Annotated in this window: 93 protein-coding genes and 1 pseudogene (1 of these 94 running past the window's edge); 62 read left to right on the forward strand and 32 right to left on the reverse strand. The window is 71.9% G+C overall.

Annotation, left to right across the window (positions count from 1 at the left end):
• Both ABZ374_RS19875 and ABZ374_RS19880 read left to right on the forward strand, forming a co-directional pair.
• A pseudogene (locus ABZ374_RS19875) lies at nucleotides 1-411 on the forward strand (hypothetical protein); the annotation flags it as partial.
• 230 nt (nucleotides 412-641) lie between these two features.
• Complete coding sequence (locus tag ABZ374_RS19880; protein ID WP_360312741.1) at nucleotides 642-839, forward strand: hypothetical protein; 198 nt, start codon at nucleotides 642-644, stop codon at nucleotides 837-839.
• Between the two features lie 87 nt (nucleotides 840-926).
• Here ABZ374_RS19880 and ABZ374_RS19885 read toward each other — a convergent pair whose 3' ends face one another.
• Complete coding sequence (locus ABZ374_RS19885; protein ID WP_360312743.1) at nucleotides 927-1,331, reverse strand: hypothetical protein; 405 nt, start codon at nucleotides 1,329-1,331, stop codon at nucleotides 927-929.
• An 83-nt stretch (nucleotides 1,332-1,414) separates the two neighbouring features.
• Between ABZ374_RS19885 and ABZ374_RS19890 the strand changes: the two genes are divergently transcribed.
• Nucleotides 1,415-2,197 carry a GntR family transcriptional regulator gene (locus ABZ374_RS19890; RefSeq protein ID WP_360312745.1) on the forward strand — a complete coding sequence of 261 codons (783 nt, stop codon included), beginning with the start codon at nucleotides 1,415-1,417 and terminating at the stop codon, nucleotides 2,195-2,197.
• 381 nt (nucleotides 2,198-2,578) lie between these two features.
• Here the strand turns inward: ABZ374_RS19890 and ABZ374_RS19895 are convergent, their stop codons facing one another.
• Complete coding sequence (locus tag ABZ374_RS19895) at nucleotides 2,579-3,187, reverse strand: NADPH-dependent FMN reductase (RefSeq protein ID WP_360312747.1); 609 nt, start codon at nucleotides 3,185-3,187, stop codon at nucleotides 2,579-2,581.
• Nucleotides 3,188-3,418: 231 nt separating this feature from the next.
• Between ABZ374_RS19895 and ABZ374_RS19900 the strand changes: the two genes are divergently transcribed.
• The 5 genes from ABZ374_RS19900 to ABZ374_RS19920 all read left to right on the forward strand — a co-directional run bounded on the left by ABZ374_RS19900 (nucleotide 3,419) and on the right by ABZ374_RS19920 (nucleotide 7,858).
• The gene (locus ABZ374_RS19900; RefSeq protein WP_360312749.1) at nucleotides 3,419-3,610 is read left to right on the forward strand and encodes a hypothetical protein; all 192 of its coding nucleotides are present in this window, start codon (nucleotides 3,419-3,421) and stop codon (nucleotides 3,608-3,610) included.
• A 215-nt stretch (nucleotides 3,611-3,825) separates the two neighbouring features.
• Nucleotides 3,826-4,860 (forward strand): recombinase RecA, encoded by a 1,035-nt coding sequence (recA, locus tag ABZ374_RS19905; RefSeq protein WP_360312751.1) that lies wholly within the window; start codon nucleotides 3,826-3,828, stop codon nucleotides 4,858-4,860.
• A gap of 4 nt (nucleotides 4,861-4,864) precedes the next feature.
• A complete protein-coding gene (gene recX, locus ABZ374_RS19910) occupies nucleotides 4,865-5,803 on the forward strand; it encodes a recombination regulator RecX (protein WP_360312753.1) in 939 nt (312 codons plus the stop codon).
• A 146-nt stretch (nucleotides 5,804-5,949) separates the two neighbouring features.
• Nucleotides 5,950-7,317 carry an L-serine ammonia-lyase gene (locus tag ABZ374_RS19915; RefSeq protein ID WP_360312755.1) on the forward strand — a complete coding sequence of 456 codons (1,368 nt, stop codon included), beginning with the start codon at nucleotides 5,950-5,952 and terminating at the stop codon, nucleotides 7,315-7,317.
• A gap of 163 nt (nucleotides 7,318-7,480) precedes the next feature.
• Nucleotides 7,481-7,858, forward strand: a complete 378-nt coding sequence (locus ABZ374_RS19920; protein WP_360312757.1) for an STAS domain-containing protein — start codon at nucleotides 7,481-7,483, stop codon at nucleotides 7,856-7,858.
• Between the two features lie 227 nt (nucleotides 7,859-8,085).
• On the opposite strand, the gene ABZ374_RS19925 is transcribed toward ABZ374_RS19920, so the two are convergent.
• The gene (locus tag ABZ374_RS19925; protein ID WP_360312759.1) at nucleotides 8,086-9,048 is read right to left on the reverse strand and encodes an alpha/beta hydrolase; all 963 of its coding nucleotides are present in this window, start codon (nucleotides 9,046-9,048) and stop codon (nucleotides 8,086-8,088) included.
• Between the two features lie 168 nt (nucleotides 9,049-9,216).
• On the opposite strand from ABZ374_RS19925, the gene ABZ374_RS19930 reads away from it, so the two are divergent.
• Nucleotides 9,217-10,434 carry a hypothetical protein gene (locus ABZ374_RS19930; protein ID WP_360312761.1) on the forward strand — a complete coding sequence of 406 codons (1,218 nt, stop codon included), beginning with the start codon at nucleotides 9,217-9,219 and terminating at the stop codon, nucleotides 10,432-10,434.
• A gap of 43 nt (nucleotides 10,435-10,477) precedes the next feature.
• On the opposite strand, the gene ABZ374_RS19935 is transcribed toward ABZ374_RS19930, so the two are convergent.
• The 5 genes from ABZ374_RS19935 to ABZ374_RS19955 all read right to left on the reverse strand — a co-directional run bounded on the left by ABZ374_RS19935 (nucleotide 10,478) and on the right by ABZ374_RS19955 (nucleotide 15,846).
• Nucleotides 10,478-12,187 carry an FAD-dependent monooxygenase gene (locus tag ABZ374_RS19935; protein ID WP_360312763.1) on the reverse strand — a complete coding sequence of 570 codons (1,710 nt, stop codon included), beginning with the start codon at nucleotides 12,185-12,187 and terminating at the stop codon, nucleotides 10,478-10,480.
• 143 nt (nucleotides 12,188-12,330) lie between these two features.
• On the reverse strand, nucleotides 12,331-13,212 hold the full coding sequence (locus ABZ374_RS19940; protein WP_360312765.1) for an amino acid ABC transporter permease: 882 nt from the start codon (nucleotides 13,210-13,212) through the stop codon (nucleotides 12,331-12,333).
• Nucleotides 13,209-13,856, reverse strand: coding sequence for an amino acid ABC transporter permease (locus tag ABZ374_RS19945; protein WP_360312767.1), 648 nt, complete (start codon nucleotides 13,854-13,856; stop codon nucleotides 13,209-13,211). The genes ABZ374_RS19940 and ABZ374_RS19945 overlap by 4 nt, the downstream gene beginning before the upstream one ends.
• A 174-nt stretch (nucleotides 13,857-14,030) precedes the next feature.
• Nucleotides 14,031-14,981: a glutamate ABC transporter substrate-binding protein gene (locus tag ABZ374_RS19950; protein WP_360312769.1), complete on the reverse strand. Its 951-nt coding sequence runs from the start codon at nucleotides 14,979-14,981 to the stop codon at nucleotides 14,031-14,033.
• Nucleotides 14,982-15,087: 106 nt separating this feature from the next.
• On the reverse strand, nucleotides 15,088-15,846 hold the full coding sequence (locus ABZ374_RS19955) for an amino acid ABC transporter ATP-binding protein (protein WP_360312952.1): 759 nt from the start codon (nucleotides 15,844-15,846) through the stop codon (nucleotides 15,088-15,090).
• Nucleotides 15,847-16,090: 244 nt separating this feature from the next.
• On the opposite strand from ABZ374_RS19955, the gene ABZ374_RS19960 reads away from it, so the two are divergent.
• Nucleotides 16,091-16,768: a response regulator transcription factor gene (locus tag ABZ374_RS19960; protein WP_360312771.1), complete on the forward strand. Its 678-nt coding sequence runs from the start codon at nucleotides 16,091-16,093 to the stop codon at nucleotides 16,766-16,768.
• A 36-nt stretch (nucleotides 16,769-16,804) separates the two neighbouring features.
• Nucleotides 16,805-18,220 carry a HAMP domain-containing sensor histidine kinase gene (locus tag ABZ374_RS19965; protein WP_360312773.1) on the forward strand — a complete coding sequence of 472 codons (1,416 nt, stop codon included), beginning with the start codon at nucleotides 16,805-16,807 and terminating at the stop codon, nucleotides 18,218-18,220.
• A 28-nt stretch (nucleotides 18,221-18,248) separates the two neighbouring features.
• Here the strand turns inward: ABZ374_RS19965 and ABZ374_RS19970 are convergent, their stop codons facing one another.
• Together ABZ374_RS19970 and ABZ374_RS19975 are read right to left on the reverse strand one after the other, a co-directional pair.
• Nucleotides 18,249-20,165 (reverse strand): bifunctional serine/threonine-protein kinase/glutamate ABC transporter substrate-binding protein, encoded by a 1,917-nt coding sequence (locus tag ABZ374_RS19970; protein WP_360312775.1) that lies wholly within the window; start codon nucleotides 20,163-20,165, stop codon nucleotides 18,249-18,251.
• Between the two features lie 211 nt (nucleotides 20,166-20,376).
• Nucleotides 20,377-21,378, reverse strand: coding sequence for a TAXI family TRAP transporter solute-binding subunit (locus ABZ374_RS19975; protein ID WP_360312777.1), 1,002 nt, complete (start codon nucleotides 21,376-21,378; stop codon nucleotides 20,377-20,379).
• A gap of 68 nt (nucleotides 21,379-21,446) precedes the next feature.
• Between ABZ374_RS19975 and miaB the strand changes: the two genes are divergently transcribed.
• The gene (gene miaB, locus ABZ374_RS19980) at nucleotides 21,447-22,925 is read left to right on the forward strand and encodes a tRNA (N6-isopentenyl adenosine(37)-C2)-methylthiotransferase MiaB (protein ID WP_360312779.1); all 1,479 of its coding nucleotides are present in this window, start codon (nucleotides 21,447-21,449) and stop codon (nucleotides 22,923-22,925) included.
• 7 nt (nucleotides 22,926-22,932) lie between these two features.
• Here the strand turns inward: miaB and ABZ374_RS19985 are convergent, their stop codons facing one another.
• Complete coding sequence (locus ABZ374_RS19985; RefSeq protein ID WP_360312954.1) at nucleotides 22,933-23,520, reverse strand: histidine phosphatase family protein; 588 nt, start codon at nucleotides 23,518-23,520, stop codon at nucleotides 22,933-22,935.
• A 61-nt stretch (nucleotides 23,521-23,581) separates the two neighbouring features.
• Here ABZ374_RS19985 and ABZ374_RS19990 point away from each other — a divergent pair, with 61 nt between their 5' ends.
• Nucleotides 23,582-24,301: a hypothetical protein gene (locus tag ABZ374_RS19990; RefSeq protein ID WP_360312781.1), complete on the forward strand. Its 720-nt coding sequence runs from the start codon at nucleotides 23,582-23,584 to the stop codon at nucleotides 24,299-24,301.
• Between the two features lie 74 nt (nucleotides 24,302-24,375).
• On the opposite strand, the gene ABZ374_RS19995 is transcribed toward ABZ374_RS19990, so the two are convergent.
• Entirely contained in the window at nucleotides 24,376-24,855 is a 480-nt protein-coding gene (locus ABZ374_RS19995; RefSeq protein WP_360312783.1) for an antitoxin, read from the reverse strand.
• A 232-nt stretch (nucleotides 24,856-25,087) separates the two neighbouring features.
• Between ABZ374_RS19995 and miaA the strand changes: the two genes are divergently transcribed.
• From miaA to hflX, 6 genes are all read left to right on the forward strand, one after another.
• The gene (miaA, locus tag ABZ374_RS20000) at nucleotides 25,088-25,996 is read left to right on the forward strand and encodes a tRNA (adenosine(37)-N6)-dimethylallyltransferase MiaA (protein ID WP_360312785.1); all 909 of its coding nucleotides are present in this window, start codon (nucleotides 25,088-25,090) and stop codon (nucleotides 25,994-25,996) included.
• A 102-nt stretch (nucleotides 25,997-26,098) separates the two neighbouring features.
• Nucleotides 26,099-27,886 (forward strand): gamma-glutamyltransferase, encoded by a 1,788-nt coding sequence (gene ggt / locus ABZ374_RS20005; RefSeq protein WP_360312956.1) that lies wholly within the window; start codon nucleotides 26,099-26,101, stop codon nucleotides 27,884-27,886.
• Between the two features lie 89 nt (nucleotides 27,887-27,975).
• Nucleotides 27,976-28,830, forward strand: a complete 855-nt coding sequence (dapF, locus tag ABZ374_RS20010; protein ID WP_360312787.1) for a diaminopimelate epimerase — start codon at nucleotides 27,976-27,978, stop codon at nucleotides 28,828-28,830.
• A 130-nt stretch (nucleotides 28,831-28,960) separates the two neighbouring features.
• Complete coding sequence (locus ABZ374_RS20015; protein ID WP_360312789.1) at nucleotides 28,961-29,695, forward strand: hypothetical protein; 735 nt, start codon at nucleotides 28,961-28,963, stop codon at nucleotides 29,693-29,695.
• 222 nt (nucleotides 29,696-29,917) lie between these two features.
• The gene (locus tag ABZ374_RS20020; protein WP_360312791.1) at nucleotides 29,918-30,631 is read left to right on the forward strand and encodes a DUF4097 family beta strand repeat-containing protein; all 714 of its coding nucleotides are present in this window, start codon (nucleotides 29,918-29,920) and stop codon (nucleotides 30,629-30,631) included.
• Between the two features lie 165 nt (nucleotides 30,632-30,796).
• A complete protein-coding gene (gene hflX, locus ABZ374_RS20025; protein WP_360312793.1) occupies nucleotides 30,797-32,299 on the forward strand; it encodes a GTPase HflX in 1,503 nt (500 codons plus the stop codon).
• Between the two features lie 88 nt (nucleotides 32,300-32,387).
• On the opposite strand, the gene ABZ374_RS20030 is transcribed toward hflX, so the two are convergent.
• Nucleotides 32,388-33,470: a hypothetical protein gene (locus ABZ374_RS20030; protein ID WP_360312795.1), complete on the reverse strand. Its 1,083-nt coding sequence runs from the start codon at nucleotides 33,468-33,470 to the stop codon at nucleotides 32,388-32,390.
• A gap of 215 nt (nucleotides 33,471-33,685) precedes the next feature.
• Here ABZ374_RS20030 and ABZ374_RS20035 point away from each other — a divergent pair, with 215 nt between their 5' ends.
• From ABZ374_RS20035 to ABZ374_RS20075, 9 genes are all read left to right on the forward strand, one after another.
• Nucleotides 33,686-35,284: a diaminobutyrate--2-oxoglutarate transaminase gene (locus ABZ374_RS20035; protein ID WP_360312797.1), complete on the forward strand. Its 1,599-nt coding sequence runs from the start codon at nucleotides 33,686-33,688 to the stop codon at nucleotides 35,282-35,284.
• A complete protein-coding gene (locus tag ABZ374_RS20040; protein WP_360312799.1) occupies nucleotides 35,281-36,831 on the forward strand; it encodes an aspartate aminotransferase family protein in 1,551 nt (516 codons plus the stop codon). Before ABZ374_RS20035 ends, ABZ374_RS20040 begins: the two co-directional genes overlap by 4 nt.
• A gap of 151 nt (nucleotides 36,832-36,982) precedes the next feature.
• On the forward strand, nucleotides 36,983-38,752 hold the full coding sequence (locus tag ABZ374_RS20045) for an IucA/IucC family protein (protein WP_360312800.1): 1,770 nt from the start codon (nucleotides 36,983-36,985) through the stop codon (nucleotides 38,750-38,752).
• A gap of 27 nt (nucleotides 38,753-38,779) precedes the next feature.
• Complete coding sequence (locus ABZ374_RS20050) at nucleotides 38,780-39,475, forward strand: GNAT family N-acetyltransferase (RefSeq protein ID WP_360312802.1); 696 nt, start codon at nucleotides 38,780-38,782, stop codon at nucleotides 39,473-39,475.
• Nucleotides 39,472-40,944, forward strand: a complete 1,473-nt coding sequence (locus ABZ374_RS20055; RefSeq protein ID WP_360312804.1) for a lysine N(6)-hydroxylase/L-ornithine N(5)-oxygenase family protein — start codon at nucleotides 39,472-39,474, stop codon at nucleotides 40,942-40,944. The genes ABZ374_RS20050 and ABZ374_RS20055 overlap by 4 nt, the downstream gene beginning before the upstream one ends.
• A gap of 79 nt (nucleotides 40,945-41,023) precedes the next feature.
• Nucleotides 41,024-42,733: an IucA/IucC family siderophore biosynthesis protein gene (locus ABZ374_RS20060; RefSeq protein WP_360312958.1), complete on the forward strand. Its 1,710-nt coding sequence runs from the start codon at nucleotides 41,024-41,026 to the stop codon at nucleotides 42,731-42,733.
• An 87-nt stretch (nucleotides 42,734-42,820) separates the two neighbouring features.
• Nucleotides 42,821-43,678 (forward strand): carbon-nitrogen hydrolase family protein, encoded by an 858-nt coding sequence (locus ABZ374_RS20065; protein ID WP_360312806.1) that lies wholly within the window; start codon nucleotides 42,821-42,823, stop codon nucleotides 43,676-43,678.
• Nucleotides 43,679-43,848: 170 nt separating this feature from the next.
• Nucleotides 43,849-44,823, forward strand: coding sequence for an SGNH/GDSL hydrolase family protein (locus ABZ374_RS20070; RefSeq protein WP_360312808.1), 975 nt, complete (start codon nucleotides 43,849-43,851; stop codon nucleotides 44,821-44,823).
• Nucleotides 44,824-44,939: 116 nt separating this feature from the next.
• Nucleotides 44,940-47,000, forward strand: coding sequence for an ATP-dependent DNA helicase (locus tag ABZ374_RS20075; RefSeq protein WP_360312810.1), 2,061 nt, complete (start codon nucleotides 44,940-44,942; stop codon nucleotides 46,998-47,000).
• A 113-nt stretch (nucleotides 47,001-47,113) separates the two neighbouring features.
• Here ABZ374_RS20075 and lexA read toward each other — a convergent pair whose 3' ends face one another.
• Entirely contained in the window at nucleotides 47,114-47,770 is a 657-nt protein-coding gene (gene lexA / locus ABZ374_RS20080; RefSeq protein ID WP_360312960.1) for a transcriptional repressor LexA, read from the reverse strand.
• Between the two features lie 681 nt (nucleotides 47,771-48,451).
• On the opposite strand from lexA, the gene nrdR reads away from it, so the two are divergent.
• Together nrdR and ABZ374_RS20090 are read left to right on the forward strand one after the other, a co-directional pair.
• Entirely contained in the window at nucleotides 48,452-48,946 is a 495-nt protein-coding gene (nrdR, locus tag ABZ374_RS20085) for a transcriptional regulator NrdR (protein ID WP_360312812.1), read from the forward strand.
• Between the two features lie 119 nt (nucleotides 48,947-49,065).
• On the forward strand, nucleotides 49,066-51,918 hold the full coding sequence (locus tag ABZ374_RS20090) for a vitamin B12-dependent ribonucleotide reductase (RefSeq protein ID WP_360312814.1): 2,853 nt from the start codon (nucleotides 49,066-49,068) through the stop codon (nucleotides 51,916-51,918).
• An 85-nt stretch (nucleotides 51,919-52,003) separates the two neighbouring features.
• On the opposite strand, the gene def is transcribed toward ABZ374_RS20090, so the two are convergent.
• From def to ABZ374_RS20105, 3 genes are all read right to left on the reverse strand, one after another.
• The gene (gene def, locus ABZ374_RS20095; RefSeq protein ID WP_360312816.1) at nucleotides 52,004-52,681 is read right to left on the reverse strand and encodes a peptide deformylase; all 678 of its coding nucleotides are present in this window, start codon (nucleotides 52,679-52,681) and stop codon (nucleotides 52,004-52,006) included.
• A 56-nt stretch (nucleotides 52,682-52,737) separates the two neighbouring features.
• Nucleotides 52,738-54,357, reverse strand: coding sequence for a hypothetical protein (locus ABZ374_RS20100; RefSeq protein ID WP_360312818.1), 1,620 nt, complete (start codon nucleotides 54,355-54,357; stop codon nucleotides 52,738-52,740).
• A gap of 155 nt (nucleotides 54,358-54,512) precedes the next feature.
• Nucleotides 54,513-55,058 (reverse strand): hypothetical protein, encoded by a 546-nt coding sequence (locus ABZ374_RS20105; RefSeq protein ID WP_360312820.1) that lies wholly within the window; start codon nucleotides 55,056-55,058, stop codon nucleotides 54,513-54,515.
• Nucleotides 55,059-55,346: 288 nt separating this feature from the next.
• Here ABZ374_RS20105 and ABZ374_RS20110 point away from each other — a divergent pair, with 288 nt between their 5' ends.
• The gene (locus ABZ374_RS20110) at nucleotides 55,347-55,940 is read left to right on the forward strand and encodes a TIGR00730 family Rossman fold protein (RefSeq protein WP_360312822.1); all 594 of its coding nucleotides are present in this window, start codon (nucleotides 55,347-55,349) and stop codon (nucleotides 55,938-55,940) included.
• 63 nt (nucleotides 55,941-56,003) lie between these two features.
• Here the strand turns inward: ABZ374_RS20110 and ABZ374_RS20115 are convergent, their stop codons facing one another.
• Together ABZ374_RS20115 and ABZ374_RS20120 are read right to left on the reverse strand one after the other, a co-directional pair.
• The gene (locus ABZ374_RS20115; protein WP_360312824.1) at nucleotides 56,004-57,605 is read right to left on the reverse strand and encodes a hypothetical protein; all 1,602 of its coding nucleotides are present in this window, start codon (nucleotides 57,603-57,605) and stop codon (nucleotides 56,004-56,006) included.
• 82 nt (nucleotides 57,606-57,687) lie between these two features.
• A complete protein-coding gene (locus ABZ374_RS20120) occupies nucleotides 57,688-59,070 on the reverse strand; it encodes an MFS transporter (protein WP_360312826.1) in 1,383 nt (460 codons plus the stop codon).
• A 120-nt stretch (nucleotides 59,071-59,190) separates the two neighbouring features.
• Here ABZ374_RS20120 and ABZ374_RS20125 point away from each other — a divergent pair, with 120 nt between their 5' ends.
• From ABZ374_RS20125 to ABZ374_RS20155, 7 genes are all read left to right on the forward strand, one after another.
• Nucleotides 59,191-59,715: a helix-turn-helix domain-containing protein gene (locus tag ABZ374_RS20125; RefSeq protein ID WP_360312828.1), complete on the forward strand. Its 525-nt coding sequence runs from the start codon at nucleotides 59,191-59,193 to the stop codon at nucleotides 59,713-59,715.
• A 127-nt stretch (nucleotides 59,716-59,842) separates the two neighbouring features.
• Nucleotides 59,843-61,348, forward strand: coding sequence for a hypothetical protein (locus ABZ374_RS20130; protein WP_360312830.1), 1,506 nt, complete (start codon nucleotides 59,843-59,845; stop codon nucleotides 61,346-61,348).
• A 270-nt stretch (nucleotides 61,349-61,618) separates the two neighbouring features.
• Nucleotides 61,619-62,299 carry a ribonuclease HII gene (locus ABZ374_RS20135; RefSeq protein ID WP_360312962.1) on the forward strand — a complete coding sequence of 227 codons (681 nt, stop codon included), beginning with the start codon at nucleotides 61,619-61,621 and terminating at the stop codon, nucleotides 62,297-62,299.
• 78 nt (nucleotides 62,300-62,377) lie between these two features.
• Complete coding sequence (locus ABZ374_RS20140; RefSeq protein WP_360312832.1) at nucleotides 62,378-63,280, forward strand: DUF2510 domain-containing protein; 903 nt, start codon at nucleotides 62,378-62,380, stop codon at nucleotides 63,278-63,280.
• A 163-nt stretch (nucleotides 63,281-63,443) separates the two neighbouring features.
• Nucleotides 63,444-66,080, forward strand: coding sequence for a TerD family protein (locus tag ABZ374_RS20145; RefSeq protein ID WP_360312834.1), 2,637 nt, complete (start codon nucleotides 63,444-63,446; stop codon nucleotides 66,078-66,080).
• A gap of 231 nt (nucleotides 66,081-66,311) precedes the next feature.
• On the forward strand, nucleotides 66,312-66,905 hold the full coding sequence (locus ABZ374_RS20150) for a hypothetical protein (RefSeq protein WP_360312836.1): 594 nt from the start codon (nucleotides 66,312-66,314) through the stop codon (nucleotides 66,903-66,905).
• Nucleotides 66,906-67,001: 96 nt separating this feature from the next.
• Nucleotides 67,002-67,370, forward strand: a complete 369-nt coding sequence (locus ABZ374_RS20155; protein WP_360312838.1) for a hypothetical protein — start codon at nucleotides 67,002-67,004, stop codon at nucleotides 67,368-67,370.
• Nucleotides 67,371-67,383: 13 nt separating this feature from the next.
• On the opposite strand, the gene ABZ374_RS20160 is transcribed toward ABZ374_RS20155, so the two are convergent.
• Together ABZ374_RS20160 and ABZ374_RS20165 are read right to left on the reverse strand one after the other, a co-directional pair.
• Nucleotides 67,384-68,046, reverse strand: a complete 663-nt coding sequence (locus ABZ374_RS20160) for a hypothetical protein (protein WP_360312840.1) — start codon at nucleotides 68,044-68,046, stop codon at nucleotides 67,384-67,386.
• 200 nt (nucleotides 68,047-68,246) lie between these two features.
• Nucleotides 68,247-70,394: a RecQ family ATP-dependent DNA helicase gene (locus tag ABZ374_RS20165; protein WP_360312842.1), complete on the reverse strand. Its 2,148-nt coding sequence runs from the start codon at nucleotides 70,392-70,394 to the stop codon at nucleotides 68,247-68,249.
• A gap of 250 nt (nucleotides 70,395-70,644) precedes the next feature.
• Between ABZ374_RS20165 and ABZ374_RS20170 the strand changes: the two genes are divergently transcribed.
• The 3 genes from ABZ374_RS20170 to ABZ374_RS20180 all read left to right on the forward strand — a co-directional run bounded on the left by ABZ374_RS20170 (nucleotide 70,645) and on the right by ABZ374_RS20180 (nucleotide 74,658).
• Nucleotides 70,645-71,739 carry a DUF4192 domain-containing protein gene (locus ABZ374_RS20170; RefSeq protein ID WP_360312844.1) on the forward strand — a complete coding sequence of 365 codons (1,095 nt, stop codon included), beginning with the start codon at nucleotides 70,645-70,647 and terminating at the stop codon, nucleotides 71,737-71,739.
• A gap of 154 nt (nucleotides 71,740-71,893) precedes the next feature.
• A complete protein-coding gene (locus tag ABZ374_RS20175) occupies nucleotides 71,894-73,834 on the forward strand; it encodes a glycogen debranching N-terminal domain-containing protein (RefSeq protein ID WP_360312845.1) in 1,941 nt (646 codons plus the stop codon).
• A 116-nt stretch (nucleotides 73,835-73,950) separates the two neighbouring features.
• Complete coding sequence (locus ABZ374_RS20180; protein WP_360312847.1) at nucleotides 73,951-74,658, forward strand: NUDIX domain-containing protein; 708 nt, start codon at nucleotides 73,951-73,953, stop codon at nucleotides 74,656-74,658.
• 57 nt (nucleotides 74,659-74,715) lie between these two features.
• On the opposite strand, the gene ABZ374_RS20185 is transcribed toward ABZ374_RS20180, so the two are convergent.
• The gene (locus ABZ374_RS20185) at nucleotides 74,716-75,168 is read right to left on the reverse strand and encodes a hypothetical protein (protein WP_360312849.1); all 453 of its coding nucleotides are present in this window, start codon (nucleotides 75,166-75,168) and stop codon (nucleotides 74,716-74,718) included.
• A 189-nt stretch (nucleotides 75,169-75,357) separates the two neighbouring features.
• Here ABZ374_RS20185 and ABZ374_RS20190 point away from each other — a divergent pair, with 189 nt between their 5' ends.
• The 6 genes from ABZ374_RS20190 to ABZ374_RS20215 all read left to right on the forward strand — a co-directional run bounded on the left by ABZ374_RS20190 (nucleotide 75,358) and on the right by ABZ374_RS20215 (nucleotide 83,365).
• Nucleotides 75,358-76,845 (forward strand): ATP-binding cassette domain-containing protein, encoded by a 1,488-nt coding sequence (locus tag ABZ374_RS20190; protein WP_360312851.1) that lies wholly within the window; start codon nucleotides 75,358-75,360, stop codon nucleotides 76,843-76,845.
• Nucleotides 76,842-77,600, forward strand: coding sequence for an ABC transporter permease (locus ABZ374_RS20195; RefSeq protein WP_360312853.1), 759 nt, complete (start codon nucleotides 76,842-76,844; stop codon nucleotides 77,598-77,600). Before ABZ374_RS20190 ends, ABZ374_RS20195 begins: the two co-directional genes overlap by 4 nt.
• A gap of 151 nt (nucleotides 77,601-77,751) precedes the next feature.
• Complete coding sequence (locus ABZ374_RS20200; RefSeq protein ID WP_360312855.1) at nucleotides 77,752-78,606, forward strand: FadR/GntR family transcriptional regulator; 855 nt, start codon at nucleotides 77,752-77,754, stop codon at nucleotides 78,604-78,606.
• A 226-nt stretch (nucleotides 78,607-78,832) separates the two neighbouring features.
• Nucleotides 78,833-80,470 (forward strand): SpoIIE family protein phosphatase, encoded by a 1,638-nt coding sequence (locus ABZ374_RS20205; protein ID WP_360312857.1) that lies wholly within the window; start codon nucleotides 78,833-78,835, stop codon nucleotides 80,468-80,470.
• A gap of 255 nt (nucleotides 80,471-80,725) precedes the next feature.
• A complete protein-coding gene (locus ABZ374_RS20210) occupies nucleotides 80,726-82,333 on the forward strand; it encodes an RNA polymerase sigma factor (RefSeq protein WP_360312859.1) in 1,608 nt (535 codons plus the stop codon).
• A 237-nt stretch (nucleotides 82,334-82,570) separates the two neighbouring features.
• Nucleotides 82,571-83,365 carry a serine protease gene (locus ABZ374_RS20215; protein WP_360312861.1) on the forward strand — a complete coding sequence of 265 codons (795 nt, stop codon included), beginning with the start codon at nucleotides 82,571-82,573 and terminating at the stop codon, nucleotides 83,363-83,365.
• A gap of 133 nt (nucleotides 83,366-83,498) precedes the next feature.
• Here ABZ374_RS20215 and ABZ374_RS20220 read toward each other — a convergent pair whose 3' ends face one another.
• Nucleotides 83,499-83,729 carry a hypothetical protein gene (locus tag ABZ374_RS20220; protein WP_020555816.1) on the reverse strand — a complete coding sequence of 77 codons (231 nt, stop codon included), beginning with the start codon at nucleotides 83,727-83,729 and terminating at the stop codon, nucleotides 83,499-83,501.
• A gap of 385 nt (nucleotides 83,730-84,114) precedes the next feature.
• On the opposite strand from ABZ374_RS20220, the gene ABZ374_RS20225 reads away from it, so the two are divergent.
• The 3 genes from ABZ374_RS20225 (at nucleotide 84,115) to ABZ374_RS20235 (ending at nucleotide 88,604) form a co-directional block, all read left to right on the forward strand.
• Nucleotides 84,115-86,235 carry a DNA topoisomerase IV subunit B gene (locus ABZ374_RS20225; protein WP_360312863.1) on the forward strand — a complete coding sequence of 707 codons (2,121 nt, stop codon included), beginning with the start codon at nucleotides 84,115-84,117 and terminating at the stop codon, nucleotides 86,233-86,235.
• 378 nt (nucleotides 86,236-86,613) lie between these two features.
• A complete protein-coding gene (locus ABZ374_RS20230; protein WP_360312865.1) occupies nucleotides 86,614-86,994 on the forward strand; it encodes a DUF485 domain-containing protein in 381 nt (126 codons plus the stop codon).
• On the forward strand, nucleotides 86,991-88,604 hold the full coding sequence (locus ABZ374_RS20235; RefSeq protein ID WP_360312867.1) for a cation acetate symporter: 1,614 nt from the start codon (nucleotides 86,991-86,993) through the stop codon (nucleotides 88,602-88,604). The genes ABZ374_RS20230 and ABZ374_RS20235 overlap by 4 nt, the downstream gene beginning before the upstream one ends.
• Here ABZ374_RS20235 and ABZ374_RS20240 read toward each other — a convergent pair.
• Nucleotides 88,598-89,587 carry a sucrase ferredoxin gene (locus ABZ374_RS20240; RefSeq protein ID WP_360312869.1) on the reverse strand — a complete coding sequence of 330 codons (990 nt, stop codon included), beginning with the start codon at nucleotides 89,585-89,587 and terminating at the stop codon, nucleotides 88,598-88,600. The two genes, ABZ374_RS20235 and ABZ374_RS20240, sit on opposite strands and share 7 nt — an antisense overlap.
• A gap of 114 nt (nucleotides 89,588-89,701) precedes the next feature.
• On the opposite strand from ABZ374_RS20240, the gene ABZ374_RS20245 reads away from it, so the two are divergent.
• The gene (locus ABZ374_RS20245) at nucleotides 89,702-90,175 is read left to right on the forward strand and encodes an HD domain-containing protein (RefSeq protein WP_360312871.1); all 474 of its coding nucleotides are present in this window, start codon (nucleotides 89,702-89,704) and stop codon (nucleotides 90,173-90,175) included.
• A gap of 87 nt (nucleotides 90,176-90,262) precedes the next feature.
• On the opposite strand, the gene ABZ374_RS20250 is transcribed toward ABZ374_RS20245, so the two are convergent.
• Complete coding sequence (locus ABZ374_RS20250; RefSeq protein WP_360312873.1) at nucleotides 90,263-92,731, reverse strand: DNA topoisomerase (ATP-hydrolyzing); 2,469 nt, start codon at nucleotides 92,729-92,731, stop codon at nucleotides 90,263-90,265.
• A 251-nt stretch (nucleotides 92,732-92,982) separates the two neighbouring features.
• On the opposite strand from ABZ374_RS20250, the gene ABZ374_RS20255 reads away from it, so the two are divergent.
• From ABZ374_RS20255 to ABZ374_RS20270, 4 genes are all read left to right on the forward strand, one after another.
• Entirely contained in the window at nucleotides 92,983-93,228 is a 246-nt protein-coding gene (locus tag ABZ374_RS20255; protein ID WP_360312875.1) for a DUF2630 family protein, read from the forward strand.
• Nucleotides 93,229-93,359: 131 nt separating this feature from the next.
• Nucleotides 93,360-94,679: a pitrilysin family protein gene (locus tag ABZ374_RS20260; RefSeq protein ID WP_360312877.1), complete on the forward strand. Its 1,320-nt coding sequence runs from the start codon at nucleotides 93,360-93,362 to the stop codon at nucleotides 94,677-94,679.
• Nucleotides 94,676-96,040 (forward strand): pitrilysin family protein, encoded by a 1,365-nt coding sequence (locus ABZ374_RS20265; protein ID WP_360312879.1) that lies wholly within the window; start codon nucleotides 94,676-94,678, stop codon nucleotides 96,038-96,040. The genes ABZ374_RS20260 and ABZ374_RS20265 overlap by 4 nt, the downstream gene beginning before the upstream one ends.
• Before the next feature lie 78 nt (nucleotides 96,041-96,118).
• The gene (locus ABZ374_RS20270) at nucleotides 96,119-98,581 is read left to right on the forward strand and encodes an HAD-IC family P-type ATPase (protein WP_360312881.1); all 2,463 of its coding nucleotides are present in this window, start codon (nucleotides 96,119-96,121) and stop codon (nucleotides 98,579-98,581) included.
• Nucleotides 98,582-98,702: 121 nt separating this feature from the next.
• Here ABZ374_RS20270 and ABZ374_RS20275 read toward each other — a convergent pair whose 3' ends face one another.
• Nucleotides 98,703-99,113: a hypothetical protein gene (locus ABZ374_RS20275; protein WP_360312883.1), complete on the reverse strand. Its 411-nt coding sequence runs from the start codon at nucleotides 99,111-99,113 to the stop codon at nucleotides 98,703-98,705.
• Between the two features lie 173 nt (nucleotides 99,114-99,286).
• Between ABZ374_RS20275 and ABZ374_RS20280 the strand changes: the two genes are divergently transcribed.
• Nucleotides 99,287-99,982 carry a hypothetical protein gene (locus ABZ374_RS20280; RefSeq protein WP_360312885.1) on the forward strand — a complete coding sequence of 232 codons (696 nt, stop codon included), beginning with the start codon at nucleotides 99,287-99,289 and terminating at the stop codon, nucleotides 99,980-99,982.
• 46 nt (nucleotides 99,983-100,028) lie between these two features.
• Here ABZ374_RS20280 and ABZ374_RS20285 read toward each other — a convergent pair whose 3' ends face one another.
• The 3 genes from ABZ374_RS20285 to ABZ374_RS20295 form a co-directional block, all read right to left on the reverse strand.
• Nucleotides 100,029-101,768 carry an AMP-binding protein gene (locus tag ABZ374_RS20285; protein ID WP_360312887.1) on the reverse strand — a complete coding sequence of 580 codons (1,740 nt, stop codon included), beginning with the start codon at nucleotides 101,766-101,768 and terminating at the stop codon, nucleotides 100,029-100,031.
• A gap of 198 nt (nucleotides 101,769-101,966) precedes the next feature.
• Nucleotides 101,967-102,977 carry a pseudouridine-5'-phosphate glycosidase gene (locus ABZ374_RS20290; RefSeq protein ID WP_360312889.1) on the reverse strand — a complete coding sequence of 337 codons (1,011 nt, stop codon included), beginning with the start codon at nucleotides 102,975-102,977 and terminating at the stop codon, nucleotides 101,967-101,969.
• A 30-nt stretch (nucleotides 102,978-103,007) separates the two neighbouring features.
• Complete coding sequence (locus ABZ374_RS20295) at nucleotides 103,008-103,346, reverse strand: VOC family protein (RefSeq protein WP_360312891.1); 339 nt, start codon at nucleotides 103,344-103,346, stop codon at nucleotides 103,008-103,010.
• A 123-nt stretch (nucleotides 103,347-103,469) separates the two neighbouring features.
• Here ABZ374_RS20295 and ABZ374_RS20300 point away from each other — a divergent pair, with 123 nt between their 5' ends.
• From ABZ374_RS20300 to ABZ374_RS20310, 3 genes are all read left to right on the forward strand, one after another.
• Complete coding sequence (locus ABZ374_RS20300) at nucleotides 103,470-106,202, forward strand: GNAT family N-acetyltransferase (protein ID WP_360312893.1); 2,733 nt, start codon at nucleotides 103,470-103,472, stop codon at nucleotides 106,200-106,202.
• A 584-nt stretch (nucleotides 106,203-106,786) separates the two neighbouring features.
• Entirely contained in the window at nucleotides 106,787-107,374 is a 588-nt protein-coding gene (locus tag ABZ374_RS20305) for a DUF5998 family protein (RefSeq protein ID WP_161365428.1), read from the forward strand.
• Entirely contained in the window at nucleotides 107,371-108,537 is a 1,167-nt protein-coding gene (locus ABZ374_RS20310) for a nucleotide pyrophosphatase/phosphodiesterase family protein (RefSeq protein WP_360312895.1), read from the forward strand. The genes ABZ374_RS20305 and ABZ374_RS20310 overlap by 4 nt, the downstream gene beginning before the upstream one ends.
• A gap of 406 nt (nucleotides 108,538-108,943) precedes the next feature.
• On the opposite strand, the gene ABZ374_RS20315 is transcribed toward ABZ374_RS20310, so the two are convergent.
• Nucleotides 108,944-109,723, reverse strand: a complete 780-nt coding sequence (locus tag ABZ374_RS20315; protein ID WP_360312897.1) for a VOC family protein — start codon at nucleotides 109,721-109,723, stop codon at nucleotides 108,944-108,946.
• A gap of 109 nt (nucleotides 109,724-109,832) precedes the next feature.
• On the opposite strand from ABZ374_RS20315, the gene ABZ374_RS20320 reads away from it, so the two are divergent.
• Nucleotides 109,833-110,675 (forward strand): sulfurtransferase, encoded by an 843-nt coding sequence (locus tag ABZ374_RS20320; protein WP_360312899.1) that lies wholly within the window; start codon nucleotides 109,833-109,835, stop codon nucleotides 110,673-110,675.
• A gap of 90 nt (nucleotides 110,676-110,765) precedes the next feature.
• Here ABZ374_RS20320 and sepH read toward each other — a convergent pair whose 3' ends face one another.
• The gene (sepH, locus tag ABZ374_RS20325) at nucleotides 110,766-111,890 is read right to left on the reverse strand and encodes a septation protein SepH (RefSeq protein WP_360312901.1); all 1,125 of its coding nucleotides are present in this window, start codon (nucleotides 111,888-111,890) and stop codon (nucleotides 110,766-110,768) included.
• Between the two features lie 421 nt (nucleotides 111,891-112,311).
• Here sepH and ABZ374_RS20330 point away from each other — a divergent pair, with 421 nt between their 5' ends.
• Complete coding sequence (locus ABZ374_RS20330; RefSeq protein ID WP_360312903.1) at nucleotides 112,312-113,286, forward strand: hypothetical protein; 975 nt, start codon at nucleotides 112,312-112,314, stop codon at nucleotides 113,284-113,286.
• A 29-nt stretch (nucleotides 113,287-113,315) separates the two neighbouring features.
• Here ABZ374_RS20330 and ABZ374_RS20335 read toward each other — a convergent pair whose 3' ends face one another.
• Nucleotides 113,316-114,644 (reverse strand): D-arabinono-1,4-lactone oxidase, encoded by a 1,329-nt coding sequence (locus tag ABZ374_RS20335; protein WP_360312905.1) that lies wholly within the window; start codon nucleotides 114,642-114,644, stop codon nucleotides 113,316-113,318.
• 150 nt (nucleotides 114,645-114,794) lie between these two features.
• Between ABZ374_RS20335 and ABZ374_RS20340 the strand changes: the two genes are divergently transcribed.
• On the forward strand, nucleotides 114,795-115,343 hold the 5' end (the start) of the coding sequence (locus tag ABZ374_RS20340; RefSeq protein WP_360312907.1) for a ferrochelatase. The gene runs 585 nt beyond the window's last position; the window shows 549 of its 1,134 coding nt (coding positions 1-549); it begins with the start codon at nucleotides 114,795-114,797; its stop codon lies beyond the right edge, outside the window.

The following is a 115,343-nucleotide window of genomic DNA, read 5'->3' on the forward strand; positions in this document are numbered from 1 at the left end:
GAGTACTCGCAACTCGTTCCGGTCGGGCCCCACTTCGATGTCGTTCGCATCGCCGGCCTACGTGGCCTGGACGTGGCGAACGCCCTGCGCGCCGCTGCGGGTGGGACACCGGGCGCGATCGTGCACGAGCTGTACGGCCGGGAGTGGGTGCACATCCTGGTGTCGCCGGGAACCGTCGCCGGCTATCGGTGGCCGCCCGGAATTCGGGCCCTGGGCCAGGACGCCGTGCGCGAGCGGTGCATCGAGATACCGGCGTTCGGCGACGACTCGTGCCTGCTGGCCTGGCACTCGCGTCCTGTCGAGTCGGCGCCGCTGGTCGACACCTTGCTGTGTCACACGGTCCTCATCCACGAACTGGCGGATGTGCTCACCCCGTCCGACTGGACCGACCGCCCGGATCCTCGCGGCTGACGAGCCGCCCCCCGGCCGCTGCGGCTCGGTACCGCACGCGGCCTCCGGCCCGGCCCGCGCGTCCCACCGCGCCGCCGGGTCGGCCACCCCGTCGCCCGACCCGTTCGCGGGCGACTCGGCCCGGCGGCGCTTCCATCGCCGCCGGGCCCCACCCACCCTCGCCCGGCCGCAGGTACCCCCGACGACGGCCGGGCGAGGACCAACCACCCACTCATCTCAGGGAGACCACGATGGCCGACACCAGGCCACCCGGAGACGGCGACACCGTCGAACACACCGACTTCGGACGCGGAGAGGTCGTCGGCAACGTGCAACTCGGCTGCGTGTGGGTCAGGCCCGACAACGGCGGCCCGAAGTGGAACGCGCCGGTCGGCAACGTCCGCATCGTCAGCAGGTTCCAGGCGCCCAACCCGCCCGCCGGCTGGTAGGCCACCCATAGACCACCGCCGGACCAGGCGGTGCCACACGGGCGGGGCCAAGTCTGCGGAGGCACGGCCCCGCCCGATGACCACTTCCTACTCCACCCAGGTGATTCGCGCACGCATGACGACCACTCCATCCGCGCCGACGTGCTGTTCGAGAGACTCGGCCAGCGCATCGACGATGACGAGCCGCGGATGCTCGACCAGGTCGACGCCGGCACTCGGCGCCTCGGCGCCCGTTTCGAGCGACGTGACGACGACCAGACACTCGGCCGGGGCTCGATGGAGCGAAACGTCCACGTCACCCTCGGCGCCATGGTCAAGGGCCTCGCCGATCAGTTCGCCGATCACCTGCTCGACAGGCGCCCGTCCGGGTGAACCGTCGAGGATCAGCCGTGCCCACGCGCGACCGAGCGACGCACTCGCCGAGGTCGCAGGGAGGGTGATGCGTGCAGGATGCATGCGGGCACTCCAGCCGACCAATCCAGTGATGGTCACGGACTGTACACGTTATGGGTATAACTCGCGGCCGTCCGAGAGGATGACATCCTTAGCCACGCTGAGTGGCAGGAGGAGTCGTCGTGGCAGGTGTTGCGCACGGAGAGACGCCCGCCTACGTGCGCGTCGCGAACGCCCTGCGCGAGCGCATCCGAGCGGGCGAGTTCCCTCCCGGCTCTCGCATTCCGTCACGAGCCGAGATCACCGCCACCTACGAGGTGGGCCACACGTCCGCCCTGGAGGCGCTGCGCCTGCTGACCGCCGAAGGGCTGGTGGAGGGGCGCCAGGGCAGCGGTACCTACGTCCGCGCCCGCCGGGCGGAGGTGCACCTCGTGCGCCACTGGACTGAGGACATCGGGCATCGCCTTCCCTGGGCGGTGGCGATGGCGGCGCAGCCCGACCTCGCGCCGTCGTGGACGGTCGACACCGAGACCGACGTGCCGGCGACGGAGGCCATCGCCCACCGTCTGGATATCGAACCCGGCGCCCGCTGTGTCCGGTCGGCCTATCTGTTCCGCTTCGGCAGCGATGTGGTGATGCGCCACGTGAGCTGGGAGCCGTACTCGATCACCGGCGGCACCCCCGTCCTGCTCCCCGAACGGGGCCCCCTCGCCGGTGCCGGCGTGCCTGCGCGCATGGCCGCGATCGGACACGTGATCACCCACGTGATCGAGGACCTGACCGCCCGGCCGGCGCTGATAGAGGAGTCGCGGACCCTGGAGGTCCCGGTGGGTGCCTCGCTGCTGGTCCTGGAGCGGACCTGGCGGACGGTCGAGGGCCCCGTCGAGACCGCGGACATCCTGATCCCCGGGGGCAGCAACCGCGTCCGGTACGAACTCCCGGTGTCCCCACCTGCCGGTTCCTAGCGGTTCCCTCGGGGGGATCTCGGGGGGATCGGGGGAATCTCGGGGGTCTGAGCATGACACCGGGGGGAACCGCTAGGAACCTCCAGTCCCCCTCTTTATGCAGTTCAGACCCACTTCACGAGCATCCGCCGCAGGTCGAGCCTCCCTACCGCACAGAACCCGGCGTAGAGGCCGACTCGTCCGTCGGCAATCCGACCAGGGCCCCTGATCCGCGAACGCGGGTCAGGGGCCTTTTCGCGCAATGGGACGGTACGGCGGCGCGCGCGGGGGGACCGGTGGTTCGTGCGCTGGTGGCACGGCCGGTGACGGCACGAGGCCCGGCGCCATCCGATCGGATGTGCCGGGCCCGGTGCCGTCCTGCGTCGTGGGGGACCGCTGGGGTCAGGCCAGCGAGGCGGCCCAGGTGCCCAGCGGGCGGGCGACCAGTTCGCCGGCGTTGTTGTCGATCGCGTCCTGCAGGCCGGCCAGGACGTGGGTGACCATGCCGGCGGTGGCCGGGTCGGTGAGCACGTGCTGTACGTCGGCCTCGACGCCGAGCCGGGTGTGCACCTCGGGGACGGAGATCTCCGGGCCGGAGACGACGAAGTTGTTCAGGTCCCGGAGCAGGGTCTTGAGCTGGATCAGCGCGCGGATGCCGCCCTGCACGCCCGGCGAGGCGGAGATCGCGACGATCGACTTGCCGGCCAGCACGCCCTGGGCGTACGGACGCGAGGCCCAGTCCAGCGCGTTCTTGAGCACGCCCGGCAGGCTGCGGTTGTACTCGGGGGTGGCGATGATCAGGCCGTCCGCCTCGGCGATCGCCTCGCGCAGGCGCACCACGGACGCCGGCGGGTCGGCCTCCAGGTCCTGGTTGAAGTGCGGGAGCTCGTCCAGACCCTTGTACACCTCGATCTGCATGCCCTCGGGGGCGAACGGCTGGAAGGCGTTCAGGAGCGCGGTGTTGAACGACTGGGCGCGCAGCGAGCCGGAGATGGCCAGGATGCGGGACATGGGGTCCTCCGTGGACGGCGAGACGGGGCGAAGCAGGTTGTTGAACGTTTAACAATGTAGCGCGGCTTTGTTGTGGATTCAACTTCTCCTCGGATTTCCGGGCCCGACTCGCGCCTGCCGTGCCGTCGGCGGCCGGTGCCGCGGCCGGTTCGGCGGGGGCGACAATGGAGCCGTGCCGCGCCCGTATCGCCGCGGTCGTTCCTCGTTCGCACCCGTCTGGAGCCCCCCGCCATGCCCCGCATCGTCGTCCTCGCCGTGATCGTGTGCGTCCTGGCGCTCGCCGCCGCCGTGGTGGCCTTCGTCAACGGAAGCTGGCTCGGCGTGCCCTTCGTGCTGCTCGCCGCGCTGGACGGGAACCTCGCCTTCTACTACCTGCGCCGGCACCGGGTGCGCCGTTCGCGTGAGGTCGCCGCGGGGGCCTGAGTCGGGGCGGGGTCGCTGTCGCCGCACACCGGGCGTCCCCCGTATGGGTGGATGCCGCCGGGCGATGGCGTGTCGCCGGCTGATTCGAACAAGAGTTCGGGCTACGCTTCCCCCGACGTTGTCCACAGGCGTGGGCCGGTCGTGCCTCCGTGTCGGTGCGACGGGTTAGCGTTCAAGGTGTGAAGCGAACACCACAGACCGGCAAGGCGGCATCCATGGCTGGACAGGATCGCGAGAAGGCGTTGGAGAACGCCCTCGCCCAAATTGAACGACAGTTCGGGAAGGGTTCGGTGATGCGTCTCGGCGACGAGGCGCGTGCACCGATCGAGGTCATTCCCACCGGTTCGATCTCGCTCGACGTGGCACTGGGCATCGGTGGCCTCCCGCGTGGTCGCGTCGTAGAGGTCTACGGCCCGGAAGGCTCCGGCAAGACGAGCCTGGCACTGCACGCGATCGCGAGCGTGCAGCGGGCCGGCGGCATCGCGGCGATCGTCGACGCCGAGCACGCGCTCGACCCGGATTACGCGCGGAAGCTGGGCGTCGACACCGACGCCCTGCTGGTGTCGCAGCCGGACACCGGCGAGCAGGCGCTGGAGATCGTCGACATGCTGACGCGCTCCGGCGCGGTCGACATCATCGTCATCGACTCGGTGGCGGCGCTCGTGCCGCGCGCCGAGATCGAGGGCGAGATGGGCGACTCGCACGTCGGCCTCCAGGCCCGACTGATGAGCCAGGCGCTCCGCAAGATCACCGGTGCGCTCAACCAGACGAACACCACCGCGCTGTTCATCAACCAGCTTCGCGAGAAGATCGGCGTGATGTTCGGCTCGCCGGAGACCACCACCGGTGGTCGGGCGCTGAAGTTCTACGCGTCCGTGCGTCTGGACATCCGACGGATCGAGACGCTCAAGGACGGCACCGAGGCGGTCGGTAACCGCACCCGGGTCAAGGTGGTCAAGAACAAGCTGGCCTCGCCGTTCAAGCAGGCCGAGTTCGACATCCTCTACGGCGTCGGGATCAGCCGCGAGGGCGGCCTGATCGACATGGGCGTCGAGCACGGCTTCGTGCGCAAGTCCGGCGCCTGGTACACGTACGAGGGCGACCAGCTCGGTCAGGGCAAGGAGAACGCGCGGAAGTTCCTCAAGGACAACCCCGACCTCTCCGACGAGATCGAGAAGAAGATCAAGGAGAAGCTCGGCGTCGGCCCGCGGGTCGACGTGCCGGCGGAAGCGGAACCCGAGGAGGGCTGAGCTCGTGGGTCGCCCTGCCGGCGAGTGGTCGAACACGTGGGGGGACGGATCCGAGGCCGGACCCGTCTCCCCGCCGGTCGACCCGGCCGAACTGCGGGCCGCGTTGGCGGCCGTCGCGGCGCGTGCCACGACGGGCGATCGGGTCGGCCGCGGTGCCGCCGAGCGCCGCAACACCCGCCGAGCCGGCTCGACGCGACGCGACTCGGGGGAGCGCGCGGCCGGCGAGAACGAAATCGGCGATCGGAACGCGGGGGACGACGGCTCGGGGGCCGACGTCCACGACGCGGACGAGCGGACCGCGAGTCGGCGGTCCGACGGTGATCGGGACGGGCGGAGCAAGCGGGACAGGCGTGAGCGGGCCGGGACTCGGGGCCGGACCCGCCGGGACACGCGCGCCACAAACGAGGACGACAGCGGGAACGACATCGAGGCCGGTGCCGAGGCGCTCGCCGATCCGGAGGCCACCGCGCGGGCGATCTGCCTGCGCCTGCTGACCGGGCGTGCCCGCACCCGGGCCCAACTGGCGGACGCGCTGCGCCGTCGGGAGGTGCCCGACGAGGTGGCGGAATACGTACTGGGCCGATTCACCGACGTGGGACTGATCGACGACACCGCCTTCGCGGGCGCGTGGGTCGACACCAGGCACACCGGGAAGGGGCTGGCCCGTCGGGCCCTGGCCCGCGAGCTGCGCCAACGCGGCGTGGACGCCGTCGTGGTGGACGAGGCGATCGCCCGACTCGATCCCGAGCAGGAGCTGGAGACGGCCCGGGCCCTGGTGGCCAGACGGTTGCCGGGCACGCGTGGCCTGGACCGGGACAAGCGCATCCGCAGGGTGGCGGGCATGCTCGCGCGCAAGGGATACGGCGAGGGCCTGGCCCTGCGCGTGGTCCGGGAGGCGCTGGATCAGGAGGCGGCCGACGAGGCCGACCGGGACCCGTGGTGATCAGGCTCCGCGGTGATCAGGGCCGGGCGGTCCCGGGACCGGAGCCGGTGACCTAGCCTGGGAGGGTTGTCCGAGCCGTCGGACCGCCACAAGCGCGTTCTTCGGAGCGCACACGTCCCTGCCGTCCGCTTGAAGGGCCATCCGCCTTGGCGATCAGTGTGTTCGACATGTTCTCGATCGGGATCGGCCCGTCGAGCTCCCACACGGTGGGCCCCATGCGCGCCGCGCGGATGTTCGCGCAGCGGCTCAAGAGCGAGGGCGTCCTGGACCGGGTCGCCTCCGTCCGGGTCGAGCTGTACGGCTCCCTGGGCGCGACCGGGCACGGGCACGGCACGCCACGCGCGGTGCTGCTCGGCCTGGAGGGTTATTCGCCGCGCACCATCGACCCGGAGGAGGTCGAGCCGGAGCTGGCGCGCATCCGCGAGTCGGGGATGTTGCGGCTGCTGGGCGTGCAGGACATCGCCTTCGACGGCGACCGGGACCTGGTGCTGCACCGACGCAAGTCGCTGCCGTACCACGCCAACGGGATGACCGCGTGGGCACGCGACGCGGACGGCACCGAGTTGCTCACCAAGACCTACTACTCGGTCGGCGGCGGCTTCGTGGTGGACGAGGACGCGGTCGGGGCGGATCGGGTCAAGCCCGACGACACCGTGCTGCGACACCCGTTCCGCACCGGCGACGAGTTGTTGCGGTTGACCCGGGAGACCGGCCTCTCGGTGTCCGCGCTGATGCTGGAGAACGAGAAGGCGTGGCGCACCGAGCCGGAGATCCGCGCCGAGCTGCTGGAGATCTGGCACGTGATGCGCGCGTGCATGGAGCGCGGCCTGTCCACCGAGGGCATCCTGCCCGGTGGGCTCAAGGTGCGCCGCCGTGCCGCGCGGACCGCCCGCACGCTGCGCGCCGAGGGAGACCGCCCCACGCACGCGATGGAGTGGGTCACCCTGTGGGCGATGGCCGTCAACGAGGAGAACGCCGCCGGCGGCCGGGTGGTCACCGCGCCCACCAACGGCGCCGCCGGAATCATCCCGGCCGTCCTGCACCACTACGTGGCCACCGTCCCGGGCGCGGACGAGGACGGCATCGTGCGCTTCCTGCTCGCCGCGGGTGCGATCGGCATGTTGTTCAAGGAGAACGCGTCCATCTCGGGCGCCGAGGTCGGCTGCCAGGGTGAGGTGGGTTCGGCCTGCGCGATGGCCGCCGGCGGCCTGGCGGAGGTCCTGGGCGGCACCCCCGAGCAGGTGGAGAACGCCGCCGAGATCGGCATGGAGCACAACCTCGGGCTCACCTGCGACCCGGTCGGCGGCCTGGTGCAGATCCCGTGCATCGAGCGCAACGGCATGGCCGGCGTCAAGGCGGTCACCGCCGCCCGGATGGCCCTGCGCGGCGACGGCCGGCACCACGTCTCGCTGGACAAGGTCATCAAGACCATGAAGGAGACCGGCGCGGACATGAAGACCAAGTACAAGGAGACCGCCCGGGGCGGCCTCGCGGTCAACATCATCGAGTGCTGAGCCCCGGTGCCCACCCCCGGTGCCGAGCCGAAGCGCCGGGACGAACACCGACACGGGCGCCCGGCCCGTCCCGACACCGGTGACGCACGGTGCCGGTGTCGCGTCGACGACCCGGCGGGACACGTGAGGTGTGCTCCCGGAATCGAAGGGTAGGCATGCGCCCGTGAACGACGAGAGCGGTCCCCTCCTGGTGCAGGTATCGGCAGTCGGAGCCGGTCACACGTTGGTGACCGTGCACGGCGAGATCGATATGGACAGTGGTCCGATCCTGGACGACGCGCTGAGCCGACAGGTCTCGGCGGGCCTGAACCGCTTGTTGCTCGACCTGTCCTCGGTCGCCTTCATCGACTCGTTCGGCCTGCGGATCCTGGTCCGAGCCGAGCGGCGGGCCCGCGAGGCCGGCGGCTCCCTGCAACTGATCGCGCCGACCCGGGCGGTCGCCCGGGTGCTGCGCCTGACCGGCTTCACCCTGATGGTGGCCGTGCACGACACCGTGCAGCAGGCGCTCGTCGCCCAGGACAGTCCGGCCGGGCACGAGTAACGCACCTGATCGGCCGATCAAAAACAGCAAGAATGATGATCAAAATCCGGCGCAGGGGTGGCCGGATTCGATCATGCGCGCCACACTTGGAATGTCCGCGCGCCGGATGTTTCTGCTGTCGCCCGAAGGCCGTGGACCTGTGGCCGTCCCGCCGAGCGCAAGCTCGACGGGACGGCCGCCGCATGTCCGGGTGACGCGGGGCAGGGTGAGGCGGCCCCGCGTCCCGCTCAGCCCAGCGTGCGCTTGAGGAACTGCGCCATGGTCGAGCGATACTCGCGTGCCTGCGGAACCAGCGCGGTGAGTTCGCCCGCGCCGTGCACGAAGCCGTCGAAGCGCTTGGCCTCGACCGGCACGCCGGCCGCCTCCAACTGCTTCGCGTACGCCTCGCCCTCGTCGCGCAGCGGGTCGTACTCGCCGGTGAGCACCAGCGCGGCGGGCAGCCCGGCCAGGTCCTCGGCGTGCAGCGGCGACGCGAGCGGATCGGTGCGCTCGCTGCGCGGGCTGGTCAGGTACAGCCCCACGGCCTCCTCCAGCGCCGCGCGGGTGAGCAGGTAGCCCTCGCCGTTCTCCGACACGGACGGCAGCGACAGGGTCAGGTCCAGGATCGCCGCGTCCAGCACCTGGGCGACCGGGGTCGGCTGGCGGCGGTCGCGCAGCATGATCGAGCAGGCGGCGGCCAGATTGCCGCCCGCGCCCGTGCCGCCGATCGCCACCTTGTCCGCGTTGACACCGAGCTGGAAGGCGCGCTCCTGCACCCAGATCCACGCGGCGTACGCGTCCTCCAGGGGCCAGGGGAACTTGAACTCGGGTGCCAGGCGATACTCGACGGAGATCACCACGGCGCCGCTCTCGGCGGCGATGTGCGCGCAGTGACCGTCGAACCGGTCCACCGCGCCGAGCCACCACGTGCCGTCGTGCAGGTACACGTAGCCTGGGCGACCGCCCTTGGGGGCGGGGCCGGCCGGTGTGTACACGCGAGCGGTGATCTTGCCCGGCTCGGGCTCCTTCACCGTGATGCTCACATCCCGCGTCGTCACACCTTCCGGCGCGGCCTCGGCGAACGCGAGGATGGACGACTCGAGGGCTTTGTTCGACGCGGCGCGGCGCTCCGCCAAGGGCAGGTCGGCCAACAGGGGCGGCGCGGCGGCGACAGCGTCGAGGATCGGCTGGATCTGCGGTGCGACGGGCATGCGACTCCTCCGAACGGATTACGAAGAAGCACAGTAGAACTTCGCGCCCGGAGTTGACAGAGCGTCAGACTCCGGACGCGTGACATAGGCCACACAGAAAGCGCGCGAAGGGCGTCAACCGTGTCAGTTGCCCCTGGCGTTGAATAGACCGAACCCACTGAGGAGTACGTGTTGACCGTCATCGACGAGCCCCGGATACCCGGCGCCCGGGCGTCCGGCGCGGACCGCGGTGCCCCCGACGAGAACTCGTCGGGGGCCCTGTCGTTCGCGGAGCGCGGCTTCCGGCTGCTGTGGCCGCCCTTGGCGGTATACGCGGGCACCGCCGTGCTCCAGTTGCTGGTGCTCTCGTGGATGATCCCGCCGGGCGGCCCGAGCCTGCGGGATCGGCTGTTGCAGTGGGACGCGCACTGGTACGTGGACGTCGCCGCGCACGGCTACCCGGACAGCTTCACGTACACCCCCGAGGGCGACCTCACCGGCAACACGCTCGCGTTCTTCCCGCTGTATCCGGGCCTGGTCCGGATCGTGCACTACCTCACCGGCACCGACTACGAGACGGCCGGCCTGATCGCCGGACACCTGGCCACCGCCGCCGCGTTGTGCGTGTTGTACGTGTTCATGAAGCGGCTGTACGACCGGCGCGCGGCCCTCGTGATGACCGTGCTCGTGGGCGGCGCGCAGCCGATGGGCGTGGTCTTCTCGATGGCCTACAGCGAGACGCTGTTCCTGGCGCTCGCCGTGGGCACGCTGCTCGCGGCGCACCGCAAGGCCTGGCTGACCGCGGGTCTGCTCGCGTGCCTGACCAGCATCACCCGACCGGCCGGCATCGCGGCGATCGCCGCCCTGGGGGTGGCCGCGCTGTTGGAGATGTGGCAACACCGGCAAATCGTGTACCGCCCGATCGCGGCGTGCGTGATCGCGTGTCTGGGCATGCCGCTGTACCTGCTGTGGGTGGGCACCCGGCTCGGCGAGATCGACGCCTGGTTCACCATCCAGGACGCCGGCTGGGGCACCAAGTGGGACAACGGCGAGGCGGTTCGGCACTTCCTGACCGACACGCTGCGCAACGGCGACCAGTGGATAGCGGTCAGCACCGCGGTGTTGATCATCGCGGCCGTGATCGGCTCGCTGGTCGCGCTGAATCGACGGATCTGGCCGCCGCTGGCGGTCTACGGCCTGTCGATCCTGGTGATGACGCTGTGTCAGAGCAACTACTACCACTCGAAGTTGCGGCTGATGATCCCCACGCTGCTGTTCTTCGTCCCACTGGCCACCGTGCTGGCGCGCGCTCGCACGCGTACCGCCGTGCTGGTGCTCGCCGGGATGTGTCTGTTCGGCATGTGGTACGGCGCGTACATGCTCACCACCTGGCACTACGGGATCTGATCCGGGCTCGGGCCGTGGGCCGGCCCGCGCCCGGACGCCCGGGTCAGTGCCCGGCGCCGCGGGCGCGGTCGATGGCCTCCTCCAGGATGTCCAGGTGCTCGGGGGGCAGGTGCGCCGCTATGTAGCCGTCCGGGCGGATCAGCAGGATCGTGTGCGCGCCGGCGCCCGGGTACTCGGGGGTGACCACCAACTCGGCCGGCGCGGCGAGCTTGTCCAGGCGTGCGCGCAGTCGTGGCATCAGGCCCGCCTCGCGCCAGCGGTCGCCGTGCCACACCTCTATGCCCGGGGCGATCAACAGCACGACCAGCCCTCGGTCCAGGCACTCGGTCAGCCACCCGTCGGCGCCGTCCGCCCGCACCACCGCGACGTCGCGGATCCACTCGCCGACTCCGGGGCCGGGGGTGAGCAGCGGCGAGCCGCTGTAGTCGGGGCCCGACGTGCTCGCGGCCGGACCGCGCGGGTCGAGCCGGCGCAACGTGGTGCCCTTGCCGCGCGCACCCATCAGGGTCAGTCGGCGGCCCACCTTCTGCGCCGGGCTCGCCGGAGCCAGGAAGTGCAGCGCGTCCTCGCCCAGCGCCAACCGGCGTCGGGCGGCCCCCCGGCGTTCGCCGTGGTAGGTCTCCAGGAGCCGGATCGGGGCGTAGCCGCGCAGCGTGAAGGCCAGCTTCCAGGCCAGGTTGCGCACGTCCTGGAGACCGAGTTCGACCGCGTCCGCGGCGGACGGGTGGACCAGGTGCGCCGCGTCCCCGGCGAGCAGCACCCGGCCGACCCGGAAGCGGCGGGCGAGCCGCTGGTGCACCTCGTACTCGCCGCTCCACAACAGGTCGTGCGCGGGATCCTCGGCCGAGTCCGAATCGGGGGAGAGCGCGTCCAGGGTGCGCAACACCGAACGCACCCGGGCGGAGACCCGCTTGGGGTCGGCCAGGTCCCCGGTCACCGGGATCACCCGGGTCTCCTCGGCGGCCTTGGCCACTCCGTGCGCCATCGGGAGTTGCCAGGTCAGCCGCCACACGTCGTCGGGCAGCGGCTGGGCGAGCACCGTGCCGCCGCGGTGGAACGGCGGGTCCACGAACAACCACGGGGTGGCCGGCCCGCCGGTGTCGGGGGTCGGGGGCTCGTCGGCGAGCGAGGGATCCGGGGGCACCAGCGAGGTCGCGGTGATCCGGCGCGGCAGCCGTACCTTCACGTCCGCGCACAACAGCCGGTCCACCCGCGGCCGGCCGGGAAAGCGCACGTCGACCGCGCGCCGGACCACCGAGCGGGCCCCGTCGCAGCCGAGCAGCCACTGCGCGCGCCACTTGACCGGACCGCCCGGGCCGCGGGCGAGCAAAGTGACCGAGGTCTCGTCCTGTTCGACCCCCTCGATCCGGTGCCGCCACGCGGTGGTCACCAGCGGACTGGCGTGCGCGGCATCCAACAGGGCGCGCTCCAGGCGCTGTTGGGAGAGGCCGTAGCGGACGGGCGCCTCCGGCTCGTCGACCGGCTGCGGTACGTCGCGGGTGCGCCGGCGGATCCGTTGCACGCCCCACGGTTCGGCGGCGCCGTCCAGGCGGGTGCCGGTCAGGTCGTAGACGAAGGCCAGCGTCGCGCCGTCCAGCGCACACGCGCGCGAGCCGGCCCGCGGCGTGCCGTTGCCCGAGTCCACCACGACCGAGCGCACCCCGCGCCCGGCCAGGGCCAGGGCGGCGGCCAAACCGGCGGGCCCGGCGCCCGCGATGATCACCGAGTCCGCGCGCGGAGCATTGCCCGCCATCGTGGCCCCCCCAAGTGTTGCAAGACGTGTCGTACTCGTCGCCCATCATCCGGCACCGGGACCCCAGCACGACAAAGCGACGCCCCGCGGGTGGTGTGCACCGCGGGGCGTCGGTCGTCGGTGGTGCGGGTGTCGCGGCGCGCTCAGACGCCGGCACCGTCCAGGGCCGGCGCGACCGCTCGTGGCTCGACGGCGATCGGCTTGCCCTTGCGCGAGGTGCGCAGTCGGCGCTCCAGCCAGGTGGCGAAGGCGGACAGGATCATGCACATCGCGACGTAGATCGCGCCGACGATGATCGTCACCGGGATGAACGGCATGTGGTAGTCCTGGTAACCGCCGATCAGCTTGGCCGCCGCGAGCAGCTCCGGGTAGGTGATCAGGAAGCCGAGCGAGGTGTCCTTGAGGGTCACCACGATCTGGCTGATGATCGTCGGGAGCATGGTGCGGATGCCCTGCGGGACCAGGATCATCGTCATCACCTGGGTCTTGCGCATGCCCAGCGCGTAGGCCGCCTCGCTTTGGCCCTTGGGCACCGCGAGGATGCCCGCGCGGATGTTCTCCGCCTGCACGGTGCCGTTGTAGATGGTCAGACCGACCACCAGCGGCCACATCGGCTCCCACTTCCACCAGCCCTGGCTGGCCGGGACGAGGTAGAGCATGAAGATCAGTACCAGCAGCGGCATCGCGCGGAAGAAGGTCACGAACGTGGTCGCGGCCCAGCGCACGATCTTGTGATCGGAGAGCCGGCCGGCGGCCAGGAAGGCGCCGAGCACGATCGAGAACACCGCGGCCAGCGCGAACGCCTTCAAGGTGGCCTTGAGGCCGTCGAAGATGAACTGCTGGACACCCGTGTACTGGAACGGGTCCCACTTGGCCGACTCGAACTGGCCGGTGTCCTCGAACCGCATGATCACGAAGACCAGGAAGCCGGCCAGGGCCAGGGTGCCGACCACGCCGATGATCAGGTTGCGTCGGCGTGCCTTGGGGCCCGGTACGTCGAACAGCACGCTCGCTTCGCGGCTCATCGGACCACCGCCAGCTTCTTCTCCAGCGCGGCCAACAGCGCGCTCATGGTCAAGGTGATGATCAGGTAGCCGATCGCGATCCACACCAGGACCCACAACGACTTGTAGCCGTTCTCGATCATCGTCGAGCTGGTGCCCATGAGTTCGGTGGTGTTGAAGGCGCTGGCGATGGCCGAGTTGCGGACCATCGCGATCAGCAGGCTGCCGATCGGCGGGACCGCCGCCCGACCGGCCTGCGGCAGCACGATCTGGCTCAGCGTCTGGGTGAAGGACATGCCCAGGCTGCGGGCGGCCTCGGCCTGGCCGATCGGGACGGTGTTGATGCCCGAGCGGATCGCCTCACAGATGAAGGCGGCGGTGTACGTGCTCAGCGCGATGACCGCGAACTGGAAGAAGGAGAAGTTGAACCGCAGCTTGGGGAAACCGAGCGCGACGGCGAAGAAGATCAGCGTCAAAGGGGTGTTGCGGAAAAGATTGACGTACGCGGCGCCGAACCAGCGCAGGGGCGGCACCGGCGAGACCCGACACGCGGCTATCAGCGTGCCGAGCAGAAGCGACGCGATCCCACAGACGACGGTCAGCTTGAGCGTCCCGACGAAGCCGTGCCGCAAGAGATCCCAGTTGTCCTGGATCACTTCGAGCATCGTGATCGAGCCCTCCTCTCCGTGATCGTGGGGTCAGGGGTTGGGTTGACGGCCCGTTCCCCTGCTCACCTGCGGCGGGGACGGGAGGGGTCGTGCACCGGCCGGTCCCGGGGGAGCCGGAACCGGACGGCGCACGACGTGCGAGCGGCGACGAGGCGCGAGGCGCGAGGCGCGTCAGTAGCGAACGAGCGCCGGGATGGCCGGGGCGGCCGAGCCGGACAGGCCAAGCGTGGCGTCGTACGCCTTCTTCCAGTCGCCGTTCTTCTCGTGCGCCTCCAGGGCGTCGCTGACCGCGTTGCGGAACACCGCGTCGTCCTTGTTCAGGCCGACGCCGTAGTTCTCCACGGTGAACGGCTCGCCGACCACCTTGAGCGCGGCCGGGTCCTTGGCCGCGTAGCCCTTGAGGATCGCGTCGTCGGTGGAGACCGCGTCGACCTGGTTGGAGAGCAGGTTCTCGACACACAGCGAGTAGGTGTCGAACACCCGGGTGGTGGTGTCGGGGAACTTGGACTGCAGGTTCTGCAGCGGGGTGGAGCCCTTGGCGGAGCACACCGTCTTGCCCTTGATGGTGTCCTTGCCGGTGATCGAGGTCTCGTTCTTGCGCACCAGCAGCGACTGGCCCGCGATGTAGTACGGACCCGCGAAGGACACCTGCTCCTTGCGCTTGTCGGTGATGCTGTAGGTGCCGACGTAGTAGTCGATGTCACCGTTGACCAGCGCGTTCTCACGGTTGGTCGACGCGATCGCCTTGAACTCGATCTTGTCCGGGCCGAAGCCGAGGTCGGCCGCGATCATCTTGGCGATCTCGATGTCGAAGCCGGAGTACTTGCCGGTGGCCGGGTCCTTGGAGCCGAGGAAGGGCTGGTCCTCCTTGGCGCCGACGATCAGCTTGCCGCGCTTCTTGGCGTTTTCGAAGGTCTTCGAGCCGGTGAGCGCCGCGTCCGCCTTGGGCGTGTAGGACGGCAGCTCGGGCTTGGCGGCACCGGGCGCGCCGGGCGCACCCTGCGAACCGCCGGTGCTGCCGCCCGGAGTCTTGGCCTCCGGCGAACCGTCCTTGCCACACGCGGTACCGAACAGGGCGAGCACGGCGATGCCGGCGACGGCCACGGATGAGCGCATCTTCATGATCAACGTCCTTGGGTGAAAGAGGAGAGCGGCCTGACGACAGACGAACCGCGGGGTGCGAAGCGTGAGTTGCGCGATCGGGCGCACTGGGGGCGCCCGATGCGGCTCAGTGGTGCAGGATCTTGGAGAGGAAGTCCCGAGCACGATCGCTGCGCGGGTTGCTGAAGAACTCGTCGGGCGTGTTCTCCTCGACGATGCGGCCGTCGGCCATGAAGATCACCCGGTTCGCGGCGGAGCGCGCGAAGCCCATCTCGTGGGTCACCACGACCATCGTCATGCCCTCGGCGGCCAGGTCGCGCATGACCTCCAGGACCTCGTTGATCATTTCCGGGTCGAGTGCGGAGGTGGGCTCGTCGAAGAGCATCACCTTGGGCTCCATGGCCAGCGCCCGGGCGATCGCGACGCGCTGCTGCTGACCACCGGAGAGCTGCGAGGGGTACTTGTCCGCCTGGCTGCCCACACCGACCCGGTCCAGCAGTTCGTGCGCCCGGCGGGTGACCACGTCGGCCTTCTCGCGACGCACCTTGAGCGGGCCCAGCGTCACGTTCTGGAGCACGGTCTTGTGCGCGAACAGGTTGAACGACTGGAACACCATGCCCACGTCCGAGCGCAACCGGGCGAGGTCGCGGCCCTCCTGCGGGAGGAGGTTGCCGTCGATGGTGATCCGGCCGCCGTCGATCGCCTCCAGCCGGTTGATCGTGCGGCACAGCGTCGACTTTCCCGATCCGGACGGACCGATGACGACGACGACCTCGCCCTTGTGGATCGTCAGGTCGATGTCCTGCAACACGTGCAGGGCGCCGAAGTGCTTGTTGACGTTCTCCAACACGACGAGGGGCTCGCCGGGGTGCGCGTCCTTGCCGATGTCGCGCTTGGTGAGCACCGGCGGCTTCGGTGCGATGTCAGAGGCATCCGTCGTCACGATGGCGGGCTCCGTCCAGAGTCGTCCCGTATCTTTTTGCGCGACCGGGTGGCAGGTGGGTTCGAGAGTCTCCCGGCGAGGCCGGGTGGTGCGTGACACTAAGGCAGGCAACACCCCCCCAGTCAGTGCACTTGAGCTTGTCTTGAGGTCAAGAGTCGGTAACGGACCGTCAGATGTGAGGAACCACGTGCGCCTCCTGCTCGTCGAGGATGATCTGCGAGTCGCCGCGCCGCTACGCGCGGTTCTGGGCCGGCACGGCTTCACCGTGCGGCATGCCACCACCGGCGAGGAGGCCCTCGCCGCGCTCGACGACGTGCCGGACGTGGTGCTGCTCGACCTGTCGCTGCCCGACCACGACGGCTTCGAGGTGTGCAGTCGGATCCGCCGGCTGTGCGACGTCCCGGTGATCATGGTCACCGCGCGCGCGGACATCCGATCGCGCATACACGGGCTGAACCTGGGCGCCGACGACTACGTCACCAAGCCCTACGACATCGGCGAACTCCTGGCCCGCATACACGCGGTGAGCAGACGCACGCGCAGTGACGCACCCGCTGCGGAGAGTGCGCCGGCCGCCAAGGGGCCCGGCGGCATCGAGTTGGACCCGGCCACCCGGCGGGTCACCGTGGGCGGAGTCGATGTGGTGCTCACCCGCAAGGAGTTCGACCTGCTCGCCCTGCTGGCACAACGCCCGGGCGTGGTGTTTCGCCGCGAACAGATCATCAGCGAGGTCTGGCACACGAGCTGGGCGGGCAACAACCGCACCCTGGAGGTGCACGTCGCGTCGCTGCGTTCCAAGCTCGGCAATCCGGCGATCGTCGAGACGGTGCGCGGCGTGGGCTACCGTGTCGTTCCCGAGGCCTGATCCCACCGGCTTCCCGACGGATCGTCACCGGCCCCTGTGCGTACCCGCCTGCTCGCCCTGCTCCTCGCCCTGATGACCGCGGTGCTGATCGCGCTCGGCATCCCGTTGGCGATCTCCCGCGCGTCCGCGCATCAGCAGGAACTGATCCGCGATCGGGTGGACGACCTCACCCGCTTCGTTTCGGACACCCAGCTCACCGTCGTCTCGGACACCCTGCGCGCGCAGACCGACGTCGGCCGACCGCCCGGCCCGGACGCGACCGACCTGGACATGTTGCGCTCCGAACTGGAACGATACCAGGACGTCTACGGCATCCGGGTCGGTGCTTTCGATCGACGCGGCCAGCCGATCGCCGTGTCCCGCCCGGGATTTCGGGTCGATCCGCGCTCGCCGGCGTTCACCGAGGCGCTCGCCGGGCGGCGCAGCGACGACCCCGGGCAGGTGTGGCCCTGGCAGCGGGATCGCATCGTGGTGGCGGTCCCGGTGATCCACCGCGGCGACGTGGTGGCGGTCGTGTTGACCGACTCGCCGACCGGCCGGATGCGTTCGCAGATCCAACGGGTATGGCTGATTCTGGTCGCCGGCGAGGTGGTCGCGGTGCTGGCCGCGCTGCTGCTCGCGACCCGGCTCACCGGCTGGGTGCTGCGCCCGGTCCGGGTGCTCGACTCGGTGACCCACGAGATCGCCACGGGTCGGCTCGGAGCGCGCGTGGCCGGCGCCCAGGGGCCGCCGGAACTACGGCGGCTGGCAAGGTCGTTCAACGAGATGGCGGATCACGTGGAGACCGTCGTGGACCAGCAGCGGGCGTTCGCCGCGGACGCCTCGCACCAACTGCGCAACCCCCTGTCCGCGCTGTTGTTGCGGATCGAGGAGCTGGGGCTGTCGTTGCCGCCCGGCCACGGCGAGACGCTGGACGGCGTGCGCGACGAGGGTCGGCGGCTCACCCATGTCCTGGACGAACTCCTGGAGTTGGCCCTGGCCGAGAACGCCCGCCCGTCCGCCCGGGCGGTGGACGTGGCGGCCCTGGTGCACGAACGGGTGGACGCCTGGCAGACGTTGGCCCGCAGCCGCGGTCGCCGGTTCGAGCAGGAGGGCCCGCTCGCGCTGACCGGCAACGTGGACCCGGTCACCCTGGGCAGCGCGCTGGACGCGATCCTGGACAACGCGCTCAAGTTCGCCCCCGAGGACACCACGATCACCGTGGCGTGTTCGGCGGTGGGCAGCGAGGTGGAGATCCGGGTCAGCGACCGCGGCCCGGGACTCACCTTCGAGGAGATGCGCCGGGTGGGCGACCGGTTCTGGCGCAGCCCGCGACACCAGAACGTGGACGGCTCCGGCCTGGGCCTGTCGATCGCCCGCACGCTGCTCGCGGCGAGCGGCGGGCGGATCGACTTCGCCGCGCGCGAGGGTGGCGGGCTGACCGTCACGCTGACCGTGCCCCGGGCCGACTGAGCCGCCCGGGACCGGTCGACGGCCGCCGCTATTCGGCCACCCGGCACTGCGGCGCGCGCGGCTGGGGCAGGCCCAGCGGGCGCAGCCGCACGTCGTAGGCCCGCTGCCAGTCGCCGTTGGCGATGTGCCGGTTCAGCGCCCCGCACACCGCGTCCGCCAGGGCGACGTCGCCCTTGCTCAGGCCCACCCCGTACGGCTCGTCCGAGAACGGCCGGCCCAGGATCCGCAGCGTGCCCGGATGCTGGGCGACGAAGCCGGACAGGATCGCGTCGTCGGTGCTGACCCCGCGCACGTTCTTGGCCAACAACTCGTCCACGCACTCCGAATACTTGCCGCGTTCCTGCACCTTCATGGTCGGGAACTCGGAGCGGATCCGGTTCGCCGACGTCGACTCGCGCACCACGCACACCGCGCTGTCGGCGAGGTCCTCGGGACCGTTGACGTCCGGCTCGTCCGTGCGGACCAAAAAGTCCTGGCCGGCGATGAAGTACGGCCCGGCGAACGAGACCTTCTGCGACCGGGCGGCGTTGATCGTGTAGCTGGCCACGACCAGGTCGACCTGACCGCTGGTGATCCGGTACTCGCGGTTCTGCGTCTCCACGTCCATGAACGTGACGCGGTCCTTGAAGCCGAGATCGTCCGCGATCATCCGCGCGACGTCGTCGTCGAAGCCCTGATACGCCTGCTCGCCGGTGCGCACGCTCCACCCGGGCTGGTCCGGCTTGACGCCGATGATGATCCGACCCCGGGCCACCATCTCCCGGTACGTCGGCGAGTTCTTGCGCAGATTGGCGAGCGGGTCGGGGGCGTGCGTGCCGCCCTCGGCCCGGTTGTTCTCCACCGCGAGCCAGGACGCGCCGACCGCGACCAACAGGAACGCCAACGCGGCGGGCAGCGCGATCCGGGTGCGCCGCCACCACCCGGCCCGGCCCGCGGGCCGCGACGCCGGTTCCTCGGGTGGGCCCTCGCCCGCGTAGGTGGCCTCGACGCCCTCGTCCGGCTCGTCCGGCTCGCGCCGGGGCAGCGGGTCGCCGCCCCAGGTCACCGGCACCGAGTCCTGCACCACTCGGGTGAGCAGCGCGTCGGTCTCCTTGGCGTCCAACCGCCGGAGCGGGTCCTTGCGCAACAGGCCCATGATCACCGGCTCCAGCGGACCGGCGTGCCGAGGCGGTGCGGGCGGCGCGTTCACCACCGCGTCCACCACCTCCACGGGGGAGGCCCGACGAAACGGCGCGAGACCCTCGACCATCTCGTACAGGGTCGCGCCGAGCGACCACAGGTCGGAGGCCGGATCCAGCGCGTCCGGCGGGTCGGCGAGCGTGTGCTCGGTCGAGCCGTTGTCGGTCAGCACGCCGCCGCGGCCCCGGGCGAACTGTTCGGCGCGCTCGGGCGCGAGATAGCCCGGGGTGCCGAGCAGTTCGCCGAACTGGGTCACCTGGGGCGCGTCGGCGAAGGTGGCGATGCCGAAGTCGGTGAGCACCACCCGGCCGTCCATGCCCAAGAGCACGTTCGCCGGCTTCACGTCCCGGTGCAGGACGCCCTTGGCGTGCGCGGCGCGCAGCGCGCGTAGCACGTCGAGGCCGATCCGGGCCGCCTCGGCGTGGTCGAGCCGACCCTCCGCGCGGATCACGTCGGCCAGCGAGCGCGAGATCACCAATTCCATGACGATCCACGGCAAACCGTCCTCTTCGAAGACGTCGTGCACCGTCACCACGTTCTCGTGGCGGATCCGGGCCGCGGCGATCGCCTCGCGCTTGCTGCGCTCCAGCCAGGACCGCTGCGAGCCCGCGTCCAAGGACTTCGGCAGCAGCAACTCCTTGACCGCGACCTCGCGGCCGAGGGCGGTGTCCACAGCCAGCCAGACCTCGCCCATACCGCCTCGGCCGAGACTGCGGCTGAGGCGGTAACGATTGTTCAGTATTCGGCCGATCTCCCCCTCGGACACCGCGGTCGCACCCTCCTCCCGAGCAAGCGGGCCTCCCTGACCATGTGTGCGGCCTTCCCCCCGGTCGGCTCACAGCGTCGGTTCGGGGACCGCGGACGGTCTGGCCTACAAGCTCAGAGCGTAGATGTCGGTCCCGAACACGATGACACGAACCCAGCATGTGCCATCGGAGCCGCTTCGCGCGACGCCCTGGGCATCACGATCTGTCCGATCAGGGTTTCACCGATCGGTACCACCGCTGGGCACCCGTGTGCAGCGGGAGCGGATCGGTGAAGATCGCCGTCCTGGGGTCGACCAACTGGGCGGCGTGCACCTCGCGTCCGATCGCCTCCCGGTTCTCCATCACCGTCTCGGTCACCCGCCTGATCAGCTCCGGATCCTGCGCGGCCCGGGTGACCAGCAGGTTCGGCACCGCGATGGTGGGCGTCTCGGTGCCGCCGGGATAGGCGTCCGCGGGCACCACCGCCTCGCGGTAGACCGGCCCGTAGCGATCGCGCAGCTTGCCCGCGAGGTCGCCCAGCGGCACCAGCCGCAACGACCAGTGCTCGGCCAGGTCGGAGACCGCCCCGGTGGGCAGCCCACCGGACCAGAAGAACGCGTCCACCGTGCCGTCGCGCAGCCGCTGGGTGGCCTCGCCGATGCCGATCGGGACCGGGGTGACGGCCCGCTCCAGGTCGCCCATGCCCACCTCGCTCAGCAACCGGCGAGTGATCAACTCCACGCCCGACCCCGGCAGTCCCACCACCACCCGACGCCCGCGCAGGTCGGTGATCTTTTGCACCGGCGAACCGACCGGCACCACCAGTTGCACGTAGTCGTCGTACAACCGGGCGACCGCGCGCAGTCGTTCCCGGTCGCCCGGCCCCAGATCGGCCACCGCGTCGGCGGTGGCGATGCCGAAGGTGTCCACGCCCTCGATCACCCGGCGCAGGTTCTCCACCGACCCGCCGCTGGAGTCCACCGTGACCTTGACGTCCAGGTCCGCGGACAGCCGAGGTCGCAACAGTTCGCCGTAGCGGTGGTAGACACCGGTCGGCACTCCCGTGGCCAGCGAGACCGGTCCACCCGGAGTCGGCCGGTCCTCCCGCGAGAAGATCAGATACCCGCCGACCAGGCACAACAGCACCAGCGCGATCAGCCCGACCCGAACCGGGCCGGGTCGGCGCGCGCAGGCGTCGCGCAGGGAAACGGGGAGGAACGACAAGGAGGGCACGGCCGCGATATTGCCATGGAGGTCGGCCACACACGCTCGGAAGCAAACCCCGTACCCTGTCGGGTGTTATGACTGCGCGAAGCTATGAGGTCCGCACCTACGGGTGCCAGATGAACGTCCACGACTCCGAGCGGCTGTCCGGTCTGCTGGAGGACGCGGGATACGTGCGCGCGCCCAAGGGGGAGTCGGCCGACGTGGTCGTCTTCAACACGTGCGCCGTCCGCGAGAACGCGGACAACAAGCTGTACGGGAACCTGGGCCACCTCGCGCCCGCGAAGGCCGAGAACCCGGACATGCAGATCGCGGTCGGCGGCTGCCTCGCGCAAAAGGACCGGGACACCATCGTGCGCAAGGCGCCGTGGGTGGACGTGGTCTTCGGCACGCACAACGTGGGCTCGCTGCCGGTGCTCCTGGAGCGGGCCCGGGTCGAGCAGGAGGCCCAGGTCGAGATCCTGGAGTCGCTCGACGTCTTCCCCTCCACGCTGCCCACCCGGCGCGAGTCGGCGTACGCGGCGTGGGTGGCGATCTCGGTGGGCTGCAACAACACCTGCACGTTCTGTATCGTGCCCGCGCTGCGCGGCAAGGAGAAGGACCGCCGCCCCGGCGACGTGCTCGCCGAGATCGAGACGCTGGTCGGCGAGGGTGTGATCGAGGTCACCCTGCTCGGCCAGAACGTCAACGCGTACGGCTCGGACATGGGCGATCGCGAGGCGTTCTCCAAGCTGCTCCGCTCGTGCGGGCGCGTCGAGGGCCTGGAGCGGGTGCGCTTCACCTCGCCGCACCCGCGCGACTTCACCGACGACGTGATCGCGGCGATGGCCGAGACGCCGAACGTGATGCACCAGTTGCACATGCCGCTGCAATCCGGCTCGGACACGATGTTGCGCGCGATGCGCCGTTCCTACCGCCAGGATCGGTACCTGGGGATCATCGAGCGGGTCCGGGCGGCGATGCCGGACGCGGCGATCTCCACCGACATCATCGTGGGCTTCCCCGGCGAGACCGACGAGGACTTCGAACAGACCCTGCACACCGTGCGCGAGGCCCGGTTCGCCGCCGCGTTCACGTTCCAGTACTCCAAGCGCCCGGGCACCCCGGCGGCCACCATGGACGGCCAGGTGCCCAAGGAGGTCGTCACCGAGCGCTACCAGCGGCTGCTCGCGCTCCAGGAGGAGATCTCCTGGACGGAGAACCGCACCCAGGTCGGCCGCACCCTGGAGGTGCTGGTCGCCGAGGGCGAGGGGCGCAAGGACCACGACACCGCGCGGCTGTCCGGGCGGGCCCCGGACAACCGCCTCGTGCACTTCGAACGCCCCGCCGACGGGGTGCGCCCCGGCGACATGGTCTCGGTCGAAATCACCTACGCCGCGCCGCACCACCTGCTCGCCGAGCGGCCGCCCCTGGCGATCCGGCGCACCCGCGCGGGCGACGCGTGGGAACGCCGCAACGCGGCCCCCGCGGCCAAGCCCGGCGTGCTGCTGGGCATGCCGCAAATCGGCGCCCCGGCGCCGGTGCCGGCGCCGACCGGGGTCGTCTGCTGCGATTGAGCACCGCTCAGCTCACGTTCCACCCGAGCAGCACCGGCTGTTCGCGCTCGAAGCCGAGCGTGGACAGCCGGGCGGTCTCCAGCCGGAACAGCCGGCCGTCCCGGGGCGGCAGGCCCAGCCAGCGGGCGGTCAGCACCCGGAGCAGGTGGCCGTGGGCGACCAGCACCGCGTCCTCGCCGCCTTCCAGGACCGGCCGCACCAGATCCAGCACCCGGTCCACCCGACGACCCACGTCGGCGATCGACTCGCCCGGATGCGCGGCGTCGCCGGGAACGACCCCGTCCCGCCACAGGGACCAGCCCGGGGTGCTCTCGCGGATCTCGTTCGTGGTGATGCCCTCGTAGCCGCCGTAGTCCCACTCGACCAGATCCGGTTCGAGCCGCCCGCCGGTGATCCCGGCCAGCTCCGCGGTGTGCCGGGCCCGGCTCAGCGGGCTGATCAGGGTGAGCCCGAACTCGCGCCCGGCCAGCAGATCGGCCACCGCCTTGGCCTGGGCCTCGCCGTCGGGGGTCAACGGGATGTCGGTGAGGCCCGTGTGCCGTCCGGACCTGCTCCACTCGGTCTCACCGTGTCGTACCAACATCAGTTCTCGCATGTGATCCATCCCATCACGCGACCCGAGAGGCGTCGCGGCGGCCACTTAGTACTCTCCCTGAATGCTCGTAGCCGCCGCGGTAGTCCCGTGCCCCCCGATGATCGTGCCCGAGCTGGCCCGCGGGGCCGTAGCGGAGCTGGACCCGCTGCGCGCGGCGTGTGATCAGGCGCTGGCCGCGCTGGTCGACAGCGCCCCGGACCGGCTGGTCGTGCTGGGCGCGGGCGGTGCGGACGCGAGCCTGGAGGCCGGCGGGATCGGCACGTTCGCGCCGTACGGGCTGGACCTGGAGGTCACCCTCGGCGCCGGCGCGCCCCAACCGCTCTCGCCCGCGCTGACCGTCGGCGCCTGGCTGCTGGGCCGCTCGCCGTGGGCCGCCGACCGGATCGCCGCGGGGACCGCGCCGAGCCCGGTGAGCGCGGCGCAGATCGCCGCGGACGCCGATCCGGCGCGCTGTGCGACCCGGGGCGCCGAACTGGTCGCGGGCCCGGATCGGGTCGCGCTCCTGGTGGTCGGGGACGGGTCCGCGTGCCGGACCGAGAAGGCACCGGGCTACCTCGACCCGCGCGCCGAAGCGTACGACCGCGCACTGGGCGCGGCGCTCGCCGACGCCGACCCGGACGTGCTCGCCGCGCTGGACCCGGCGCTCGCCCGGGAGTTGTGGGTGGCCGGCCGCCCCGCCCTGCAGGTACTGGCCGGCGCCGCGGGCCCGGGTCGAGGGGGCCGGCTGCTCTACGCCGAGGCGCCCTACGGCGTCGGCTACTTCGTGGCGCTCTGGTCCTGACGGGGAAACGCTCCGCTCCCCGACGAAAAGCGGGCGGCGGTCACCGGAATCGGTGACCGCCGCCCGCTTTCGGCTCACGCGGTGGGATCGGCCGGGGGCGCGGGCGGTGTCGCCTCGGGCGCGTCGCCGCCGGCCTTGCGGTCCAGCGCCTCCTTGGCCTTGTCCGAGGCACCCCGGATCTTGTCGGAGTGCTTGCCGCCGGTCTTGCGGTCGGCCATCTCGGCGGCCTTGTCGATGCCCTTGTCGGCCTTGTCGCCGTGCTGACCGAGCAGCCCCTCGGCCTTGGCCTTGATGTTGTCGAAGACACCCATGTCCTGCTCCTTCTCGGATGCGCCCGCCGCGACCTGCGCTGCGGCTGCGTCCCCAGGAGTCCGGGGAGCGGGCGTGGTGGCCGCCGCCTCGACCGGTTCGGCCTCGGCGTCGGCCGATGGCTGCGTCGCGGGCCGGTCCTCGACCAGCGTGGCGGTGTCCGGGCCCGCCGGGTTCTGCGAGCAGCACGAGCCGCTCTCCTGTGCCGTACTCGGACGTCGCTTGAACCAGTCGAAAACACTCACAATTTCTCCTTGACCGTATGTCTGTGGTCGTTGTCGTGCATTTCGGCGGCGGGCCGGGATCGGTCCGCTGCGCCATCCGGGGCACTGCCGCGCCGCCCGGAGTACCGCCGCCCGGAGTACATGGGTCGCCGGAGATCAACGAGAGCGCGCGGAGCCGGTCACGACCTCGCGCCCGGCCGTACCGCAACGAGGGACGGCACGAGCGGGTGCGGAGATCCGGCAGACTTGGGGGGTGAGTCCCCGTGTCATAGCCGTCGTCGGCCCCACTGCGGCCGGAAAGTCCGATCTGGGGGTCGCCTTGGCCCGCGCGCTGGACGGGGAGGTGATCAACACCGACTCCATGCAGCTCTACAAGGGCATGGACATCGGCACCGCCAAACTGACCGTCGCCGAGCGCGCCGGCGTCCCGCACCACCTGCTCGACGTGTGGGAGGTGACCAGCTCCGCCAGCGTGGCCGAGTATCAGCGCGACGCCCGGGCGGTGGTGGACGACCTGTTGGCCCGCGGCCGCACGCCCGTGCTGGTCGGGGGTTCGGGGCTGTACGTGCGCGCGGTGCTGGACGACCTGGAGTTCCCCGGCACCGACCCCGAGATCCGGGCCCGCCTGGAGGCCGAGGCCGAACGGGTGGGGCCCGGGCCGCTGCACGCGCGGCTGGCCGCGGCCGATCCGCCCGCCGCCGCGGCGATCCTGCCGGGCAACGCCCGCCGGATCGTGCGCGCGCTGGAGGTCATCGAGCTCACCGGGCGCCCGTTCACCGCCACGCTGCCCACCCACCGCTCGCTCTACGACAGCGTGCAGATCGGGGTCGACGTGCCACGCCCGGTACTGGACGAGCGGATCACCGCGCGGGTGGACCGGATGTGGGCGGCGGGGCTGGTCGAGGAGGTGCGCGAACTGGTCGGGGTCGGGCTGCGCGAGGGCCGGACCGCCTCGCGCGCGCTGGGCTACGCGCAGGTGCTGCGGATGCTCGCGGGCGAGTGCTCCGACGAACAGGCCCGCGAGGACACCGTGCGCACCACCCGTCGGTTCGCCCGCAGGCAGGACACCTGGTTCCGCCGGGACCCGCGGATCCAGTGGTTGGAGCACTCCCGGGACGATCTCCTGGACGCCGCGCTCGAACGGGTGATCAGACCCGGATAGGGGTGTTGCGGGTGGGGTGTGCGTGGCACGGTGGGAGGTCCGTGACATACCCGAACACACCTCTCGGGGGAGGCGGTCGTGATCCGCTCTGTTCGTCGCGCCATGGCGCTGGGTACGGCGCTGGGGCTCGCATTGACCATTCCGGGAGTGGCGTCCGCGCATCCCGGCGAGTCGGCCGGCCCGCCGACCAAGCAGCCGGTGGCCACCGGCCGGGGCGGCGCGGTCTCCAGCGTCGACCCCGACGCCACCCGGATCGGACTGGACGTGCTGCGTCGAGGCGGCAACGCGGTGGACGCCGCGGTGGCCACGGCCGCCGCCCTGGGGGTCACCGAGCCGTACTCGTCCGGGATCGGCGGCGGCGGCTACTTCGTCTACTACGACGCGCGCAGTCGCACGGTGCGCACCCTGGACGGCCGGGAGACGGCGCCCGCCCGGATGGACAAGGACGCCTTCCTGGATCCGGCCACCGGGTTGCCGATCCCGTTCGACCAGGGGGTCAACTCGGGGCTCTCGGTGGGCGTTCCCGGCACCCCGCAGACCTGGGACACCGCCCTGCGCAGGTGGGGCACCACCAACCTGCGCGCGGCGCTGGAGCCCGCGCGGGCGTTGGCCGAGCGCGGGTTCGTGGTCGACTCGACCTTCCACGACCAGACCGCGGCGAACGCGACCCGGTTCGACGACATCACCCCGACCGCGCGCCTGTTCCTGCCGGGCGGCGCGCCGCCGGTGGTGGGCAGCGTGTTCCGCAATCCGGATCTGGCCCGCACCTACGAGCAGTTGGGCCGCAACGGCGTGGACTGGTTCTACCGGGGCGGGCTCGGCCGCGAGGTGGTGCGGACCGCGCAACAACCGCCGGTGGCGCCGGGCGCCGACCGGGTCTTTCGGCCGGGTCTGATCGACACCGGCGACCTGGCCCGCTATCGGGTCCTGGAACAGCGCCCCACGCATGTCGACTTCCGCGGCCTGGACGTCTACGGCATGGCGCCGTCCTCGTCCGGCGGGTCCACGGTGGGCGAGGCGCTCAACATCCTGGAGACCACCGATCCGCGTCGGCAGGACGAGGTGGCCGCGACGCACCACTACCTGGAGGCGTCCCGCCTCGCGTTCGCCGACCGCAACCGCTACGTCGGCGACCCCGCCGCGGTGGACGTGCCGCTTCGGGGCCTGCTCGCGGACGGCTACGCGAGGGAGCGCGCGTGCCTGATCGACCCCGAACACGCCGCGGTGAGTCCGGTTCCGCCGGGTGATCCCAGGCCGCCGTACGACCGGGGTTGCCGACCCACCGGCACGCCGGAGGCGAGCGAGCCGGTCGAGGGGTTGTCCACGACGCACCTGGTCACCGCCGACCGCTGGGGCAACGTGGTGTCGTACACGCTGACCATCGAGCAGACCGGCGGCAGCGCGATCACCGTGCCCGGGCGCGGTTTCCTGCTCAACAACGAGCTGACCGACTTCAACTTCGCGCCGCTCACCCCCGGTGTGTTCGACCCGAACCTGCCCGCGCCGGGCAAGCGCCCGCGCAGCAGCATGTCGCCGACCATCGTGCTCCGCGACGGCCGTCCGTTCATCGCGGTCGGCTCGCCCGGCGGCGCGACCATCATCACCACCGTGCTCCAGGTGCTGACCGGGCGGCTGGACCGGGGCCTGTCGTTGCCGCAGGCGGTCGCCGCACCGAGGTTGTCCCAACGCAACGGCGCGGCTACCGAGGTCGAGCCCGGCGTGCCCGCGCCGCTGCGCGCGGCCCTGGAACAACGCGGGCACGTGCTCAAGGCGAATCCGGAGATCGGCGCCGCCGCCGCGCTGGAGTTCCTCCCGGGAGGCCGGGTCCAGGCTGTCGCGGAGCCCACCCGCCGAGGCGGCGGCGCGGCGGGAGTGGTTCGTCCCGGCTGATAACGGGCCGGACGGCCCACGACCACCGAGCGCGGCCCCGGTACGAAAGCCATCGGGGCCGTGCTCGGCCACGCCCTAGGATTGTGCGGGTGAGCACTCTGCACTTCTTCAAGGGCCACGGCACCGAGAACGACTTCGTGATCGTGCCGGACGCGGACGGCGAGTTCGTCCCGACCACCGAGCAGGTCGCCGCGCTGTGCGATCGGCGCGCGGGCATCGGCGGCGACGGGCTGTTGCGGGTGGTGCGCTCGGCCAAGGATCCGGCCGCCGAGCGCATGGCCGGCGAGGCCGAGTGGTTCATGGACTACCGCAACTCCGACGGGTCGATCGCCGAGATGTGCGGCAACGGCGTGCGGGTGTTCGCCCGGCATCTGGTCGAGCAGGGTCTGGCCGAGGCGGGCGAACTGCGGGTGGCCACGCGCGGTGGGATCAAGACGGTCACCGTGCCGATCGAGGGCCCGGTCACGGTGGACATGGGCGTGCCCCGACTGCCCGATTCCACCGGGATCGGGGTCGACGTCGAGGGGCGGGTGCGGCCCGCGACCAACGTCGACATGGGCAACCCGCACGCCGTGGTCTTCGTCGAGGACCTGGCCCAGGCGGGGCACTTGTACACGGCGCCGACGGTCTCTCCCCAGGGGGCGTATCCGGACGGGGTCAACGTCGAGTTCGTGGTGCGCCGGGCGCCGGGGCACGTGGCGATGCGGGTGCACGAGCGCGGCTCCGGGGAGACCCGGTCGTGCGGCACCGGGGCGTGTGCGGTGATGGTCGCCGCGGCGCGGGCCGACGGCGCGGAGCCGGCCGTGTCCGGCGAACCGGTCACCTACACGGTGGATCTCCCCGGTGGTCGGCTGCTGATCACCGAGCGGGTGGACGGCCACATCGAGATGACCGGCCCGGCCGTGATCGTCGCCGAGGGACGGGTGGATCTCGACCGCCTGTGAGGCACGATCCGCGACGTCGCCGCGCGGGACGAGGGTGCCGCGGAGCCCTGTGCACGTCCGATGCTCCGTGATAGGTCTTGCATGATCCGGTCAAGCAAGGCTGTCTTGGGGAGACACCAGCATGAGCAGCATGGACACGGCACGTGAGACCACCCGCGCGGTGAAGAAGACGGTGCAGGCGGCGGGGGCCTTCTTCTTCGCGCCGCACACGCTGGAGCGGGGTGCGGAACTGGGCCTGGACGGCGTGACCCTGTACGTCGCCGGTCGCGGCGGGGTGCTGGGTGACGTGGACGACGACGCGGTGGTCCGCGCGTTCCACCACTTCACCGCCGAGGCCCTGCTGGCGCTGTGGGAGGCGGGCCGCAAGCTCGCGCCGCCCGCGCGGGTGGGCGAGTTGTACGCGGACTGCGCCCGGGAGTGGGGCCGCACCCACCTCGCGGACCTGCCCGAGGTGGAGCGACTCGCCGAGATCACCACCTCGATCGTGCGCGCGAACGACCTGGCCGGCCTGGCTCCGCTGTACTCGGCCTGGCGCGATGTACCTCTTGCGGATGACGCCCCCGCCCGGCTCGCGCAGAACCTGCAGACGCTGCGTGAGCACCGGGGTGGCCTGCACATCGTGGCGCTGGCCGCACACCGCCTCACCGCGCTGGAGGCGCAGGTGGCCGAGGGCAGTCCGTACCTGGAGTTCTACGGGCACCGGAAGCCGTTTCCCGAGGTCACAGCCGAATCGGCGGAGCGGTATCGGGCCGCGGAGGAGCTCACCGACGAGCTCGTGGCGGCCGGTTACGCGGTCCTGAGCGAGGCCGAGGCGGCCGATTTCGCCGCGTTGGAGCCGGCTCTGGGTGCCCGATTGGCGCACTGACGCGGCCGGTCGGTCCCGGTACCGGGGTCCGGGAGAACCCCGAGACGTGTCCTGCCTGGAGGTGGACCGCCTCGGGGGTCTCTCCTGCCAGGGAAGGACTCGGCTTACCCGACGCCGGACCGACGCGGGGCGGGGGCGGTCCTTCCTAGCCTGGGTATCAGGAAAGCGGGGAAGTGGTCGCGCGTTCGGGCGGCGGGCCCCGCCCCGACCCAAGGAGAAACCATGTCTGCCCGCAACCGTCGATTGGCTCTGCTGGTCCCGCTGGTCGCGCTCCCGTTGGCGCTCACCGCGTGTGAATTCAACGTGGACACCGACGGACACGAGGCGGAGAAGAAGACCACGTCCTACGACGTGTCGCAGAGCGTGCGCTCGATCAAGGTGGACAGCAACGCGGGCAACGTCAAGGTGACGGAGGCGGACGTCAAGACGGTCAAGGTGACCGAGAAACAGCACTACGACAAGACCGCGCCGACGACCACGCACAACGTGGACGGCAACGGGCAACTGGTGCTCGACTACGACTGCGCGAGCAAGAAGGCCTGCTTCGTGGCGTACGAGGTGACCATTCCGCGCAGTGGCGCCGCGCTCGACATCCGCACCGACGCGGGCAACGTGACCCTGCGCGATGTGACCGGCACGCTCAACCTGCACACCAGCGCGGGCAAGATCGACGGCGAGGGGGTCACCTCGGACAAGGTGACCGCGCAGACCGGCGCCGGGTCGATCGACCTGACCTTCACCAAGGCGCCGAACGACGTGGACGCCAAGACCAACGCGGGCCGGGCGACGGTGCGGGTGCCGGGCGGGCAGCAGTACGCGGCGGACGTGTCCACCACGATCGGCGACACCGACGTCAAGGTCTCCCGCAACGACCAGTCGCAGCACAAGATCAAGGTGCACACCGACGCGGGGCAGGCGCGGCTGCTGACCTCGTGAGGTAGAGGTTCGGCGCGGTCGTGGTCGAGCCGCCGACGCGTTCGGGGTGAGCCGGTGGACGAACCGGCCGAAAACCCGGATGCCCCCGTGCGGGCCGTCGTGGGACCATCATGACGGCCGCCCCGGGGAATGGAGCGGCCCGCCGACTACGTTGAACAGGACGATATGACTTCTCGCTCACACCGCGCCGGACACGACGACACGGACTCGACTCATCTCGACGACGCCGACGGCTTCGACGACGGAGCGGCCTTCGACGGATTCGGATCGGGCGATGACGTCGGGGTTCGTCCGTTCGACTACGACGGCGATCAGTTCGACCGCGAGGACCGCGGGGCGTTGCGCCGGATCGCCGGTCTCTCCACGGAGCTGACCGACGTCACCGAGGTCGAATACCGACAGCTTCGCCTGGAACGGGTCGTGTTGGTCGGGGTCTGGACCGACGGCACCGCCGCGGACGCGGAATATTCACTCAAGGAACTCGCCGCGCTCGCGGAGACCGCGGGCTCGGAGGTGCTGGACGGGCTGATCCAGCGCCGGGACAAGCCGGACCCGGCGACCTACATCGGGTCCGGAAAGGCCAAGGAACTGCGCGACGTGGTGATCGCCACGGGCGCGGACACCGTGGTCTGCGACGGTGAGTTGACCCCGGGTCAGCTCATTCAGCTCGAAGACGTGGTCAAGGTCAAGGTCGTGGACCGCACGGCGTTGATCCTGGACATCTTCGCCCAGCACGCCAAGTCCCGAGAGGGCAAGGCGCAGGTCTCGTTGGCGCAGATGCAGTACATGCTGCCGCGCCTGCGTGGCTGGGGCGCCTCGCTGTCGCGCCAGATGGGTGGCGGCGGCGGTGGCGGGATGGCCACGCGTGGTCCCGGTGAGACGAAGATCGAGACCGATCGTCGGCGCATCCGGGAGAAGATGGCCAAGATGCGCCGCGAGATCGCGGACATGAAGAAGGCCCGGGACACCAAGCGGCAGGAGCGGCGTCGCAACGCCATCCCGTCGGTGGCCATCGCGGGCTACACCAACGCGGGCAAGTCCTCGCTGCTGAACCGGTTGACCGGTGCTGGTGTGCTGGTGGAGAACGCGTTGTTCGCGACGCTGGATCCGACGGTGCGCCGGGCCGAGACGCCCAGCGGTCGTGGGTACACGCTCGCCGACACGGTCGGTTTCGTGCGACACCTGCCGCACCAACTGGTCGAGGCGTTCCGCTCCACCCTGGAAGAGGTCGCCGACGCGGACCTGATCCTGCATGTGGTGGACGGCTCCGATCCCACGCCGGAGGCGCAACTGGCGGCCGTGCGCGAGGTGTTCACCGAGGTCGAGGCGCACAAGGTGCGCGAGATCGTGGTGGTGAACAAGGCGGACGCGGCCGATCCGGAGGTGCTCGCGCGGCTGTTGCGTCGGGAGAAGCACGCGATCGTGGTGTCGGCCCGTACCGGGCAGGGCATGGACGAGCTGCTCGCTTTGATCGACGAGGAACTGCCGCGCCCGGATGTCGAGATCGAGGTGGTCGTGCCGTACGAGCGCGGCGACCTGGTGGCGAAGGTGCATGCGACCGGCGAGCTGATGGCCACCGAGCATCGCGAGGCGGGCACCTGGCTGCACGCTCGGGTGGGTCGGCAACTCGCCGCCGAGTTGGAGCGGTTCGTGGTCGCCAACCGCTGACCGTCGGCCGGTCGGGCCCGGGTCGCGCACGATGTTTGTGTGCGACCCGGGCCTTTGTCGTGTCCGAAGGCGGCTGTGCCGGGCGTGCTCAGCGTTTGCGTTTGAGGTTGTCCAGCATGCGGCGGGCGTCCTGGTCCAGGTAGGGGCCGGCGATCCAGGTGTGGCCGGCGCCGCTGAGCGCGCTGTTGCCGATCAGCCGCAGGGTGCCGTCGGGGGCGGTGGCGTACCAGCCGCCGCCGCTGGCGCCGGCGGTCATGGTGCAGCCGATCCGGAGCAGGGGCGGGCTGTTCGGGTCGACGGTCATCCGGCGCGGGTCCTGGGTGCAGGCGAACATGGTCAGTCCGTCGAAGGGGGCGTCCTGCGGGTAGCCGTACGCGCCGGCGTCGGTCAGGTCGCGTGGGGCGTCGAACCACACCGGCAGGGCACGGCCGACGACCTCCTCCAGGCTGCGCGCGCTGCGGTCGGGATTCTTGACCTCGACGACCGCGTAGTCGTAGGCGGTGGCGGGTGACGTGGAGCCGGTGCCGCCGGCGCGCCATTGATCGGAGGTGGACACCGAGGTCGCCCACCACTGGCCGAACGGTGCGACCGGGCCCGGGTTGCCGAGGTTGGCCAGGGTGGCCTGGCCGCTGCTGTTGAACGCGGGTACGAATTGCAGGCTGTTGAACCAGGTGCCGCCGCGGCCGGCGTGTACGCAGTGGCCGGCGGTCCAGACCAGGTTGCTGCGGCCGGGGCGTTTGGGGTCGGCGACCACGGTGCCGGAGCAGACGGATGGGCCGTCGGGGGCTTCGAAGAAGAGTTTGCCGGCGGCGACGGTGCCGGCCGTGCCGGTGTAGGGGCGGGCCACCTGACGGGCTTGGACGGGTGGCGGTTTGGCCTCGGCGAGCACGTCCGGCAGGGGTCCTCGGGGCGGCTGCGGGCCGGGTTGCTCGGGTGCCGCGGTCGGGGCGGGTGGGCCGTCCTCACCCCTGGGGTCGCGGGGCTTGGCCCGGCTCATGCGTTCCGGGGTCCAGTGCGCGGGATCGCCGGGATCCGCGAGTGCCTCCGGCCCTCTGCCGTTGCCGTCGTCGTTGCTGACTCCGTTGAGTGTCAACGCCATGACGGTGCCCGTCACCAGCAGCGACACCGCCACCGTCAGCGTGACGAACAGCGTGCGAACGCCGCGCGTCAAGCGCCTACCTCCCCGTGTGCGCCCCCCGTATATGACCGCCCGACAGTATCGGAGGGCGTCGCGCCCGTGATCGGGCGGCGGTTCGGTCGTTGTCTGGGACAGGGGGCAGTCGACCCGGAGGCTGTCACTCGTTGTGGTGAGCATGTTGCTCCCGGTCATTCCTTCAAGGTAAGCCTTACCTAAATTCCGATCGCCCTCGTGGAGGTGCCGCAGTCATGACCGCCGCCCTGACCAGGCCGGACGACCGCTCCGGCATCGAGGACCCGGCGCCGGGCGCGCCGCCCGCCGATACCGCCGCGGCGGGCACGTCCGCGCCGGCCGGCACGCCGCCGGATCCCGCCTCGGCGGACGCGGCGTTCGTGCGTCCGGCGACCGGGGACACCGCTTCGCCGGCCACCACTTCCGGGCAGGCCGGGCGAATCGGTCATCAGCGCATCGGGCCGCCGCCCGCCGACGGGCCGGGCATCCTGCGTCGACAGGCCGCCCGCGAGTCGTCGGCGCGCACCTACGCGCGCTCGTTGCCGATCGTGCCGGTGCGGGCCCGGGGGATGACCGTCGAGGGGGCCGACGGCCGGCGCTACCTCGACTGCCTCTCCGGCGCCGGCACGCTCGCGCTCGGCCACAACCACCCCGTGGTGCTCGCGGCGATCCGCGCCGTGTTGGACACCGGCGCGCCGCTGCACGTGCTCGATCTGGCCACCCCGGTCAAGGACCGCTTCGTCGAGGAACTGTTCGCCACGCTGCCGCCGGAGTTGGCGCGCAACGGCCGGATCCAGTTCTGCGGGCCGGCCGGCACCGACGCGGTGGAGGCGGCGCTGAAGCTGGTCCGGACCGCGACCGGACGGCGTGGGGTGGTCGCGTTCACCGGCGCCTACCACGGGATGACCGCGGGCGCGTTGGCGGTCAGCGGCGACACCGCGATTCGCGACGCGATGGGCGCGGGCACCGGGGACACCGTGCGGCTGCCGTTCCCGCAGCACTATCGCTGCCCGTTCGGCACCGGCGGCGCCGAGGGCGAGCGGGTGGCCGCGCATTACGCGCGCACGCTCCTGGAGGACCCGAACGGCGGGGTGCCGGCGCCGGCCGGGATGATCGTGGAGCCCGTGCAGGGCGAGGGCGGGGTGTTGCCGGCGCCGGACGGCTGGCTGCGCGAGATGCGCCGGCTGACCGCGGAGCGCGGCATCGCGTTGATCGCCGACGAGGTACAGACCGGCCTGGGTCGGACCGGTGCGATGTGGGGCGTGGACCACGCCGGGGTGGTGCCGGACGTGATGGTCGTCTCCAAGGCGATCGGCGGCAGCCTGCCGCTCGCGGTGGTGGTCTATCGCGCCGAACTGGACCACTGGTGGCCCGGCGCGCACGCGGGCACCTTCCGCGGCAACCAGCTCGCGATGGCGGCCGGCACCGCGACGATCGCCTTCGTGCGCGAGCACCGGCTGCACGAGCGGGCGGCCCGGTTGGGGGCTCGGCTCGTGGGCGCGCTGCGCGACCTGATGCCCGGTCAGCCGGCGATCGGCGACGTGCGCGGGCGGGGGTTGATGCTCGGCGTGGAGATCGTCGTGCCGGACGCCGCCGCCGACGGGTGCGGGGCCCGGCCCGCGGCGCCCGCGTTGGCCCGCGCGGTGCGCCGCGAGGCGCTGGCTCGGGGGCTGATCGTCGAGTTGGGCGGGCGGCACGACAGCGTGGTGCGGCTGCTGCCGCCGCTGACGATGACCGACGTGCAGGCGGACGCGGTGTTGGAGCGGCTGGCGGAGGCGATCGAGGCGGCCCGGACCGGGCAGCGGACCTCGCCCGCCGGATCGGAGTCGGCGTGAGCGGCGCGCGGCCCGTCGGGCATCCGGTCGGGGCCGCGCTGGCGGGCGGGGTCGCGGGCGCCGACGCGCTGCGCACGCTGGTCGAGGTCGCGCTGGCCGCGCTCGCGGACGGCGCGGGCGCGCGGGGCGGCGCGCTGCCGGCGGGCGGTCCGGTCGCGGTCGCGGCCGAGGTGGCCCGGGTGCTGGGCGCGGGCGCGGTGGGTGCGGTACCGGCTCCGCGTGGGTCGGGCGCGGTGGGCCCGGGTGCGCTGCCGGCGGTCGGCGTGGGTGAGTTCGCCGCGCTGGGCGAGTTGTCCGCGCTGCTGGCGTGGGGGGCCGCGGATCCGGCCGATCCGTTCTGTGCGGGGCATCTGCACTGCCCGCCGCTGGCCGTCGCGGTGGCCGCGGATCTGATCGCCGGTGCGCTCAATCCCTCGCTCGACTCGTGGGACCAGGCCCCGGCGGCGAGTGCGCTGGAGCTGGAGGTGGTCGCCGCGCTCGCGGGTCTGGTCGGCTTCGCGCCGAAGGCGGCGGGCGGCACCATCACCAGCGGCGGCACCGAATCCAACCTGATGGGCCTGCTGTTGGCGCGGGACGCGGTGGGTCCTGGGGTGGGTCGGCGGCGGGTCCTGTGTTCGCAGGCCGCGCACTTTTCCATCCGCCGCTGTGCGGGCCTGCTCGGTCTGGGGGAGGACGCCGTGGTCACCGTGCCGGCGGGTGCCGATCATCGGATGGACCCGTCGGCGCTGGCCGCGGCCGGCCGCCGGGTGCTGGCCGGCAACGACCGGATCGCGGCGATCGTGGCCACCGCGGGCACCACCGACCTGGGGGCGATCGATCCGCTGCCGGCGATCGCCTCGGTGGCCCGCGAGTTGGGCGCTTGGCTGCATGTGGACGCGGCCTACGGCGGCGGCGCGCTGTTCTCGGAGCGGCTCGCGCCGCTGTTGACCGGATTGTCCCGGGCCCATTCGGTGGGCCTGGATCTGCACAAGCTGGGCTGGCAGCCGGTCGCCGCCGGGGTCTTCCTGGTCCGCGACGCGGCACTGCTGGCCCCGCTCGCGCAGCGGGCCGCCTACCTGAATCCGGACGACGACGAACAGGCCGGCTACTTCAGCCTGTTGGGCAACTCGCCGCGCACCACCCGGCGGGCGGACGTGTTCAAGATCGCGGTCACCCTGCGGGCGCTGGGCCGGGCCGGGTTGGGCGAGTTGGTGGAGCGCTGCCACGACCTGGCCCGGTTCGCGGCGCGGTCGGTGCGCGCCCATCCGCGCCTGGAGTTGGCCGCGGAGCCGGTCCTCACCTCGGTGGTGTTCCGCTATCTCCCCGAGCGCCACGACGGGCCGGGCCCGGTGGCCGCGGCCGAGACGGACCGGGTCAACGCCGCGTTGCGCCGTCGCCTGCTGCACGAGGGGCGCGCGGTGGTGGGCCGGACCGAACTGGGCGAGGGTCCGGGCTCGGTCCGGCTCAAGCTCACCCTGCTCAACCCGAACACCACCGCGGCGGATGTGGCGGCCCTGCTGGAGGCAGTGGTCGAGGCGGGGCGCACGGAGAGCGCGCCGCCCTGCTGACGCTCCGTCAACAACGATCCGTTCCGCGCGCCTCGCACGTTTGCGAGCAACACCGACAAACAATCGATACGGGTCGAAACCTCCATATCCCGAGAGCAACCTCATCCACGGGCATCGACCACCGGGTCGATCGACACCACACGGAGCAGCGATGACCATCGCGGGTCCCGACCCGTCCGCCGTGCGGACGGATCCCGAAGCGGACCACCTCGACGCGCCGCAGGCCCGGCGCGCCGCCGACGGGGCCACGGTCGAGTGCCTGCTCCGCTGCTGGGTGCGCGAACGGGCGCTGCCCAGGCCGCAGTCGAGCATGCTGAGCATCGAGTTGCCCGCGATCGGGCGCACGATCACCGTGCCCGTGCGCTATTGGTCGCCGGCCGGCTGGCATCGCTTCGGCGCCCCGCATCTGGTCGACGAGGGGCCGTTGAACGCGGTCACGCTGGCGCTGCTGCTGGGCGACGAGGCGAGCGCGAGCGGCACCCCGGCGGCCGGTGAGGCGTGCGGGGACACCGCGATCCGGGTCGCCGACTCGGTCACCCACACCGAGCGCTACATCGCCCATCGCCGGGCGCACCCCGAGGACCCGCCCGGGACGACGCCGTTCCTGGCCACCGAGCAATCGCTGGTCCTGGGCCACCCGATGCATCCCACGCCCAAGAGCCGCGACCGGCTCGATCCGGACGAGGACGCCGCGTGGTCGCCCGAGTTGCGCGGCTCCTTCGCGCTGCACTGGTTCGCCGCGGACGCCGACCTGGTCGCGCAGGACAGTGCGCTGGAGCGCGAGGCCGCCGACGTGCTGGCCGAGTTCGCGGGCGAGTTGCGCGCGCCGGAGGGAACCGTGCTGGTGCCCGCCCATCCGTGGCAGGCCCGGGACCTGCCCGGGCGGGCGCACCTGCGGGCGCTGTTCGAGTCGGGCCGGCTGCGCGCGCTGGGCCCCGCCGGCGCCCCCTGGCATCCCACCTCCTCGGTGCGCACCGTCTATCGACCCGACGCCCAGGTGATGCTCAAGCTCTCGTTGGGCCTGCGGATCACCAACTCGCGCCGGGAGAACCTGCCCAAGGAACTGCTGCGCGGGATCGAGGTGCACCGCCTGCTGCGTTCCGGCCTGGAGCACGAACTGCGTCTCGCGCACCCCGAGTTCGACATCGTCCGGGACCCGGCCTGGCTCTCGGTCGCGCCGCCGGAGCCGTTCCCGCGCCAGGACCGTCCTGCCGCCGGCCTGGAACTGGTGCTGCGGGCGAACCCGTTCGGGCCCCGGCAGCGGGTGTCGTGCGTGGCCGCGCTGGTGGCCGAGCGACCCGGGATCGGCCCCTCGCGGCTGGCCCGATACGTGCACGCGCTGGCCGAGCGCGGCGAGCGCAGCCTGGCCTCGGTCGCCGAGGAGTGGTTCGAGCGCTACCTGGCGGTGGTGGCCGAGCCGGTGTTGTGGCTGGACCGGCACGCGGGCGTGGCCCTGGAGGCGCACCACCAGAACACCCTGGTCCTGCTGGACGCGGACGGCTGGCCCGTGGGCGGACGTTACCGGGACAACCAGGGCTACTACTTCCGCGCCTCGCGCGCCGCCGACCTGGCCCGGCGGCTGCCCGCGGCCGGGGTGGCCAGCGACACCCTCGTCGCGGACGAGATCGCCGACGAGCGGCTGGCCTACTACCTGGGCGTGAACAACCTGCTCGGCCTGATCGGCGCGTTCGGCGCGCAGGGCCTGATCGAGGAGTCGGTGCTGCTGGCCCGGCTGCGCACGCTGCTCGCGGCGCACGCGCCCACCTGCGGCGCGGCGCGTTCGCTGCTCACCGATCCCCGGCCGCGCTGCAAGGCCAACCTGATGACCCGACTGCACGGTCTGGACGAACTCGTCGGTCCCGTGGCGACCCAGTCGATCTACGTGCACATCCGCAACCCGCTCGCCGACGCCCCCGCGTAGCCCGGTCCCAGGAGGTCCCGTCCCCGTATGAGCCCGTCATTCCTGTCGTCGCCCGCCGAAGCCCGGCGGCACGACCTCGCCGAGGCCCCGACCGTGCGTCTGACCAACACGCGCCGAAACACCGGGACCCTGGGCGCGGGGCCGGCCGGCCCGCTCGCCGAGGCGGCGCGCTGGGGAGCGGTCCTGCTCCCGGCGGGCCGGTTCTCGCTGCACGAGATCCACACCAAGCGCGACCTGCCGCTGCTGCACGCGTGGATGAACGACCCCGACATCGCCCGCTGGTGGGAGCTGGCGGGGGACGAGGAGGTGGTGCGCCGACACCTGGCGACCCGGGCCGTGCGTACGCAGACCAACGCCTACCTGGGCTGCCTGGACGACGAACCGATCAGCTACTGGGAGTTGTATCGCGCCGACCTGGACGACCTGGCCCGGTACTACCCGGCCCGCCCGCACGACGTGGGGATCCACCTGCTGGTCGGGCCGGCCGCGTGGCGCGGGCGCGGGATCGGCTCGCTGCTGCTGCGCGCGGTCACCGAACTGGTGTTGCGCGCGGCCCCCGACACGATGCGGGTGGTGGCCGAGCCCGACGTGCGCAACGAGGCGTCGCTGGCGGCCTTCGCCCGGGCCGGGTTCGCCCGCCTGGGCGATGTCGAACTCCCGGACAAGCGGGCCGCGTTGATGATGCGCGGACGCGCCGCCCGGGATTCGGGTGCCCGGCGGTGATCGAACGTCTGCCCGCGCCGCGCCGGGCGGCCGACCCCGGGACGGTGGTGTACGACCTGGTGGGGGTGGGCATCGGGCCGTTCAACCTGGCGCTCGCCGCGCTGGCCGACCGGGTCGAGCCGCTGCGCACGCTGTTCCTGGACCGGGCCCCCTCCTTCAGTTGGCATCCGGGGCTGCTCCTGGACGGCACCACCCTCCAGGTGCCGTTCCTGGCCGACCTGGTCACCCTGGTCGACCCGACCAATCCATGGTCGTTCCTGGCCTATCTGCGCGCGCACGACCGGTTGTTCCCGTTCTACTTCGCCGAGCGGCTGCATGTGCCGCGACGCGAGTACGACCACTACTGCCGGTGGGTCGCCGAGGCGCTGCCGGCCTGTCGGTTCGGCAGCGACGTCGGGTCGGTGTCCTGGGAGGGCGACCTGTACCGGGTCGAGTTCGCCGACGTGCGGACCGGCGAGCGGCACCACGTGCACGCCCGGCACGTGGTGCTGGGCATCGGCACCGAACCGGTGGTGCCGGAGCCGTTCGCGGGCCTGCTCGGCAACAACGTCCTGCACGCGGCCCGCTACCTCGACCACCGCGCGGATCTGACCGACGCCCGCGACGTCACGGTGCTGGGCTCGGGGCAGTCCGGCGCGGAGGTCTTCCTGGACCTGCTGCGCCGGCGCACCGGCCCGAGCCGGCGGCTGACCTGGCTGACCCGCTCGCCCGCGTTCGCCCCGATGGAATACTCCAAACTCGGCCTGGAGCACTTCACGCCCGACTACACGCGCTACTTCCACGCGCTGCCCGAACCGGTCCGCGACCGCCTGTTGCCCGAGCAGTGGCAGCTCTACAAGGCGATCAGCGCGGACACCATCGCCGCCATCCACGACGAGCTCTACGAGCGGGGCATCGCGGGCGGGCGGGTGCGCGCGACGCTGATGCCCGACGTCACGGTGACCGCCGCGCGCATCACCCGCGAGGGTGTGGAACTGGGCTGCCGACACGGCGAACAGGACCGCGCCTTCACCGTGCGCACCGACCGGGTGGTGCTGGCCACAGGGTACGCGCAGCGACATCCCGCGCTGTTGGACCCGATGCGGGACCTGATCGCGCGCGACGACGCCGGCCGGCCACTGATCGACGTGGATCACCGGGTCGTGCTCGCCGAGCACGTCACCGGCGGGCTGTACACGCAAAACGCCGAGCTGCACACGCACGGCGTGGGCACCCCCGATCTGGGCCTGGGCGCGCACCGGGCCGCGACCATTCTCAACTCCGTGTGCGGCGACGCGGTCTACCGACTGCCGATCCGTACCGCGTTCACCACGTTCGGCCTGGCCGCGGGCGACACCGAGCCCGCGCGTCGACCGCAGCGAGTGGGCGCGACCGACCCCGCAGAGGTACGCAATGTCGCAGTCGAACCCGGCAGCGGAGCCCATCGAGGCCGAACTGCCGCACCAGGGCGCCCGACACGCCGAACCTGAGCCCGCCTCCCGGGTCCCCGGCGCGCGGCCCGGCGCGCCCGCCGACGACCCGAACGTGTGGCGACGGGTCAACCGGGAGATGATCGCCAAGTCGCTCGCCGAGTTCGCCTACGAGGAACTGCTGACCCCGCTCGCCGACGGCGACACCTACACCGTGGACGTCGCGGGCGATGTGCACTACCGCTTCCGGGCCCGGCGCGGCGCCTACGAGGCGTGGCACGTGGATCCCGCGTCGGTGGTGCGCGAGTGGGAGGGCGGCACCGACCCGGCCGAGGACATGCTCCAGTTCCTGCTGGACGCACACACCGTGATCGGCCTCAGCGGCGACACCGCGGGCCACCTGGTGCGCGAATTGACCGCGACGCTGGCCGCCGACGCGGCCATCGCGGGCGGCGCGGCGGACGCGGCGACGCTGGCCGACCTGGGCTACGCCGAGCTGGAGGGGCATCAAACCGGCCATCCGTGGATCGTGCCGAACAAGGGCCGGGTCGGTTTCTCGGCGAGCGACGCGGGCCGCTACGCGCCGGAGGCGCGGCGGGCGCTGCGGCTGCCGTGGATCGCGGTGCATCGGGACCTGGCGGCCTATCGGGCGGTGCCGGGCCTGAGCGAAGCACGGTTGTACGACGAGGAATTGGACCCGGCGACCATCGAGGGCTTCTGTCGGGTGCCGGCCGCCCGCGGGCTGGAGCCGGACGACTTCCTGTGGTTGCCGGTGCATCCGTGGCAGTGGGACGAGACGATCGCGACGCTGTTCGCGCCGGAGATCGCCGCCGGACGCATTCTGCCGCTGGGCGAGGCCGAGGACCGGCATCTCGCGCAGCAGTCGGTGCGTACCTTCGTGAACCTGGACCGGCCCGCGCGGCGCACCGTCAAACTCCCGCTGTCGGTGCTGAACACGCTGGTGTGGCGCGGCCTGCCCAGCGAGCGCACGCTGGCCGCGCCCGCGGTCACCGACTGGGTGATCGGTCTGCGCGACGCGGACCCGTTCCTGCGCGACGAGTGCCGGGTGATCATGCTGGGCGAGACCGCGTCGGTGACCGTGCGCCACCCGGTGCTGGAGGAACTGCCGGGCGTGCCCTACCAGTACCGCGAACTGCTCGGCGCGATCTGGCGCGAACCGCTGGCCCCGCGGCTGGATCCGGGCGAACGCGCCCGTACCCTCGCCTCGCTGCTGCACGTGGATCCGGCCGGCCGGCCGTTCGTCGTCGAACTGGTCGAACGCTCGGGACTGGCTCCCCGGGTGTGGTTGCGCCGACTCTTCCACGCCCTGCTCCCGCCGCTGTTGCACTGTCTGTACCGCTACGGCCTGGTGTTCTCCCCACACGGCGAGAACACGATCGTGGTCTTCGACGAGCACGACGTCCCGGTCCGGCTGGCGATCAAGGACTTCGTCGACGACGTCAACATCAGCGACCAACCGCTGCCCGAACTCGCCGACCTGCCCGCCGAGGTCGCGGCGGTGTTGCTGCGGGAGCGGCCCGACTACCTGTGCCAGTTCATCCACGCCGCGCTGCTGGTGGGCCACCACCGCTATCTGGCCGATCTGGCGGTGGTACACCTGGGCATCCCGCAGCAGGGCTTCTGGGCGCTGGTGCGCGAGGAGATCCTGGACCACCAGCGGGCGTTCCCCGAACTCCAGGACCGGTACGCGCTGTTCGACCTGCTCACGCCGCGGATCGACCGACTGTGCCTGAACCGCAATCGGCTGCTTCTGGACGGCTACCGGGACCGCCCCACCCGCCCGCACGTGAGCGCGCACGGGAGTGTGCCCAACGCGTTGTGCGGGTGATCCGGACGCCGAGCCCGGCCAGGGTCGCGAACAACCTGTCCGGTTTGCCGATGGTGTGATCCCCATCACGATGCCAGAATGCGGCGGGTGACCGACGTCGCCGAAAACGCGAGGCAACCGCTGAGGGTCGCCGCCGCACAGGCCCAGGCGCGGCCGGGCGACATCCCCGCGAATGTCGCCACGGCCGCGCAACTCGTGCGCTTCGCATCCTCGGCCGGCGCCGACGTGGTGGTGTTGCCGGAGCTGTTCCTGTCGGGGTATGACCTCGATCTGTTCCGGCCGGACGTGAAACCGTGCGACATCGTGCCCGGCGACACCCGGCTCGGCGAACTCCAGGCCGCCTGCTACGCGACGCGCACGGTCGCGGTGGTCGGCGCCGCGGTGCGCCGCGGCGGCGCGCGGACCATCTCGCTCGTGGTGGTCGGCCGGGACGGCGACGCGCACGTGGCGTACGACCGACAACACCTGTGGCACGAGGAACGCGAGCTGTTCCGCCCGGGCGACCACGGCTGCACCATCGAGATCGCCGGCTGGCGACTGGGCCTGGGCAGCGCCTACGACGTGAGTTTTCCCGAACACGTGCGCGCGGCCGTGCACGACGGCTGCGACGCCTACCTGTGCCCGGGGGTGTACACCCGCGGCGACAGCGAGCATCGCCGCGACCTGTACTTCGCCGCCCGAGCGCTGGAGAACACCTGCTACACGGTGGTCGCCAACCACATCGGCGACACCGGGCCGGGCCCGGCGTGCGGACGCAGCGGGGTCTACGGCCCGGACGGGCGGGTGGTGATCGAGGCCGACGGGGAACGGGTGGACGTGGTCGCCGCGACCTTCCAGGACATCGAGATCGACGCCGCCCGCGAGTGCCTGACCATGCTGGAGGACCTGCCGGGGTCGCGGCGCGCTCGGCCGGGGGAGCGCCGCGAGACGATCAAGCTCGACTGAGACCGCGGCGGCGGATCGCGGTGGCGCCACGTGCCCACCGGCGCCCGAGTGACCCGATTCGATCCGGGGCCGTCGGTGCTGGAATCCACGTGCGGGAGCGCCTAGTCTCGCCGGACACCATGACCTACCGGCGGGTAACGGCGGAAGGCGACGACGAGGGGGGAGCGCACATGCGCACAACTCGCAGGGCGATCGCGGGACTGGCCGCACTGACGGCGCTTGTCGCGCTGTCCGCGTGCTCGGACGACTCCGACGGCTCGGACACCTCCGCCGACCGCAAGAGCGGTGCGCCGAGCGCGCCCGCCGCCCCCGGCGGCGACAAGGGTGCCGCGGCGAACCCCAAGGCACTGCCGGCCGCGGCGAGCGGGGCCACCTTCGTCGCGCTCGGCGACTCGTACGCGGCGGGCGTGCAGATACCGGTGATCGTGCCCACCGCGCCGCCCGGCTGCAGCCGCTCGGAGAGCAACTACGCGCACCTGGTCGCCAAGCAGCACAACATCGCCGGCCTCGTCGACGCCACCTGCGGCGGTGCCCGCACGCCGGACATGAGCGCCGGCCAGCAGACCAAGGGCTCGCCGCCGCCGCAGTTCGACGCGCTGCGCCCGGACACCGCGCTGGTCACCCTGGGCATCGGCGGCAACGACATCGGCTTCTCCGAGATCATCACCACCTGCCTGCTGCAAAGCCGCAGCACCACCTCCACCCAACCGTGCACCGACAAGTACACGGCGGGCGGCGGCGACGAGTTGGCCCAGCGCATCGCCGCGACCGGGCCGAAGGTCGCCGCCACCATCGCCGGCATCAAGGAGCGCTCGCCCAAGGCCCGGATCCTGGTCGTCGGCTACCCCACGATCCTGCCGGAGAGCGGCCCCGGCTGCCCCGCCCAGGTGCCGGTCGCCGAGGGCGACCTGCCCTACCTGCGCAAGGTGGTGCCCGCGCTGAACGACATGCTCGGCAAGGAGGCGGCCAAGCAGGGCGCGGAATACGTGGACACCTACACCGGCTCGGCCGGCCACGACGTGTGCCGTCCGGTGGGCACCAAGTGGGTCGAGGGGATCAAGCCGGAGTCGCCCGCCGCCCCGGTGCACCCCAACGCGCTCGGCCAGGAGGCCCTGGCCAAGGCGGTGCTCGCCAAGCTCGGCTGATCGAGGACCGATCCACGGGCCGCGCGACCGGGTGGGAGAAAGCACTCGGGGAGAAGCCGGGCGAAGCGGGCCGCGCGGTCAAGGATGTCGGACGGAGCATCTAGGCTTGTCGCCCGATGAGCGACTCCGACCGTCCCGCGTTGACCGAACTCCTGCACGCCGCCGTTGCCGCCGTCGGCGGAGCGGAGCGGCCCGGACAAGTGTCCATGGCCGAGGCCGTCTCCGGCGCGGTCGCCCGCGCCGAACACCTCCTGGTCCAGGCGGGCACCGGCACCGGCAAATCCCTGGCCTATCTGGTGCCGGCGCTGGCCGCGCGCCGCAAGGTCGTGGTGGCCACCGCGACGCTGGCGCTGCAGCGGCAACTGGTGGAGCGCGACCTGCCGCGCACCGTCGAGGCGCTGCGCCCGCTGCTGCGCCGCTCGCCGACGTTCGCCACGCTCAAGGGCCGAGGCAACTACCTGTGCCTGCACCGGCTGCACGACGGGCCGCCGGACGAGGGCGAGGTGCTCTTCGACCCGGCGCCCACGAGCAAGCTGGGGCAGGACGTGGTCCGGCTGCGGGACTGGGCCGACGAGACCGAGACCGGCGACCGGGACGACCTGAGCCCGGGCGTCAACGACCGGGCCTGGGCCCAGGTGTCGGTGTCCTCGCGCGAGTGCCTGGGCGCCTCGCGCTGCCCGTACGGCGACGACTGCTTCGCCGAGGCCGCGCGCGAGCAGGCCAAGCAGGCCGACATCGTGATCACCAACCACGCGCTGCTCGCGATCGACGCGTTGGAGGACGCGCCGGTGTTGCCCGAGCACGAATTGCTGATCGTGGACGAGGCGCACGAGTTCGCGAGCCGGGCCACCGGGGTGGCCACCGCCGAGCTGAGCCTGAGCGCGGTGGACCGCGCCGCGCGCCGTGCGGGCAAGCTGGCCAACGAGAGCGCGGTGGACAATCTGGACGCCGCGTCGGAGGCGTTCAAGAAGACCATGGAGGGGCGCGAGTCCGGTCGGCTGCGCGAGCTGGATCCGGACCTGGGCTGGACGGTGTCCGCGCTGCGCGACGCGAGCCGCGGGGTGATCACCTCGCTCGGCGAGGTTCGGGACAAGTCGCTGAGCAACGAGGACGCGGCCCGCCGCCAGGCGCTGGCCGGCGTCGAGAACATCCACGACACGTGCGAGCGCATCCTCAAGGGCTCGCCGCACGACGTGATCTGGCTGGAGCGCAGCGAGCGCACCGGCGCGTCGCTGCGGGTGGCCCCGATCGCGATGGCCGGGCTGCTGCGCGAGGCGCTGTTCGGCGACCGCACGGTGGTGCTCACCTCGGCCACGCTCAAGCTCGGCGGCGACTTCCGCGGGGTCGCCGGCAGCCTGGGGCTGACCGCCGAGGGCCTGCTCACCGACGAGCCCGCACCGGTGCCCACCGAGGTGGCGGTGACCGTGGACGCGGGCGACGCGGGCGAGGAGCCCGACGACGAGGCGGATCCGGACACCGACGCGGCGCTCGCGCAGTGGCGCGCGTTGGACGTGGGCTCGCCGTTCGACTATCCGCGCCAGGGCATTCTCTACGTGGCCCGACACCTGCCGCCGCCCGGCCGGGACGGGATGAGCGCGGACACCCTGGCCGAGCTGGCCGAGCTGATCGAGGCGGCCGGCGGGCGGGCGCTGGGCCTGTTCTCCTCGCGGCGCGGCGCGGAGGCGGCCACCGAGGCGCTGCGCGAGCGGCTGGAGCTGCCGATCCTGTGCCAGGGCGACGACTCGCTGGCGGAGTTGTTGCGTCGCTTCGCGGCCGAGCCGCGTACCTGCCTGTTCGGCACCCTGTCGTTGTGGCAGGGCGTGGACGTGCCGGGGCCGGCCTGCCAGTTGGTGATCATGGACCGGATCCCGTTCCCGCGCCCCGACGACCCGCTGATGAGCGCGCGGGCGCAGTCGGTGCAGGAGAACGGCGGCAACGGCTTCATGGCGGTCTCCGCCACGCACGCCGCGCTGTTGATGGCGCAGGGCGCCGGGCGGCTGATCCGGGCGATGGACGACCGGGGGGTGGTGGCGGTGCTCGATCCGCGCCTGGCCACCGCCCGCTACGGCGGATTCTTCCGGGCCTCGATGCCGCCGCTGTGGTACACCGAGGACCGCAATCAGGTGCGCCGTTCGCTGGCCGCGATCGACCGGGACGGCCGGGGCGAGCCGAGCTGAACCACTACCGCCGCCCCGGGCGTCGGCGTGCCGCGCACGTGACACGGGCGGTGCCGCGGCGGGATCTCGCCGTAGCACCGCCCGTGGCCGGTATGTCGCCGTCCCCGCTCATCTCAGACCCGTCGCATGACGGCCACCACGCGACCCAGGATGGTCGCCTCGTCTCCCGGGATGGGCTCGTAGGCGGGGTTGTGCGGCATCAGCCAGCGGTGCCCGTCACGGTGGCGCAGGCGCTTGACGGTGGCCTCGCCCTCGATCATCGCCGCGACGATGTCGCCGTTCTCGGCGACCGGCTGGCGGCGCACCGCGACGTAGTCCCCGTCCATGATCGCGGCCTCGATCATCGAGTCGCCGCTCACCTTGAGCAGGAACACGTCACCGTCGCCGACGAGCTGGCGCGGCAGCGGGAACACGTCCTCGATGGACTGCTCGGCCAGGATCGGGCCACCGGCCGCGATCCGGCCGACCACCGGCACGTAGGACGCGGCCTGCGAGCCGCGTTCGGCGTGCGGACCGGCCGGCGCGAGCGGTCGGCCGCCGTCCGGCGAGCGCACCTCGTAGGCGCGCGGGCGGTGCGGATCACGGCGCAAATAGCCCTTGCGTTCGAGGGCCATCAGTTGATGCGCGACGGAAGATGTGCTGGAGAGGCCGACCGCCTCGCCGATCTCCCGCATGCTCGGCGGATATCCGCGGCTCTCCACGGAGGTGCGGATCACTTCGAGGACGCGTGTCTGGCGCGGCGTCAGCCCCCCCGCCGGACGTCGCGTCACACCCCCCTGGACCTGCGCGTTCTCGGTGCCCGGGGCGGGTGCCGGGGGCGGCACGGTGTTGCTGTGCGGGTGTTTCGCGGGGAGGGTTTCGGTGCGGATTCCGGGGTGGATGGCTCCGGTGGCTTCTCCGGTCACGGCTGGCCCTTTCGACGGATTGCTCGCACGTGGAGAACGGTAGTCGGGTTCGAAAGGTTGCGCCAAACACACGTTCGAGTGAATTTAGGCCAATCCAGTGGCGATCATTCGGTTCCCGCTGTAGTAATCGTACATACATTCGAATTCGGTGGGGAAAAGCCATCGTTTCCGGCGCCCGAAATGTCGCATCCGGGGTCGGTGAGCCGCGACACGCGGCCGGGCGAGTCAATTTTCCGCCACCGGCGGGCGGTGACCTGCGGGGATGACGAGAGGTCACCGAAGGCTCTCCGAGTGTCTGCGAGTCGGCTTGCAGCGCTCGGGGTCGCGGTCTACCGTAGCCACTACATCTTGTGGTCGAGGGCGTTGAAAGAACCCACAAGTTGTGGTTGCCGTATATACCATATTCCCGGAGCGCACCGGACGGGCCCCTTCGGGGCGGCCCGCGGGGCGAGGGCGCGGCAACGACCGGCACGCTTCGCCATACCGCGCGCGGCACGCACGGGCAACACGTACGACCTGCGTCTCATCGAGGGGGAGAGGAACCGCATGCACTGCCCCTTCTGTCGACGAGCGGACAGCCGCGTCGTGGACAGCCGGACCACCGACGACGGCGCCGCGATCAGGCGCCGGCGCTCGTGTCCGGACTGCGGACGGCGATTCACCACGATCGAGACCGCCTCGCTCACGGTGATCAAGCGCAGCGGCGTCACCGAACCCTTCAGCCGGGACAAGGTCATCGCCGGCGTGCGCAAGGCCTGCCAGGGTCGCCCGGTCACCGGCGACGCGCTGGCCCTGCTCGGTCAACGGGTCGAGGAGGCGGTGCGGGCCACCGGGTGTGCCGAGTTGACCACCCACGACGTGGGCCTGACGATATTGGGCCCGCTGCGGGAGCTCGACGAGGTCGCCTATCTGCGGTTCGCGTCCGTGTACCGGGCCTTCGAGTCCCTGGAGGACTTCGAGGCCGAGGTCGCCCTGTTGCGCGCCGGCCGCGCGGAGTCGGCGGAGCCCGTGGACGTGGCGGACAGTCCCGCCTCGGACTGACCGCGGATCACCAGAAATCAATTCGGTAGCACACGAACGACGGACCACCCGACCGGTCGGCGGGACATCCCCCGGGATGCTCCGGCCTGCCTACGGCGTTGTTCAAAAGAGGAGACGGCATGACAGAGACGACGAGCGGATCGGCACGCGGTTCCGGTCGGTCACGACCCGGCAAGGGCCTGCGGATCGAGCGCGTGTACACGACCCCCGGAGTCCACCCGTACGACGAGGTGGTCTGGGAGCGTCGTGACGTCGTCATGACCAACTGGCGTGACGGCTCGATCAACTTCGAGCAGCGCGGCGTCGAGTTCCCGGACTCCTGGTCGGTGAACGCGGTCAACATCGTCACGAGCAAGTACTTCCGCGGTGCGGTGGGCACGCCGCAGCGCGAGTCGAGCCTGAAGGAGCTGATCGACCGGGTCGTCAAGACCTACCGCAAGTCCGGTGAGGAGAACGGCTACTTCGCCGGCCCCGCCGACGCGGAGATCTTCGAGCACGAGCTGGCCTACGCCCTCCTGCACCAGATCTTCAGCTTCAACTCGCCGGTCTGGTTCAACGTGGGTACCGCGCAGAAGCAGCAGGTCAGCGCGTGCTTCATCCTGTCGGTCGACGACTCGATGGACTCGATCCTGGACTGGTACAAGGAAGAGGGGCTGATCTTCAAGGGCGGCTCCGGTGCCGGCCTGAACCTGTCCCGGATCCGCTCCAGCAAGGAACTGCTCCACTCCGGCGGCAACGCCTCGGGCCCGGTCTCCTTCATGCGCGGCGCGGACGCCTCGGCCGGGACCATCAAGTCGGGCGGCGCCACCCGCCGCGCGGCCAAGATGGTGGTTCTCGACGTCGATCACCCCGACATCGAGGACTTCATCGACACCAAGGTCAAGGAGGAGGAGAAGATCCGCGCGCTGCGCGACGCGGGCTTCGACATGGACCTCGGTGGCGCCGACATCGCGTCGGTGCAGTACCAGAACGCGAACAACTCGGTCCGGGTCTCGGACGAGTTCATGAACGCGGTCGAGCAGGGTCGCGACTTCGGGCTGCGCGCCCGACTCACCGGCGACGTGCTGGAAACGGTCGACGCCAAGGGCCTGTTCCGCAAGATGGCCGAGGCCGCGTGGGCGTGCGCCGACCCCGGCATCCAGTACGACGACGAGATCAACAAGTGGCACACGTGCCCGGAGTCGGGCCGGATCACCGCGTCCAACCCGTGCTCGGAGTACATGCACCTGGACAACTCGTCCTGCAACCTCGCGTCGCTGAACCTGATGAAGTTCCTGCGCGAGGACGACACCTTCGACGCGGTCAACTTCGCCAAGGTCGTCGAGCTGGTCATCACCGCGATGGACATCTCGATCTGCTTCGCCGACTTCCCGACCGAGAAGATCGGCGAGACCACCCGCGCGTTCCGTCAGCTCGGCATCGGCTACGCCAACCTGGGCGCGCTGCTGATGGCGACCGGCCACGCCTACGACAGCGACGGCGGCCGGGCCCTGGCCGGCGCGATCTCCTCGCTGATGACCGGCACCGCGTACAAGCGCTCCGCCGAACTGGCCGCCATCGTCGGCGCCTACGACGGCTACGCCCGCAACGCCGAGCCGCACAAGCGGGTGATGCGCCTGCACGCCGAGGCCAACGACGCCGGCAAGCGCATGGACGACCTGGACACCCCCGTGTGGGACCTGGCGACCAAGGCGTGGAAGGACGTCGTCAAGCTCGGCGACAAGAACGGCTTCCGCAACGCGCAGGCGTCGGTGCTGGCCCCGACCGGCACGATCGGCCTGATGATGGACTGCGACACCACCGGTGTCGAGCCCGACCTGGCGCTGGTGAAGTTCAAGAAGCTCGTCGGCGGCGGCTCGATGCAGATCGTCAACGGCACGGTCGGCCGGGCGCTGCGTCGGCTGGGCTACCAGCCCGAGCAGGTCGAGGCGATCATCGAGCACATCGCCGAGCACGGGCACGTGGTGAACGCGCCCGGTCTCAAGCTCGAGCACTACGAGGTGTTCGACTGCGCGATGGGTGAGCGCACCATCTCGCCGATGGGCCACGTGCGGATGATGGCGGCGATCCAGCCGTGGATCTCCGGCGCGATCTCCAAGACGGTCAACATGTCCGAGGACGCCACCGTCGAGGAGATCGAGGAGATCTACTTCCAGGGGTGGAAGCTCGGCATCAAGGCACTGGCGATCTACCGGGACAACTGCAAGGTCGGCCAGCCGCTCTCGGCCGGCAAGGGCGAGAACAAGGGCAAGGCGGACGACGGCAAGTCGGTCGTGGCGCCCGTGGTGGAGAAGGTCGTCGAGTACCGCCCGGTGCGCAAGCGCCTGCCCAAGGGTCGGCCCGGCATCACCACGTCGTTCTCGGTGGGTGGCGCCGAGGGCTACATGACCGCCAACTCCTACCCGGACGACGGCCTCGGCGAGGTCTTCCTGAAGATGTCCAAGCAGGGCTCGACCCTCGCGGGCATGATGGACGCCTTCTCGATCGCGGTCTCGGTCGGCCTGCAGTACGGCGTGCCGCTGGAGACCTACGTCTCCAAGTTCACCAACATGCGCTTCGAGCCGGCCGGTCTGACCGACGACCCGGACGTGCGGATGGCGCAGTCGATCGTCGACTACATCTTCCGTCGCCTGGCGCTGGACCACCTGCCGTTCGAGACCCGCTCGGCGTTGGGCATCCACTCCGCCGCGGAGCGCACCCGGCACCTGGAGACCGGCTCCTACGAGCCGGACGAGCCGGCCGCCGTCGAGGACATGCGCACGCTCGCGCAGTCCGCGCCGGTGGACGCCGCGCCCAAGGCCCCGGACCTCAAGCCGGTCCCGGCCGCCGTGCACTCCTCGACCGAGCTGCTGGAGGCCCGCCAGGGCCGCAGCGCGGACGCCCCGCTGTGCTTCTCCTGCGGGATCAAGATGCGCCCGGCCGGCAGTTGCTACGTGTGCGAGGGCTGCGGCTCGACCAGCGGTTGCAGCTGACCTTCGGGTCGGCGGCCGGAACGCCCGAAAGGGGCGGGGAACGGTATCCGTTCCCCGCCCCTTTCGGCGTCGGTGCCTTCGCGGGTCAGCCCGCGAGTTGCTTGGCCTTCGCGTCGCGCTTGGCGAAGACCTCGTCGCGCATCGACTCCATCTCCTTGAGCACGTTCTTGCGCTCGCGCTTGGAGAGGCGGTCGATGTAGAGGTAGCCGTTGAGGTGGTCGGTCTCGTGCTGGAGGCAGCGGGCGAAGTAGCCCTCGCCCTCGATCACCAGCGGGTTGCCGTCCTTGTCCACCCCGCGCGCGATCGCGCGGTCGGGGCGGGCCAGGTCCTCGTGTGGGCCGGGGACGGACAGGCAGCCCTCGCCCGCCTCCTCCAGGTGTCGCTCGGTCGCGGGCAGTTCGTCCAGGACCGGGTTGATCAGGTGGCCGACGTGACGGTGGCCGTCCTCGTCCACGCAGTCGTACACGAACAGCCGAATGCCGACGTCGACCTGGTTCGCGGCCAGGCCCACGCCGTCGGCGACGTACATGGTCAGGAACATGTCGTCGATCAGCGTGTTCAGCTCCTGGGTGCCGAACTCGGTGATCTCGGCGCACGGCCGGTGCAGGACGTCCTCGCCGACCACGGTGACGCGCAGGACCTTGCCGCGGGCGGCCTCGGGCGCCATGGCGGGGTACTCGTCCACCGGGCGGCCCATCACAAAGATCCGGCCTTCTTCGTGATCGTGGTGATCGTGGCTGGAGTGGTCGTGGTGCTCGGCCATCGGTTTGCTTTACCTTTCCACCAGGGCATGAACCCGAATCACCCTACCCGCACCGGTCAGGGCAGGACCGCCGATGCCTTGGCTGTGATGGTGACCTCGCCGGGCTCGGTGACGGTGATCTCGGTCCAACCGTCCTCGGTCTCGCCGATGCTCGTGTTGGGTTTGTCCGCGACGAACCAGCTCGTGCGGTGGATGCGCACGGTGAACGTGCCGGCCTGCTGGGCGAGCAGGGTGAAGCCGCTGGGGGTGATGTCCACGAGCTGGCCGGGGCCGTCCAGCAGCGGAACCGGGTCGGCCACCTCCCAGATCACCCAGTGCGGGTCGGACCACACCGGCACCAGCCAGTCGGCGCCGGCGCGCAGGATCTCCGCCTCGCGCTTGGCGGAGGGGTCCAGTGGCACGTCGGGCAGCGCGATGAAGCGCACCCCGGTCTCGCGCACCCAGGCGTGGTACTGCCCCTCGTCCAAGGTGGGGCCGTAGAGCACCGCGTTGTGCGCGCGGTCGAGCTGGCGCTCCCAGCCGCGGGCGAGCGGCATGTGCTCGGCGACGTAGACCGTCTCCCAGTGGCCGCGGGTGAACGGGATCTCGATCCGACCCACTGGCAGGTTGGCCCGCTCCAGGAAGTCGAGCATGCCGGTGTAGTAGGCCGAGTTCTTGCCGGTGCTGTCCTGGTTGTTGAACGCGACCGCCTTGCCGGCCGAGGAGAACTGCCAGGCCAGCAGCGGGATGGCGAGCAGCACCACCAGCCGCCGGCGGCCCAGCGAGAGCAGCACCACGGCCATCAGCGGGCCGGCACACAACTCGCCGAGCCGGGCCACGTTGCCGCCCACCGCGCTGGGGATCAGGAACAACACGGTGGAGGAGAGCGCGTACAACCACAGGAAGCGGCGCGCGCTGACCTCGGTGCGCGGGACCAGGGCCAGGCCCACGCCCGCGAAGCCCAGGATCGCGGCGAACCGCCACAGCGGGAAGGAGAAGTCGCCGCCGCCGGGGAAGGCCAGCGACATGACCAGGCCGATCACGGCCGGGGCGAGGCTGAACCGGGTCGCCCAGACCCGCTCGGCGGGCACCCAGGCGAGCGCGATCATCAGCAGGAACGCGGCGGCCAGCGGGCTGGCCAGGCCGCAGAACCCGGCCGCGACCGCGGCCCACGCGCGATGCCCGGAGCGGGCCGCCAGGATCGCCATCAGCCCGGCCGCCACGCCGAGCACGAAGGGGGTGCGGCCGATCAGGTATTCGATGCTGACTATCACCGCGAACCAGCAACTGCCGACCCGGCGGGCCAGGTTGCCGCGACCCAGGCGCAGGCGGGAGAACGCCCACGCGGCGGCGACACAGGAGATCGCGGTGAGCAGGCGGGTGCCGATCCCGCCGGCCAGGACCGGGGTGATCACGCTGTAGCCGGGCAGCAGGTGGCCGCCGTACCACTGGTTGTTCCACAACACCGCGCCGTGGTCGCGCACCAGCCAGGCACGGAAGATCTGCGCGGGCCAGTCGGCGCCGTTGATGCCCAGCACGGTCAGCAGGCCGACCAGGGCGAGGGTGATCAGGTACGGATGCTCCGCGACGGCGACCAGGACCCCGCGCAGGTGCCGTCGCCAGGTACGGCGGGCGGTGCCGCCCGCATCCGACTTTGGCTCCCCGAGGGGTATGCGGCCGTCCAGAACATGTGTCATGACGGCTTAGTTTTTCAGATCGGGGCCGACGTGGTGCAGGTGGGCACAGTGATGCGACACCGGATTGTCCGATGTATGGCGTGCCATGGCGCAATGTCCACCGTGGAATCACCGGTGCGGCGCGAAAAAATCCTTCGTTCGGATGAAACGGCGGTTCAGACCACGGGGCCGGATGGGGGCTCGGTCGGGTCATCCTCAGGGGGTGGCTCGGGCGGGTTGGGCAGCCCCGCACGGGCGCGCAGGTCGCGCGGGTCGCGCGGACCCTCGATCCGGCGGATCACCGAGAGCGCGGCGGTGTGGAACGCCTCCAGGAACGCCTGTGCGGTGGACGCCGGCCATTCGGCGCGCTGGACCGCGTGCATGTTGTGATCGGTGTCGCACCAGCACGCCACCTCGACGGTGGCGGTGACGCTGACGAACGGTCCGTCGAGCTGCCAGACGTCCAGCCCCAGTTCCAGCCAGTCGCCGTCGGCCTCGTAGAGCAGCAGCGCGGTGCCCAGGATGTGCGGGGACGGCTCGGGCTCGGGCTCGGGACTCAGCGGGTCGGGCTCGTTCCAGAACCAGCGCGCGGGATCGTCGAGAGAGCGGCGCAGATCGAGCGCTTGAGCGGCGGCGACCAGGCGTTCGCGGCCATGGTCGTCGAGATCGGGAAACAGCCGCTCGAACGGGATGTCCGAGGCAGGGCGCTCGGTGGCGGGCACGCGGGCATTCTGCCGTGGCGGGGGGTCTTCCCGTCAACGTCGGGTTGGGTGACCACCGTCGACGTTGGCCGAATTTGCCCTCGTATGCCGGGACTGTACCGCCGCCATATTGCGGGATAGGAGATTCATCGACTCGATGTGGCGGCGGTGCGATGCCCCGCCGTCGGCCGCACCGCGCCGGCCGCCGGCCCGGGGTCCGCGCCGGGTTCCGGGGGTGGGTTGGCAGACTTCGTACCGGACCGGTTCGACACGAACCACTTCGGTGGTCGGCAAGGCAGGGAGCCTGACATGCGGGTAGCGGTGTTCGCGGGATCGGCGTCGGGTGTCTCGCCCCGGTTCCGGGAGGCGGCGACCGAGTTGGGCCGCACCCTCGCGGAGGCCGGCGTCGGGATCGTCTACGGCGGCGGGCACGTGGGCCTGATGGGCGCCGTGGCCGACGCGTGTCTGGCCGGGGGCGGCGAGGTGATCGGGGTGATGCCGCGCTCGCTGGTGGACCGCGAGATCGCGCACCTGGGCCTGACCGAACTGCTGGTCACCGAGACGATGCACGAGCGCAAGGCGGCGATGGCCGACCAGGCGGACGCCTTCGTCGCGCTTCCGGGCGGCGCAGGCACCCTGGAGGAACTGTTCGAGGTGTGGACCTGGCAGCACCTGGCGATCCACACCAAGCCGGTCGCGGTCCTGGAGGTGGACGGCTTCTGGCAGCCGCTCCTGGACGCGCTGGACACGATGACCGCGAACGGCTTCCTCAAGCCGGGGCTGCGCTCGACCCTGCTGGTGGCCGGGGACGGCGCGGACCTGCTGGCCCAGGCGAAGGCATGGCGGCCGCCGGCGCCCAAGTGGGTGGGCGGGCTGGACCCGGCGGCGGCGCCGAAGCCGTGATCGGCGTGGGCCGGTCCGGGTGGACCGGCCCGCGGGAACGGGGCGCCGCCGCCGGGGGTCGCCCTACTTGTCGCCCTTGAACAGCTTCGCGTCGCGCGCGGACACCGTGACCAGTCCCGGCCGGTCGACGGTGATCTCGCTCCACTCGTCCTCGTTCGCCTTGATCACGATCTCGGGCCGGTCGGGGGTCACCCAGAAGGTCGGGTGGATCTTGACCACGAAGGTGCCCGCCGCCTGCGCGTAGAAGGAGAACTTGCTGGGCGTCAGCTCGACCAGCTCGCCCGGCCCGGCCACGATCGGGGTGGGATTCTCCACTTCCCAGATCTGCCAGTGCCCGTCCTTGTCCGCGTAGACCGGCTTGAGCCACGGAATGCCCTTGCGGATCAGGTCCGCCTCGGGCATCGCCGACTTGTCGATCGGGATGTCCGGCAGGGCGACGAAGCGCACCCCCGTGTCGTCGATCCAGTCCCGGTACTCGGCGACGGTCAGGTCCTTCTGGTAGAGCACCGCGTTGTAGTTGCGGTCGAGTTGCCGCTCCCAGCCGCGGGCCAGCGGCATCTTCTCGGCGACGAACACCGATTCCCAGTGGCCGCGCGTGAACGGGATCTCCACCCGGCCCAGCGGGTGGGTGTTGTTCTTCGCCAGGAAGTCGAGCATGCCCGCGTAGTACTGCGGCTTCTCGCCCGGCGAGTCCTTGATGTCGTGGGTGATGGCCAGCGCGGCGGACTGGAACTGCCAGACCAGCAACGGCAGGGCCAGCAGCACCACGAGTCGGCGTCGGCCGATCGAGAGCAGGACGACCGCCATCAGCGGACCGGCGGTGAGTTCGCCGAGCCGGGCCAGGTTGCCGCCGAGCGAGGTCGGCACGAAGAAGAAGATCACCGCGGTGGCCGCGTACAGCCACAGGAAGCGCCGGGCGCTCTGCTGTTCCTTGGGCAGTATCAGCAGGCCGACGGCGGCGAAGGCCAGGATCGGCAGGAACCGCCACCACGGGAACGGGAACATGCCCTCGTTGGGGAAGGCGAGCGCGGCGACCAGGCCGAGTGCGGCCGGGGCGAAGCACAGTCGGGTCGGCCAGACCCGCTCCCTGGGCACCCAGGCGAGCGCGACCAGCATCAGGAACGCACCGGAGAGCGGGCTGGAGAGCCCGCACAGCAGGGCGGCGAAGCCGGCCCACAGCGGGTGCCGGCGGCGGGCGGCCAGTATCGCCAGCATGCCCGCGGCGACACCGAGGGCGAACGGGGTGCGGCCGATCAGGTAGTCGACGCTGCACATCACCGCGAACCAACAGCTGCCCACCCGCCGGGCGAACTCGTTCCCGCCGACCCGGAGCTTGTCCCAGGCCCACGCGGAGGTCACGCACGAGATCGCGGTCAGCGTGGCGGTGCCGATCTTGGAGGCGATGACCGGCGCGAGGATGCTGTAGCCCGGCAGCAGGTGTCCGCCGTACCACTGGTTGTTCCACAGGTAGGTGCCGTGGTCGCGGATCAGCCAGGTGCGGAAGTACTGGGCCGGCCAGTCGGGGCCGTTCACGCCGGTGACGATGATCAGGCCGATCAGGCCGACGGTGATCAGGTACGGCCGCTCGACTATCGCGTTCGCGAGTGCCCGAAAACGACGGCGGCCCGCCGGCGCTGCGGGTCGGTCCGTCGCTGGGATTTGCACATCGCTCGTCACATGACCCGAGTTTTCCAGACGCGGGGCTCGGCGTCGCCGGCGGGTGTCCGACATGAATGGTTTTGTGGGTTTATTCGCTTTGACGAAGGCCGAGCGTGACGAGTGCGCCGAGTACGGCGAGGCCGGCGGCGACCAGGATCGCCAGGTCGATGCCACCCGCGTCGACCAGCGCGACCACCAGTGCCGCGCCGATCGAGGCGCCCATGTAACGCGCGGTGCTGTTGGCGCCGGAGCCCATGCTCGCCCGGTCGACCGGCACGCTCTCCACCGCGAGCCGGGCGAGCGCGGTGTTGACCAGGCCCACGCCGAAGCCGCCGACGAGCAGGCCGGGCACGGCGCGGGTCCACGAGTCGGCGGGGGTGAGCCCGTACAGACCCACGAAGCCTACGGCGGCGACGAGCAGGCCCGCGGCGAAGCGGTGCCGGGCGTCGGGCAGCACGTGCACCCGGCCGATCACGAAGGAGGTGATCGCCGCCGCGGCCGACCACAGTCCGAGCAGGAGGGCGGCGCCCAGCGCGCTCAGCCCCAGCGTGCCCTGGAAGACGGTGCCCAGATAGGCCGCGACGGCGATCACCGCGACGCCCACGATCAGCGCGCCGAAGGTGGCGGCGGCGAACGCGGGGCGGGCGAACATGCGCGGGTCGAGCATCGGCGCCCGGCCGCGCAGCGCGGTCGCGGCGTAGCCGGCGAGCAGGAGCACCGCGACGACCATCAGCGCGTCGACCACGGGCCGCTGCCACCCCTGCCGGCCCTCGATCAGTGCGGCGGTCAGTGCGATCAACCCGGGGCCCAGGGTCAGCGTGCCCCACACGTCCGGCCGGCGCGGGTGCTCGGCGCGCGACTCGGGCATCCGGCGGGCGACCGCGGCCACCGCGAGCGCGGCGCCGGCGGAGAACCAGTACGGCGCGGAGCGGTGCGCGAGCGCCAGTCCGGCGCCGAGCAGGGGGCCCACGACCATGCCCGCGCCGATCGAGGAGCCGTACGCGGCCATCGCCCGGCCGCGGGCGGGGCCCTGGTGGTTGTGCGCGAGCAGGCCCAGCCCGGCGGACATGATCGCGGCTCCGGCGACGCCCTGGAGCGCCCGGCCGACCACGTAGAGCGGCAGCGAGGGGGCCAGTGCGGTCAGCGCCGAGGACACCGCCAGGCCCAGCGCGCCCGCGGTGAAGACCCGGCGGCGGCCGAAGTCGTCGGCGAGGCTGCCGGTGATCAACAGGGCCGCGGACAGGCCCAGGCCGATGGCGCTGAGGATCCAGGCCGGGCCGCCGGGACCCGCGTGCAATTCGCGCACGGTGTCCGGGACGATCGCGATCGGCATCGTGTAGGTCGCCAGGAGCAACAGCGTGCCCAGGGCCACCACGGGGACGGTCGCGCCCGGGGGACCGGTGCCGGTTCCGGTGCCGGAATCGACCGGCCCGGGGGCGGTGCGTGGGGCGAGGGACGTGGTGACGGACATGGCTGTGCTCCCCGGTTCTCGAGTCCTGGCGAGTCGGTTCGGTGAATGAACCGATGCTGCCCGGAGAACCTAACACCTGAAGGTTCGGTGAATGAACCGACCCGGGGTTAAAGTGCTCGTATGGCTTTGGGCAAGGACTACGGGCAGCAGGACTGTGCGCTCGCCCGCACCCTCGAACTCGTCGGCGAGCGCTGGACGCTGCTGATCGTGCGGGACGCGTTCTACGGCGTCCGGCGCTACAGCGACTTCCTCGCCCACCTGGACATTCCGCGCGCCGTGTTGTCGGGCCGGCTACAGACCCTGGTCGAGGCGGACGTGCTCGAAAAGCGTCGCTACCAGGAGTCGCCGCCTCGGGAGGAGTACGTGCTCACCGAACGCGGCGTCGATCTGTGGCCGATCATCCGCAGCATGGCCCGGTGGGGCGAGAAGCACGTGCAGAACGGGGTGGCCTGCCGGCTCTACCGACACCACGGCTGCGGCGGGACGGTGGACCCGACCGGACTGTGCGCGGTCTGCGCGAGGGTCGTCGGCCCCGCCGAGACCGAGGTGGCCCCGGGGCCCGGCGCGAACATGCTGCAGCGCCAGGACGCGGTCACCCTGGCGATGCGCCGACCGCATCGACTGCTGGAGCCGCTGCTGCCCTGACCGGGCCCTGCTCGGCGGCCCCTCCGGCGACGGCCCGGCGGCCCGGACCGCGCGGGATCCCGCAGCGGCCGAGAGACAGGCCCTAGGGTCGACCTCGAACGGGTGAGTCACTGTGCGAGGGGGATCCATGGGCGCTGGGACGGGGCTGCGAGCACTTGCCGGAGTGCTGCTCCTGGGCGTGTTGTACGTCGTGCTCGCGCTGCCGCTCCTGTTCGTGGCGTTCGTGACCGGCGCGATCGTCGACCAGGGACGATTCTTCACCTCGGGCGCCGCCGTGTTGTGGGCAATGGGCGTGGTCGCGCTGGTCGCGTTGTTGCTCGAACTGACCGGACCGCGCCGGCTGCCCGCCGGGCTCGCCGTGGACGCCCGGGCGCAGCCGGTGTTGTGGGAACTGGTCCGGGATGTGGCCGCCGATCTGCGGGTGCCGGTGCCCGACGGGATCGTGCTCACCGGCGGGGTCGGCTGCGAGTTGCGGGTGGTCCGCCGCCCCGGGACCTGGCTGCACCACCATCTGGTGCTGGGCGCCGCGCTGCCGCACGTGCTGACCGGTCGGCGGTTGCGGGTGGCGATCGCGCACGCGCTCGGCCACGGCCGCCGCCGTCGACCGCCGCTCGCGGACCGGATCAGCTGTCATGGCGTGGACGCGGTGGTCGGGCTGGCCGAGGCGCTGGCCGACCACGGCGGCGCGGGTCGGGCGGCGGCGGGCTACGCGGCGTTCTACCGGCGGGTGACCGCCCCCGTGGTCGACTTCGAGGAGCGCGCCGCCGACCGGGCCGCGGCTCGTGCCTACGGCACCGACGCGGTGGCGGACGCGCTGGGCGAGCTGGCGCGGGTGCGGGCGGACTGGGCCCGGTTCCGGGACGACGTGCTGACCCCGGGCATCGAGGCGGGCTGCGTGCCGAGCGATCCGATCGCCGGCTTCCTGGCCTTCCGGGAGTCGCGGGCCGCGTGGGGCGACGACGAGGCCGGGCCGGAGCAGGCGATCGCGGTCCGGGTCGAGCGGCTCCTGGAGCGGCCCCTGGACGGGCGGGACAGCCCCGGTGGCGCCGACCTGGCCGGCGGTTCGCTGCTGGTCGAACCGCCCCGGCTGCTTGCCCACGTGCATCCGTACCTGCTGGCCACCGACGACGACGGACACCTGGACCGGCGCGGGTTCACGGGGCTGGACGGCCTGGTGAAGCTGCCCGAGGAGGCGTTCCTGGAGCACCTGGTCGGCTTCACCCGGGCCCGCCGGGCCGCGGCGCTGGGGATCTCCGCGCGGCGGGCGGGCGTGGAGTATCCGGTGACCCTGGGCGGGGTGCTGGCGCTGTTGGTCGAGGGTCGGGGCGCGGAACTGGTCGCCCGGCACGGCCCGGACACCACCGGGGCGTTGGCCGCCCTGCTGGGTGGGGCGTGGGTGGAGTCCGGGCGCGGCCGGTTGCGGCCGACCTGGGCCGGCGGTGGGACGGTCACCGACCATCTCGGCGTCGAACCGGACCTGATCGCCTGGGCCGACGCCGCGTTGGCCGGCGCGCCCGGCGCCCGGGCGCTGCGCGAGCGGTTGACCGAGGCGGGCGTGTCCACCCACTTCGAGCCCAGGCCGCCGGTGTCGATCGCCGACGGGGGACGGGAGACGGTGGTCGGACACCGCTGATCGGTGACCTACGGTGGTGGGGTGAAGCAGCCGAACACCGAGCAGGCGGGCGGTCCCGGGATCGAGCCCGAGCGAGCCGCCGCAGCGCCGACCACCGTCCGCAGGGCCGCGGCGGGCCGGACGGTCGCCGTGCCGGATTCCGGTGGCGCGAGCGCGGCGAAGAAGGCCGTCGCCGGGAGGGCCGTCGCGAAGAAGGCGGTCGCGAAGAAGGTCGCCGGCCGCAAGGTCGCCGCCGAGAAGGTCGTCGCGCCGCGCAGGCCCGCCGCTCGGATCGCCCCGCCCAGCTACGACGTCGAGCGCGAACTCATCGCCGGCGGCGCCCGGGTGGTCGCCGGAGTCGACGAGGTCGGACGCGGCGCCTGGGCCGGCCCCGTGCTGGTGGCGGCGGCGATCACCGACCTGTCGGTGCCGCCCACCGGGCTCACCGACTCCAAGCTGCTCACCGCGGCCCGCCGCGAGGAGGTCGCCGCCGCGGTCGCCCCGTGGGTGCGCGCATACGCGTTCGGGTCGGCCTCGCCCGAGGAGATCGACACCCTCGGGATGACCGCCGCACTGCGCCTGTCCGCCGAACGCGCGCTGGGCGCACTGCCGGTGCGCCCCGACGCGATCGTGCTGGACGGCAAGCACGACTTCCTCGGCACACCGTGGACCGTGCGCTGCGTGATCAAGGGCGACCAGTCCTGCATCGGCGTGGCGGCGGCCTCGGTGTTGGCCAAGGTGCACCGCGACGCGCTGATGGCCGAGATCGGCGTGGCGTTCCCGGCGTACGGCTTCGCCGGGAACGCCGGCTACCCGGCCCCGGTGCATCGCGCGGCGCTGGCCGAGTACGGGCCCACGCCGCACCATCGCATGTCCTGGGCGTACTGGGACGACCTGCCCGCGTGGCGCCACCTCAAGCGACCCCGCGTCGAGCCGGTCACCGACGGGCAACTCGGCTTCGACCTGGGCTGATCGACGTCGGTTTCCGAACGGTCACGTTTGCCCGGGGGCGCTCGTGCGCCGCCCGCGGCCGGTTGTAGCGTCACGCGGGTGACTGCCTCGATTCCTCCCGGCTGGTACGAAGACCCCTCCGCGCCCGGTTCCGAGCGCTGGTGGGACGGCGCCCAGTGGACCGCGTCGACCCGGGCCCGCGGGCAGGGCGAGATCCCGCCGCCGCCGATGGGCGCGCCGCCGGGTGCGGGGCAACTCGGCTACCCCCAGGGCGGGTATCCCGGCGGCTATCAGCCGGTCGGCCCGCCGGGCGGCGCCCCCCGACCCGGTCGCGGCAAGGCGATCGGCCTGGGCGTGCTCGCGCTGGCGGTGGTCGGCGGCATCGTCGCCACCCTGATCGTCGTCCTGGGCGGGGACGGCGGCGGCGGGAAGTCGGTGGCCACCGAGGGCACGCTCACCGACCCGACCACCGGTCTGACCGTGCCCAGGTTCAAGGGCTGGGTCGTCCCCGACCCCGACTCGCCCGCCGAACAGGCGGTGGAGCGCCCGTGCCCGAGCACGTCCTCGACCCGCTCCACCGGCGGCGGGGCCGAGACCGTGCTCCAGGCGGAGCGCAAGTGCTACCGCGCCGGCCTGTCGTTGGAGACCGAGAAGGCCGACTCCTTCGACGAGTTGGTCGCCGGGCTCAAGAAGGACATCGCCGGCACCAAGGGCAAGGTCAAGGTCGACAGCACCGAGTTGGACAAGGCGATCACGGTGGACGGCCGCCGGGGCCACGTGTTGCGGGTCAAGGTCAAGGGCAAGCCCGAGGATCTGCGCATGGACTCGGACACCGCCTGGGCGCAGGTGGTGGCGATCGACGAGAAGAACGCCGACGGCGAATACCCGTGCGTGCTGGTCAAGCTGGAGATCTCCGCGTCGGCGCCGGACAAGTCGACCCTGGACACCGTGCTCAAGGGCATCAAGGTGGGCACCCCGCACCCCTCGGAGAGCACGTCTTGACCCTGCGTCATATCCGACGGGACATTGCCGACGGTACGGTACGCCCGATCGGTCGCGCCGTACCCCGCACCGGTCGCGAGCGCGTACCGTGGACGCGCGCCGCAGGTCGGGCTTGCCGGGATGCGACTGAAGGAGGCCGCATCGGGCACATCATCATTGGGGGGTGACTGTGCGCATCGGTGATCGCCTCGAATGCCCCGGCTACTCGGTGGTGGCCGTGGAGACGACGGGATTGTCCCCACATCGACATCGCATCATCGAGATCGCGGTGGCCCAATGCGATCTCGACGGACGAGTGACCGAGTTCTTCACGACCCTGATCGACCCGCAGGGTCCCGCCGGCGACTTCCAGGCCCACGGGCTGTTCGACGACGACGTGGTGAACGCTCCGACGTTCGCCGAGGTCGCGCCGTGGCTGGCTCACCTGTTCCGGCAACGGGTGGTGGTCGCGCACAACGCGCGCTTCGACATCGGCTTCGTCGAGCGCGAGTTCCAGCGTCGCGGTCGACCCACCGTGCCGCCGCTGACCACGCTGTGCACGATGCGCGAGGCGCCGCACCACCTGCCCGAGGCGCCGCGCTTCACCCTGCTCGCGTGCTGCGAGGCGGCCGAGGTGCCGGTGGACGGGGGGCACGGCGCGGCGGCCAAGGCGATGGGCACCGCACGGCTTTTGGAGCACTACCTGCGCCAGGGCGCGGGCGAGGCCCGGCACTGGCAACAGGCCCGGACGGTGGCGGCCTCGCTGAACTGGCCGCGTCGCAACGCCGAGGTGTCGCGGACGTTCACCCGCGACGACGCGCACACGGCCCGGCGGGCGCGCGAGGAGGCCGAGCAGGTGCGCCGCCGGGACGCGGTGTCGTACCTGGAGAAGGCGCGGGCGTACGGCCCGCCCACCGGCGTGGGCGAGGGCCCGGACAGCTACCTGGCGGTGCTCGACGCGGCCCTGGAGGACCGGGTGATCACCCCGCAGGAGGCCATCGATCTGGCCGAACTCGCGGTGTCCCTGGGCATTTCCGAGACACAGCGCAAGGACCTGGACCGGCTGTACGTGACCGCGCTGGCCGCTTCCATGGTCACGGCCGGGCCGGTCGACCGCGAGGAGCGGGCCGACCTGACCCGGGTCGCCGCGCAACTGGGCATCCCGCGCACCGCGTTGGACGAGATCGTCGGCATGGCCCGCTCCACGGTCGAGCAGGGGCACGGCGGGCCGCGGATCCTGGCCCGGGGGCGTCCGCTGGAATCGGGCCTGCACGTGCTCTTCCACGGCTATCTCGCGGTCACCCGAGGCGAGTTGGAGCGCCGGATGGCCCGCGCGGACCTGTCCGTGGCGTCCGGGATCCACGATCGGGTGGACGTGCTCGTGGTGGCCGACCCGGACGAATCCGCCGATCGCACCTACTGGGCCCGCCAGCGCGGCATCCGGGTGCTGATCGAACCGGTCTTCCTGGCGCTGCTCGCCGACCTGGAACGCGGGCGCAGCAGCGCGGCCGACGCGGCCTCCCAGGTGGCCGCCGCCTCGCTCGCCCACGCCGTGCCCGGGGCACCGCGCACCACGAGCGGCTTCCTGCTGCCCCGGCCGGGCGCCGTGGTGCCGGCCGCCGCCGGATCCTTCGCCCCGAGCCCCTACCGGCCCTACGACACGCCCGTGGACGGCGTCTCGGAGGTGTTGCCGACCGAGGCGTTCGAGTCGACCGAGGCGTTCGCTCCGACCGAATCCTTCGGTCCGGCCGAATCCTTCGCGCCGACCGAGGCGTTCGAGGTCACCGAGGCGCAGACCGCGCCGGCCACCCCGGTGTCCGGGTCCGCGTCCGCCACCACGCCGGCGCCGGTACCGGGCACCGGCGTCACGCTGCCGAGCATCCCGCCGCCGCCGACCGCCTCCGATCTGCCGGTGGCATCGGGTTCCTCGGCCGCCGAGGTGCTCCAGGCCACCGTCCCGGACGTGCTTCCGCCGCCGCCGGAGGTGCCGGCGACGCACGACACCCAGCCGACCACGCCACCGCCCGTACCGGGCCCGGAGACGCCGCCGCAGCCGATGCCGGCGGTCCCCGCGGGGACGCCGACGGCCGGCGGGTCCCAGGCGTCGGCCGCGGTCGTGCCGCCCCGCCCGACGGACGCGCCACCGCCGGCCGTGCCGCCCCGACCCGCCGAAGCGCCGCGGACGGACGTGTCACCGGTCGAGGTGCCACCGGCCGACGCCCCGCCGGTCGTCGTGCCGCCCCGACCGGCGGACGCGCCGCCGCGGGCGCTCACCCGCGGCCAGGCCGTCACGATCGAGGACCTGGGCCCGTTCGCGGGCACGGTGCGGATCGAGGCGGCGTGGTGGGCCCCGGGCCAGGCGGACGGCGACACGGTGGCCCTGGTCCTGGACGACGACCGCCGAGTGGGTGACGACGGCGACCTGGTGTTCTTCAACCAACCGGTACACGCCAGCGGCGCCGTCCGGTTGGCCGGCAAGTTGCAGACCGGTACCACCAACGACGTGGAACCGGGCTCGGATTCGGTCGAGATCGACGTCACCACGCTGCCTCCGGGCCGCAGTCGGGTCCTGGTCGCGCTCGCCCTGGACGCCACGAGTGGCACCACCTTCGCCCAGGTACCGGTGACCGTCGGTATCGTCGACCCTGTGACCTGCCGCCGACTCGCCGAATTCCGGTTGAGCGGAGGCGATGAGACCGTCATGATCCTGGCCGAGGTCTATCGGCGCGGCGACTCCTGGCGCCTGCGTTCGGTCGGTCAGGGCTATGCGGAGGGCCTGGCAGCTTTGGTGATCGAGCACGGGGTGGTGGTGGACGATTGATCCGGCCGAGCTGACGGGGCATCGTAGGATGCGCCGTCGTATGCCCGGGCCACACCCCAGGGGCACCCTGGGTGGGCACGCCCCGCGCGGCTTTGATAGGACTGCCACCATGCCGCGCGTGTTCTCCGGGGAACGGGACTCCACCGATCCCTCCCCGCGTCTCCTCACCGCCGGGCATCCCGGTACCGCCACGAACGAACCGAGCCTTCCCCAGACATGACTGTGAATCCGGTGACTGCCGAAAACACCGCGGACTCGACGTCCGCACCCGAAACCCCGTCCGTACCGCGCCCGTCCGGCGCGGTGCCCAAGCCCGGACCCCGACCGGGCCCGAAGCCGGGCCCGCCCAAGCCCGCAGTACCGCGTCAGGCGACCTCGGCCGGGGGTACCGCCCCGGCGAAGCCGGGCAAGCCCGGCAAGCCCGCTCCGGCCGCGTCGGCCGCGCCGCGGGTCACCCTGATCCCGGCGACCGAGGAGAACGTCTTCGACGCCGCGGACGACGCGGTGGACGCGCTCCTGGAGGCGGGCACCGAGCCCGGCTCGATCCTGGTGCTGACCACGGGTGGACCGCACCCGTGGCAGCAGCACGAGGAGACGTTCGGCGCCGCGCAGTACTGGCGTCAGTACGACGAGGGCAAGGACGTCTTCTACGCGTCGCTGCCCGCCTCGCGCCCGTTGCGCCGGGCCGCGGTCGTGGTCGTGGTCAACGGATTCGCCGAGCGGGACTCCGCCGCGCAGATCCTGACCGCGGCACTGACCGCCGGGGCGTCGGTGACGGTCTGCGGCGACATCGAGCTGGTGCGCGCGCTCACCGGTGTCGCATAGCACGTCGTAGCACGCAGGGGGCCCGCTCGTATCCGGTCCGATCGAACTCGGGCCCCCTGCCCCGCGAACCCCGAAGGTCGGCTACGGTTCGTTGCCATGTCGGAATCGCCGTCGATCGCACAGCTCCTTGACCGGTTCCTCAGCGACCAGGAGGACCGGCTGAAAATACAGCAGTACCGGGCCTGCAGCACCGTCATAGACATGTTGTCGGGCTATCTCAACCGGTACGCCTACATCACCCTGATCGGGGCCGAACGCCAGGAATGGGACCGGGCCTTCTCGGCCGGTGACGACCGGGCGTTCTGCAACGTGTTCGGGGTGCGCAAGTTGATCGCCGGGATCAAGCCGTTCCACGCGCAACATCTGCGTACGCGGTTGCAGAGCCCGGAGCTCGTTCAGGACCACGCGTTGACGGTCACGACCGATCTGGTCGATTGGCTCGCAGAGCGCGGTCTCACCGCCTGATCCAAAGCGTTCGTCAGGACGCGGAAGGTCGTACCAGGGGAGTGGGCCCCGTCTCCGGCAGGTAACGCACCTGCGGCAGTTCAGTCGCGGGTCGGGCCGGGGCGATGCCCGCTGCCCTGATCGGCCTGCTGCCGCCGGGACCGCCGCCGCGGCCCGGGCGCAGCGCCGGGGTGCGCCCGGAGCGGCCGTCGGCGATCAACTGCCAGCCGTCCTGGGAGACGACGGCGACCGCGCCGCAGCGCAGCCCGTGCAGCACGCACGCGTCGTGCAGCCCCCACATCCAGCGGCCGTCGTCCGCTTCCCACTCGCGCGTGCCCGCCCGGTGGATCACCAGCACCGTGGTGTGGGTCGGGGTGGTGCGCCGCAGGTCGTCCGGGACGATCAGGCGCAGGTTCGCCAGGATCAGGTTGCGGCATCGCCAGCCGTCGGTGCGGCCCTCGCCGAAGCCGAAGGAGGCGCTGGCCACCGGGCGTTCGGAACGATCCAGCACGCCGACCACGGCCGTGCGGGCGACCGGTTGGTGCAGGTCGTACAGCCGTTTGATCAGCGCGCGCGGGTCGCGCAGCAACGGAATCCCATGGGTGCGCCAGGATTCCGGGTCCAGCCAGCGGGAGGGACTGGCCGTGGGCGCGCCGTGGCGAGTCGGCGCAGTGGAGGCGGTGGTGGCGATGTGCACGGTCCTCCTTCCGTCCGAAGCGGACAGCGGCGCACGCTCCGACTACGGGCGGCTCGCGGCGGAGCGGCGCCGGATGGGCCCGCACGGGAATGTGAAGAGAACGCCTTGTCGATTCTTGCCTGACGCCTGCAAACTCGGCAACACGTAAGTGTGAGCGTTCGGTACGTCCGCGTGACGACGCGGGGGCGACCCGGCGTCGGTCACCCCTCCATCGTGAGCACCAGGGGCAACACTTCGCGAGCACCGGCCCGGCGCAGCAGGCGGGCCACCACGGTGAGCGTCCACCCGGTGTCGGTGCGGTCGTCGACGAGCAGGATCGGCGCGTCCAGGGCGGCGACCCGCTCGACCAGTGGGTCGGGCAGCACGAAGGCGTCGGCGATCGAGCGCAGCCGCTGTGCGCTGTTGCTGCGCGGCGCCGGACCGCCCGCGCCGGGTGTGTACTCGACGCGGCCCAGCCAGGGGAGTCGGCCGATCGAGGCCAGCCGCTCGCCGAGGCTGTCGATCAGCGCGCCGCGCGTGTGCGAGGCGATCGTCACCACGCCGCCGGGGCGGTTGGGCCAGCCCCAGTTGGCCAGGACCTGGACGACGGCGTCGAACGCGGCGTCCGGGATCGGCCCGTCGGGCCTGCCGGGGGCCAGGATCGGGCGCAGCCGGTTGCCCCATCCGATGTCCGAGGAGCGGCCCAGCGCCCGGCCGACGGCGGCCTGTTCGCCTTCGGGGATGCGGCCCTTGAGCTCGACGCCGGCCACCGCCATGCCGGTGGGCCACATCCGGCGCGGCTCCACCTCCACCCCCGGCCGGCCCAACGCCGCGCGCGCCGCCTCGCGCGAGGCGGGATCCACCCGCGCGTCGTGGCGCGGGCCCGCGCACGCGTCGCAGCGCCCGCACGGGGCGGCCTCCGGGTCGTCCAGGCAGCGACGCAGGAACTGCATGCGGCAGGTGCCGTCGGCCTGGTAGTCGCGCATCGACTGCTGCTCGTGCTCGCGAGCCGCGGCCACCCGCGCGTAGCGCTCGGCGTCGTACTCCCAGGGGCGGCCGGTCGCGGTCCAGCCGCCGCGCACCCGCTTGACCGCGCCGTCCACGTCGAGCACCTTGAGCATCAGCTCCAGGCGGTTGCGGCGCAGGTCCACGAGCGGCTCCAGGGCCTGGGTGGACAGCGGGCGCCCGGCGCCCGCCAGCGCGGCCAGGGTGCGCTCGACCTGTTCGCGGGCGGGGAAGCCCAACGAGCCGAAGTAGCGCCAGATCGCCTCGTCCTCGCGCCCGGGCAGCAGCAGCACGTCGGCCCGGTCGACGGCCCGCCCGGCCCGGCCGATCTGTTGGTAGTAGGCGATCGGCGACTGCGGGGCGCCCAGGTGCACGACGAAGCCCAAGTCGCCCTTGTCGAAGCCCATGCCCAGCGCCGACGTGGCCACGAGCGCCTTGACCCGGTTGGCCAGCAGGTCGGCCTCGGCGACCCGGCGCTCGGCGTCCTCGGTGCGGCCCGAGTAGGACGCGACGGCGTGCCCGCGCGAGCGCAGGAACGCGGTGACCTCCTCGGCCGCGGCGACGGTCAGCGTGTAGACGATGCCCGAGCCCGGCAGCTCGGGCAGGTGGGTGTCCAGCCAGGCCAGCCGGTCGACCGCGTCGGGCAGCCGCAGTACGCCCAGCGACAGGCTCTCCCGGTCCAGGGTGCCGCGCAGCACCAGCGCGTCGCCGGCCGGGTCGAGCTGCTCGGCCACGTCGGCGCTCACCCGCGCGTTCGCGGTCGCGGTGGTGGCCAGGACCGGGACGCCGGCCGGCAGTTCCTCCAGGAGGGTGCGCAGCCGGCGGTAGTCGGGCCGGAAGTCGTGCCCCCAGTCGGACACGCAGTGCGCCTCGTCGACCACCAGCAGGCCGGTGGTGGCGGCCAGCTTGGGCAGCACGTTGTCCCGGAAGTCGGGGTTGTTCAGCCGCTCGGGGCTGACCAGGAGCACGTCCACGGAGCCCTCGGCCACCTCGGCCTGGACCGCGTCCCAGTCGTCGACGTTGGCCGAGTTGATGGTGCGGGCCCGGATCCCGGCGCGGGCGGCGGCGTCGACCTGGTTGCGCATCAGGGCCAGCAGCGGCGAGACGATCACGGTGGGCCCCGCCCCGCGCTCGCGCAGCAGTGCGGTGGCCACGAAGTAGACCGCGGACTTGCCCCAGCCGGTGCGCTGTACCACCAGGACCCGGCGACGGTCGGCGACCAGCGCCTCGACCGCGCGCCACTGGTCCTCGCGCAGCCGCGCGTCGCCCCCGGCCAGGTCCCGCAGCACGGCGTCGGCGCGGGTGCGCAGGTCCGTCGTGGGGGCGCGGTGGGCGGCGGGAGTGGTGGCGCGGTCCTCGGTCATGCCTCCCTTTGTAGTCGCCGCCGGCGACATTGCGAAAAGGAGGTCCGGGTGGTTTGTGGACAAACGTGTCGGCTTCGCGGGGTGCGCCGACGCGTCCGGGGTGGGGGGCGCCCGCCTCGGGTGGGCGCCCGGCCGATCGACGCGGAGGTGATCGAACGAGTTGTCGAGGTACGCGTCAACAAGAGCCGAGTTGTGCACAGGTCGCCCCCGGGTGCCGGGCTCGGATCGCGAGCGGGCGCACGCTCGCCCCATGAACGACACCGATGGTTTCGACCGCACCCCGTTCGTGGCGATGTCCCCGCAGTCCGTGCTGCGGGTGCGCTCGCCCGCCGATCTGGTGGAGGCCGTGCCGTACCTGATCGGCGTGCGGCCCACCGACAGCGTGGTGCTGTTGGGCATCCTGCCGGGCGAGCGCAGCCGGGTCGGCCCGGTGTTGCGGCACGACCTGCCGCCGCCGGCCGATTTCGAGCCCGCCGCCCGGCACTTCGCCCGACTGCTGGTGCGCGCCGGCGCGCGCGGCGTGGCCGTGGCGATGTATCCCGACGGCGCCGAGGCCGCTGCGGGAGGGCCGGCGGTGGAGGTCGGGTCGGCGGCCGTCGAGCGGCTGCGGCCGTTGCACGCGGCGATCGCCCACGCGTGTGCGGCGCACACGATCGAGGTGCGCGAGGCGGTCTGCGTGAGTACCGAGCGCTGGTGGTCCTACGGCTGCGCCGACGACCGGTGTTGCCCGACCGAGGGCACCCTGCTGCGTACCGAACGCAGCTCGACCGTCGCCGCGACGGCGGTTTGGGCGGGCCTGCCGGAGCCGATGTCGTTGGCCGAGTTGGTGCGCCGCTTCCGGCCGCCGGAGTACGCGATGCGCGAACTGATGTTGCGGGCGTACGAAAGTGTGCGGGCCCGGCCGGAAGAGTTCGCGGCGCGGCGCACGCTGACCGCGCTGGCCGGTCACCGGGCCAGGTTCCGGGCCGGCGACACCACGATCGAACCGGCCGAGGCGGCGCGCCTGGTGCTCGGGTTGGGCGACGCCCGGGTGCGCGACGACGTGATGGCCTGGCACGACGAACAACCGGGCGGCGCCGACGACGTGGCCCTGCTCGCGCTGTGGACCGCGCTGGCCCGCCGAGCCTTCGCCCCCGCCTCCGCGCCACCGCTCACCCTCGCCGCGTGGGCGGCCTGGACGATCGGCGACGGCGTGTTGGCCCGGGTCGCGGTGACCCGGGCGTTGCGGGCCGACACCGGATACACGATGGCGCGACTGCTGCACTCGGCGATCAACAGCCCGCTGAGCGCGGCCGAGGTGCGCCGACGGATCTTCCGCGATGCCGTGACCAACCGGGCTCCGTGACCGTTGGGGGGCCGGGGGCCACACGGCGACGCACGGTCGACGGCGGGGCGGACCGCCGGCGGGATCGCCGCCGGCTCCGACGCGGGGCGGCGATTCGCCCGTGTCGGGTCCACGAGCAGCGGCCCACGAGAAGCGGGAGACGAGAGCGGTGACCGTGAGCACGATCCCACATCCCCTCGCGCACGAGGCGCTCGTCTGCGTGGACGCGCCCGGCATGGTGATCGGTGGGCTGGACGGGCAACTGCGCGGGCACGGCGTCCAGGGCGTCTACCACGACGGGCGGCGCACCCTCTCGCGCATCGTGCTGACCATCGGCGGTACCGAGCCCGAGCCGCTGTCCGGACACGTGGTCGCGGCCGACGCCGTGCGCTACCTCGCGATGCGCCGATTCGCCGCAGACGGCACCCCCGACCCCGGCCTGGTGATCGAGCGCACCCGGCACGCCGCCGGTCGGGAGCGCCTCGTACTGCGCAACACCGGCCGCCGGGCGCTGCGGCTGCCGATCGAACTCGCCCTGGGCGCCGACCTGATCCCGCTCGACGCGTTACGGGCCGGACACCGGCCGACCGAGTTGCGGGCCCGGGTCGCCGCGGCGGGTCTGGGCTGGAGCGCACCGGACGGTACGAGCGTGCGGGTGAGCGCCGAGCCCGCACCGAACACCGCGCTGGCCGCCACCGCGACGCTGCGCTGGGACGTCGACCTGGAGCCGGCCCGCTCGTGGTCGGTCGAACTGCGCGTGGTCGCCGAGCCGGCTTCCGGCCGACCCGGCCCGCGCGCCTTCTCCGGTCGGCCGCCCTGGACGCAGCCCCGGGTGCGCTGCGACGACGTGCGGGTCGCCGGCTGCCTCGACCAGGGACTGCGCGACCTGCGCGCACTGTTGGTGGTCCCCGATCCCGACCTGCCGACCGCGCCGCTGCCCGCGGCCGGCGCGCCGTGGCAACTGGCCCCCACCGGGCGCGACGCGTTGTGGACCGCCCGGATGTTGCTGCCGCTGGGCACCCGATTCGCGAGCGGTGTACTGCGGTTGCTCGCCGCCCGTCAGGGCGTGCGGGTGCGGCCGCGCGGCGAGGACCCCGGGCGGATCCCGCACACGCTGGGCCGGGCCGGCGAACCGGCCCGCTACGACTGCGCGGGCTCGACCGCGCTGTTCGTCACGCTGTTCGGCGAAGCCTGGCGCTGGGGGCTGCCCGCCGCCGAGGCCGGCCCGTTGTTGCCCGCGCTCGGCCGGGCGCTGGGACACCTGTCCCGAACGCTCGGCGAGCGGCCCGGCGACTTCGTCCGGCTCGGCCCCGAAGGGCCGGCGCCGTGCGAACTCCAGGCGCAGACCTACCAGGCCGCGCGGCACGGCGCGGCGTTGCTGGAGGCGCACGGTCTGCCGGGCGCGGACGCCCTGCGGGAGCGCGCCGAGCAACTCGGCGTCGCCTTCCGCCGGGCGTTTCGCGCCGAGGACGCCGCGGGGGAGTACTACGCGGCGGCGCTCGACCCGGCCGGTCGGCCGATCACCGTGGCCTCGTCCGCGATGGCGCACCTGCCCGGCAGCGGCATCCTGGACGACACCGGAAATCGGGCGGTGGCCCGCCGGTTGACCGCGCCCGACCTGGACTGCGGCTGGGGGCTGCGCGGCACCTCGACCCGGCTGCCCGGCTACCACCCGCTCGCCGCCCGAGGCGGCGTGGTGCGCGCCCACGACACCTGCGTGGCCGCCGCCGGACTCGCCGAAGCGGGCCATCTCGACGCCGCACAGCAGTTGTTCGCCGGGTTGTTACACGCCGCACCGTGGTTCCAGTACCGATTGCCGGAGATGCACGCGGGCGAACAACGCGCGCAAGGCCACGCCCCGGTGGCCCATCCGCTGGCCTGCCGCCCGTTCGCCCGCGCCGCCGGGGCGATCCTGCCGGTCCTGGTCGCGCTCGCCGGCATTCGGCCCGACGTGCCGGCCGGACGGGTCACCGTGCGCCCGCCCGGCCCGCTGGACATCGGCGAACTCGAACTGCGCGACCTGTGCGTGGCCGGCGAGCCGTTCACGGTCCGGGTCAACCGGGCCGGCCAGGCGATCGTGGAGGAGGCGGCGAAGGGCATCCAGCTCGCGATCTGAACCCGGCGCCCGGTGACGCGACGCCACCACCCGCGTGCACGGGGTATGCCCACCGATCGCAATCCGTTTTATCGTCAGCCAGACAGCTAGTGCCCTCCGGGCACTAGGATCGCCCCATGCCACGCTCCGAGACCTCGCTCTTTCCGCCCTTCGGAGTCACCGTGGATCTTGTCGTCCTCACGGTGCGCGAGCACGCTCTGAGCGCCTTGACCATCCGCCGGGGCGAACCGCCGTTCCAGGGCGCCTGGGCGTTGCCCGGCGGCTTCGTGCGCGAGGGCGAGGGCCTGGAGGCCGCCGCGGCGCGCGAACTCGCCGAGGAGACCGGCCTGGACCGGCTGCCGGTGCACCTGGAACAACTCGCCACCTTCGGCGACCCCGGCCGCGACCCCCGGATGCGGGTGGTCAGCGTGGCCTATCTGGTCCTGGCCCCGGACCTGCCCGCGCCGCGCCCCGGCGGCGACGCGGCCGGCGCGCGCTGGTCCTCGGTCGGCGAACTGCTCGGCGACAACAGCCGACTCGCCTTCGACCACGGACGCATCCTGGAGGACGGCGTCGAGCGCGCCCGCTCGAAGATCGAATACTCCTCGCTCGCCGCCGCGTTCTGCCCCGAGGAGTTCACCGTCGGCGAGCTGCGCCGGGTCTACGAGGCGGTGTGGGGCGTGGCCCTGGACCCGCGCAACTTCCACCGCAAGGTCACCGGCACGCCCGACTTCCTGGTGCCCACCGGCGGCACCACCACCCGACAGGGCGGCCGGCCGGCCCAGCTCTTTCGGCGCGGCTCGGCGGAGAAGCTCAACCCGCCGATGTTGCGCCCCGAACCCTGACCGACCCGGCTCGGGTGAAGCCCGCCCGCTTGCCGTGTCCCGCGTGCCCGCGACCCGTCAGCCCTGGCCACCCAGATCGAGCCCGCCCGCGTCGTAGGCGAGTTGCGCGTCCCGGCTGCGGTGGTGACCCATCAGCGTGAGCAGTTCCAGCACGCGCGGTCGCAGCGCCGGCCACCCGGCGATGCCCTGCGGTCCGTGCGCGATGCCCGCCAGGACGTCGTCCAGCAGCAGGCCGAGCCGGGCGTGTTCACCCCGCAGCCGACACACCGCGGGTTCGAACCTGGGATCCGCCCGGCGCACCTCGTCGTAGAGACCGTCGGGTCCCTCGGTGGCCACGACATGTTCGTACAGATCCGCCCGCAACTGCCGCAACCCCGCGCACAACGCGGCCAGCCGGCGCGGCCCCGGCGGCCCGGCGACCAGACCGTCACGGACGATCAACAACGCGTCGTCGAGGTCGCCCCGCCTGCGGCGCACGGCCTCCAGGACACCCGGATCGGGAAGAGACATGGCGACCTCCAGAGGCGGTACGCGGCGGTATTTCGATGATCCTCCAGGAACCGGCGGCCTGTCCAGGTTCGGCGGCCTTTTCCACAGCTCGCCGATACGACGTCAAATGCCGGGAAAATTATCTTTTCGCCGGTATGTTGCCAAAGATCCATAGATCTCCCGTATCCGGAGTGGCGAGGAGCGACGGCGATGATCCAGACACGCGGGCTGACCAAGAGATACGGCGGCATCGTGGCCGTCGACGACCTGTCCTTCGATGTGCTCCCCGGCAAGGTCACGGCTCTGCTCGGGCCCAACGGCGCGGGCAAGTCGACCGCCCTGCGGCTGATGCTCGACCTGGAGCGCGGCGGGGGCGAGACGCTGTACGACGGCCGACGCTACCGGCGGCTGCGCCGACCCGGTGCCGAGGTCGGTGCCTGTGTCGGAGCCACCGGCGCACATCCGGGGCGACGGGTGCGGGCGCACCTGCGGATGCTCGCGGCGGCCGGCGGAATCCCGAACCGCCGGGTGAACGAGGTGCTCGACCTGGTCGGGTTGACCCCGGTGGCGGGCGCCCGGGTCCGGGTGCTGTCCGCAGGCGCGTCGGGCCGACTCGGGCTGGCCGGCGCGCTGCTCGGCGATCCGGGCACGTTGGTGCTGGACGAACCCGCGACCGGCCTGGATCCGCAGGGCGTGCGCTGGCTGCGCGACTTCCTGCGCGCCTTCGCGGCCGACGGCCGTACGGTGCTGGTCGCCGGACACATCCTGGCCGAGACCGCGAATTGCGCGGATCGGGTCCTGGTGATCAGTCGGGGTCGCCTGGTCGCGGACGAATCGGCGCTCGACTTCCTGCGCCGCGGGGTGCGGGCCGGGGTATCGGTGCGCACTCCGCAGGTGGCCCGGCTGTCCGCGCTGTTGCGGGCCGAGGGCGTGCACGCCGCCCGCTCCGGCGGCACCACGCTCGTCGTGACCGGCGCCGACCGGGCCAGGGTCGGCGAGATCGCCTTCCGCGGCGGGATTCTGCTGCACGAGTTGGCCGAACGCGAGCCCGGAGTCGGCGACGCGTTCACCGATGTGATCACCGTGCGCCGCGAGCGCCCCCAGGTCGCGATGGACGAGGACGCCCCCGACGAGGGGTCGGCCGGGCTCGGGTCGACCAACCGGCCCACCGAGGAACTCGTCGGGTTCGGAGCCGAGTTCACGACCGAATTCGCCACCGGGTTCACGACCGAATCCTCGACCGGGCCCGACCCCGCGACGGCGCCGGCCACGGCGCCGGCCGGCGCGACGTCGGCGACCGTGCTCGGGACCGGGCACGATCGCGCCCCCGGGCCCGACCCGCACGCCGAGTCCGAGCAACCCGCGGCCCGGCCGCGAGCGCAGACCCCGCAGCCGGTCGAACCGGGATCCGCGCCGGCGACCCGCGACACCGCCTCGATCGCCGCGCCCGAGCCGCACCGGATCGTCGAGACGCACGCCGATCCGGCCGCCGGCCGCGAGACGCCCCGCGCCGCGCACCCGGCCGCCGAGGCCGGCGCCGACACCACCGCCGCGCGGAACCCGAACCCGAACCCGAACCCCAACCCGAACCCGAACCCGAACGCGACGCCCGCCGCGCTGCCGCCGAGGCGCCGATTCGCCCGCACCTGGCGCTCCACCGAACGCACCCGGCAGACCGACGAGGTGAGAAGCGCATGAGCGCGATCGCATACGAATTCGTGCGGGCCCGCAGCCTGCGCACGACCTGGTGGGGCCTGCTGGGCCTGCTCGCGCTCGCCGCCGGCGCCGGCTGGGTGGCGGCCCGCCAGGCCGGCGCGGCCCCGATCGATTCCGCCGAGGTGGCCCACCTGGTCACCGCCGGCCCCGGCCGCACCCCCGCGCTGATCCCCGCGATCATGCTGCTGACCGCCCTCGCCTGTGCGCGCGAGCAACGCCGGGACGCGCTGCCCGCCCTGCTGCTCGCGTTGCCCCGGCGCGGGCGGGTCTACCTGGCCAAGCTGGTCGGCACCGCGTTCGCGGCCGTCCTGGTCGCCGTCCTGGCGGTGGCCGCGAGCGTGGGCACGGCCCGTGTCGTCTTCGGCCCGACCTTCCCCGACACCGCGGCGATCGAGGCCCCGGCGACCCGGATCGTGGCCGGCTTCGTCGCCTACGTGCTGCTCGCCGCCGTACTCGGCCTGGCGATCGGCACCCTGTCCCGAGGCGCGCCGCTGATCGCGATCGCCGCCGCGGCGCTGCCCGCCGGCGCCGAACGCCTGATCGCGGCGGCGATTTCGGCCGGTGTCCCGCCGGCGCACCGAGACCTGGTGCGTTACCTTCCGTTCCGCGCCGCCGATCGCATGCTCGTCGTCGGCGACGGCAAACTCGCGCCGGTGGTGGCCGGCTCCGTGTTGGCCGCGATCACGCTCGTGCTCACCGTGCTCGCCATGATCACCTTCGTCCGCCGCCGGGCCTGAGCCGGTTTCGATCGACGTCACACTTTCGGACGATCGACCCGCAAGGTAGATCACCCTTTCGTGTGTTTTTCAGCCGAGAGCGGGTTTGCTGCTCAAGCCGGACCCGTTCGAGGCCGAGATGGAGAGCGTGAGTATCGCTGCCCATCAGACAATGACCCACGCCCCGGCGAGCGGATCGGCCGACGCGTTCCGCGCCGGCGAGCCGGGCGCCGCCGGCACCGACCCGATGTCCCGCCGGCCGTACGTGTGGGACGGACCCGACCTCGAACCGGCACGCGCCGTGCGCAAACCGGGCGTCGGCCGAGGCCGCGGCCTGCACGGCCAACTCGTCCAGCAGCTCGGCCAGATGATCGTCGCGGGCGAAGTGGGCGCCGAACGTCCGCTGGTGCCCGAGGAGATCGGCCAGCGCTTCGAGGTCTCCCGGACCGTGGTGCGCGAATCGCTCCGGGTCCTGGAGGCCAAGGGCCTGGTCAGCGCCCGGCCCAACGTCGGCACCCGGGTGCGCCCGGTGAGCGACTGGAACCTGCTCGACCCCGACGTGATCGAGTGGCGCGCGTGCGGCCCCCAGCGCGACTCGCAGCGTCGCGAACTCTTCGAACTGCGCTGGGGCATCGAGCCGTTGGCCGCACACATGGCCGCGTGCCGCAACCACCCGGAGATCGTCCGCCGGCTCGGCGACGTCGTGGAGATCATGCAGCGCGCCGTCGCCCAGCCCGACCCGCTGACCTTCAGCCGCGCCGACGCGGAGTTCCACGGTCTGCTGCTCCAGGTCGCGGGCAACCGCATGCTCGACCACCTCGCGAGCATCCTGGCCGCCGCGCTCCAGGTGTCGGGAGGCCACGTGGCCGGCTGCGAGCACCTCTCCGAGGCGTCCGTCGCGCTGCACGCGCGCCTGGTCGACGCGGTCGCCGCCGGCGACGGCGAGAGTGCCGAGGCCGCCATGCGTTCGCTGCTCGCCGTACACCCCGAGGTGGACCGCCAGTTCCCCGCCCCACGCGAGGGCTGACCCGCAGTCGAGGGACCGTGCCACGCGAGAGCGAGGACACGAACGCGTCGCCCCTTCGCCGACCCGCCGCCCGGGTCGACGAAGGGGCGCGGGTATGTCCGAGCCCGCCCGCTTATCCGACGTACGGAGAGTTCAAGCCAATCACTCCCGGTGAGAAGGTTCGCGTGCGTACTCTCGATACCTGACTCGCCGGCCCGGAGTTGCCAACAGGTGGGGTTGTGAGGCAATGAACGACGACAAGGTCGGATGCGAGCGGCTCGCCGGGATCGACGCGGCACTGCTGGCAACCTTGACCAGCCAGGGATCGACGGCATTCGCGTTCTACGATCGGCGCCTGCATTGTCGGCGGGTCAGCGGCGCACTCGCCCGACTGGCCGGCCGCTCGGCCGAGGACCTGCTCGACCGACGACCCGACGAGGTCTATCCGCCCCCTCGCGCCCGCCGGATCGAGGCCACCCTCTCCCGGGTGCTGGCCTGCGGCGAGCCGTACGTGGAGACCCACACCAGTCGCGGCTCCGACCGCGACGAGCCCGCCGACCGGGTCGGCACGGCGCGCTCCGACGAGCGCGAACGCGCTTACGAGTCCCAGTGGTTGCCGGTGCGCGAGGCGGGGGACGAGGCGGGCCCGGTGATCGGCGTACTGCTGGTGGTGCGCGACATCACCGAGCAGCGGCGCTGCGTGGAACTGCTGCGGTCCAGCCAATGGCGTACCGCCCGGCTCCAGGCGATGACCGCGCGGATCGCCGGCACGCTCAGCGTGCCCGAGGTGGAGGAGGCGGTCGAGGAACTGGGCGTCGGCATCGCCGCCGCGTGCTCGCAGGCGTATCTGCTGGACGAGACCGCGCCGGTATACCCGTGGCCGAACGTGCCCGCGCAGCGCACCGTCACCCGCCGGCGCGGCCTGCCCGCGCACTGGTCGGCGGACCTGGTGGCCGCAGTGACCGACGGCATCGCGCGGTACACCTCGAACGACGGCCCGGGCGCCTCCCGGGTGCTCCTGCCGCTGGTCGGCTCCGGGGCGCCGCTGGGCGTGCTGCGCTACACCTTCGACGACGGACGGGCGTTCGACCCGGACGACCGGATCTTCCTGGAGGCGTTCGCGGGGCAGTGTGCGCTGGCCATCGAGCGTTCACGGCTGTACGAGCGCGAGCACCGCACCGCCGTCGCGCTGCAGCGCAGCCTGCTGCCCGAGCGGCTGCCGGCGGTGCACGGCGTCGAGTTCGGCTTCCGCTACCTGCCCGGTGCACCCGACTTCGAGGTCGGCGGCGACTGGTACGACGTGTTCCAACTGCCGGACGGGCGAGTGGCGATCGTGGTCGGCGACGTGATCGGCAAGGGCCTGACCGCGGCGGCCGGCATGGGCCGGGTGCGCTCGGCCCTGCGCGCGCTCGCCTTCACCGACCCCGAGCCCGCCGCCGTACTCACCGGCCTGGACCGGCTGTTCACCGCGACCGAGGACGACGAGTCGCTGACCACGCTGGTCTACGCCGTGGTGGATCCCGCGACCGGCCTGCTCGACCTGGCCGACGCGGGCCACCTGCCGGTGGTGCTCGTCTCGGCCGACGGCAAGGCCAAACTCGTCGAGATCGGCGAGGAGTCCACCCCCCTGGGAGTTGCGGAACGGCGGACGCAACACACCATTCGACTCGATCCGGGGGACATCCTGATCGGCTTCTCGGACGGCCTCGTGGAGACCCGCGGTCGCGGCCTCGACGAGGGCCTGGACGACCTCGTGGAGATCGCCCGCGGACCCAACGAGGGCCTGGAGGCGCTGTTGACCGACATTCTCGAAGGACTGCTCGGAGACCGGGACCGAGACGACGACGTGACCATCCTGGGGGTACGGATCACCGGTGACGCGTGACCGGATCCCTCACACAGGGTGTGGCGCGTGCCGCAAGAGGGAACCGTGTGAGCTGCACCACCGAACGGGTGCGTAACACTTCTCCGCCTGGCCCGATGAGTACGAAGGTGGCAGCCGTTCGGGAATAGCAAAACAGGCCGCTGCGCTGATCGGAGCGCAACGGTTTGCCGGAACCACGCTGTCCGCCCGAGTGTCGTTCGCTTGGCGGCGCCTGCCTGTCCACCAGGTCGTGACGCCGTCCAGATCGTCGAGAGGTTGTTTGTGTCGGCCAGCACATCCCGTTCGCTCCCGCCCGAGATCGCCGAATTCCTCAACGTGAAGTCGTTGATCGAGCGGGGTGAGGCCCAGGGGTACATCGCCAGCGACGAGGTGCGTCAGGCGTTCGAGGCCGACCAGATTCCGGCCACTCAATGGAAGAACGTCCTGCGCAGCCTCAACCAGGTCCTCGACCAGGAGGGTGTGACCATCATGGTCAGTGCCGCGGACTCGGCGGCGCCCAAGCGCACCCGGAAGAGTGTGGCGGCCAAGAGCGCCGCCAAGCGGACCGCGACCAAGACCGTCGTCTCCAACCGCACCGCCGCCACCGTGACCGCCGTGCCCGCCGCGACCGAGCCGGCGACGCCCGAGGCCGACGGCGCGCCGACCACCGCCGCGACCGAGACCGCCCCGGGCGCGCCCACCGCGCCCGGGGCGCCCGCGACGAGCGCCGCGCCGCGCAAGAGCGCCGCGAAGAAGACCACCGCCGCGGGCACCGCCAAGAAGGCCGCGCCGAAGAAGGTCGCCGCCAAGAAGACCGCCGGCAAGGCGGGCGAACCCGACGCCGAGGCCGAGGAGTTGCCCGAGGACCCCGAGGCGGTCGTCGAGGACGCGGTGCCCGACGAGCCGGAGAGCAAGGGCTTCACCCTCTCCGACGACGAGGACGACGCCCCCGCGCAGCAGGTCGCCGCCGCCGGCGCCACCGCCGACCCGGTCAAGGACTACCTCAAGCAGATCGGCAAGGTTCCGCTGCTCAACGCCGAGCAGGAGGTCAACCTCGCCAAGCGGATCGAGGCCGGCCTGTTCGCCGAGGACAAGCTCGGCTCCGGCGACAAGCTGCCACCCAGGCTCCGGATGGAGCTGGAGATCATCGCCGAGGACGGCCGCCGGGCGAAGAACCACCTGCTGGAGGCCAACCTGCGCCTGGTGGTCTCGCTGGCCAAGCGCTACACCGGCCGCGGCATGCTCTTCCTGGACCTGATCCAGGAGGGCAACCTGGGCCTGATCCGGGCGGTCGAGAAGTTCGACTACACCAAGGGCTACAAGTTCTCCACCTATGCGACCTGGTGGATCCGGCAGGCGATCACCCGGGCCATGGCCGACCAGGCGCGGACCATCCGCATCCCGGTCCACATGGTCGAGGTGATCAACAAGCTGGCCCGCGTGCAACGCCAGATGCTCCAGGACCTGGGCCGCGAGCCCACCCCGGAGGAACTGGCCAAGGAACTCGACATGACCCCCGAGAAGGTCATCGAGGTGCAGAAGTACGGCCGCGAGCCGATCTCCCTGCACACCCCCCTCGGCGAGGACGGCGACAGCGAGTTCGGCGACCTGATCGAGGACTCCGAGGCGGTCGTGCCGGCCGACGCGGTCAGCTTCACCCTGCTCCAGGAGCAGTTGCACTCGGTGCTCGACACACTCTCCGAGCGTGAGGCGGGGGTGGTGTCGATGCGTTTCGGGCTCACCGACGGTCAGCCCAAGACGCTCGACGAGATCGGCAAGGTCTACGGGGTCACCCGGGAGCGCATCCGCCAGATCGAGTCGAAGACCATGTCGAAGCTGCGCCACCCGTCCCGCTCCCAGGTGTTGCGCGACTACCTGGACTGAGCCCGCGGGCGCGGCCCGGCCGTGCCCGCAACGAACATCGGCCCCGGATACACCATCCGGGGCCTTCGTGTGTGCGCCTGCCGAGGAAATCACCCGTTCGCCCAAAGCGAGGATTCCGGATCGCCACGCTGGGGCACCGGCTTCTACCTGACGGTAGCCGGCGAGAGGTTCCCCATGATGGTGCGAACGCCCGAGCGGAACAGACGCAGCAAATTCCGGCGGTACACACGAGGATCGATGGTCGCGCTTGTCACGGTCGTGACGGCGGCACTCCTGATCGGCGCCACCCCCTCGGGGCCGCCGCGCGTGGTGGTCGGTGGGAGCCCCGCGGACACCGCGACGTATCCGTGGGCGGTGGCCCTGTCCAGTCGAGCCGAGTACGGATCCGCGCGATCGGGGCAGTTCTGCGGCGGCACGCTGATCGCACCCACCAAGGTGCTGACCGCCGCGCACTGCATGTACGACGCCAACGGCAACCGGGACGACCGGCCGGACCTGAAGGTGATCCAGGGACGGACCGACCTGCGCGGCACCCAGGGTCGGGAGGTGGCGGTCGGCCGGGTCCAGGTGAATCCCGACTTCGACCCGAGCCGGATCTCCGGCGACTGGGCGGTGCTCACCCTCGCCGAGCCGCTCGGTACGGGCCTGGCCTCGATGGTGGAACAGGACGCGGACATTTACGCGAGCGGCACCGCGTCGACGGTGTTCGGCTGGGGCGACACCACGGGGCGCGGCGACTACTCCTCGACACTGCGCCAGGTCACCGTGCCGCTGGTGTCCGACGCGACCTGCGCGACCGCGTACCCGGGTGGGCGGTACGGGACGTACGAACCGGCCTCGATGGTGTGCGCCGGCGAGCGGCAAGGGGGCAAGGACGCGTGCAGTGCGGACAGCGGTGGCCCGCTTCTGGTCGCCGGTCGGGTCGCCGGGATCGTCTCGTGGGGAGACGGATGTGCCCTGCCGGGTAAACCGGGCGTCTACACCCGGGTCGCCGCGTTCGCCCGGGACATCCGGGATGCCGCCGGATTGTGAGGGATATCACGGGCCGTGAGGGCGGTGACCGCCCCCCTGGGTGACGACGACAGACGCCGATGGCGGCCACCTCGCGGTGGCCGCCATCGGCGCGATGTCTGCTCGTCGGGATCTCAGAGGGTCGGCTGTCTGGTCAGTTGTCGTCGTCCGGTGCGGTAACGGGGACCGCCGTGAGGCGGTCGGTCTCGTCCTGTATCTCCACGGCCACCTTCCGAAGCTCTGGTTCGAACTTACGGGCGTGGTGCGCACAGAACAGCAGTTCGCCGCCGCTGGAAAGGACTACCCGAAGGTATGCCTGGGCGCCGCACCGATCACAACGGTCGGCGGCCGTCAACGGACTGGCGGGTGTCAGAACCGAATTCACGTCGCCTCTTCTCTACTCGACGAAGCCTTCATCGATGTCCAACATCAAATCAGCCTCGAACGTTCCCGGGGTGATCGTGTCATGTTCAACAGCTTCTCGGCACACCCCTTCTGCAACTCATTCCTTGTGCATAGGACGTGCCCTGTGCGCGTACGGTTCATGCCGGCCACCCGATCGGGTGGTCGAAGATGTGTTCGGATGCCGGCTAGGATGCGGCGGCGAGCCGTCGCCGGGGTGTCTTCCGGCCCCGGTAGCCTTGCTCTCCGGCGCGACGAGGGTGATCAACGGGCCCGATTTCGGGGGCTCGGACATCGCCGACGCGCCGCACGGATCGACGCGTTCGCGGCGATTCGACTACGCGACTACATGCGAGGAGTTGCACCGCGTGACCGCCCAGACGACCGCGCAGTCCACCGCGCTCCTGGCGGGCGAGCCCGATCACTCGAACTACACCGCGCGACATCTCCTCGTTCTCGAGGGTCTTGACGCGGTCCGCAAGCGGCCCGGCATGTACATCGGCTCCACCGACAGTCGGGGCCTGATGCACTGTCTGTGGGAGATCATCGACAACTCGGTGGACGAGGCCCTCGGGGGTTTCGGCGACCGGATCGAGGTGATCCTGCACGCTGACGGCTCGGTGGAGGTTCGGGACAACGGTCGCGGTATCCCCGTCGACGTGGAGCCCAAGACCGGCCTGTCCGGTGTCGAGGTCGTCATGACCAAGCTGCACGCAGGCGGCAAGTTCGGCGGCGGATCCTACGCCGCCTCCGGCGGCCTGCACGGCGTCGGCGCCTCCGTGGTCAACGCCCTGTCCGCCCGACTCGACGTCGAGGTGGACCGCGGCGGGCACACCCACGCCATCTCGTTCCGCCGCGGCGTGCCCGGCGAGTTCGCCACTCTCGGTGCGGACGCTCCGTTCAGCGCCGGTAACGGGCTGCGCAAGATCAAGAAGGTCGCCAAGGCGAAGGTCGGCACCCGGATCCGCTACTGGGCGGACCGGCAGATCTTCCTCAAGGACGCCGCGCTCGACCTGGAATCGTTGTATTCGCGAGCCCGCCAGACCGCCTTCCTGGTGCCCGGACTGACGATCGTTGTTCGCGACGAGCGTAATGGTGCGAATCCGGGCGAAGTGGACGAACAGGTCTTTCACTACTCCGGTGGGATCAGCGAGTTCTGTGAATACCTCGCTCCCGACCGCGCGCTCTGCGACGTATTGCGCTTCACCGGGTCCGGCACCTTCAAGGAAACCGTGCCGGTGCTCGACGAGCAGGGGCACATGGTGCCCACCGAGGTCCAGCGCGAGCTGGGCGTGGACGTGGCGCTGCGCTGGGGCACGGGCTACGACTCGACCCTGCGTTCCTTCGTCAACATCATCGCCACGCCCAAGGGTGGCACCCACGTCGCCGGTTTCGACCAGGCGCTCCGGCGCACGGTCAACGACGTGCTGCGCTCGACCAAGCTGCTGCGCGTGGCCGAGGACGACATCACCAAGGACGACGCGACCGAGGGCCTGACCGCCGTGGTCACCGTGCGGCTGGCCGAGCCGCAGTTCGAGGGGCAGACCAAGGAGGTGCTGGGCACCTCGGCCGCCGCGCGGATCGTGCAGAACGTGGTGTCCAAGGAACTCAAGGCGTTCCTGACCTCCACCGGACGCGACCACAAGGCGCAGTCGCGCGCCGTCCTGGAGAAGGTCGTCTCGGCGGCCCGCACCCGGATCGCCGCGCGACAACACAAGGAGGCCCAGCGCCGCAAGACGGCCCTGGAGACCTCGGCGCTGCCGGCCAAGCTGGCCGACTGCCGCAGCGACGACGTCGAACGCAGCGAGCTGTTCATCGTCGAGGGCGACTCGGCGCTGGGCACCGCCAAGCTCGCGCGCAACTCGGAGTTCCAGGCCCTGCTGCCGATTCGGGGCAAGATCCTGAACGTGCAGAAGGCGTCCGTCTCGGACATGCTCAAGAACGCCGAATGCGCCGCGATCATCCAGGTGATAGGAGCGGGCTCCGGGCGTACGTTCGACATCGACCAGGCCCGCTACGGCAAGATCATCTTCATGGCGGACGCCGACGTCGACGGCTCGCACATCCGCTGCCTGCTGCTCACCCTCTTCCAGCGCTACATGCGCCCGATGGTCGAGTCCGGCCGGGTCTTCGCCGCGGTGCCGCCGCTGCACCGGATCGAGCTGTCCCGGCCCAAGAAGGGGCAGGACAAGTACGTCTACACGTACTCGGACTCCGAGCTGAAGCGCACGCTGCTGGAATACCAGCGCAAGGGCATCGCCTGGAAGGACCCGGTCCAGCGGTACAAGGGTCTGGGCGAGATGGACGCCGATCAGCTCGCGGAGACCACGGTCGACCCCCGGCACCGCACGTTGCGCCGGATCAACCTGGGCGACCTGGAGGCGGCCGAGCGGGTGTTCGACCTGCTGATGGGCAACGAGGTGGCGCCGCGCAAGGAGTTCATCACCAACTCCGCGTCGTTGCTCGACCGCTCGCGGATCGACGTCTGAGCACACCGCCGCACCGGCCGGGGCCGGGCCCGAAGGGACTGTTCGTCCCTTCGGGCCCGGCCTTTTTCATGATCGCCGGCCGGGTCGAACGGCCCGTATATCTGCGATAGAAGGACGAATGTCACTCATTGGCGTATGACCGTCACACCTCCCGTATCGGGAGGGCTCGAACCCTCGTTGGCCAAGCGATTCCACGAGCATGGCGGAGCCAGGAGTGCGGCCGTGCCGGCGGTTCATCCGAACAGGTGAATCGTGCACAACCTGGCCGTGCGGCCCGCGCCCGCTGCCCATGCTGAACACCAGTCCCATCGAACGCCTGTCTCGGGTGCTCGGATCGGACGGAACCGCGCGGTTCGGCCATCGACGAGGAGAACTACGGTGACGACCAGTTCGTACCGACCCACACCCACCCGGGGTGTGCCGTTCGGCGACCCGGAGCCGGATCCGCGCGCGGACATCTATCTACGCGTGCAGGCGAGCCCGGAATTCCAGGAGATCCGGCGTCGCTATCGCGACTTCGTCTTCCCGATGTCGCTCGCGTTCCTCGCGTGGTACCTGCTCTACGTGTTCGCGTCCACGTTCGCGCGCGGTTTCATGGCGCACCGGATCCTGGGCGCGTTCAACGTCGCACTCGCCTTCGGCCTGCTCCAGTTCGCGAGTACGTTCCTGATCACCTGGTCGTACGCCCGCAACGCGCGCGGCAAGCGCGACCGGGCCGCGCTCAACCTGCGGTGGGAGACCCAGGAGATGTTCCGGTGAACGCGGTCCACCTCGCGGCCGCGGGCGGCCACCGCGGGCTGACCGGCCTGCTGTTCGTGGTCTTCGTGGTGATCACCCTCGGCATCACCGTGTGGGCCAGTCGGAACAACCGCACGACCAACGACTTCTACGCCGGCGGCCGCGAGTTCTCCGCGTCCCAGAACGGGCTGGCCATCGCCGGCGACTACATGTCGGCGGCATCCTTCCTGGGCATCGCCGGACTGATCGCGCTGTTCGGCTACGACGGCTTCCTGTACTCGATCGGCTTCCTGGTCGCGTGGCTGGTCGTGCTCATGCTCGTGGCCGAACTCGTGCGCAACTGCGGGCGGTTCACGATGGCCGACGTGGTCGCGTTCCGGATGAGCCGCAAGCCGGTGCGGACCGCGGCGGGGGCCGCGACCATCGTGGTCTCGATCTTCTACCTGATCGCCCAGATGGTCGGCGCGGGCACCCTGGTCGCGCTGCTGCTCGGCGACCCGGGCGGGTCGGCGCAGACCTGGACGATCGTCGGCGTGGGCGCGCTGATGGTGGTCTACGTGACCTTCGGCGGGATGAAGGGCACCACCTGGATCCAGATCGTCAAGGCGGTGCTGCTGCTCGGCGGCGCGATCCTGATGACGATCCTGGTCCTGCTGCGTTTCCACTTCGATCTCGACGAGTTGCTGGACACCGCCGCGCACACCAGCGGCCACGGACAGCAGTTCCTGGAACCGGGGCTGAAGTACGGGAAGAACCTGACCAGTCGACTGGACTTCATCAGCCTGGCGATCGCGCTGGTGCTCGGCACCGCGGGGTTGCCGCACATCCTGGTGCGGTTCTACACCGTGCCCACCGCGCGCGCCGCGCGGCACTCGGTGATGTGGGCGATCGCCCTGATCGGCACGTTCTACCTGCTCACCATCGTGCTCGGATTCGGCGCCGCGGCGGTGCTCGGCTCGGACCGGATCCGCAAGTCGAACGCGGCGGGCAACACCGCGCTGCCGCTGCTCGCCGAGGAACTCGGCGGCGGACCGGACACGTTCGGTGGTGTGGTGTTGCTCGCGGTGATCGCGGCGGTGGCGTTCGCGACCATCCTGGCGGTGGTGGCCGGCCTGACGCTGGCCTCCTCGGCGTCCTTCGCGCACGACCTGTACACGAACGTGATCCGCAAGGAAGCGACCGACGAGAAGAGCGAACTGCGGGCCGCCCGGCTCTCGGCGATCGTGATCGGCGGGATCGCGATCGGGCTGAGCCTGTCCGCGCAGAAGCTCAACGTCGCGTTCCTGGTCGCGCTCGCCTTCGCGGTGGCCGCCTCGGCCAATCTGCCCACGCTGCTGTACACGCTGTTCTGGCGGCGGTTCAACACCAACGGCACGGTCTGGGCGATCTACGGCGGGCTCGGCTCGGCGCTGCTGCTCGTGTTGTTCTCGCCGGTGGTCTCCGGGGGCAGGACGCCGCTGGTGACCGGGATCGACTTCCACTGGTTCCCGCTGGAGAACCCGGGCATCGTGTCGATCCCGATCGGCTTCCTGTGCGGCTGGATCGGCACGCTGCGCTCGGACGAGGAGGCGGACGCCGGCAAGTACGCCGAGATGGAAGTGCGTTCGTTGACCGGGGCGGGCGCCTACTGACGGTGCGTCAATAGACGGGCGCGCATGCTCGTCGGGAGGCCCTCGTCCTTGCCGCAACTCTCCGGCCGGGCGGGGGCCTCCCGACGTGCGTCCACCGCGACGGTCCAGGTGCGGCCGTCGAGGTGATCGACGCGCACGGTCCATCCGCCGTCGTCCTCCGCGCGCTCGTCGTAGACCGACAGCGCGTCGGCCCGGCGCTCGCCGCAGTCCGCGCGGACCGCGAGCTCGGCGGCCTGACCGGCCCGGGAGTAGGTGGCCCGACCCCGGCAGTGATCCGGCACCATCTCGCCGCGCCGGGCGGCGGCGACCACGGCGCGGGCCGCGGTGGGGTCCAGGCGCCCGTACAGGTAGCCCTGGGGCAGCACGACGGCGGTCGGGGCGAACCGGTGCCCGCCCAGGTGCGTGACCTCCCAGGTGGCCTCGGGGAAGCTCGTGGCGAGCGCGGCGGCCAGCGGTCGGCCCGCGACCGCGCAGCACCGGTCCCGCTTGCCGTTCGTGCAGATCAGCAGGAGCGGTTCGGCGGCCGACTCGCCCACCGAGGGTTCGACCGGTCCGGCCAGCGCGGCCAGGTCGAGGGCGAGCAGATCGGCCGCGGCACGCACCCGCAACCGGCGCAGCCAGGTGCCACCGGGCTCGGTCCAGGCCAGGAAGGCGGTCCGGGGGCCGTCGGGGGCCCCGGCCTCGTCGTCGGCGCGGCGTCCCGGGGTGTTCGGGGTGCGCTCGCCCTCGTCGCTTCCGGCGCCCGGCTCCTCCGAGCGGCGGCTCGCTTCGTCCGGCCGACGGATCAGCGCGGCGCGGAAACCGGCCCGGCCGGCCCGCTCGTCCAACTCTTCGCCCACCCCGTCGTCGAGCCCGCGGCTGTCGGTCAGCGCCCTGGCGGCCCACGGCCCGGGGTGTTCCACGAGCAGCCAGCCGCGCGTGGTCGGAGCGGTGCCGGCCATCGGCTCGGCGAGTTCGTGCGAGAGAAAGACGCAGGTTTCCACGACTGTGCACCGTATAACTTTCGCCGGCCGGCCGGCCCGATCGGTCCCGCCCCGAGCGCCCCGATCCGGTGATCCCGGTACGGTTGTTGCACACGGTAACGATGGGAGGCGGCCATGCCCCAGGGACGGACCGACGGGAGTGCGGCGATAGCCGGCTTCACGTTGGACGACGCGGTGGCGCTCGCCAGGGCCGCGCACGACGGTCAATTGGACAAGGGTGGTCATCCGTACATCACGCACCCGCTGCGGGTGATGCGGCAGGTCGAGGGCGCGTATACGCAGATGGCGGCGGTCCTGCACGACGTGATCGAAGACACACCGGTGGGTGCGGACGACCTGCGTGCCGCCGGCGTGCCGGAGCGGGTGGTGGCGGCGGTGATCGCGCTGTCCAAGCTGCCCGGCGAACCGCTGGAGGTCAGCATCGCGCGCGCGGCGGCGGACCCGATCGCGCTCGTGGTCAAGCGGGCGGACATCGCGGACAACCGCTCCGAGGCCCGGCTGGGCCAGCTCGACGCGGCGACGCAGGTGCGGCTGCGCAGCAAGTACGCGCGCTCGATCGAGCTGCTGGAGGAGTTCGCGGCGCGCTGAGGCCCGGGCGGGTGTGCCCGGCGAGCGAACGAACGAGGGAGGCCCCCGCAGCGAGGGACGCTGCGGGGGCCTCGTCGATGGGTCGACTCAGACGGTGCCCGGCGGGCCGCCGACCGTGTCGACGTGCTTGGCCAGCGGCGTGCCGGAGCCGTCCCGGCGCGGGTCCGGGGCGGGCAGTTCGACCGGCCGGCCCTTGGCGTCCGAGGCTCGGGCCGGCGCCGGACCCGCCCAGGCCAGGCGCAGGGTGGTCTCGCCCTTGAGGAAGCGCTGGCAGCGCACGCCCCCGGTGGCCCGACCCTTGCGCGGGTATTCGGAGAACGGGGTGACCTTGCAGGTGCCGTGCTCCGAGCCGAACAGCGCGTCGCCGCTGTAGGCGGCGACGGTGACCACCGTCGCGTCCGCGCCCGGATCCACCGCGGTGAACGAGAGCACGGACTGCTCGGCGCCGAGCTTGATGCCGGCCATGCCACCGGCCGGGCGGCCCTGCGGCCGCACCATCGACGCCTGGAAACGCAACAACTGGGCGTCGTCGGTGATGAAGACCAGGTCTTCCTCGCCGGTGCGCAACTCGACCGCGCCGACGATCACGTCGCCCTCGCGCAGCGTGATCACCTCCAGGTCGTCCTTGTTCGCCGGATAGTCCGGCACGACCCGCTTGACCACCCCCTGCGCCGTGCCGAGCGCGAGCCCGGGGGAGTCGGCGGCCAGGGTGGTCAGGCACACCAGTCGTTCCTGCGCCTCCAACGAGACGAACTCGGAAAGCGGTGCGCCGCCGGCCAGGTTCGGCGCGGTCGCGGTCTCCGGCAACGAGGGCAGGTCGACCACGTTGATCCGGAGCAGCCGACCGGTGCTGGTGACCGCGCCGACCTCGCCGCGCACGGTGGCGGCGACCGAGGACACCACCAGGTCATGGTTGGCTCGGCCCCCCTCGGGCGGCAGCGGACCGCCGGTCGAGGTGCGGGCGAGCAGGCCGGTCGAGGACAGCAGCACCGTGCACGGGGCGTCGGTGACCTGGAGCGGGACCGCCGCGGCGGGCACGTCGGCCGACTCCAGCAGGACGGTGCGGCGCGGCGTGCCGTACTTCTTGGACACCGCGGCCAGTTCCTCGGAGACCACCTTCCGGAGCAGCTTGTCGTCCTCCAGGATCGTGGTCAGCTCGGCGATCTCGGCGCGCAGCCGCTCCTGCTCGGCCTCCAGTTCGATCCGGTCGAACCGGGTGAGCCGGCGCAGCGGGGTGTCCAGGATGTAGGACGCCTGGATGTCGGACAGCGAGAACGTCTCCATCAGACGTTCCTTGGCCTGCGCCGAGTTGTCGCTGGAGCGGATCAGCTCGATCACGCGGTCGATGTCGATCAGCGCGACGAGCAGGCCGTCCACCAGGTGCAGCCGCTCCTGGCGCTTGCGGCGACGGAACTCGCTGCGCCGGCGGACCACCTCGAAGCGGTGGTCCACGTAGACCTGGAGCAGTTCCTTCAGGCCCAGCGTGAGCGGCTGGCCGTCGACGAGCGCGACGTTGTTGATGCCGAAGGTCTCCTCCATCGGCGTCAGCTTGTAGAGCTGCTGGAGGATCGCCTCGGGGTTGAAGCCGTTCTTGATCTCGATGACCAGGCGCAGGCCGTGCGAGCGGTCGGTGAGGTCCTTGAGGTCCGCGATGCCCTGGACCTTCTTGGACTGCACCAGCTCCTTGATCTTGGCGATCACCCGCTCGGGGCCGACGTTGTAGGGCAGTTCGGTGACCACGATGCCCTTGCGGCGCGCGGTGACCGACTCGACCGACGCGGTCGCGCGGATCTTGAAGGTGCCGCGGCCCTTCTCGTACGCGTCCCGGACGCCGCCCAGGCCGACGACCCGACCGCCGGTGGGCAGGTCGGGGCCGGGCACGTGGCGCATCAGGTCTTCGAGCGTGGCGCCGGGGTGTCGGATCAGGTGGCGCGCGGCGGCGACCACCTCGACCAGGTTGTGCGGCGGCATATTGGTCGCCATGCCGACCGCGATCCCGGACGCCCCGTTGACGAGCAGGTTCGGGAACGCGGCGGGCAGGACGCCCGGTTCCTGTTCCTGGCCGTCGTAGTTGGGGCCGAAATCGACGACGTCCTCGTCGATCGAGTCGACCATGAGCATCGCGGCCGAGGACAACCGGGATTCGGTGTATCGCATCGCGGCGGGCGGGTCGTCGCCGCCGAGGGAGCCGAAGTTCCCGTGGCCGTCGATCAGCGGCAGGCGCATCGAGAACGGCTGCGCCATCCGCACCAGGGTGTCGTAGATGGGGCCGTCACCGTGCGGGTGCAGCTTGCCCATCACCTCGCCCACGACGCGGGCGCACTTGACGTATCCCCGGTCCGGGCGCAGGCCCATCTCGGCGGCTTGGTACAGGATGCGGCGATGCACGGGCTTGAGTCCGTCGCGGGCGTCCGGCAGTGCCCGTGAGTAGATCACCGAGTAGGCGTACTCCAGGAAGGAGCCCTGCATCTCGTCGACGACATCGATGTCGAGGATGCGTTCCTCGAAGTCGTCCGGTGGCTGCGGACCGGAAGTTTTCGTACTACGGCGGGCCATGCGCGGCGTTGCTCCTTTGCTTCTTCGGGCCGGCGCCGGGCCGTGTCTCCCGTGTCCGCCCGAGGGCGGCGCGGCCGGGGACGGCCCGCACGGCGTGCCCATTGTGACCCGCCGGTGCGACATGTGAGTGCATCGACCCGGGTGACAGCGTGCTTGAGGGCCGTGCGAGGAGGGAAGGACAGCCCTTTGGCCCACGGTTGTGCCGCAGTCCCCGGCCGCCGTCCGAGCAGGGAAAAGGAAGGGTTTTCGCGATGGACGACAAGCAGATTCGCGAACGCATCACCGACATGGTCGAGCAGGAGCGTGCCCTGCGGGAGCAACTTGCGCAAGGTGGCATCTCGGGCGGCGAGGAGCATCGTCGGTTGGCCGACGTGGAGGCCGAACTCGACCGGTGTTGGGACCTGTTGAGGCAGCGTCAGGCGTTGCGCGACGCGGGTGCGGACCCGGCGAGCGCGGCCGCGCGGCCGGCGCGCGAGGTCGAGGGTTACCAGCAGTAGGGCGCGCCGCGGGCGCGCTTCGCCCACCGCGAACACCCCCGCGCGCGGGAGTCGATCGGGCACCGCGCGTCGTTAGGGTGAGGGTGGCCGCCGTCGCGGCGGTCACCCTCCAGGAGAGGACGGATGGGCTTATGGCAGGACCGGCGACTGCATCGTTGGGGTTCACCGCGACCACGCACACCCTCGGCAACGGGCTCCGCGTGGTGCTCTCGGAGGACCACGTCGACCCCGTGGCCGCCGTCTGCCTCTGGTACGACGTGGGCTCACGGCACGAACGGCCCGGGCGGACCGGGCTCGCGCACCTCTTCGAGCACCTGATGTTCCAGGGTTCGGCCAACGTGCACGGCAACGAGCACTTCGAGTTCGTGCAGTCGGCGGGTGGTTCGCTCAACGGCACCACCAGTTTCGAGCGCACCAACTACTTCGAGACGATGCCCGCGCACCAGCTCGAACTCGCGCTGTGGCTGGAGGCGGACCGGATGGGCGGGCTGCTCCAGGCGCTGACCGAGGAGAGCCTGGAGAACCAGCGCGACGTGGTCAAGAACGAGCGCCGCCAGCGTTACGACAACGTGCCCTACGGCACCGCGTGGGAGCGCCTGGTGGCGATGGCCTACCCCGAGGGCCACCCGTACCACCACATGCCGATCGGCTCGATGGCCGACCTGGACGCCACCTCGCTCGCCGACTGTCAGGCGTTCTTCCGCACGTACTACGCGCCGAACAACGCGGTGCTGGCCATCGTCGGCGACGTGGACCCCGAGCAGACCCTGGCCTGGGTGGAGAAGTACTTCGGCACGATCCCCGCGCACGACGGCAAGCCGGTGCCCGCGGACGGCGCGCTGCCGCCGGTCCTGGGTGCCGAGCTGCGCGAGAGCGTGCGCGAGAAGGTGCCCTCGCCGGCGCTGATGGCCGCCTACCGGATGCCGGCCGACGGCACGCGGGCGGCGGACGCCGCGGAGATCGCGCTGACCATCCTGGGCGAGGGGGAGAGCTCGCGGCTGAACACCCGCCTGGTGCGGCACGACGAACTCGCGCTCTACGCGGGGGTGGGCCTGATGCGCCAGGCCGGCACCGCGTCGGTGGGCATGCTGGACGTGAAGGCGTCCGGTTCGGGCGCGGTGGCGGCGATCGACACGGCGTTGGCCGAGGAGTTCGCCCGGTTCGCCGCCGAGGGGCCGACGCCGGCCGAACTCGAGCGTGCGCAGGCCCAGTTGGAGCGCGCCTACCTGGACACGATGGCGACGGTGGGCAGCCGGGCCGACGAACTGTGCCGCTACGCGACGCTGTTCGGGGACGCGAACCTGGCGTTCACCGCGCTGGAGCGGCTGCTGGACATCACCGCCGAGGAGGTGCGGGCGGTCGCCGCCGAACGCCTGGTACCGGAGAATCGCGCGGTGCTGGTGTACGAACCGACGGACGACGCGGACGAGAACGAGGAGCAGGTCGCGTGACCCAGACCGGCGAGATGGTGTTCCACCCGCGCCCCGGCGCGGGTCCGGCCCGTGAGTGGACCTTCCCCGAGCCCCGGCGGTCGGTGCTCGGCAACGGCCTCACGGTGTTGCGCGTGGACCGGCCCGGCCAGAAGGTGGTGGCCGTCGAGTTGGTGCTCGACTCGCCGCTGGCCGCCGAGCCGGCCGAATGCGAGGGCGTGGCGACGATCATGGCGCGCGCGTTCACCGAGGGCACCGACAGGATGGGCGCGGAGGAGTTCGCGGCCGAGTTGGAGCGCTGCGGCGCGACGATCGACAGCGACGCCGATCACCCGGGCGTGCGGGTCGCGCTCGATGTGCCGGCCTCGCGCCTGGAACGCGCCCTCGGGTTGCTCGCGGACGCGGTGCGGGCACCGGCCTTCCCGGCGGAGGAGGTGGACCGGCTGGTGCGCCAGCGGCTGGACGAGATTGTGCACGAGTTGGCCAGCCCGCCGCGCCGCGCCGCGCTCGCGCTCAGCAGCACGCTGTTCGACGCCTCGATGCGGTTGTCCCGGCCGCGGGCCGGTTCCGCGACGAGCGTCGCGCGGGTGGACCGCGCGGCCGTGTGGGACTTCTTCACCGCGCACGTGCGCCCGCAGACGGCCACCCTGGTCGTGGTCGGCGACTTCGCCGGCGTGGACGTCACCGACGTGCTGGAGCGCACGATCGGCACCTGGAGCGCACAGGCCGCCGAGCCCTCGCGGCCCGTGCCCGTGCTCGCCGACGACCACGCCCGGGTGCTGATCGTGCACCGACCGGACAGCGTGCAGACCCAGTTGCTGGTCGGACGGATCGGGCCGGGCCGCGAGCACGCCTCGTGGCCGGCCCTGACCATCGGCACGTACTGCCTGGGCGGCACGCTCACCTCGCGGCTGGACCGGGTGTTGCGGGAGGAGAAGGGCTACACCTACGGCGTGCGCGCGGCGAACCAGTCGCTGCAGGTGGGCTCGCTGCTGGCGATCCAGGGTTCGGTGGAGACCGACGTCACGGGGCCGGCCGTCGCGGACATGGTCACCGTGCTGCGCACGCTGGCCGCCGAGGGCCTGGTGGACGGCGAGCGGGACGCGGCGGTGCAGAGCATCGTGGGGGTGGCGCCGCTCAAGTACGTGACACCGCGCGCGGTGTGCGACTCGCTGGCCGACATGGCCGCCGAGCGGCAGCCGGACGACTACCTGCCGCAGCTCTACCTGCGGCTGGCCGAGGTCGCCACCAAGGACGCCGCCGAGGCGGTGTCCGCCGGATTCGATCCCGAGCACCTCGTGGTGGTCCTGGTGGGCGACGCGGACAAGATTCGCGAACCGCTCGAAGCGCTCGAACTCGGACCGGTCACGGTCGTCGAATAGTCGCGAACCGGCGGTGGGCGGACGGCAACGGCCGGCCCACCGCCAACCGCGGTTTCCCCGGACACTTACGGTAGACCCATGACTCAGCCGTTGCCGGGCGCCGGGCCCGGAGAGACGACAGCCATCCCGCCGGTCGACAGACCCGACAAAAGCGAACCCGACGTGCCCCTGGGCGTCGGACTGACCGCCGCGGATGTCGCGGAGCGGGTCGCACGAGGAGACGTCAACGACGTTCCCGTGCGTTCCAGCCGCTCGACGGCCGAGATCGTCAAGGCGAACGTCTTCACCCGGTTCAACGCCGTCATCGGCGTGTTGTGGCTGATCATCCTGTCCGTCGGGTCGGTCAAGGACGGCCTGTTCGGCTTCGTGATCATCGCCAACACCGGGATCGGCATCATCCAGGAGATGCGCGCCAAGCGCACCCTGGACCGGCTCGCGGTGATCGGCGAGTCCAAGCCGGTGGTGCGCCGGGACGGGCAGGCCGTGGCGCTGTCCCCCTCGGACCTGGTGCTGGACGACGTGATCGAACTGGGCGCGGGCGACAAGGCCGCCGTGGACGGCGTGGTCGTCGAGGCGGACAACCTGGAGATCGACGAGTCGCTGCTCACCGGCGAGGCCGACCCGGTGATCAAGCGTCCGGGCGATCCGGTGATGTCCGGCAGCTTCGTGGTGGCCGGCAACGGCGCGTTCACCGCGACCCGGGTCGGGCGCGAGGCGTATGCCGCGCAGCTCATGGAGGAGGCCAGCAAGTTCACCCTGGTCGCCTCCGAACTGCGCAACGGCATCAGCACGATCCTCAAGTACGTCACCTGGATCCTCTTCCCGGCCTCGGTCGCGCTGATCGTCAGCCAGTACCGGCTGGAGGACACCACCTGGCGCGAGGCGGTCACCCGGATGATCGCGGGCATCGTGCCGATGGTCCCCGAGGGCCTGGTGCTGCTCACCTCGCTGGCCTTCGCGGTCGGCGTGGTGCGGCTGGGTCGCAAGCAGTGCCTGGTCCAGGAACTGCCCGCGATCGAGGGCCTGGCCCGGGTCGACGTGGTCTGCCTGGACAAGACCGGCACGCTCACCGAGGGCGGCATGAACGTCGCCGAGGTCCGCGAACTGGCCGAGGGCCTGCCGGTGCGCGCCGCGCTCGGCGCGCTCGGCACCACCGAACCCCGGCCGAACGCGAGTCTGGCCGCGATCATCGACGAGTGCCCGGCGCAGGCCGGCTGGACGTCGGTGGAGAGCGTGCCGTTCTCCTCCGCCCGCAAGTACAGCGGCGCGACCTTCGAGGCGTCCGGCGCCCGGGCCACCTGGCTGATCGGCGCCCCCGAGGTGCTGGTGACCACGCACGCGCACGGCGACCTGCTCGCCGACGCCGAACGGCTGGGCGCCCAGGGCCTGCGGGTGTTGTTGCTGGTGCGCACCGACGCCTCGCTCGCCGACACCGTCGACGCGCTCGTCGGCGGCCCGGACGGCGCCGACGTCACGCCCGCCGCGCTGGTGGTGCTGGAGCAGCGACTTCGGCACGACGCGGGAGCGACGCTGGAGTACTTCGCCGACCAGGGCGTGGCGGCCAAGGTGATCTCCGGCGACAACGCGATCTCGGTCGGCGCGGTGGCCGCCAAGCTCGGCATCAAGGGCGCCGACCACCCGGTGGACGCCCGTACGCTGCCCACCGACCAGGACGAGCTCGCGGACGTGTTGGAGGCCAACACCGTCTTCGGCCGGGTCACCCCGCAGCAGAAGCGGGACATGGTCGCCGCCCTTCAGTCGCGCGGCCACAACGTCGCGATGACCGGCGACGGCGTCAACGACGTGCTCGCGCTCAAGGACGCCGACATCGGCGTGTCGATGGGTTCGGGCAGCGAGGCCACCAAGGGCGTCGCGCAGATCGTGCTCCTGGACAACAGCTTCGCCACGCTGCCCTCGGTGGTCGGCGAGGGTCGCCGGGTGATCGGCAACATCGAGCGGGTCTCCAACCTGTTCCTGACCAAGACCGCCTACTCGGTGCTCCTGGCCATCCTGGTCGTGATCGCCAACGTGCCCTACCCGTTCCTGCCCCGGCACCTGACGCTGCTGGCCTGGTTCACCATCGGCACGCCGGCGTTCTTCCTGGCGCTGGCACCGAACAAGGAACGGGCCCGGCCCGGCTTCGTCAAGCGGGTGCTGCGCTACTCGGGCCCCTCCGGCGTGATCGCCGGCACGGCGACCTTCACCGCGTACCTGCTGGCCCGTTCGCACTACGGCGCGACGGACGCCACGCGTACGGCCGAGACGTCGATCGCGACGCTCACGCTGTTCCTGGTCGGCCTTTGGGTGCTGGCGATCATCGCCCGCCCGTACACCTGGTGGCGGGTGGCGCTGGTGCTGGTGATGGGCGCCGGGTTCGCCACGGTGCTCACGGTGCCGTGGCTCCAGGACTTCTTCGAGCTCAAGCTGGTCGGTACCCGGATGCCGTGGACCGCGGTCGGCCTCGCGGTCGCCGCGGGGCTCCTGCTGGAGGTCGTCGCCTACTGGAACAAGCGACGCCTGGCGAGCGAGGTCGCGGGCTAGTTCGAGGCCGGCCCGCCCCGGCGGGTGTCGGTGCGGTGGCGGGTGGGTCGGGTCGGCGATGGTCGCGCCCGGCCCACCCGTTGCGTTCGCGGTGCCCGCCGAGCCGCGAGACGCGCCGAACCTAGCGGCCGCCCTGCCGCCGCTCCGCGAGGGCCAGGCTCACGCCGACCAGCGCGGAGCCACCGGCCAGGGCCGCGATGAAGGCCCGCCGGCCGCGGGGCAGTCGCCGGCGGTGCCCGTAGGTGATGAGCGTGTCGCCGAGGTCGGCCGCCGAGGCGGCCAGTGCCCAGGCCCGGATCGGCTCACCGCGCACCGCCGCGAACATCGCGCCCGCGCCCAGCGCGAGGTCGCGTCCGCCGAGCGCGCGGGCGAACACGAGGGCCCCGGTGCGGTCCGCGTCGTCGCCGATCCACGGCCGGGCCACCCGCGGCGGATCGAGCAGCGCGACCACGCCCAGCGCGACGCGGGCACCACCCCAGCCGAAGGTCGCCTTGCGGATGAGGCCCTCGGAATCACGCAGCGTGCTGGTCACAACCGCCACGGTATCGCCACCCGCCACTCCAGCGGCCGGCGATTTCGTGCATTAGCCTCGCTCTGCCGCACACACGCATCGGCAACACCGCGGGATCGGCGCCATCGTGACGAACGGTCACGCATCCAGGGGGGTGGCGGCGGCCGATCGCGCCACGGGGATGGAGAATCACGTTGTATCTGCGCAAGCCTGCCCTTTCGGGACTGTTGATCGCCGCTTCCGTCATCGCGCTCTCCAGCGGATGCGGCCTGGTCGACAAGGCCAAGGGCGACGACGACAAGAAGAAGGACTCCGCCACGACCGCGCCTCAGGCGGGCGGCGGATCGACCGGCGGTGCGAGCGGCGGCGCGACCGGCGCGCCGGCCACGACGCCCGGCGGGGGCAAGGGCAACACACCCGCGACGGCCCCGGCCACGGGCAAGCCCGGTGGCACGGTCGACCTCGACCCCAAGGCGTTTTGCAATCTGCTCACGCCCGCCGAACTCAAGGGCGTGCTGGGCACCGAGGTCACCCGCACCAAGAACGACGACACGCTGCGCACCTGCCGCTACTACGGACCCGGTGACGCGGGGCTGGTGACCATCCAGTACTTCATGCGCAGCAGCAAGCTCGCCGACACCCCGGAGAGTGTCGTGGCCAACAACACCGTGGCCAAGTACGGCAAGCCGATCACCGACCTCGGCCCGATCCCCACCCTGTACGTGCCGGGCACCGGCAGCTACCCGGCGCCCAGTGTGCCCGAGGTCTACTTCGCCAAGGCGCACGGCGACCTGATCGTCGACATGCACGTGAGCCTGGCACCCGCCGCGAAGGACCTGCCGCGTGCACAGCACATCGCGATCGCCAAGCTGATCGCCGACAAGATCTGATCCGCCGTCCGGGGCCGAGTCGATCCCGCTCGGCCCCGGCTCGCGGTCAGTTGCCCTTGAGCTCCGGGAAGTCCTCCTCGAACCACTCCAGCTCGCCCCGTCCGGCCTGATCGCCGTCGTGCAACTCGCGCTCTCGACCCCGTAGTTCCACTCGGCGGATCTTGCCCGAGATGGTCTTGGGCAACTCCGCGAACTCGATCCGGCGGACCCGCTTGTACGGCGAGAGCACGGCACGGGCGTGCCGCAGGACGGACAGCGCGGTCTCGCGGGTCGGCTCGTGCCCGGGCGCGAGCACCACGTACGCCTTCGGCACGGCCAGCCGGACCGGGTCCGGCGAGGGCACCACCGCGGCCTCGGCCACCGCTTCGTGCTCGATCAGCACGCTCTCCAGCTCGAACGGCGAGATGCGGTAGTCGGACGCCTTGAACACGTCGTCGGAGCGGCCCACATAGGTGATGTAGCCGTCCGCGTCCCGAGTGCCGACATCGCCCGTGTGGTAGAAGCCGTGACGCATCGACTCGGCCGTGCGCTCCGGGTCGTCGAGATAGCCGGTCATCAGGCCCAGCGGGCGGGCGGCGAGTTCGAGGCAGATCTCACCCTCGGCATCGGTCCCGGTGACCACCTCGCCGGAGATCGGGTCGACCAGGGCCACCGTGTAGCCGGGCAGCGGTCGGCCCATCGAGCCCGGCCGGACCTCCTGCCCGGGCGCGTTGCCGATCTGCGCGGTGGTCTCGGTCTGCCCGAAGCCGTCCCGGATGGTCAACCCCCAGGCGGTCCGCACCTGTTCGATGACCTCCGGGTTGAGCGGCTCGCCCGCGCCGATCACCTCGCGCAGCGCGGTGCGCCACGCGCCCAGGTCCTCCTGGACCAGCATCCGCCACACGGTCGGCGGCGCACAGAACGAGGTCGCCCCACAGCGCACCATGGTGTCCAGCAACGGACGCGCGGCGAACCGCTCCTGACGCACGATCAAGATCGTGGCCCCGGCGTTCCACGGGGCGAAGAAGTTGCTCCAGGCGTGCTTGGCCCAGCCGGGCGAGGAGATGTTCAGGTGCGTGTCGCCCGGACGCAGACCCAGCCAGTACATCGTGGACAGATGCCCGATCGGATAACTCGTCTGGGTGTGGCCCACCAGCTTGGGCTGCGCGGTGGTGCCGGAGGTGAAGTACAACAGCAGCGGGTCGGTCGCGGTGGTCGGGCCGTCCGGTACGAACACCGCGTCCGCTTCGTGGCCGTCGGACCCGTCGTGCGCGGCGGCGAACGAGAGCCAGCCCGGCGTCGGTTCGCCCACCGCGATCCGGGTCCAGGCACCCGGCACCTCGGCGAAGCCCGGGGTCACCGCCGACTCGGCGATCACGTGCGCGACATCGCCTCGGGTGACCCGGTCGGTCAGATCGGCCGGTGCGAGCATCGTGGTGGCCGGGATGATCACCGCGCCCAGTTTCATCGCGGCCAGCATCGCCTCCCACAACTCGACCCGATTGCCGAGCACGAGCAGCACCCGGTCGCCGCGCCGGACCCCCCGGGCGCGCAACCAACCGGCGACCCGGTCGGAGCGTCGGGCCAGTTCGTCGAAGGAGACCTTGGTGTCGGTGCCGTCCTCGGCCACGATCCACAACGCGGTGGTGTCGTTGCCGCGGGCGATCACGTCGAACCAGTCGAGCGCCCAGTTGAACTCGGTGGGATCGGGGCGCGGGAAGTCCCGGCACGCGGTGGGCTGGTCCTCGCGGTGTTCGAGCAGGAAGTCGCGCGCTGCGCGAAAAGCCTCGGTCGCACCCGTCGTCATCGCCGAATTCCTCCGTCTGTCGTGCGGTCGCCGTACCGCAGCATCGCGTCGTCGGTACCGGAACGCACCCTCGCACCACCCGTTCGGGGGGTCAACGATCGAGCCCGGAAGCCGGAGAAATCGGTGCGCGACGCACCCGCGGGTGGGATCCGCCGCCCGGGCCGCCGCGCCGCCGGTGGTCACGGCCCGGGAAGGGGGTCAGGCGATGGTCAGGGCCTGGGCGATGCGGGCGGCCAGAGCCGCGTTGTCGAGGATCAGGGCGATGTTGGCGGTCAGACTGGCGCCGGCGGTCTCGCGGTGGAAGTAGTCCAGCAGGAACGGGGTGACCTCCTTGCCGCGGATGCCCTTGTCGGTCAGCGCGGCCAACGCCCGATTCAGCACCCGGTCGTGCAGCTGCGGGTCCAACTGGTCGGCCCGCGGCACCGGGTTCGCCACCACCAGGGCGTTTCGTCCCAGTCCGAGCGCCTCGTGTGCCCGCACCACGTCGGCCACCTCGTCCGCGGTGTCCACCCGCCACTCCAGCCGATGGCCGGAGTCGACCAGGTAGAACCCCGGGAACGCGTGGGTGCCGAAACCGGTCACCGGGACGTTGAGCGACTCCAGCCGTTCCAGCGTCGCGCCCACGTCCAGGATCGACTTGACCCCCGAGCACACCACGACGAGCCCGCACCGGGTCAACGCCACCAGGTCGGCGGACTCGTCCCAACTCTCCCGCGCCTGGCGGTGCACCCCACCCAGGCCGCCGGTGGCGAACACCCGGATGCCCGCCTGGTGGGCCAGATGCGCGGTCGCCCCCACGGTGGTCGCGGCGTGCCCGCCGCGCGCGGCGACCAGGGCCAGATCGCGCATGCCGGCCTTGAGTACATCCGTGCATGTGGCGACGAATTCGAGCGTCTCGGCGTCCAGGCCGATCGAAGGGCGGCCGTGCACGATCGCGATCGTCGCCGGGACCGCGCCCGCGGCCCGGACCCGGCCCTCGATCTCGCGCGCGATCCGCAGGTTGTCCGGGCGGGGCAACCCGTGCGCGATGATCGTGCTCTCCAGGGCGACCACCGGTCGGCCCGCGGCGAGTGCGTCCGCGACCTCCGGAAGGATTCGCAAGCCGTTCACCGGTAGGACGCTACCGGGCGCGAGCGGCAGCGGCACCGCATACGCACCGGGACGCGGCGGTTCGGCCTCGCCTCGGCGCTCGGATACTCCGATGATCATGGCAACCCGCCGTTCCGTCCCGACCGGCGATCAGCGCCGCGGCTGATACAGCACGGCGGCCCAGCCGTCCGGACCGGTCACCCGCACCCGCACCTCGTGCGGCCCCTCGACCGACTCACCCACGGTGAATCCGCCCTCGCGCAGCGGCACCAGGGCCGCGTCGAGGTCGGCGACCTTGACCATGACCGACGCCGAGTCGCCCTCGCGGTCGGTGCCGGCCAGCGCCAGTCGGCCGCCGTTCACGTCGAACTGCGCCCAGCGCTCACCGTCGACGAACGTCGGTTCCGCACCGAGTACCGCGGTCATGAACCGCACCGCCGCGGCCATGTCGGCGACGGGAAAAGCGGCGGACAGGCCCTGAGCGGACATGGGTTACCTCCTGAGGCGAGACCGGGCACGGTATCTGATGGTCTATCAGGTGCGGCGGACACCAACCGAGTCGGGGCGCCCGGAAGGCACCGGCGGCGCGCCGCAGGGGTTAGCCTCGCAAACGTGGAGCCCACCGACACCGCAGATCCGCCGGCGAAGCCCCCCGAGCACTGGGAGGCCGACGTCGTCCTGCGCGACGGCGCGACCGCCCATGTGCGCCCGGTCGGCCCGGATGACGCCGGCCGCCTCGTGGACTTCTACGCGCGCGTCTCGGCCGAGTCGAAGTACCTGCGCTTCTTCACGCCCTACCCCCGACTGTCCGACCGCGACGTCCGACACTTCACCACCCACGACTGGGTGGACCGGGTGGGTCTGGGACTGTTCGTCGGCGACGAGATGGTCGCCATCGTGCGCTACGACCGGATCGGTCCGGACGGGCGCGCGGTGCGCACCGGCCCGCAGGGCCGCTCCTCCACCGCCGAGGTGGCCTTCCTGGTCCAGGACGACCAACAGGGCCGCGGCGTCGCGTCGGTCCTGCTCGAACACATCGCCGCGGTCGCCCGCGAGCGCGGCATCCGCCGTTTCGTGGCCGACGTACTGCCCTCCAACCGCCGGATGGTCACGGTGTTCACCGAGGCCGGCTACACCCAACAGTCCGCGTTCGAGGACGGTGTGGTCCGGCTCACCCTGGAACTCGCGCCCACCGAGACCTCGCTGGGCGTGATGCTCGGGCGCGAGCACCGGGCCGAGGCGCGTTCGATCGCCCGCCTGCTCACCCCGCGCTCGGTCGCGGTGATCGGCGCCAGCCGACACGAGGGCACGGTCGGCAACACCCTGCTGGCCAACCTGCGCGCCGGCGAGTTCACCGGCGACCTGTACGCGGTCAACCCGAAGGCGGGCAGCGAGCCGATCGACGGCGTGCCGACCTACGCCTCGGTCCTGGACATCCCCGGGGACGTGGACCTGGCCCTGGTGGCGGTCCCGGCGGACGCGGTGCGCCAGGTGGTCGAACAGTGCGGGCGCAAGGGCGTACACGGCCTGGTCGTGGTCTCCTCCGGCTTCGCCGAGACCGGCCCCGAGGGTCGGGACCGCCAGCGGCGTCTGGTCCGCGCCGCCCGCCGGCGCGGCATGCGGGTGATCGGACCGAACTGCCTGGGCGTGCTCAACACCGACCCGGACCTGCTGGTCAACGCGAGCCTGTCGCCCCGGATGCCGCGCCGCGGCCGGGTGGGCATGTTCGCCCAGTCGGGCGCGCTGGGCATCGCCATCCTGGAGTCCACCGTGAGCCGGGGCATCGGCCTGTCCACGTTCGTGTCGGCGGGCAACCGCGCCGACGTCTCCGGCAACGACCTGTTGCAGTACTGGGAGGACGACCCGGCCACCGACGTCGTCCTGCTGCACCTGGAATCGATCGGCAACCCGCGCAAGTTCACCCGGCTCGCCCGACGCGTCTCCCGGGCCAAGCCGGTGGTCGCGGTCAAGTCCGGACGGCACACCCAGGGCGTCCCACTCGGGCACGTCACCCGCACCCTGACCCTGCCCGACTCGGCGGTCGACGCACTCTTTCGGCAGGCGGGCGTGATCCGCGTGCCCACCGTCGCCGAACTCTTCGACGTGGGCCAACTGCTCGCCTACCAACCACTACCCGCCGGCGACCGGATCGCGATCATCGGCAACTCCGACTCGCTGGGCCTGCTCACCCAGGACGCGTGCGCCAGCGCGGGCCTGAACCCGCGGCGCCCGGTCGACCTGACCACCTCCGCGACCGCCGACGACTTCCGCGACGCGCTCGCCGAAGCACTGGCCGACCCCGAGACGGACGCGGTGATCACGGTGTTCATCCCGCCGCTGACCACCTCCGGCGACGAGGTGGCGAGCACGATCGCGGAAATGGCCGGACAGGCGGCGGAGATCGGCAAACCGCTGCTGACCACCTACCTCGCCCACGAGGGCCTGCCCACCCAACTGCGCCGCCTGGACGCGGACGGGGTGCCCGCGCTCGGCTCGGTGCCCTCCTACCCGGCCCCGGAGAACGCGGTCCGCGCCCTCGCCGAGGTGGTGCGCTACGCCGCGTGGCGCCGCCGGCCCACCGGCTCGGTGCCCGAACACCCCGACGTACGCACCGACCAGGCCCGCGCGCTGGTCCGGGCCCGACTCGGCGCGGCGGACGCGGTGGGCCTGTCCCCGGCGGACGCCGCCGACCTGCTGGACTGCTACGGCGTCCGGCTGCTGCCCGCGGTGCGGGTGGACAGCGAGGACGCGGCGATCCGCGCGGCGACCGAACTGGGTTACCCGGTCGCGCTCAAGACGATCGCCGAACATCTGCGGCACCGGGTGGACGTGGACGGGGTGCGCCTGGACATCGGCGCGGAGGCCGGACTGCGCCGGGTGTTCCGGGAGATGACCGCCCGCCTGGGCGGCCCGGACCAGGCCCGACTGGTGGTGCAGTCGATGGCGCCGCACGGGATCGCGACCGACCTCGGGCTGACCTACGACGAATCGTTCGGCGCGGTGCTCACCTTCGGGCTGGCCGGGCCGGCCACCGAACTCCTGGGCGACGTGGCACACCGACTGGTGCCCGCCACCGACCAGGACGTGGCGGATCTGGTCCGCGAAGTCCGGGCGGCACCGATGTTGTTCGGCTACCGCGGCGCCCGGCCGGTGGACGTGTCGGCGCTGGAGGACGTCCTGCTGCGGCTGTCCCGGCTGGCCGACGACCTGCCGCAGGTGACGTCGGTCGCGCTGAACCCGGTGGTGGTGGCGGCCGAGGGCGCACACGTGCTGGGCGCGCAGATCCGCCTGTCCCGTCCGCCCGCCCGCACCGACCTGGGCCCCAGGTCACTGTCCCGACCGTAGCGGCGATCGCTCCGGGGGCGGACCCGCTCGCGCGGATCGACGCGAGAGCCGCACCCGTGGACATGTGGAACCGCCGCCGTACTCACATGCCACCCCGAGCTGTGGCACCTACGTACGACGGCGGCTCCAGGCCGGATCCGCTCCGCGGCATGCCCCTCCGCGCCTACCCTCCACATGGCTGCGCATTTCATGCCGTTCGACGCTCTCCGGACCGCGCCGCCCCGTGCCGGTCGTTTCCCCGAGTGTCCCCGGCGGTGAGGCGGTGTCACTCGTTCCCCCGCCCGGGGGCCCGAGTGCCGTGAGAGATCCACCGGCGCCACCGTGTCGACGGCGCGTCCCTGTTGCCCCGGTCGGGCCTCTCGAGAGATCAGTCAACCCCGCCGAGCCGCCCACCGGGAGGGCGCACGGAAGGCGCACGGTGGCGATCCGTAGAAGTGGTACCAACAGTGCGCATCCACCTCACCCGTTCGGGCCTGTCATTACGTCGACAAACCGTCACCATTGGGCAACGGCGTGTGCGCAACCCGACCTTCACCCGGGGCGGATGGCGCACGTGCGCCCTCGGAGGTGCCAGGATGGGGGGTATGGCTAAGACCACCACCTCGACCCAGGGGCTGCGCACGGCCATCGAGCGCAGCGGTTACTACCCGAGCCTCGTTGCCGACGCGGTCGAGTCCACGATCGGCACCGAGCCGGTCGACGCTTTCCTGGTGCACCAGGAGACCACGTTCGATTCCAATGAGGTCCGCCGCCACATCACCGTTCTGGTGCTCACGCCAGGCCGTTTTCTGGTCAGCCACACCGACGAACACGCGCCGGACGACACCTCGCCCACCCCTTACGCGACGACGTCCACCGAGACGGTGCGGATCGACCGACTGGAGTCGGTCGTGGTCAGTCGTGTCGTGGGCAACCCCGCCGAGTACGTTCCCGGGGCCCCGCCGCGCGAAGCCGTGCTCACCATCGGGTGGGGCGCGGTCGGCCGGATCGACCTCGAACCGGCCGGTTGTGCCGACCCGAACTGTGAGGTCGACCACGGCTACACCGGTTCGCTGACCGCCGACGACCTCTCGCTGCGGGTCAGCGAAGCCGCCGACGGTCCCGAAGCGGTCGAGCGCACCCTCACGTTCGCCCGCGCGCTGTCCGAGGCAGTGGCCGGCATCAACCAGTGAGCGCTTCCGTCTGGTTCGACGAACAACCCCCGGTCCCGTTGCCTCGCTACGGGACCGGGGCGTTGTCCGACCTGTTGCCCTCGATAGCCGCCTCCCTCGGCATGCCGGGGGAGGCGAACATCCTCGGCCTCGCGCCCGCCCGCGCGGCGTGCGTGTTCCTGATCGACGGCCTGGGCTGGGACCTGCTGCGGGCGCACCCGGTCGAGGCGCCGTATCTGCACTCGCTCCTGGGCACCTCGTTCGCGGGCAGCGGCCGGCCGCTGACGGCCGGCTTCCCGGCGACCACCGCGACCAGCCTCGCCTCCTTCGGCACCGGACTGACCCCCGGCGTGCACGGGTTGGTCGGCTACTCCGTGGCGGTGCCCGGCGAGAACCGGCTGATGAACCAACTGCGTTGGGTCGACGACATCCGGCCGCGGGACTGGCAGCCGTACCCGAGCGTGCTGGAGCGGGCCGCCGCCGCCGGCATCCGGGTCGCGCAGGTCAACGACGTCATCTTCGAACACACCCCGCTGACCAAGGCGGTGCTCGACGGCGGCCGTTACGTCGGCGCCGAATTCGGCGACCCCAGAGTCCGCGGGGTGCACCGTCAACTCGCCCACCCCGGCCCGGTGCTGGTGTACACCTACGCCAGCGAGCTCGATCGGTGCGGCCACGGCATGGGCGTCGACTCGCCCGAGTGGCGGGCCGAACTGCGCCGGATCGACGGTGTCGTCCGGGCGATGGCCCAGGGGCTGCCCGCCGACTCGGTCCTGTACGTGACCGCCGACCACGGCATGGTCGACGTGGCCCCCGAGCAGCGCGTCGACGTGGACACCGACCCCGGCCTGTCCGCCGGCGTCGCCCTCCTGGGCGGCGAGTCCCGGGCCCGGCACATCTATACGCGGCCGGGTGCCACCAGGGACGTGCACGCGATCTGGGACGACATGCTCGGCGACCAGATGTGGGTGCTCACCCGCGACGAGGCGATCGAGTCCGGCTGGTTCGGGCCGGTCGTCGAGGACCGGGTGCGCGCGCGGATCGGCGACATCGTCGCGGCGGCCTTCGGCGACATCGCGGTGGTGGCCTCCCGCCGCGAACCGGGCGAGTCGCGACTCACCGGCGTACACGGCTCGATGACCTCGGCCGAACAGTCGATCCCGCTTCTGGAGGTTCGCGCCTAGGGCGCGGCTTCAGGGCCCGCTCATGCCGAAGGGGACGGTCTCCGCACGGAGACCGTCCCCTTCGGCATGAACCGGAGCCGGCTCAGGCCTGGTTGCGCTTCTTGGACACCACGAGCGCAACGCCCGCGGCGGCGGCGAGCAGCAGGACGATCTTGAACAGCTTGCCCATGAAAATGGACCCCCTCGATGGTCGAACGAAGATGCGTCTCCCGACCGGGGAAGGCCGCGGGCGACGCGATCCGTGTGTACGTAGGCGCACGGGTACCCGCCGATCCCGGACCCCGTTTCCGGACGGGAGCCCGTCGAGCTCGACTCTACGTCACCTGTTTGGCTCAAGGGTGGAGTGGTTTCCGGTCGGAGTGGCGGGCCCGTTCGGGGTCTCGGTCGCGGATTCGGACCAGGCGGGCTATTGCGGATCATTCGGATTCGACGCCACCGCGATCACGTTGAACACCGCGCCCTGCGGATCCTGCACCGCGGCGACCCGACCGTACGGCGACTCCTCCGGACCGCGCAGCACCTTGCCGCCCAGCTCGTCCACCCGGTCCACCGTCTCGTCCGCGTCGCGCACCGCGAAGTACGTGGCCCAGTGCGGTGGCGGGCCGTTGCGTCCGCCCGCCACGCCGCCGCGCAACTCGCCGTCGACGTGGAACGTCGCGTAGTCGAAGTCGGCGTCGGACATGTCCTCGTAGGTGAAGCCGAACACCGCCGCGTAGAACTCCTTGGCCTGCGGGCCGTCCGGTGTGTACAGCTCGTTCCACACCACCGCGCCGGGCTCGTTGATCACCCCCGCGCCGTTGTGGTCGCCCGCCTGCCAGACGCCGAACACGCCACCCGTGCGGTCGGCGGCCACCGCCATCCGGCCGAACGTGCGCACGTCCATCGGCGGCACCAGCACGGTGCCGCCGGCCACGCGGACCCGCTCGATCACCGCGTCCGTGTCGTCCGCGGCGAGGTAGGTGGTCCAGGCGACGGGCCCCTCCTGTTCGGGCGGGCGACCCAGCAGGCCGGCGACCGGTCGCCCGCCGAGCGTGCAGGTCGTGTAGTGACCCACGTCGGCCGGCCCGATCTCCCCGGCCCAGCCGAACAAACCGCGATAAAAGGCCAGTCCGGCCGCGACATCGGGCACGCCCAGATCCACCCAGCACGGTACGCCGGTGGGATACCGCGAGGTCCACTCGCTCATCACTGCCTCCCGGGGCAGACGCCGACAATTGGGGACGATCCGAATCGATGCTGCCACCGGGGTCGGACATGTGCTCGTCGGTGGGCGCCGCACGAGGCAGGATGCCGGTATGAGTTCCCTGATCGAGGCGGCCGACCTGGCCGCCGCCCTCGACGGTTCGTCGCCACCGCTGGTGCTCGACGTCACCTGGCAGCTCGGCGGTCCGCCCGGCATCGACTCCTATCGGGTCGCCCACGTGCCGGGGGCCCGCTTCGTCGACCTCGCCACCGAGTTGTCCGGCCCGCACACGCCCACCGGTACCGGGGGCCGCCATCCGATGCCGGAACCGGGCGCGTTCGGCGCGGCCATGCGCCGACTGGGCATCGCCGCGGCGACCGACGTGGTCGTCTACGACGCGGGCCAGAGCGTCGCCGCGGCGCGGGCGTGGTGGCTGCTGCGCTACTTCGGCCACGATCGGGTGCGGGTGCTCGACGGCGGCTTCGCGGCTTGGACGGCGGAGCACCTGCCGGTCACCGACGTGGTGCCGGAGCCTGCCGAGCCCGGCACGTTCGTCCCGCGTCCGGGCGAGATGTCGCGGCTGGACGCGCAGGAGGCCGCGGCGTTCGTGGCCGCCGGCGGCGTGTTGCTCGACGCCCGCGCCGGTGAGCGCTTCCGCGGCGAGAGCGAGCCGATCGACGCGAAGGCGGGTCACATCCCCGGCGCGGTCAGCGCGCCCGCGACCGAGTACACGCACGCCGACGGCCGCTTTCGCGAACCCGCCGAGCTCAAGGAGTACTTCGCGGCCCGGGGCGCGGTGCCCGGGGCGCGGGTCGCCGCGTACTGCGGCTCCGGCGCGACCGCCGCGCACGAGGTGCTCGCGCTGTCCCTGGCCGGCATCCCGGCCGGCCTGTACGCGGGATCCTGGAGCGACTGGATCACCGACCCCCGGCGCCCGGTGGCCACCGGCGAGTAGCGGGCCCGGTGGGCCGCCGCACGAGCACGGAAAACGCGGGAGCCGAGGGTCCGTCGGACCCTCGGCTCCCGCGGTCTGCGTACGCGTCGATCACTCCCGGCGTTTGCGCCTGCTCCCGAACACGATCTCGTCCCAACTGGGCACCGTCGCCCGGCGGCCGGGACGCACGCCGTCGGCCTCGGCCTGCCGGTCGGTGCTGCCGACCAGCCGCTCGCGGTGCGGGCCGACCACGCCGCGTGGCACCAGGACGTTCTCGTAGGCGCTGCCCGCGCCCGCCGCCGCGGCGGGCGCCTGGGTCTCCTCTTCCTCGATCGGTTCGGCGCGCTCCGGGCGCTCCGCCCGCTCGACGCGTTCGATTCGCTCGGGGCGCTCGCCGCGTTCGATCCGTTCCGGGCGCTCCGCCCGCTCGGACCGCTCGATGCTGCCCACCCGCGGGCGTTCGGCCAGTGCGGTCACGTCGATGCGCATCGGACCGGGGGAGACCGACTGGGTCTGCGGTTCGCCGCGCAGCCCCGGGACCGCGTCCAGCAGGCTGGTGATCGCGTCGTCGTCGCTCTCGCGCGGGATGGTGGCCAGGCGCGGTCGAAACGGGAACGGGGTCTCGGACGCCGCCGGGTGCTCGCCGATCAGCGAACGAGCCTCGTCGTCGTTGGTGGTGACCAGTCGCCGGGGCGGGTCGAAGCTCCAACTCGCCGAGCGCATCTCGCCGTCGGCGCGGTAGAGCAGCAGGATCTCCCAGCTGCCGTCGTCGCGTCGCCACGAATCCCACTGCACCGACTCGGAGTCCGCGCCGCGCAGGTGCAGGCGTTCGGTGACGATCTCGCCGAGCAGCGGACCGGTGGTCTCGCCCTGCCGGCGGATGGGTGTCTTGCGGGCGCGCTCGGCCATGAAGGCGCGTTCGGCGAGCACCGGACCCTCGAAGCGCCGCACGCGGTCGACCGGGATGCCGGCGAGCTGTGCGACCTCCTCCGCGGTGGCACCGGCCCTTATCCGGGCCTGGATGTCACGCGGACGCAGTTGGCTCTCGACTTCGATCTCGATCTGGCCGAGCCTGGCGCGGTCGCCCCTGACGGCGGCACGAAGCCGTTCGTCGATGGGCAACATGTACTCGGTGCCGTCGGCAGCCTTCAGCACCAACCGTGTGCCGTCGTTGCTGACGGCCACGACACGCAGTTCGGGCATGGGGACCTCCCGGGTGGTGCCTGCCGACGTCACCTGCGTCGTTGCTCCCGCTACGAGTGTGACCTGCCCAGCCTTGACATGGCCACAACCTGACCGAGTTGTCCGGCGTGTCGGATTTATTACCTGACTGGCCGAATTGCCCTGGTTACACCATTTCGGGTAGATACCTGGGCGGCGCCCCACCCTGACCTCTGCGGTCGGTCGTCTCCCCCTTCGCGCACAGGTCTTTCCGGAACCTCGCGTGAACAGTACTCCATTCGGGGGCTCTACCGGGACACACCGCGCCGCATCGGCGCGTCCCGTTCGGACGAGTCGTTTTCGGCCGTCCGGGGTGATGTCGATCACAAGATTGGGCCGATCGGAACGATGTGGATGGGCCGTTCAGTCGTAACCAGGGTGAAGTCCTGTTTTTCATGATTAACCACCGTCCGAGTACGGACGGGCAAGGAAAGTGATGCCGGAAAGGACCGAAAATGAACGCCGCCGGATCGATGTCAACGCGGTGCAGGTCGTGGGCAGTGCCCTGGCCGCCATCTCCTCGGCGTTCCTGCTCTCCACGCTCGGTGTCGCCGGGACGGTGATCGGCGCCGCGCTCGCGAGCGTGGTCGCGACCGTCGGGAGCGCGGTCTACGTACACCTGTTCCGGCGCACCGGCGAGCAACTGCGCGACGTGCGGGCGACGCTGAGCCCGCCGCACGAGGGCGGGCCGAGCCCGGACCCCGGCGCGGTACCGGATCGACCGGTCGGTGTGGCGGACCGGCGGCCGGCGACCGACGAGACGATGTTGCTGCCGGTCGGCGGCTACGAGTGGGTCGGCCCGGGCGCGGACGCGCCGGGCGGCGCCTCCCGGGCCGACGACGCCGAGCACGCGGCACCGTCCGAGGGCCCCGGCGAGCGACGGGTGTGGCTCGCGCGGTCGTTGGTGGGGGCCGTGCTCGTGTTCGTCGTGGCGATGGGTGTCGTCACGCTCGCCGAGACCGCGATCGGCCGCTCGTTCGCGAGCCTGTTCGGCCACGGCGACGCGGGCGGCTCGACCATCTCGCGCATCGTCGAGGACCGACCCGCCCGGCACGACCCGCCCGAGCAGCCGGCCGGTTCGACCCCGAACCCGACCGGCACCGGCACGTCGGCGCCCACCCGAAGCCCGGGGACCGACGACAAGGGCACGTCGGGCGTGCCCGGCGGCGACGGCGCGACCTCGGTGCCCTCGACCACCCCGACCACGCGCCCGAGCGACACCCCCTCGTCCGATCCGACCGGTTCCCGGCCGCCGGCCACCGCCCCGCCCGCGACCACGCCCTCGGGCGGCTCGGGCGGCGGCGCGGCCGACGGCGGAGCGGCGGCGGGCAACGACGCCGGCGGCACCGACCAGGGCCCGGCGAACAACGAACGGAAGTCGAACGCGGGCTCGGGATCGGAACGCGGCTAGACGAGCGGACCCGCCCCGGCGGCCTCGGCTCAGTCGCCCAGCACCCGACGCAGGTAGTCGTTGCCGAAGCGGCGCTCCGGATCCACCCGGTTCCGGAGCGCCGTGAAATCGGCGAACCTCGGGTAGAGCTTCGCGAAGTAGTCCGCGTCGCGGGTGTGCATCTTGCCCCAGTGCGGGCGCCCACCGTGCCCGACCATGATCTTCTCCACCTCGGTGAAGTACCGCTCGTGCGGCGTGCCCTTGTACATGTGCACCGCGATGTAGGCGGTGTCGCGGCCGTACGCCGTGGACATCCACAGATCGTCCGCCGGGGCCACCCGCACCTCCACCGGGAAGCTGATCGGCAGATTCGCGGCCTCCACGAACGCGCGCACCTCGGCCAGCGCCGCCGTCGCCGCCTCGCGCGGCAGGGCGTATTCCATCTCGATGAAGCGCACCCGGCGCGGGCTGGTGAACACCTTGTGCGAGGTGTCCGAGTAGGTCCGCGCCGACAACGCGCGGCTGGACAGTCGTGCGATCGAGGGCACCGTTTTCGGCGCGCGCTGCCCCACCCGGCAGGCGAGCGAGAACACCCCGTTGGACAACAATTCGTCGTCCAGCAGAAAACGCGCCTTCGAAAGCGGCTTCGCCGGTCCCTCGATCCGGTTGTTCCGCTTCACGTTGCAGTTGTCGGTGTGCGGAAACCAATAGAACTCGAAATGCTCGTTGTCGGCGCACAGCGCGTCGAAGTCGGCCAGCACCGCGTCGAACTTCATCGGTTCCTCGCGCGCCTCCAACAGGAAGCTCGGCTCCACCGCGAACGTCAGTGCGGTCACGATGCCCAGCGAGCCCAGACCCACCCGGGCGCCCGCGAACAGTTCCGCGTTCTCGGTCGGCGAGCAGGTGGTGATCTCGCCGTCCGCCAGCACGATCTCCATGCCCAGGATCTGCGCCGCCAGCGAGCCGGACGCCCGCCCGGTGCCGTGCGTGCCGGTCGAGGTGGCGCCGGCCAGGCTCTGCACCGCGATGTCGCCCATGTTGGCCAGCGCCAGGCCGTAGCCGGCGAGCAGCGTGTTGAAGTCGCTCAGGCGCATCCCGGACCCGACCGTGATCGTGCCCGCCGCGCGGTCGAGCGCGTGCACCTCGGTCAGCCCCTCCGGCCGGATCTGCACCCCGTCGGTGACCGCGACCGACGTGAACGAGTGCCCCGCGCCGACGGCCTTGACCGCGAGACCCTGCCCGGCGGCCCGGCGCACGATGGCCGAGATCTCCTCGGCCGATCTCGGAGTGAGCACCGAGTGCGGCCGCGCGGACTGGTTCCCGCACCAGTTCCGCCAGGTGGGGGGCGTCTTGGAGACGGCGGGGGTGGCGCTGCTCAACGGGTTCCTCCTGGGGTCGCCGTGGGATCAGCCGGACATTACTCGCCGGTCATCGGACCGGGAAGGGGTCGCGCACGGTTGCGCCGCAACTCACGCCCGCGTGGGTGGGGTGTACGGGCCGGCGGGGGCGGCGATGCGAGGATCACAGACATGCACGCGACCCAGGCCCCCGACCCCAGTCCGTTCGACGCGCTCCTGGTGCTCTCCTTCGGTGGCCCGGACGCCCCCGACGAGGTGCTCCCGTTCCTGGAGAACGTGACCGCGGGGCGCGGGGTCCCCCGCGAACGCCTCGAGGAGGCGGCCGGCCACTACGCGCACTTCGGCGGCGCCAGTCCGATCAACGCGCAAAATCGCGCCCTGATCGCGGCGGTCGAGGCCGATCTCGCCGCGCACGACGTGCGGTTGCCGGTCTACTGGGGCAACCGCAACTGGCGCCCGTATCTGGCGGACACCGTGCGGCGGATGGCCGACGACGGGATCCGCCGCGCCGCGGTCCTGGTGACCAGCGCCTACGCGTCCTACTCGGGCTGCGCGCAGTATCACGAGAACCTGATCGAGGCCCGAGCCGAAGTCGGTGATCGGGCCCCGACGTTCGACAAGCTGCGGCACTTCTTCAACCACCCCGGCTTCGTCGAGCCGCTCGTGGACCACGTACTGACCGCGCTGGCCGAACTGCCCGAGCCGGTACGGGCCGGCGCC

It is taken from the genome of Embleya sp. NPDC005971, assembly GCF_040629175.1.
Lineage (GTDB): Bacteria > Actinomycetota > Actinomycetes > Streptomycetales > Streptomycetaceae > Embleya.

Bases quoted from the DNA above. Each gene is read 5' to 3' on its own strand.
- ABZ374_RS20215 (WP_360312861.1), top strand. From the start codon at position 82,571: ATGGTCGCGCTTGTCACGGTCGTGACGGCGGCACTCCTGATCGGCGCC.
- ABZ374_RS20295 (WP_360312891.1), bottom strand. From the start codon at position 103,346: ATGTCCGCTCAGGGCCTGTCCGCCGCTTTTCCCGTCGCCGACATGGCC.
- ABZ374_RS20125 (WP_360312828.1), top strand. From the start codon at position 59,191: ATGGCTTTGGGCAAGGACTACGGGCAGCAGGACTGTGCGCTCGCCCGC.
- recA (WP_360312751.1), top strand. From the start codon at position 3,826: ATGGCTGGACAGGATCGCGAGAAGGCGTTGGAGAACGCCCTCGCCCAA.
- ABZ374_RS20090 (WP_360312814.1), top strand. From the start codon at position 49,066: ATGACAGAGACGACGAGCGGATCGGCACGCGGTTCCGGTCGGTCACGA.
- ABZ374_RS20330 (WP_360312903.1), top strand. From the start codon at position 112,312: ATGCCGGAAAGGACCGAAAATGAACGCCGCCGGATCGATGTCAACGCG.
- ABZ374_RS19900 (WP_360312749.1), top strand. From the start codon at position 3,419: ATGCCCCGCATCGTCGTCCTCGCCGTGATCGTGTGCGTCCTGGCGCTC.
- ABZ374_RS20285 (WP_360312887.1), bottom strand. From the start codon at position 101,768: ATGACGACGGGTGCGACCGAGGCTTTTCGCGCAGCGCGCGACTTCCTG.
- ABZ374_RS20260 (WP_360312877.1), top strand. From the start codon at position 93,360: ATGGCAGGACCGGCGACTGCATCGTTGGGGTTCACCGCGACCACGCAC.
- ABZ374_RS20170 (WP_360312844.1), top strand. From the start codon at position 70,645: ATGAACGACACCGATGGTTTCGACCGCACCCCGTTCGTGGCGATGTCC.
- ABZ374_RS20200 (WP_360312855.1), top strand. From the start codon at position 77,752: ATGACCCACGCCCCGGCGAGCGGATCGGCCGACGCGTTCCGCGCCGGC.
- ABZ374_RS20100 (WP_360312818.1), bottom strand. From the start codon at position 54,357: ATGACACATGTTCTGGACGGCCGCATACCCCTCGGGGAGCCAAAGTCG.
- ABZ374_RS20255 (WP_360312875.1), top strand. From the start codon at position 92,983: ATGGACGACAAGCAGATTCGCGAACGCATCACCGACATGGTCGAGCAG.
- ABZ374_RS20320 (WP_360312899.1), top strand. From the start codon at position 109,833: ATGAGTTCCCTGATCGAGGCGGCCGACCTGGCCGCCGCCCTCGACGGT.
- ggt (WP_360312956.1), top strand. From the start codon at position 26,099: ATGGCGCTGGGTACGGCGCTGGGGCTCGCATTGACCATTCCGGGAGTG.
- ABZ374_RS20050 (WP_360312802.1), top strand. From the start codon at position 38,780: ATGAGCCCGTCATTCCTGTCGTCGCCCGCCGAAGCCCGGCGGCACGAC.
- ABZ374_RS20205 (WP_360312857.1), top strand. From the start codon at position 78,833: ATGAACGACGACAAGGTCGGATGCGAGCGGCTCGCCGGGATCGACGCG.
- miaB (WP_360312779.1), top strand. From the start codon at position 21,447: ATGACTGCGCGAAGCTATGAGGTCCGCACCTACGGGTGCCAGATGAAC.
- ABZ374_RS19985 (WP_360312954.1), bottom strand. From the start codon at position 23,520: ATGCGAGAACTGATGTTGGTACGACACGGTGAGACCGAGTGGAGCAGG.
- nrdR (WP_360312812.1), top strand. From the start codon at position 48,452: ATGCACTGCCCCTTCTGTCGACGAGCGGACAGCCGCGTCGTGGACAGC.
- ABZ374_RS19880 (WP_360312741.1), top strand. From the start codon at position 642: ATGGCCGACACCAGGCCACCCGGAGACGGCGACACCGTCGAACACACC.
- ABZ374_RS19990 (WP_360312781.1), top strand. From the start codon at position 23,582: ATGCTCGTAGCCGCCGCGGTAGTCCCGTGCCCCCCGATGATCGTGCCC.
- ABZ374_RS20195 (WP_360312853.1), top strand. From the start codon at position 76,842: ATGAGCGCGATCGCATACGAATTCGTGCGGGCCCGCAGCCTGCGCACG.
- ABZ374_RS20020 (WP_360312791.1), top strand. From the start codon at position 29,918: ATGTCTGCCCGCAACCGTCGATTGGCTCTGCTGGTCCCGCTGGTCGCG.
- ABZ374_RS20070 (WP_360312808.1), top strand. From the start codon at position 43,849: ATGCGCACAACTCGCAGGGCGATCGCGGGACTGGCCGCACTGACGGCG.
- ABZ374_RS19895 (WP_360312747.1), bottom strand. From the start codon at position 3,187: ATGTCCCGCATCCTGGCCATCTCCGGCTCGCTGCGCGCCCAGTCGTTC.
- ABZ374_RS19945 (WP_360312767.1), bottom strand. From the start codon at position 13,856: ATGCTCGAAGTGATCCAGGACAACTGGGATCTCTTGCGGCACGGCTTC.
- ABZ374_RS20015 (WP_360312789.1), top strand. From the start codon at position 28,961: ATGGACACGGCACGTGAGACCACCCGCGCGGTGAAGAAGACGGTGCAG.
- ABZ374_RS19940 (WP_360312765.1), bottom strand. From the start codon at position 13,212: ATGAGCCGCGAAGCGAGCGTGCTGTTCGACGTACCGGGCCCCAAGGCA.
- ABZ374_RS20250 (WP_360312873.1), bottom strand. From the start codon at position 92,731: ATGGCCCGCCGTAGTACGAAAACTTCCGGTCCGCAGCCACCGGACGAC.
- ABZ374_RS20180 (WP_360312847.1), top strand. From the start codon at position 73,951: ATGCCACGCTCCGAGACCTCGCTCTTTCCGCCCTTCGGAGTCACCGTG.
- ABZ374_RS20130 (WP_360312830.1), top strand. From the start codon at position 59,843: ATGGGCGCTGGGACGGGGCTGCGAGCACTTGCCGGAGTGCTGCTCCTG.
- ABZ374_RS20165 (WP_360312842.1), bottom strand. From the start codon at position 70,394: ATGACCGAGGACCGCGCCACCACTCCCGCCGCCCACCGCGCCCCCACG.
- ABZ374_RS19935 (WP_360312763.1), bottom strand. From the start codon at position 12,187: ATGGCGGGCAATGCTCCGCGCGCGGACTCGGTGATCATCGCGGGCGCC.
- ABZ374_RS19925 (WP_360312759.1), bottom strand. From the start codon at position 9,048: ATGCCCGTCGCACCGCAGATCCAGCCGATCCTCGACGCTGTCGCCGCC.
- ABZ374_RS19950 (WP_360312769.1), bottom strand. From the start codon at position 14,981: ATGAAGATGCGCTCATCCGTGGCCGTCGCCGGCATCGCCGTGCTCGCC.
- ABZ374_RS20315 (WP_360312897.1), bottom strand. From the start codon at position 109,723: ATGAGCGAGTGGACCTCGCGGTATCCCACCGGCGTACCGTGCTGGGTG.
- ABZ374_RS20060 (WP_360312958.1), top strand. From the start codon at position 41,024: ATGATCGCCAAGTCGCTCGCCGAGTTCGCCTACGAGGAACTGCTGACC.
- ABZ374_RS20075 (WP_360312810.1), top strand. From the start codon at position 44,940: ATGAGCGACTCCGACCGTCCCGCGTTGACCGAACTCCTGCACGCCGCC.
- ABZ374_RS20245 (WP_360312871.1), top strand. From the start codon at position 89,702: ATGCCCCAGGGACGGACCGACGGGAGTGCGGCGATAGCCGGCTTCACG.
- ABZ374_RS20270 (WP_360312881.1), top strand. From the start codon at position 96,119: ATGACTCAGCCGTTGCCGGGCGCCGGGCCCGGAGAGACGACAGCCATC.
- ABZ374_RS20305 (WP_161365428.1), top strand. From the start codon at position 106,787: ATGGCTAAGACCACCACCTCGACCCAGGGGCTGCGCACGGCCATCGAG.
- ABZ374_RS20045 (WP_360312800.1), top strand. From the start codon at position 36,983: ATGACCATCGCGGGTCCCGACCCGTCCGCCGTGCGGACGGATCCCGAA.
- ABZ374_RS20120 (WP_360312826.1), bottom strand. From the start codon at position 59,070: ATGTCCGTCACCACGTCCCTCGCCCCACGCACCGCCCCCGGGCCGGTC.
- def (WP_360312816.1), bottom strand. From the start codon at position 52,681: ATGGCCGAGCACCACGACCACTCCAGCCACGATCACCACGATCACGAA.
- hflX (WP_360312793.1), top strand. From the start codon at position 30,797: ATGACTTCTCGCTCACACCGCGCCGGACACGACGACACGGACTCGACT.
- ABZ374_RS20035 (WP_360312797.1), top strand. From the start codon at position 33,686: ATGACCGCCGCCCTGACCAGGCCGGACGACCGCTCCGGCATCGAGGAC.
- ABZ374_RS20110 (WP_360312822.1), top strand. From the start codon at position 55,347: ATGCGGGTAGCGGTGTTCGCGGGATCGGCGTCGGGTGTCTCGCCCCGG.
- ABZ374_RS20190 (WP_360312851.1), top strand. From the start codon at position 75,358: ATGATCCAGACACGCGGGCTGACCAAGAGATACGGCGGCATCGTGGCC.
- ABZ374_RS20185 (WP_360312849.1), bottom strand. From the start codon at position 75,168: ATGTCTCTTCCCGATCCGGGTGTCCTGGAGGCCGTGCGCCGCAGGCGG.
- ABZ374_RS20155 (WP_360312838.1), top strand. From the start codon at position 67,002: ATGTCGGAATCGCCGTCGATCGCACAGCTCCTTGACCGGTTCCTCAGC.
- ABZ374_RS20290 (WP_360312889.1), bottom strand. From the start codon at position 102,977: ATGATCATCGGAGTATCCGAGCGCCGAGGCGAGGCCGAACCGCCGCGT.